Below are 110964 nucleotides of genomic sequence, written 5' to 3'. Positions count from 1 at the left end.
AACTGGGCGCCAAGATCGTCCTGCCCTGCGAGGTCAGCAGCGACGCCGAGATCGAGACCTTATTCACCGAACTGGGCCAACATTGGGACGGACTCGACATCATCGTCCACTCGGTGGCCTTCGCGCCCCGCGCCGCGCTGGAAGGCGACTACCTCGACGCCGTCACCCGCGAGAATTTCCAGATCGCCCACGATGTGAGTTCCTATAGCTTCGCCGCCCTGGCCAAGGCCGGGCGCAAAATGCTACAGGGCCGCAACGGCGCCCTGCTGACCCTGAGCTATCTCGGGGCCGAGCGGGTCATCCCCAACTACAACGTGATGGGCGTCGCCAAGGCCAGCCTGGAGGCCAATGTCCGCTACATGGCGGCCTCGCTCGGCCCCGAGGGCATCCGGGTCAACGCCGTGTCGGCCGGTCCGATCCGCACCCTGGCCGCCTCCGGCATCGCCAATTTCCGCGAGATGCTGTCCAAGGGCGAGCAGGCCGCCCCCACCCGCCGCAACGTCACCATCGAGGAGGTCGGCAACGCCGCCGCCTTCCTCTGCTCCGACCTCGCCTCGGGCATCACCGGGGAAATCCTCTACGTGGATGGCGGTTACAACATTGTCGGCTTGTCGGGACTGTAAAACCCGCAGTCCCACCCCAGGGGTTCCCCCGCCGCCACCGGGAACCCCTGCCCCGCCTTATCCCCCCCCAACCGGCGCATTCCGGGCCGGCCCGCCTATTCCCGATACCCATAAAGCATAAAAATACCGGCGACGCAATGAACTAATTCACAAAAGCCGGGCGATATATGAACAATACCTCGCCCCCGGCTTATTGCATCATGGCGTCCCGGCATTGTTAATTCTGGTATTCCAGGGTGGCATGATCGACGGTAGGATATGTCCCTCCGCGAGGACTTCATCGCCCATCCCAAATGTATCCACAAGAATAATGCATACCTCCACCGCCATTTCCATCACATACCCCCGACAGTCGACCGCGGCGACCGTCCCCGCCCCGGCGGGCACACCCACGCCGCCTGGCTTTCATCCACCCTCGAACCGGAGCTAGACACACCATGGACGCCAATAACGACCGCGGTTTCGCGATATTGGGCAATCTGGACACGGCGCTGACGCAAGCGCTGGGCGAACGGCTATTGGAACTGGACCTGGAAATCCGTCCGGTGCGCCATGCCACCGAATTCCACAGCCTCGCCACCCAACCGGGCGGGCGCATCGCCGTGCTGGGCGGGGGCCACGGCTCCGACCCGGACGCCCTGGACTGGCTGGATGGGCGGGTGGATGCCCGCCTGCCCCTGGTCTTGGTGGATGCCTCCGATTCCAAGGAACGGGCGGTCCGGGCCTTGCGGCTGGGCTTCAAGGATTATCTGGCCTGGCCCGCGCCCATCGCCCCCATCTGCGCGGCGGTCATCGACCATATCGAGCAGGGGCACGCCCCGATCCGCATGCTGCCCCGCGACATGCCCTCCATCCTGACCAGCAACCCCGACATGCTGGCCCGGGCCGAATACGCCCGCCGCATCGCGGGCCACGATTGCCACGCCTTCGTCACCGGCGAACCCGGCACCGGCAAGGAATTGTTCGCCGAACTCATCCACGGCGCCAGCCAGCGCCGGGCCGGTCCCTTGATCCGCTTCAACGGGACCACCCTGCCCGGACACCTGCTGGCGGGCGAATTGTTCGGCTACGAGCGGGGTGCGTTCGAGGGGGCGATCCGCCCGTTCCCCGGCCGCCTGGCGCTGGCGGACGGCGGCACCTTGTTCCTGGAAGAGCCCGGCGAATTGCCCGCCGCCATCCAGGCCGAATTGGTCCGTGTCCTGGAAACCCACGCGGTCATGCCCCTGGGCGGCGAGCGCCCGCGCCGGGTGGACCTGCGCGTCGTCGCCGCCAGCCGCCAGCCGTTGGACACCCTGGCCGGGTCGGGCAAGCTGCATCCCGGACTGCTGTCCCGGCTCAACGCCGCCACGATAGAACTGCCGCCCCTGCGCGAACGGACCGAGGACATTCCTTTGTTATTCCGCCATTTCCTGCACCTGCACGCCACCGAATGGCGCCACGCCGCGCCCGGCATGGACCCTTCCGTCCTGGAGGCGCTCATGGCCTACGACTGGCCGGGCAATGTGCGGGAACTGCGCGAGACCGTGGCCCTGGCCCTGCAAACCTGCCAAGGCCCGCGCCTCCTGCCCCAGCACCTGCCCAAGGCGCTGCGGCAATCGGCCCCCCAGTCCACCGGGGAACGGGCGCGCTTGCTGGCCGCGTTGGCGGCGACGGGGGGGAATAAGAGCGAGGCGGCGGCGCGGCTGAATTGCTCGCGGATGACGCTGTACCGGAGGATGCGGAAGCTCGGGGTCGATCCCAGGAGCCTCCCCGGCTCGAAGGCTTGAGTCCTCCCGGCGGTTCCGGGAAGCCCGGCGCAAAACCGGCGGTTCCGGGCGGAACCGCCGCGGCTTCAGGCGAAATAATCGCGCAAGGACGATTCGATCAGGCTCCAAGGCATGACGAACGGCTTCTTGGTGATCTCCACCGCCATCGTATCCGCCTGGATCGAATAACTCCCCTCGATGCCCAGGCCGGAAAAACTCCCGGCCTGTCCATTCCCCTCGAACTCGACCCCCTTGTCCTTCGCCGCCACCTTGGCCTTGGCGATGATCGCCTCGGGATCGCCCTTCAGTTTTACTTCGAATGATTTGCTCATGGTCTGGGATTCGCGTTACCGGTATTGAAACAAGCCGGCCCATCTTAAACGAATTCGCGGAAGCGGGCACGGGCGGGCCGATTCCCATGGGACCGCCGAACCTTTATGATTCGGGCTCCCATCGGCGCGGGCCGCGTTCCAACCGAAACCGCCCCGCCGCCGGGAACCCATGGCCCGGACGGCGGAAACCCACGCCCATCCCTTCCGTTTCCGCCCCCCGCCGCGCAGCCCGGCGGGCATGGCCAGAAACCCACCCGAAAACCCAAGAAACGCCCTTGCCGCCGCGACACCGCGCCAGGGCAGAGGACACGCTATGCAATTGGAACACATCCTGAAATCCTACGCCCGCTACGCCCCGGTCTACGACCAAACCTTCGGCTGGATGCTGAGCTACCGCGGCCGCACCATGGCGGCCGGGGTCACCAACCAGCGGCCCGGCAAGGTGCTGGAGGTGGGCGTCGGCACCGGGATCAGCCTGCGCTACTACCGTAGGGAACATCAGGTCCATGGCATCGATATTTCGCCGGACATGCTCGCCATCGCCCACCGGCGCGTCCACAAGGCCCGGCTGTCCCATGTCTCCAAGCTCAGCCTCATGGACGCCAGGGATATGGAATACGAGGACGAGAGCTTCGATTTCGTGGTGGCCGCCTATGTGATGTCGGTGGTGCCGGAACCGGCGAAGGTATTGCGGGAAATCGAGCGGGTGTGCAAGCCCGGCGGCGATGTGGTGATCGTCAACCATTTCGCGGCGGAACGGGGCTTCCGGCGCAATGTCGAGAAGATGCTCGCGCCCCTGTCGCACAAGCTGGGCTGGCGTCCCGACATGCCGGTCGAGGAAATCCTGTCCAACACCCATCTGCGCGAGGTGAGGCGCCACCAGTTGCCGCCGCTGGGCATGTTCACCATGCTGCACCTGAAGAAAGAACGTTGAAGCGCCCGGCGGGATCGCGGACATGAAAAAAGGCGGCTCCAAAGCCGCCTTTTTTCCAGGACCATGCGAGGCCGCTCAAGCCGCCAGCGAGGTTTTCAGCCGCTTCATGGCGGTGTTCTCGAGCTGGCGGATGCGCTCGGCGGAGACGTTGTACCGGGCCGCCAGATCGTGCAGGGTCAGCTTCTGCTCGCTCAGCCAGCGGCTGGTCACGATGTCGCGGCTGCGGTCGTCCAATTGCTCGATGGCGGCCAGGAGGCGCTGTTGCTTATGCTCGCCCCAATCGTTGTCTTCCAACAGCGCGGCGGGGTCGGCGTTGTCCTGTTGCAGGTAATGCACCGGGGCCGACACGTCCTTCTCGTCGGCGTCGGCGTCGAGCGGCTGGTCGAAGGCCATGTCCTGCTGGCTCAGGCGGCTTTCCATCTCGTAGACCGTATCCACGTCCACCCCGAGTTCGTCGGCCACCGCCGTGGCCTCGTCGTGGGTGAACCAACCCAGGCGCGGCTTAAATTTCCTGAGGTTGAAGAACAGCTTGCGCTGGGCCTTGGTGGTGGCGACCTTGACGATGCGCCAGTTCTGGATGATGAATTCGTGGATTTCGGCCCGGATCCAATGCACCGCGAACGACACCAGGCGCACGCCGACCTCGGGGTCGTAGCGCTTCACGGCCTTCATCAGGCCGATATTGCCCTCCTGGATCAGGTCGGGCAGCGGCAAACCGTAGCCCAGATACCCTTTGGCGATATGCACCACGAAGCGGAGATTGCCCAGCACCAACAGGCGGGCGGCCTCCAGATCGTTCTCGTCGCGGAAACGCAGGGCGAGTTCGTGTTCTTGCTCGGCATCCCAACGCGGCATACGGTTGACCGTGGCGACGTACTCTTCGATGGAACCCAGCGCGGGATTGACCGGAAGGGTTAATGCGTTGCTCATGGTAGGTATCCTGTTTTTGGAGGGTTGCCAGATATTAGCACTCCTCTTTATCGAGTGCTAATGGTTCGCACGGCTCAATCCGGGTCGAGCTTGCGGAGATGGTAGAACACCACCGCCCACGCCCCGGCGACGCCCAATACGACCGAGGCCCCGATCAAGAGTTCCGATTCCGCCCAGTTCAGGAAGGCCAGACGGTAGGCGCTCCCATAGAGTTCGGCCAATTCCAGCGCCGGGCCGCGCAAGATCAAGAGTAGTAGATCGCTCAGCACCCAGGCCAGGCTCCCGCCCAACAAGCCATACCAAAACCCGGCGTACAGGAAAGGCCGGATGATGAAGCCATCGGTGGCCCCGAGCAGCTTGGCGACGGCGATTTCCTCGCGGCGGTGCTGCAATTCCAGGCGGATGGTATTACCGACGATGAACAACACCCCCAATCCCAACAACAGGCCGAACACCACGATGGCCCGGTCCGCCATCGCCAGCATGGCCCTGAGCTTGCGCAGCCATTCGGTGTCGAACTGGGCGAAATCGGCCTCGGGCAAGCCGGACAGTTCGGCCAGGAGGACTTGCAACTCGTCCGGCGTGGCCCGGCCATCCTTGGGTTTCAGACTGATGACGGCGGGCAGGGGGTTGTAATCCAACGCTTCCAGGGCATCGCCAAAACCACTATAGGCCCGCAGTTCGCGCAAACCTTCCTCCTTGCTGATGACCTGGGCCTCGGCCAGCTTGGGATGCAGCCGCAGCCGCTCGGCCAAGCGCCGGGCCACGTCGTTGGACAGTTCCGGCTTCAGGAACAGCGAAATCCGGCTGGTGGCTTCGAGGCCGGCGCTGGCTTCCTGGGCGTTGCGGATCAAGGCGTGGAAATCGGCGGGCAAGGTCAGGGCGATGGCGATCACCAGGATGGTGAGGGCCGAGGCCAAGGGGGCGTCCCGCAGCCGATGGAAACTGTCCTTGGCGATATCGCGCTGCAAGGCGCAGAAGGCTTGCAGCCGCTCGACGGGACCCCGGCCCAAGCGGCCCGCCCGGCCCACCGTGCCATTGCGCCGCCGCGCCCAGAATTTGAACCGATCCCAATCCATCGCTCAACCGCCCTCCAACAACCTGCCCTGATGCAAGCGCAGCCTGCGGCAAGCCATGCGCGAGATCAAGCCCAGGTCGTGGGTGGCGATCAACAAGGTCACGCCCACGGCGTTGAATTCGCGGAACAGGCCCATGATTTCGGTGGCCAGTTCGGGATCGAGGTTGCCGGTGGGCTCGTCGGCCAGGATCACCGGCGGCTTGTGGACGATGGCGCGGGCGATGCCGACCCGTTGTTGCTCGCCGCCGGACAAGCCCTTGGGGTAGCGCTTTTCCTTGCGCAACAAACCGACCTTGTCCAGGGCGGCGCGGACCCGGCGGCCAATCTCGGTGGGGCTATAACCGGCGATGGCGAGCGGCAAGGCCACGTTGTCGAATACCGTGCGGTCGTGCAGCAGCCGGTAATCCTGGAAGATCAGGCCGAGCTTGCGGCGCAGGAAGGGGATTTCGCGCTGGGTCAGGCGGTTGATGGGCTGGCCGTCCAGGACGATCTTGCCGCGGGTGGGCCGCTCGATCACCGGGATGAGCCGGAGCAAGGTGCTTTTGCCCGCGCCGGAATGGCCGGTGAGGAAGGCCAGTTCCCCCGGTTCCAGCGCGAAGCTGACCTCGGAAAGGGCGTCTCCGCTTTCGGAATAGCGTTTCGTGACGTTTTGGAATTCGAGCATGGATTGAACAAGTGGATGAATCCTACGCCGGAATCGACGCACATCGATTCCAACGCATTGATAACCGATGGGGCATGTCCCGACGGAGCCGCCCGCCGGGCTCAACCAACCCCGGCGCAGCCGGCGCACAAGCCATGCACCTCGAAGGTCTTGCGGCTGGGCGCGAACCCCGCCACCCCGATCTCCCGCGCCGCCGCCGCCATCAGTTCCGGGGCGGGCCGCTCCTCGACGGTATGGCAGCGCTCGCAGATCAATAGCAGGAGTTCGTGGCGCTGCTCGGGCACATTGCAGCCGACATAGGCGTTCAGGCTTTCCACCCGGTGGATCAGCCCTTGTTCCAACAGGAAATCCAGCGCCCGGTAGATGGTGGCGGGCTTGGCGGAACAATCGAAATCCTTGAGCGCTTCGAGCAGGTCGTAGGCCTTGGCCGATTCGTGGCTGGACCAGATCAGTTCCAGCACCCGCCGCCGGAGCGGCGTGAACCTGGCGCCGCGCTCATCGCACAGGCGTTCCGCCAGCGCCAGCGCCTTGGCGATGCAATCTTGATGGTCGTGGGCGTCAGGTTCATGGGGGGGGTTCGCGGTGGCCATGGCTCGCTCGGTGCAATCGGGGATGGGCGATTGTACGACAGCGTGGCGGGCGGCGGGACGGCTCAGGCATCCGGGACGATTTCCATCAACACTTCGTTGGGATTCACCCGGTCGCCTTTCTTGGCATGGACCGCCGCCACCGTGCCGGCGATGGGCGCTTGGATTTCCGATTCCATCTTCATGGCCTCCGTCACCAAGACGCACTGCCCGGCCCGCACCGCGTCGCCGACCTGGACCAGGATATCGACGATATTGCCGGGCATGGCCGCGACCACATCGCCGGGCTTCCCAGGAATCGGCCTGCCGCTGGGCGCGACCCCGCGCCGGTAGCCGCTCAGCACTTCCAAATCGACTTCCTGCGGCACGCCGTCCAAGGTGATATAGAAGCGCCGCCGGGGTTGTCCGCTGATATTGGCGCCGGTGATCTGGACATCGTAGGCTTCGCCATGCACGAACACCTTGAACTCGGTGGGCACCTCGCCCTGGACCGTGGCGGCGGCGGCGGCGGTTTCCGGCAACAAGGGTTCGGGCTGCAAACGGCCTTCCCGGCGCTCGACCAAGAAGGTCTTCCCCACTTCCGGGAACATGGCGTAGATCATCAAATCGGTCGGGCTGGTGGCGAAGTCGCCGCTATCCCGCGCCAGGGTTTCGAGTTCGGGCTTGAGCAAATCCGCCGGACGGATGTCGATCACCTGCTCCTGGCCGATGGCCCGCCGCTGCAAATCGGGATCGACCGGGGCCGGGGGCTTGCCATAACCGCCTTGCAGATAGCGTTTCACCTCGTTGGTGATGGATTGGTAGCGCTCGCCCGTGACCACGTTCAGCACCGCCTGGGTGCCGACGATCTGCGAAGTCGGCGTCACCAAGGGCGGATAGCCCAAATCGCGCCGCACCCTGGGGATTTCGTCGAATACTTCCAGGATACGGTGCAAAGCGCCCTGCTCTTCCAATTGCTTCGCCAAGTTCGACATCATCCCGCCCGGCACCTGGTTGACCTGGACGCGGGTATCGACCCCGGTGAATTCGCTCTCGAACTGGCGGTATTGCTTGCGCACCTTGGCGAAATAGGCGGCGATCTCCTGGAGCGATTCCAAATCCAGCCCGGTTTCGTGATGGGTGCCGCGCAGGGCCGCGACCATGCTTTCGGTGGGCGCGTGGCTGGTGCCGCCCGCGAAGGCCGAAATCGCCGTGTCGATATGGGCGCAGCCGTGTTCCACGGCTTTCAGGGCGCACATCTCGGCCAGGCCGCAGGTGGCATGGGTGTGCAGATGCAAAGGGATTTCGACCGCCCCGCGCAGGGCGGCGATCAATTCGGCGGTGGCGCTGGGCGTGAGCAACCCGGCCATATCCTTGATGGCGAGGCTATCCGCGCCCATCGCGGCCAGGGCTTGGGCCTGCTCGACATAGAGGTCCACAGTATGCACCGGACTCAAGGTGTAGCAAATCGCCGCCTGGGCGTGCTTGTCTTGTTCCTTCACCGCCGCGATGGCGGTTTCGAGGTTGCGAAGGTCGTTGAGCGCGTCGAACACCCGGAACACATCGATGCCTTCCAGGGCCGCGAGCCGCACGAATTCGCGCACCACATCGTCGGAATAATGCCGGTAGCCCAGGAGATTCTGGCCACGCAGCAGCATTTGCAAGCGGGTGTGCGGCAGGGCGCGGCGCAGTTGGCGCAGCCGTTCCCAGGGGTCTTCTTTCAGGAAGCGCAAACAGGCGTCGAAGGTCGCCCCGCCCCAGACTTCCAGCGACCAGTAGCCCACCCGGTCCAGCTTGTCGCAGATGGGCAGCATGTCCTCGGTGCGGAGCCGGGTGGCGATGAGCGACTGGTGGGCGTCGCGCAGGATGGTGTCGGTGATGAAGACTTTGCTCATGGCTTTTTCCCCTATAAACCCACATGCGCCGCAATCGCCGCCGCGATGGCCAAAGCCGCCTCGCTCCTGCCCCGCTTCAGCGAATAATTCAACAACTCGGGATGGTCCTGCAAAAACCCGGTATCGAACACGCCGCGCCGGAATTCGGGATGGTCGAGGATTTCCCGGTAGAACGGCAGGGTGGTGCGTACCCCGCTGATGGCAATATCGCCCAACACCCGCCGCCCGCGGGCGATGGTTTCCTCCCAAGTGCGCCCGCTCACGATGAGCTTGGCGCACAGGGAATCGTAATGCGGCGGGATTTCATAGCCGGTATAGATCGCGGTATCGATGCGGACGCCCGGTCCGCCCGGCGCGTAATAACGGGTCAAGCGGCCATAGCTGGGCAGGAAGTTGTTCTTGGGGTCTTCGGCGTTGATGCGGAGTTGCATGGCATAGCCGTGGTAGCGCACGTCCTCTTGGCGGAAGCTCAAGGGCTGGTGGTTGGCGATATGGATTTGCTCCTTGACGATATCGATGCCGGTGATTTCCTCGGTGATGGTGTGTTCGACCTGGATGCGGGTATTTACCTCCATGAAATAGAATTCCCCGGTCCCGGTCAGCAGGAATTCCACCGTGCCCGCGTTGCGGTAATCCGCCGCCTTGGCCGCCCGCACCGCGAGTTGGCCGATAAATTCGCGCTGTTCGGGCCTAAGCTGCGGCGAGGGGGCGATTTCGATCAGCTTTTGATTACGGCGCTGGATCGAGCAATCCCGCTCGTACAAATGCACCACATTGCCGAAATGGTCGCCCAGGACCTGCACCTCGATATGGCGGGGCCGCTCGATGCATTTTTCCAAAAACACCTCGGCCCGCCCGAACGCCTGGGTGGCCTCGGAAACCACCCGCCGGTAATTCTGGGCCAGTTCGTGGGCGCTGTCGCAACGGCGGATGCCGCGCCCGCCGCCGCCGGAAGTCGCTTTCAGCATCACCGGATAGCCAATACGGGCCGCTTCTTCCAAAGCGGCTTCGAGGCGCTCGACATTGCCCTCGCTCCCCGGCGTCACCGGCACGCCCGCCGCGACCATGGCGGCGCGGGCCTGGGTCTTGTCGCCCAGGAGGCGGATGGTGTCGGCGTTGGGTCCCACGAACACCAAGCCCCGCACCGCACAAGCGCGGGCCAGTTCCGGGTTTTCGGATAGGAAGCCATAGCCGGGATGCACGGCGTCGCAACCGGTGGCGGCGGCGAGGTTGACGATGCGGTGGGGATTGAGATATCCGGCCAGTTCCTCGGCACCGATGCAATAGGCTTCGTCGGCCTTCTTGACATGCAGGGCGAAGCGGTCGGCCTCGGAATAGATGGCGACCGAGCGGATGTCCAGCTCGGCGCAGGCACGGATGATGCGGACGGCGATTTCGCCGCGGTTGGCGATGAGGAGCTTCCGGATCATGGGGATTCCTCCTTTCGGCGGGGGCGCGGCGGGATGGGCTTTGGAAAGACGGCCAGGGGGCGCAATCCGGCGGCTGAGGTGCTAGAATAGCCGCCTCTTTTCCCACGGCCCCGGTAGCTCAGTAGGATAGAGCGTCCCCCTCCTAAGGGGAAGGTCGTACGTTCGAATCGTATTCGGGGCACCATATTTATCAAAGGCTTATCCCTGCAAGGGGGTGGGCCTTTTTTCGTTGGCGGGGTGTTCTCACCCTCTCGCTTACCCTCATTTTGCTTGAAGGAGGGTGAGGCGGGAAGATGGTTCGCCGCCCCACCGTCAGTATTGGGCCATGTTCTCCACGTAGAAAACTTGGTCGAGTTGGTTTTTGTCGCCCTTGTCGTTGGGCTTCACAGTCATGAACCTTCCGCCGTCGCGGTCCCGGACCAGCATCAGCGGGGCCTTGTAGAGCTTATGCTCGGCAATGGCTTTGTCCAGGGTTCCCGTGTCGTTGAGAATATGGCTTCCCTTGATTTCCAACAGCAATAGGCCGTTGCCCCGTGTGCGCTTCCGCACCTTCACTACGAAGTCGGGGAAGTATTGTTTACCGCTCGGCAGGACGAGGCCGATGGACCAGGGCTTGCCGGACTCGTTCCGGTGCCACCATTCCACGGTGTCGGTCAGGTCCGCATCCAGGAGTTCGGCGAAGGCTCGTTCGTCCAGGTTCAAATCCGGCGGGATGACGCCGTAGACGTTGAGCCGGGACTTGGCCGTGGCGAATGGGAGTTCCAGGCGTTCGGGCAGGGGCGCGGTGTCGTGGAGTTCCTTAAAGCAGGCCGCGCATTCCCTCGCCGCCCTGCGGACCAGTCCGGGGAACCTGACGAAAATCAAATCCAGGGCATACCGTAGTTCCTCGTCGGATTTGACGATGCCCTGCGCCTCGCACTCCCGGCGCATCCGCTTCATGAGGGTGGCGATCAAGTCCCGTGGGTGAAGGTAGCCTTCCGGCTCGAACAATACCCGTTGGGCTTGTTGGGCGATCCTTTCCCTTTCCAGACGGGCCAGCACGGCGCAATGCCCGACGACGCCATCGAACAGGCTTTCTTCCCGGCGGGTAATCTTGACGGCTTCTCGTAGTCCTTCGGTGAACTTCCGGTCGTCGATGTTCACCCCTGCCCCGATGCAGTCCAGCAGTCCTTTCAAAAGCTTGATACTAAGCTGTTGTTTTCCAGAACCAACACTGAAAAATGATACTTATAGTCTGTAGACCGATAGTCATCTCGTGCGGATGATAACGAGTGCTTTATACCCGAATAATAGCCATGAATGAGAACTTATACAAAAACATAGTTAGTGAGCTAAAAGCAGTTCGGGTTTTAAAAGGTATGTCTCAAGAAGAATTAGCTGGTAAGTCGGGGCTTCATCGCACATACATCGGCTCAGTTGAAAGAGGGGAGCGGAACATAACGCTTGTAAGCTTCTTGAAGATATGCGGCGCCCTTCAAGTTAATGCATCCACAATATTTTATAACGCAGAAAATAAAAATAATGACGACTCGCATAAATGAGCAAGAGCTTCTCTCTATCGCATTGAGAAACTTAAACAGAGTCCATAGCTTCGATCCGTTCGCAAGCTATCCTGGCGTTAATTCAAAAGCTGATTTTATTGGCTTGATAAACAATGATCCAGCTTTCTGTCACTTGGGCCTCGGGACGGATGAGTATGTGATGGCTAGAATAGGGGGCAACCTCATCACTTCTCTCCACAGAAAAATAGGGGATATGTATGAAAATATTTTTTCTTATCTTCTAATAAAGGTTTTTAATATCCCTGAGCATGACCTACATTTCAGCGTTAACGTCAGAATAAATGATCGATTCCAAGAGCGTTCAACTGATGGGCTTATACCGAAGGAAAAATATAAAGATAACTTTCCTTTGGATTGGCGTAGTTTTGACGGCGTTGGATTTGAGTTAAGGTCTTGCTATCAAATAGGAGACTCAAAACGAATTCAAGCAGATTATGATATGGCGCTGGCACTAAAAGCAAATAATATACTCCCTGTCATGTTAATATTCTGCGAAACTTCGTTAAGGTCTCCTGTGACCCGTCTAAGGAATTCGTGGGATTTGTATGAGGGAGCAGATACGTTTAGGTTAATCCATGCGATAACCGGGTTTGATCTTCACGATTTTATGTTTAGACATAGAGATCATTTCTCAGAATCTATAAATACAGCTCTATCTATCGGCTGACCACTACGGCTGTTTCATAAAGCCGCTTTCTTCCGCCTCTCTTTCTGAAAGAAACTATCTTCTGAACAGAGAAGCCTTCGCTTTCAAAAATTTTACCGAGAATGACCTCGGTGAAAATCTCAATTCCCGAGAGCCGAGAGTTACCTACAACATAAGCTCCACGAAAACCTTGTTTGAGATAAGGGCGAATACCCCTTATATGGAGCCGCATATCGGAAAAGTATTTTGTTGCATAATTGCACATAAGAATACTTTTGCGGCTCAACTCATCGTAATAGCACAAATGCTGTTTTAGCTCTTCGTCAGGAATAATCAACTCTTTTTGGAGAATTGAAGTGGCACGCCCCCAAGTGCCGCCAATAGCTTTCAGATCGATTTCAGTCGCCGCCCCTCGATCGCTAAGCAATTCCATAAAATGCAACTGCGGACGAGTCTGATGAACATAACTAAATCTATTGGGATAAGGTGGCGATGTGATTGCCGCGTCAATCTGGAGGTCACCCAAAAAGCCAGCATCAATATTGACAGAATCGCAACATATTATTTTTGACGTTTCCCGCCTTGGACCACAATATCTAATTAAATCATTCCTGATTGCAGTCAGATTGTTTTCTATTTCATAATCAACATAAATCTCTCGACCATGATCATCATCAAACGTAATTGTTGGATGATTTCTATGTATGTTGGCGCAGTCAAGGGCGGCTTTATTTATCGCGACCCAAAGCAAATCCTGAATATTGCGATAAGATTCAAAATATAAAACACTCCTAAATATAATCAAATCTCGCAATACACTTGGCCTCCACCAGCGATAGACGTCATGAATGATCGGGATGGTCGTTCTAAAAGAAGCTGCTACCTCATCAGGGGTTTGATTATGGTGCTTTTTAACCAACCCCCGACATTCAGTTATATATTTATTAAATAAGGAAAAGTCATAGTCATTAGACCAACGCAATGATTTTTCGCCAACCGCTTGCAGCAATGGATTGATTTCAAAGGAAATACACTCTATCCCCTTCTTTTGGCACTCAATCGCAGTTGTGCCCCTCCCCGAGAATGGGTCGAATACCACATCATTTTCTTTTAATTTAAATTCTTTCAAAAAGAACCTAACTAGCTCAGGCGAATAGCTTGGCGTTAGCCGGTACCAACGATGAATAGACTCCTCCTGCCCAGCCTTGAAGGTAATATCTCCAATATCCACCTCTTCATAGGAAAAGCCGGATAATTTAATATTTTCAAAAAAGCACCTCTGAATCTCATCTTCAAAGAAGTCATCTTCAAATAGCACAGCCTGTTTATTCAATTTATACCCCTTTTAAAATGAACCAAAAGATGACTATAAGTATCACGCAAAGCTATCTAAGTCAACTGTAGTTTCGGAGCAGTGGAGATGATGGTGGCAGCCGAAGCATTGATATGCACCAAACGCCGAGTCATGCCGGATGCGGGAACTACCGTGTTGGGCTGGGCCGTAGACGCCCGTAGGTGTTCGCTTGGGAGAGGGGCACAGGGCTATCCACCGGATTCCCCGGATCGTGGAGCTATGGGCGTCTACGAGCGGCTAAGCGGTGGGGAAGCCTTGACCCGGCTCCGGTCCACCAGTCGCCGACCGTGAGGCCGATTGGCAACGCCGGAACCCAATTCACCCGGCACGGCTCAACCGAGCCAACCCCGAGTGTCGTCCTACCCCCTCAGCCGACGATGGTTGAACCGTCGTCCCCGTGGTCGGCCCGAAACGCCATTGAAGCCGGAAGGGGTTCCGGGGTGCAGGGGTTCCAGCCCATTTTTTGCTTTATTCCCCATTGATGCTCGCCGACGAGAAATGAAAACGTTGCTCCGCCGAACTGCGTTTAGCCCTGCACCCCGGAACCCCTCTGCACCCCACTTTCATTGACTCTACTTAATTCAATTATAAATCAATAGCTTATATTGAAAAAGGGAATGGCTAAGAGGGGTTCCGGGCTGGGGTTCAGGGTGGGGTTCCAACCCACCAGACTGCGGGAAAATTGCCGGAACAGTGAGAACAGGTGGCTTTTCCCGGTTCCGGCCTTACCGCGTCCTCAGTCAAACAGCGGGTCGGCGTATTCCTCCCTCTCCCGGTTGTACTGGTTTTTCAGGTCCACCCCCGGCCTTTTCAACCAAGCGTCGGTGTCGCGGGTTATCCAAAACCAGCGGCTCTTGTTGGCCGTTTTGTCCGTCTTCACCTTCTTCGGATACTTCTTGCACCCGGCCCGCTCCATGGCGTACAGAACTTGATTGCCCACAAAGCGAATCCCTTGGTCTTGCAGGTAGTGTTCGACCTCCTTCAATTCCACCAGGGCGTATTGGAACGGGCCATCCCCGGCGTCCAGGGCTTCCCTCACCTCCCTATCCACCCGGCTGGCGCTGCGGTCGATCATTTCTTCTTTGGCCCTGCTGGTTGGTGCCCGCCCCTTGGGGTTGAACGTGGGGCTGATAGGGTTTTGCAGGAACCAGGCGTAAAGCTGCTCGTGGTATTGCTGCTTGGATTCCTTGGGGTTATCAACGGCGATACCGTTCACCCTGATTTTTCCATCATACTCGTCGTGCAAGGCGGAATACGCCCCGGTGGCTTCATATTCCAGGGTTTCCGCCTTGGTGCGGGGGCACTTCCTTACGTCAACCCGCCGGTCGTTCGCGTCCAGGATCAAAGCCCGTGAGTCGTTAGAATTGATAATCAGGTTCGCCGTCTTTTTGACCTTCACCACGGGGAGCCCTTTTTCCTCCAACCCGTAATAGTCCGGGGGGATAGTGATAACTTCCTTGAGTTGGTTGTAAATCTTGACCTTATCCCCATCCCCGGCGTCCAGTTCAGAGCAAACGATCAGTTCGCTTTGCAGGTATCCATTGAAGCGGTTCGCCAATACCTGGGCGTTGGGCTGTTGATAATTGCCGCGCCCGAGTATGTTCAGGATGGGCGTGAGCAAGGTATCCCGGCCCACCCCTTGCACTTCCGCCACCATCAGCAGGGCGAAGTTGATTTTGGTGCCCCGGAACGCCACCACGCAGGTCAGGAAGTCCAAAACGGCCTGGGCGTCTTCCGGGTCCGGGTACATCCATCTCAGGTGGGCAAGCCAGCGGTCGGCAATGTCCGGCCTGAAGTCTTTCGCCGGTTTGATTTTCCCCGGCGTCCACAGGTTGAGAACCTTGGTGGCGTCCTCGTTCACCGGGTCCGGGATGAACGTGGTATCCCGTGGCGGCATAACCCCGGAATCCATCAGCATCCGCGCCGAAGTCGGCAAGGCTTCGCCGCCCTCGACCCTCCGGTTCCACGGCAACCCCATCGGCAAATAGGTGGTGTTGATGACCTTATTCAGTTCCGGGCTTTTAAGCAGTATGGTGTGGACCGGATGCTTAACCACGTCCAAATGGGTGGCGTTCAAGGGCTCGATACCCACCCAAACCCGGTGCTTTAGGTCGTAATACTTGTGGCTCGTTTGGTCGTAAACCATCCGATAGGCCAATACTTTCAGGTAATTCTCACGGGATTCCATTTTCAGGTCCAGCGCCGCCACGTCCACCTTTTTCCCGGCCATCCACAGCCGTAGGTCGTGGAAGTGACGGTGCTCGCAATGGCCGTGATGGCAACGGAACCTCATGCCGACACCATAAGCCGCCCCGGTTTTCGCCCGGTCGGAGTGTTCCTCCCACCAAGGGCAAAGAATGTCGATCCAGCCGTGGTCGTTGAGACCATTCCCGGTGACAACGCCAAGGTCGGATAAGGCTTCAAGATAGGCGTCCTTTTCAGGTATCTTGGGAGCCTCCTTTTTGGTCCCGGATAGGTACGCATCGAAAGCTTCGGCCAGTTCTTCCAGGGTATACCGGGCTTGCGGATTCCAGAGTTCGGCGGTGACTACATGGCCTTTACCGTTGGGGCCGCCGTTGACCCCGCCGGGGAGCCGGAAATAATGGATAGAGGTTTTCGACCCCGGATCGCTAAACCCGGAATCTCTAATACCTTTTAGGAGGTTATTGAACTTGGCGAGGTCCTTGCCTTCAACCGGGGGGAGCAAAAGGTATCCAACCTGATAGTTGCCCGGAGAAGTCTCGATTTTCCAGGTGGGTATAAGGGACGGCAAATCCTTTTTGATTTTGGTTCCCACGTCATCCAGAACCAGGGCGAACCGCCGGTAGGCGTCCTTATTCGTCCGGCTGGAAGAACCCCGTTTCTGGGTGGCGATGGAGAAATATTGGTTGCAGCGAGAATTGAATTCCGGCAGGGTGTCGAGTGTGTACGCCCGCCCTTTCCAATTTCCTTCCTCTTTTGGGTTTCCCCGGAACTGCGTAATCCAAATTTCCTCCACAGCCGAGTCTATATCCCGGAAAACCGTTTTAAGGAATTCCTCTTGGGCCAAAATAATGGTATTATTGCCATTGGATTCGTCAAGCAAATCCGCATTATCTTCAGCCGCCGTAGCCGGGCGGCTTTCTTTTGTGCTGGTCATATTGATTCCTTGGTTGAAAGTGCCGTGGACGGCTTCCCGTCCGCGCTATGGGGTTCCCTGGTAGGGCAATACCGGGGAACCCTGGATCGTGTCGCTACGGGCATTCTGAGATGCGTCTGCGGCCCCACGGATTGCGCTTCCCCCGGTTCTCTTCCGCCACCAACTGGACGGCCTGCTTGACTGTGGTTTTCCGGGGGTTCCGAAACCCGATACCTTCGAGGGCGAGCATAACCTTGGTGTAATCGGTGTCGCTGATGAAGTGGCCCCACCTTCCGGCCCTGTGGTCGTCCACGCAAACCATGCCAAACCCCGAATCCTTGTAAAACCACAATCCGCCGATGGCCAACCGGATGGCTTCCACGGTATTGGTCAACGTCCCGAGGATTCGCCCTTTGGCATCCCGGTCAAAATCAAGGGCCATAAATATCCTCTCGGCGTCCATCACGATGCCTCCTGTATCCGGTCGATGAAGGCGAGAACTTCCGCCAGCTTCCACCCGTCAACGCCTTCCGGCGTCGCCACCTTTTTAGGGAATTCAGGACGGGTGACGAAAAGCTTGGTTTCCCAAAGGGTTAAACCAAATAGGATAACCAAGTCGGTGATGTAGACGATTCCTTCCCGACGGGCTTCCGGTTCCGTGTAAACCGTTCCTTGTTTCCTGGCGAGATATGCCAATACCTCGGCCAGCTTCCAGCCCGAAACATTGGAGGCAAGCCGTACCTTTTTGGGAAACGAACGGATGCTATAAAGGTTTGGCGGGCACTTGCCAAGCATCTTGGCCGCTTCCTCGCCCCGGAGTATCCGGTATGGATGATTCAGGTATTCATTGATCATTTAGGCCACAACTCGATAAGTCGTAAAAACCCAAGTAACTTGGGGTTGCCTTCCCGGTGAAAGCATTCTCCCGGATTGGTAAGGGTGGATTATGGCCCACCGAGTTTCCGAGAGGAACTCCAATAAGTATCTATTTAATTCCTTTCGCACATACCTCCCCCTTGCCTTTGAAGCTTGTTGATGAAAGCCGCGAGTTATGGCAATATTCAACCGACAATAGGCGAGCGCCCACTTTTGCTTGAAAAGCTCCCATCGCCCCAGCGGAGTTAATCCGTAAACTCAAGGCAATAGAAACCCATGCCGGGTATCTGATGATTTCCCGGAGGCAAAAATGTATCTGGGCTGTTTTGAGGGGAAAGTTATTTTGCTCGAAAGGTTGTGTTCGATACCTGCCATGCCAAGAATGGGGTATTGACTATAACCCGGAAAATTTTTCAAAAACAATACCCTATTTTTCCCTGAAAATTCAAAAAGATAGACGCTTCCACGCAATAGGTACCCAACGCGCCTTGTCGGACAGGCAGGTTCAGGGAAGAATTGACAGCCAGGACGCGAGCCGCCGTGCTGGCACTGTAGCGCCCGCTGGCGTTCGCCGGGGTGGTCCTGGTGGGGGTAATAGGGGGAAGCCCCGGAGCGTGGAGCTACGGGCGTCTACGAATGAGGATGGGAAGACCTTCCCCGGCGTCCGGGTCCGGCTGGACGGCCTAAGCCGCCAACAACAAGGCGTCCCCGAACTGCTTGTCCCATAGCTTCAACGCGGCCCGGATTTCCTCCTTGTAGTCGTGCCGCTGGTAGGTCGCCACCAGCTTGTTCGTTGGCGCGTGGGCCAACACCCGCTCGATGACGTGGGGGAGGACACCGAGCCCGGCCATCCCGGTGGCGACCGAGCGCCTGAGGTCGTGGGTGCGGAAGTCCTCGATGCCGTGTTGCTTGGCGAACCGCCGCACCGCCTGGGAAATGGAATCGCCGGGAACGGCCCTTCCGGTCCTGCCCGCGAAGACGTACCCGGTGTGGAGGGTCAAGGGCCGCATCTCGTCGAGGATTCCTTGGGCCAAGCCGCCGAGATGAAAGCTATGGGCCTGCCTGGACTTCATCCGGGCGGCGGGGATGTTCCAAGTGTCGCCGTCTATCTCGTCCCACCGCATCCCGGCCACCTCGTTGCGGCGGGCGGCGGTGAGGATCAACATGCGGATGGCGCACGCCACCGACTGGTCCATCTTGGATTTGCCGACCCGTTCCCATAACTCCACGAGTTCCGGGAGTTCGAGGGTCCGGGTCCTCGGCTCGCATAGCGAGGTGCCGATGGTCGCCGTGGTGATGCTGCTGGCCGGGTTGTCGGGCCTATGCCCGTGGTCCACCGCGAACTGGAACATCCTCTGGGTGATGGAAAGCGCCTGCCGGGATTCCTCCCGTGCCCTCGTCGCCGCCCCCTGGAGGATTTTGACCAACATGGGCCGGGTCACGTCCTTGACCGGCACGTCGGCCAAGTCCTGGGCGAGGTAGGCGTCCCAACGGTGCCGGTTCTGGCTGACGGTCTTCTCCGTGGGCAACCGCCGGGTCTTCGGGCTGGGCACCTGCCGGTAATGCTGGAACCACGCCTCGAAAACCTCCCGGACGGTCAACTCGGCGGCGGGCTGAACCTGTGGGCGCTGCCGTTCCCGGTAGGGATTCTTCCCCTCCTGGGTGAGGGCCAACCGCTTCTGGTGTTCTTCCCTGGCCTGCCTGAGGATGTCGGCCACGGCCTTGGGGTCGGTGGAAGTGATCCGGGCCAAGGTCTGGTCGGTCTTCTTCCCGTTGACGACCAACCGGGAGACGAGAGCCTTGGTCCCGCTGGGCTGGATGACCAAGTGGAGGCGCGGCACCGAGTCCGAAATACGCCGGACGGTTTCGCCGGGCTTGGCCCTGAGGATCGACGAGGGAGTGAGGGACGGGTTCTGTTTGGCCATGGCTTTTGGGAGTTGGAATCGCTAACTAGCCAAAATATAAGCGATTCCGGCCCAAAGGAGAGACCGCCCCAAGGCAAAAACCGGGCCTGGATTCTTACCCTCATTTTCACCCTCTTGCCACCCTCTGCTTACCTCCACGGGGAAGCCGGTTGCCCCGTGGCCCGGAAGGTGGGAAAATGGCCCAAGCTATTGTTTTCAAATGGCCTTGTACCTGGAACGACTTATGCTAGTCGAACCCGACTCCCAAACTCCTAAGGGGAAGGTCGTACGTTCGAATCGTATTCGGGGCACCATTCAAATCAACGATTTGCGCCGCCTTTCGCGGCGTTCTTCGTTCCCATCGTGCCCGGATCGTGACACGATCATGATCTGGTCCATAGGTTTCCCGCACTTGGTCGGGGCTGACATGGGCGTATTTTTCGGTCGTCTTCACCGCACTATGCCCCAAGGCATCCCGGATTTCCTCCAAATCCGCCCGCCCCTCGACATGAACACGGCGGCGCTGTGCCGCTGGTCATGCTGCCGGAAATTTTTGATCCCCGCCCATCGCAAGGCCGTCTTGAAGCTCCGCCGGACGCACTTGATCCGCTCACCATCGGCGTTGCAGAACACCCAAGGCGAATCCGGGCACCGTTCCGCCCGGTAGCTCGCCCTGGATAGTATCGCGGCCCGCGCCGCCGCGTTGAGCGGCACCATCCGCCGTTTCCCCGCCTTGGTGTGATGGCCTTCCAGGATGAATTGGTTCGCCCGGAGGTCAACCCTGTGGAGCGACAGATAGCCTGATAATCCCCGGAAGAGCCCGGACGAGCGCGGAAGTAGCCGGATCAACAACTTAGCGAGCTGGTCGGCGCGGCTTGCGACACATAGATTTCCGCCAAGCGGATCCGCCGCGCCACATAATTTGATAACGCCGCCGGGGGGCATTGGCAGCATTCAAGGGGCATGTAAGGCCGCTTAATAACACACTTCGCGGCCCGCTGTCAGTGAACTAATTCTCTATCTCGCCACCTGTGCGGCTTGGCACAATCCCGGCCCAATCCCTCACCCTGCCTTTCGGCGAAGCTCGGCCACTTCTCGCTTGAGTTCCCTCATCTGTTCGATTTTCTCAATCTCGACCTGAATCTCATCTAGCCCTTTCTCGTCGTCTATTTGGTCCACCAGCAGCTTCAACATCGCCTTGCGTCGCGCCAGGGGATCCTCGGGCGTCGGCTCGGGTAGTGGCGGCGGTTCCGGCTGCACCTGGGGCGGCTCCTGCACCATCATCCCTTCGCCAGTTAGAAGCCAGACGGAATTTACGTCTGTATGTTTCGCCATTGACGTAAGAATTTTGGCTGAGGCATCGCTACGCCCAGCTTCGATATCCCCGAGATAGCTTCGGCTGACGCCTATTAAATCCGCAAGCTTTTGTTGTGAAAGCTTTTTTGCTTTTCGCCATTCGGCTATGCGCCCGCCTGACGTAATTTCCGTTGACATTGACGTAATTCCCGTCTAAATTTCTCCCCATGATTGACACTGACAATATCAATATGACCCAGCCCACTCAAGACGTGATGGCCTTGATTAAGGAGAGGGGCTTTTCCCTCTTACAGGTGTAGGTTTATTCATACCGCCCCCGTGAGGATCGCCACGGTTGCCCCTGGGGTTGGGATTGGCACCGATGGCCAGGGTTCTGGGCGGGCCTTCCCCACCGGCAAGGCGCGGCGCTCGAAGAGGGCGGCCAGGATCAGGGAACGGCCATGGCGGAAAATCCCCACCAGCCGCCAGCGGTGGGCCTGTTGGCGGGGAGAGCCCGGAATGGCCGGGAAGGTGGCGGCGGCCATTCCGGCCTCGGCCTCCCCGCCCACCGAGAGCAGCCACCAGGTGGCGATGGCGATCGCCAACCAGAGGCGCTCCGCCCGCTCGGGATCGTCCATGCGGGTGTTCTGCCATTGCCAGCCGCCGCCCTTGATTTTCTTGAAGCTTTGCTCGATCCAACCGCGCAATCCGTACCAGCAGGCGTTGGCGGCTTCCGGCGGCAGGTCCGTCAGGACGAGCCAGGGGTCCTTGTGGCCTTCCCCCCAATAGGCCAACAGGGTGCAGTCCAGGCGGGTCCGCTTGCCGCCGAACGCCGTCCCCCGGCCTTGCCAGCGGTCGCCCACCTTCGGCACCAGGCGGGTGAACGGCCGCCAGTGCCGCCATCCCCGGGGGCGGAAGGTGCCGCCCGAGTTCACCCGCAGCATCGGGTGCCAGCCCAGCGCTTGGATCCCCTCGAACAGCCACTTGGCGTACAGCCCCCGGTCCGCCAGCACCAGGACGGTCCACGACGCGGGCGCGACGTCCTTAAAATGCCTCAGCAAGGCCAGCCATTCGGGCTTCCACGGATGCTTCCGTTCCGCCCTCAGCACCTTCCAGGCCACCGGCACCGCGCAGCCCCGGTAAAGTACGCTGACCGCCAGGACCACGAACCGCTGCCCCAGGCTCGTCGCGTCCAAGGCGACCGCCAACTGGTTTCCATCCCAGCCCTCCAAAACCCAGCCCAGCCAGGGGGCCCGGCACGCCTCCACGTCGAGTTCGCGGCGCTCCTTCCCGGCCTTGGCCTCCTTCCCACGGTAGACGTCGCGCAGGCGCTCCCGCACCGCGTCGCCCTTCTGCCCCAGCCGACACGACCACCAGTCGGTCAGCGCCGAAAGGCTGCAAGCGCCGACCACGACCATGCCCAGGCTCCACAGGGCCAAGCCCATCGCCATCGGCTTCGAAAGGCCGGGAAAGTGGATGGCGATCTCCCGGTTCCATTGGTACAGTTCTGGAGGGCGAGGCATGGCGGTTCCTCCGGTACAGGGTGTTTGTCGTTACTCACCAATGTACCTTAACCCTTTGTCTCGCCTCCGGTTTTTTCAAAAACCTACACTTGTAAGAGCTCATGGTGGCCTACCGAAGAACCTGCACGAGCCAAGCTGAATTTGAAGCTGGTCAGTCCCTGCCGGAGCAAGTCACTCAATGGTGCGAGAAATGGTTGAACGGCGGCCAGTGGCGGCAACTCGAAAATGATGCTGATGCCGCTTACGTACCTACCGGTGATGAGTTGACTCCAGCCCCTGCTTGAATGATTTTTCTACAAAAGTCAAGAGAACTAGTTCCCTATCCATCACCAGTACTCAGCCGCTAGACTTCCGGCTCAGGGATACAAGGGAAACTTGTGTCCATCATTCAGCATCGCAAGGCTAGTCAAGTTGCATCAGGCAACAACACTAGCCATTCTTCCGCGCAAACATCGGTAATCACTACATCGCTCAATGCCATGATTCGCTCAGGCCATGACGTTGGTGTTCGCCTATTCGGTCGTTCTTCTGTTGAAAGCCATGTGGTGGCCGCTTACGGGACATTTGCATTCGATCAAGGCCGACACAACCTGTAGCATTTCTGAAAATTAAGGCGCATCATGCGCCATCATTGCTTTTTAGCGTTTCAGTCAAATTGGCGGCTTCCGTAACCAATACGAAGGAAAACAAGATGGCGTGAGGACGCCCCAAATCAGAAGACGCAAAGGTCATGAATGGCTGTGGTGCCAATCTCGAATTTGAAGCTCAGCTATTCCTGGCCGCCGACAAACTGCGCGGCAACTTGGAGCCTTCCGACTACAAGCACGCGGCTTTGCTCGCTGATAATTGAATTTGTCATGCTTGGCAAGAAATGCTTTTGAGATAGCTTAGATATTAAAAACGACTATTTGATTCTGGTTGTTATTCTTATGGAGGGGGTATGTATTTATATTCTTATAGACTTAAGAATTATCGGAGATTGCGCGATGTCTATATTGAACTCGCTAAGGATATATCTATCTTTGTTGGTTCGAATAATAGTGGAAAAACATCTGCCACGCATGCAATCCAAGCATTCCTTTCTGGTTCAAAAGATAGATTCTCTCTTTTTGATTTCAGCTCTCATGTTTGGAAATTGCTCAATGCGATTGGCGAAAATACTCAAGAAAACGACGTTGATGTTCTTCTACCTTCTATCACGCTCGATTTGTGGTTCAAAGTATCTGAATCCGATCTTGGACTAGTGCTCCCAATACTACCGAGTACGGCTTGGCAAACTACAGAGGTTGGTATTCGCGTTGAGTTTGGAGCATCGAATTCACTAGAACTATTGCAGCGTTACCGAAAAGCTTTCGAAGAAGGAAAAAATCTCGCTGCAAAAATTACGGGAGGTGCTGGGAGCTATCTCCCCTGGCCAAAAAATTTAACTGATTATCTAGAAAAGGAGCTACAGCATGAATTCGAGTTCCGTTATTTCGTGCTCAATCGTGCGTGCTTTAATGAAAGATTCGAACAAAATGCATCCTATGAACCAGATCTGATTACGACCGAACCTGGCGGAGGTGTTATTCTTAAATCATTGATGCAAGTCGATTTCTTAAGTGCACAGCGTCACCTCGCGGATTCTAGCGGACAAGGAGGTCGTGCTGAGAATCTCTCAAGAAGATTAAGTGCCTTTTACAAAAGAAATCTTGAACAGCGCGCAGATGATCACTCAACATTGAAAGCTCTTTTCGAATCTGAAGCTGAATTAAACCGGCATCTAATGGATGTATTTAAGGAAACTTTGCAAAGTATATCCAACCTTGGTTATCCGGGTCTTAATAATCCAAAGCTCGAAATTAAATCTGCCCTTAATCCAGTTACAGTAATGATTCAGGATACCAAGGTACATTATATTCTTGGAGAGGGTGAAGGAGCCGTTCATTTGCCAGACAACTACAACGGATTGGGCTTCAAGAATTTAATATATATGGTAGTGGAAATACTTGATCTTCATTCGAAATGGAAATTTGATGAAAATCGTCCTCCTTTACATCTCATTTTTATTGAAGAGCCCGAAGCTCATCTCCACGCTCAACTACAGCAAGTTTTTATTAGAAATGTTCTTGATTTAGTCCGTGTACCGGAGGAAGAGGATGGGGCATTTTTAAGTCAGTTCGTAATAACTACTCATTCTGCCCACATCTTATATGAACGTGGCTTTGTACCCATCCGCTACTTTCGGCGGCATATTACAGATGGAGATCAGACTACTCAGGTCTTAAACCTCTCAGGCTTTCAACCAGGTAATAATCCAAAAGATAGGGATTTCCTTCAACGCTATTTGAAGCTAACTCATTGCGACCTCTTCTTTGCTGATGCAGCAATTTTAGTAGAAGGCAATGTTGAGCGTCTTCTTCTTCCTCTTATGATTGAGAAAGAAGCACCATCGCTCCGTTCAGTTTGTCTTTGTATTTTAGAAGTCAGTGGGGCTTTTGGCCATCGCTTCAAAGAACTTATTGAATTTTTAGGTATTACCACACTTATAATCACAGATATTGATAGCGTCAGTGAAATAACAAAATCTGAGATGGAACTCGAAGATGAAGACGAAGAGAAAGAGATTCAAATTCCCTCTCCCCAAGAAGGAGGCGAACCTGAAATAAAATACGGCAAAACATGCCTTCCCTCACAAAAAGGTGCTGTAACTGCAAATCAAACACTAATTCAGTGGCTTCCTAAACTTCATAAAATTGAAGAGTTGTTTAATGCTACAGCGAGCGCGAAAGAGCAACAATTAAATGGCTCTTACGTGCGAGTTACTTATCAACTTCCGATAGCCGTAACCTGGAATGCTGAGACTATATCCCTCTGCGGACGAACCCTTGAAGAGGCTTTTGGTTTAGAGAATGCAGAATGGTGTCAAGCCACTAATCAAAAGTTACTTAACTTAATACTCAAAACGAGTCCAGCAACTCCACAGGCCTTGGCCGAAGGTCTTCACAAGAGAGTAACAAGAAAAAAATTTGATAAAACGAAGTTTGCATTAGGTGTTCTAACACGTAAAGATGGAGAATGGGTAGTCCCCCTTTATATTAGAGAAGGCTTGATGTGGTTAAAGACTAAAGTCGATTTTGAAATTGATCAGGAGGCAGATGCGGTTGCTGATGCAACAGAGAAATGCGCTATATCGGCTATACCTCAAGAAACTGAGATCGCCGCATGAAGATGCGCCGCATTTTACAACCGGACACGCATGCGGATTTAACTCTTAAAGATATACTAGTTGCCCCTGAGAAAAAGAGTTTTGTGATGGTTGCTGGGGCGGGTTCTGGAAAGACAACTTCCCTAGTAAAGTCATTGGCATCCATAGTAACAGCCCATGGCGCGAAACTTACGAAGCATCGTCAACGTATCGCATGCATCACATATACAGAAATCGCAGCAAGCGAGATATGGGCAGATGTCAGTAATAATCCTTTAATATATGTTTCAACTATACATAGTTTTTTATGGATGTTGGTCCGCACGTTCCAGAATGATCTGAAGCAATGGGTTGAAGATCGGGTAGATGAAAAACTATTAGAGCTAAGAAATGAAGCTGCGAATTATGGGCTGCGTGTACAGCAAAAGACGCGAGAAAAAAATCTCAGAGAAATTGATCGCTATGAAGTTGTGAAGCATCAAATTAAAACGGTTCGTACTTTTAACTATAGTACTGGTAGCAATTATAGCAAAGGGTTACTAGGGCATGATGATGTCTTAAGAGTCGGGACACAACTTTTGACAGAGCGGCCATTACTACGGATGCTATTATCTCAACAGTTTCCCTTTCTATTCGTCGATGAGAGTCAAGATACTACTGCCGGTGTTGTGGAAGCACTCAAGGCTGTTGAATTGCAGATGAGAGAACGGTTTTGTCTTGGATTTTTTGGCGATCCAATGCAGCGTATATATATGACAGGAGTCGGTGACATTAAGCCCGAAGATGGCTGGTTAAGCATCCCAAAACATGAGAATTTTCGTTGTCCTACTCGGGTTTTAAATGTTGCCAATGCTATTCGAAATAGGTGCGACGATCTTGTTCAAACTCGCGGTCGTATGATCACTGTCAATGGACAACAACAAGCAGTAAAAGGATCCGCCCATATTTTTGTATTACCATCCGATCATAATAGGGATGAGTATCTTCGGCTTGTGAGAAAATGGATATCAATTAAAAATAATGACCCTATCTGGACGGAGGATGATGCGAACAAGTCTGTTAAGATACTTGTCATCGTGCATCGTATGGCAGCAGTGCGATTAGGGTTTTGCAATTTATACTCAGCAATGAATGATAAAGCACCCGAGTCTTTCAAGAGTGGATTCCTCGACGGTACAGCATGGCCTTTGCGACCATTCATTTCTTTTGTAATTCCACTAAGCAACGCTGTTAAGCGGAATGATGAATTTGCAGCTATCTCTTTACTCCGACTACACTGCCCTCTACTTGCTAAGGAAGCTTTACAAGGTAAAAACCTTGCGCAACTTCTACTTGGCTTAAGAAACTCTACCTTCAAGATTGAAGGAATGTTAAGAGCAGACTCAGGGGCAACTAATCGAGATGTTCTTAATTTCCTCCGTGATAATGAATTATTGATATTAGATCAGCGATTGCTTCCCTACCTCGACGAAAGCCTTCCATTAGGCGAGGTTCAAGGCGAGTCAGATCATGAGGTTGAAACCAGTAAAGAAATGGCAGCAATGGAAGTCTTTCTTAACTGTCAAGCTTCAGAGTTTTGGGGTTATAAGTATTATGTAGACAACCTGTCTCCATTTTCTACCCAACAAGGAATCAAAGGTGCTGAATTTGAACGAGTTATGGTCATATTAGATGATGAAGAAGGAACTCATAGCCAATTCTCATATGATAAGTATTTAGGCATTAAGGAACTATCTAAAATAGATCAAAAGAACATTGATGATGGCAAGGAAACTGTAATTGATAGAACAGGACGACTATTTTATGTTTGCTGCACACGAGCACTAACCGATCTTGCGGTAGTCCTTTTTTCTTCAACTCCAGAAAAAGCCCTTACATGCGTCCAAAATATGAGCATTTTTCCACAAGAGGATATCCTGATACTCAAGGATATCACATCTTTAAGCTAGGCTAGTAACCTGAATTTTTGGATTCAAAGCCGATAATATTTTCCGGGTTCTCATTCAGAACTAGCCAAATCGTTTTGGAAGCATTGAAGGCAGCAATTGCAGATACATTGAAAATGAAAAGAAAGCTCGGCCACTATGCCGTGATTTGGAAGGATGGAAAGGCAGTATCCGTAGGTAGCGATGAACTACAAGAGGAAAGTAATAGAGCAGCATAAAACAGCGCAAATATTCGGGTAGGTATTTTAGCGGGTCTATAGACTAGGAAATTTAAAAGCCAAACAGGTAACAAGTTTTAATACTAATGGATCAACAGCCAACTTTGAAAAACATAGAGGTGAATGCTCTAATACAAGAATTACTATTGAAATGTAATCGCCTCGCCGATCAAAATCGCATGAATGACGGCCTTTCCTTGCTTCAAGAATTTACTGCTGCGCATGGAGAGCATCCAGTGATTCTCAGGGCTATGGCTAGAACTTACATGCTTTTAGGACAGCCTCAGGTAGCGGCAGAACTGCTTAAGCAGGTATTAGGAATAATAGGGGGTGACAAAAAATCATCAGGCAGCCCTACCAAGCTTGATATGAAAAAAAAGCCGATTCAGGCTGAACTAAACCATACGCATCAAATAGATCATATTTCAGAAGTTGATGTTGAAATTATTGAGAATGTGCAAAGCGAAATACGTCTTGGCAGAAAATATTACAATAACGAGGATGCAGAAAATCTTACTTCGGACGGTTCGAGCTTAGATGATTCAGAGATTATAGCTGAACATTTTGATGTTGAAGATGAAACAGAACAATCACCATTTATTTCGACCGATACTACTCAAAGCAGTGAGTCCGAAATATCTTATGAAATTATAGGTGCCCAGTCTAGCGATCAAAAAGATAAGGTATTGACACAAGAAGCTCTTAAAGAACCCTCTGGGTCATTAGTTGATGCATATAATCGCTGTAGCAACGATTTAAGCTATGAAGAAAATGAATCCGAGAAAGAAGAGCTATATTCTAATGAAGAGCTTGAAGATGCCGAGGATGTAATAGATGCAAGTTGGCTTGAAGAATACATTTTAGAAGAAGCGTCTAGCACTGTAAAAGCCAGCAATGAATATCTATGGGAACAGTTTGAGCCAATTGGGTCAGATTTTGATGAATATATTTCATCTTCGGATTTTCTTGACGTAAGAAGTGACTCCAAGCTTTCAAAAATTGAACGCGCCCATCAGATTGCCATACAGGTAGGCTTGGAATATGGGTGGGATGAGGTAGGAATTCAATTGCTGACTAAGGTTTTCTACCGTTATTGGTGGTCAGCTACTCAAGTATCTATGCGACGGGAATTGGCATCTGGTCTGGTGCCTATAGAACTAGATTTAGCCGAGCAAGCCAGGGAAATATGGTATCAATATCCTGAATTTTCAGAAGAATATAGATGGCCTGGAGAGATGATACAGAAATATCGATATTTACCTTGGCCTAGCGCGTTAGCATTGATCCGAAGTTTTGGCGGCTATCCAGAGATTGAAGAGGTTGAAAAGTTGCTAATCGATATTTATGAACATTGGCGTGATTGCATGTTGTTCATGGATAAATTCCCGTCATTCAGATTTTATTTAGATTATCGACTTGGAAGAAGCCGTGATAGTCTGCAAGAAGCACCTTGGGTGGACTTTGAATTCAATGATTATCTTGATTACTGCGGAGAGCTACATGATGGCTCAGACTCAGGAACGCTTCATGAGCGAATTATACAGGAAAAGCTATTAAGCTTTGGCATTGATATTGAAACCAAGGCCATAAACAGGGTAAGACTTGTTAAATACGTAGATAAAGAGCAAACATCTAATAAGGAACTAAAAAAGCCTAGAACTAAGCAAAGATAGGCTCGTACTATGAGCAAACTGCTAATTCCGATAAAGAGCTGCATAGTGAAACTTGAGGGCTATACTGGCTTGGGAGAGATAATATCAACAAAAGCGGTAGATTCCGAAAAGTTTGAAGCTCACATTCGATGGTTTACAGGCAACGGTCCTGAGTGGGTATCTATTGACAAATTGAAGTCCGGTTTCCAATTGGGAATGGAAGTTCAAGATGTTCCTCGCTCTAGAAGCCGTAATAGCTTAGGCGAGGGCACGGTATTGGAAAGCCGCACGATTGGCGGCAGGGACCAGGTACTCGTAGAGTTTTCTGAATCAGGCCAGAGAATATGGATTCCATTTCAGAATCTACGCTTCATCAAAGGTGTTCGCCATCGTTTTGAAGCCGGACAATTCGGCAAAAATGGAAATGCTGAGAGTTTTCGACTAAAAACCCTGGCTTATGCCTTGGAAATGTGGAATGAAAATACTGGCGCACTATCCAAGTTGGATATTGATCCGCTCCCACATCAAATACATCTGGTTCATCATATTCTAAAGTCTGGCAATCTAAATTGGTTGATAGCCGATGACGTTGGATTAGGTAAAACTATTGAAGTTGGAATGTTGCTATCTGCATTACGCCAAAGACGTTCCTTCCGCCGTATTCTCTTGATTACGCCAGCAGGACTGGTAAAGCAGTGGAAGGAGGAAATGCACCATAAATTTGGGTTAAGTGATTTTTTAATTTATGGGCTAGATTTTACAATCAATGATGTTCGAGACTGGAAGCATTATGACTGCGTTATTGGCTCGCTAGACCTGCTAAAGACGGCTCCGCATTTTGACAAGTTAATGCAGGCGGATTACTGGGATATTATAGTGTTTGATGAGGCGCATCGTTTGAGTCGCGCCCAATATGGCCTTACCTATAGTGCTAGCGAACGATTTCGTCTTGCAGCTCAACTGAGAAAGCGCACAGATTCCATTCTCCTGCTATCTGCGACTCCTCATCAAGGTAAACAAGATAAGTTTCAAGCTTTACTAGAGATCATTCGCCCAGAATGGCGTAACCATATAGAAACGCTTTCTTTAAATCCAGAACTTCTAAGGGAGATGGTTATCCGTAATCATAAATCCGACGTAACTGATGCTAAAGGTGAGTTCATATTCAGAGGCAAAATTACCAAGGCAGTCGAAGTTCCTCTAGGCCAAGAGGAAAAGGATTTCGATGCCATTCTTCAAAGGTATCTCACAGAAGGATATGCCGCTGGACGAATAACCAAAGGAGCTTCTGGTCGCGCCATTGGCTTTGTAATGACTATTTACAGGAAGCTTGCAGCTTCCAGTATAGCTGCAATCGAAAAAGCCTTGATTCGACGACTACATAAGCTCAAAAGGCAAGCTGAGCAAGCTGTATTTGTTCAAATTTCGGAGGAAGAAGTAGATGAGCGATTTTTTGGCGAATGGGAAGAGGCTTTCTCTGTAGATTCGGAAAAAGAGTTTTTCGATGGTGAGTTGCAGCTATTGAAGGAAGTTATTGAGCGTGCGCAAGCTTTATTGATGGTGGATCGGAAGATTCGCATATTCATTGATCAACTGATTGAATCAGTTCTACATAATAGTCCAGATGAGAAAATTCTAGTATTTTCAGAATATCGAGGTACTCAAGATTATGTCGCAACCGCACTGAGGGAGCGATTTGGTTTTGAATCAGTTGTTTTGATCCACGGTGGAATGAATCATAAAGAACGTGCGCAAGCAATCGAGAAATTTGAGGAAGCTAGCCAATTTTTGATTTCTACAGAAGCTGGCGGTGAAGGAATTAACCTTCAACGGCATTGCCATATTATGGTGAACTTTGATCTCCCTTGGAATCCCATGCGACTTGTTCAGCGGGTAGGTCGTCTTTACCGATATGGTCAAATGAAACCTGTAGTGGTCTTTAATGTTCATGCGCCACAAACCCTTGATGCTGAGATTATGACTTTAATGTATCAGCGTATTCAGCAAGTAGTAAAAGATATGGCCATCCTTGGTGGTGACTTTCGAGATGGATTAGAGGATGAAATTTTAGGTGAAATTGCTGATTTACTAGAGGTCGAAGATATTTTAGAAAGAGCAACGAAAAGCGGGATTAACCATACTATTGAAGACATTAAAGAGGCGGTTGATAAAGCCCGTAACGCTGTTGAGAAGCAACGGGAGTTATTTGAGTATTTTGCTGGATACGACCCCAATGAAACTAAGGACGAAATTAAGCTTAGCCAGGATCACCTACGTGCCTTCGTGCAGGGCATGATGCGAGAACTGAATATTGAGTTAATACAAACGCGTCATCAAGATTCTGTTTGGGACCTGAGGATACCCGAGCAGTTAAGAGAACATTTGAATATGGGGGCAAAACAGCGGCTTAGCGTTACTTTTAGCAGGGAATTAGCAGTCCGACGTAGTGAATATCAGATGATGGATTTTGATTCCCCTCTATTACGATATATGCTCTATACTGCTAAAAGCTATGATTTTGATGGTCTTACAGCAAAAATTGCTGGGCTACCGGGGCAGGCTATTGTGACGGCTATACTTCGTTGGCAAAATGACCAAGGAGCGAGGATGAGACAAGAATACATTGCGGCATTAGTTTATTCAGACCCAGCAAGAGAAGCAGAGACAAACCCTCGTGAGTTAATAAGCTGGTTGTTGCAGCCTCTCACCGAAACACCGGCCATTTTGATAAATCGTGAAACCGCGAAAGAATTACGAAAGAAAGCATACGAAGCTTTTGATCGACGGCTTTCTGTGATCAGTAATGCTGATTTACATCCAGAGAGCAGGCAGATGATCAATGCTGCATGGATTTATCCGCAAATACTCTAACATGTAACATTGCCTTCAATGCCATGAAAAGATGGGCTTAAATGTAAGCCGCTTTAGTTTTGAAGTGCAGATTTCTAGTTGCATTCTTGCGTTTAGGAATACCTGACCAAGTTCAAGAAAATTAAAATGGCCTGAAGCATGAGCAAGAGTCAAAGCATTTTAGCTGTAGCAATAACAATTATGCTTGCCAATACTTCGATTGCCGCTAGTTTTGATTGCGTAAAAGCAGGCACCCAGGTTGAAAAGCTAATCTGCAATCATTCGCAATTATCGGCACTTGATGAGCAACTTTCCGAGATTTACCGTACCAACTTGGCAAAATCAGGTAACTCGGCTTCGCTTACTCAAGATCAGCGTAGTTGGCTAAAGACTCAACGGAATAGCTGTGCAAATATCGACTGCTTAAAGCAAGCCTACACGCAAAGAATAGGCGTATTGAATTCAGTTAGCCCTGAGCCTGCAAAGTCGTTATCCGGCAAAACTCCTGACATGGGTTCCACTGGCATCGAAGAGACCGCCCTTAGGATAATGTTCAGGAACATGCAAACATACGTCAAGAACAATCAGGTTGACCAATTGGCCGATCTAGCAAGTTATCCTTTCAACTTCAATACCAACAAGATTATCGAAGCGAAGAACAAAGCTGAGTTTGTCAGATACTACAATCGCTTGATCAACGAAGAATTTAAGCGATTCATGGCAACTTTTCCATACGAGCAGGTTGAATCGGTAGGAAGCAAAGGCTTAATGCTTGGCAATGGTCAAGTATGGATTATTGGTGATTGTGTAGATCAAGCCTGCATGAAAATAGTGCCTAAACTTCAGGCTTTCAATTTAATTATGAACAATTAGAGTCAGTACTTTCTAGTTGAAATACTCATAAAGTACTCTAAGGCTTAATGGCTTTCAAAGCCCCCCATGCGGGTGCACGAAATCGATTCTGCAACGAAGGATCAATCAAGCTTCCAGAGTACGCTTCCCTTTCCTAACTCTCTCATGCTCACCAGGAACTGCCTTGTTGAGCAGTCCTAAGGTTCCGCCTACAAAAATGCCCCTGTTTATTAGGGGTTCCGCTTTTGTCACCTCTTCCGAACAGTGTAGTACGCCGTCAAATCCCATGTGGCGTTAACGCCTACTCTCGCCATTACCTATAAGTTCTTACTCAGAGAGCTTCGACCTTCCCCCCTTTTTACTGAAGGCTGCACTTGATAGCGGCTCCGACTTACTGCACCCAGTTGTATGTAAAAAGTTGGATTCTTCTGCCTACAACAATGCTATCCATTTGTCAATGGCTCCTCAAAAATCAGCCGCTTTTTTTAATGCCCTTGAAAAACGGCTGAAAAAAACCGTTTTTCACCCTTTATATAAAATGGGTCCACTGCATGCAGCTATCCGCAACCGGCTTGTTTGGGCTTAATCATTCCTGATGATCGGAAGATTAATAAGAGGTGTTTATATGTCAACTGCTAAATATGATAACAACCCCAACCTTGGAATCGTGGAGCTTCAACCGGAATCCAATGAAGGTGATGGTGTGAAGAATGAGGAAAAGGAGAAAATCAACGTAAAAAATAACCCGTTCCTACGGCAACAAGCAATCAGCTTGATGACTTCAAAAATGACAGAATCGGATCAGGTTAAGTTGCAACGAATTCGTAAAAAAATCAAAAATATACGAAGAAGCCTTTTTCGGTCGGAAAGAGGTGGCCTCGGAAATCTGAACAGTCGGCTAAGTGGATAAACTGCTCCCCGACGGCGTGGGCAACGCCGATGGACTGGAGCATACGATGAGCAAACGACCACGCCGCAACCATTCGGCGAGTTTCAAGGCCAAAGTGGCCCTGGCGGCCCTGCGGGGCGAGAAGACCCTGGCCGAGTTGGCACAGGAATTCGATATCCATCCGACCCAGATCGGCGAGTGGCGGAGCCAGCTTTTGGAGCGGGCCGCCAGCGTGTTCGGTGGCGAGGAGGGCAAGAAGGACCCCGTCGTGGACCTTAGAGCCCTGCACGCCAAGATCGGCCAACAGGCACTGGAGATCGATTTTTTATCCGGCGCGCTCAGCAAGGCCGGAAAGCTGAGCGCAAAGCGATGATCGACCGGGACCATGATGTTTCCCTGACCCGGCAGGCGGAATTGCTCGGCATCAGCCGGGGCAGCGCCTACTACGCGCCCAAGCCGGTGCCGGACTCCGACCTGGCGCTGATGCGGCGGATCGACGAATTGCACCTAGAACACCCCTTCATGGGAGCCCGGCTGTTGCGGGACATGCTGCGCCGCGAAGGCTTCCGTGCCGGTCGGCGGCATATCTCCACGCTGATGCGGAAGATGGGCATCGAGGCGCTTTACCGGCGTCCCAAGACCAGCCAGAAGCATCCGGCCCACAAGGTCTACCCCTATCTGCTGCGCGGCCTGACCATCGACCAGCCCAACAGGGTCTGGGCCTTGGACATAACCTACATCCCGATGGCCCGGGGCTTCGTCTACCTGTGCGTGGTCCTCGACTGGGCCAGCCGCAAGGTCCTGGCCCATCGGGTGTCGATCTGCATGGATGCCAGTTTCTGCGTCGAGGCCCTGGAGGAGGCGCTGCGCCGCTACGGCCCGCCGGATATCGTCAACACCGACCAAGGCTCCCAGTTCACCAGCGGGGAGTTCATCGAGGTGCTGACCGACCGGGACATCCGCATCAGCATGGACGGCAAGGGCGCCTGGCGCGACAACGTCTTCGTCGAGCGCCTCTGGCGGACGGTGAAGTACGAGGAGGTCTACCTCAAAGCCTATGGCTCGGTCCGCGAGGCCCGCGAATCCATCGGGCGATACCTGGACTTCTACAATACCCGGCGGCCCCATTCGAGCCTGGACAGCCAAACCCCGGATGAGGTCTACTTCAAATCCCAACCGGCCCTTCCCAAGGCCGCTTAACCCAGCAGGGTATCCACTTATCCCGGCTTAAATCCTGTTCAAACAACCGGAGCCACCTCTGAACTCTTGGATCTTGATGCTGTTGTCAAAAGTTATATTACATACCAATTCAAACGTTTGAAAAATCAGGAAATCGCTGCCGATACTGAAATCAAACTGTCTGGTAAGATTTATGGCTACCCTACCGATGTGTTGCTTTTCATGTCGAAAATCACGGATGACAAGATTCAGCGGGTGGTATGGGGAATGGTTTGCAACGACGAGACTTATCCTTCCCTTGAAAAGGCCGAAGAGGCTTTGGCATTTGTGCTCAACAGGATGATGGTTAAATAATCGATACCTACAGCAAGGGAGTATGCTGGGTTTTTTCTCAATGGGCCGATTTGGCTTGTGCTTACTAAGTGAGCCTCACTGCACTTAAGTCACTAGCTAGATCGGCCCACTATTATTAGCTTTCATAAAAACCAAAAAAGTGCGAACGCTTGAGCTTTGAGCTTTAATTTAATGACCACCAACTATAGGTAACACATCCTAGCTAGAATATTTGTGAAGTAATCAATGTTTATTCAGCGATGGAGTCCTATGTAAAGCCCAAACAGAAACACGCACTCTATTTCCCAACGAAGGATCGACCAAGTATCCTGCATAAGCTTCCTTCGTAAAGCTCTCAGGCTCACCACGAGCTTCTGCCTTGAATAGCTCTAACACCTCATCAACAGAAAAGCCTGAGTTAATCACTCTTTCTGCATTGCTCATAAAATCAAACCTTATTCCTTCGCCACTACCAATCAGATAATAGACCGTCGAACATTCTGCCAAGTCAAAGCCTTTCTCGCGACAGTGCGGCAAGAGCTTGTTTGTATACACGGATTCAAAGGCTTCCCTTTCATCACCAACTACCGTTGCATAATGCAGCTCAATTTGTTGGTCGAACTCTGGTAGTTTGTCGAACAAAAAGCATGAATTGATATTCAGTTCAAACGTACTTGGTGGATAGCCATAGTTGATGACCTGCAACAGGTCGAGCAGAACACGTAGAAATTCCTCGCTTTCTGAGTCGTAGAACTTGTATGCTCCTGTATCTAAATCTTTGTCAGTGACATATTCTGACTCCTGCATATAAGCCATATTCATTAACTCGTTAATGCCAGCTTGTACTTGCGCCAAGGTATCGGTGAATCTCTTGCTGATTTTCATGGTAATCTCCAAGTGAGTTTTACATTTTGGGAATAAGGCAAACGCTGGGCAAGCGAGATTGACGACCATGCTTGGGCATGATGCGGTGACGCATTGCTAGGGAAAATAGTTGGGTGAATTGCTTAGACTAGGCTTTAGATAAATCGCGAATTCGCTGGTATAAGCAAGCGTTGTTTGCCATCGCTCCGTCTAATAGCAAGCAAGTCAAGGCTTATTATCAGCGTGAATTAGCCACGCTCTCCTGGTGGCTAACCGAAGACTCGGAACGAGCCAAAGCTGAATATTTGAAGCATGTCAGCACCAACGGAGTTACTCTCCGTCTGATGCGAAAGATGGTTGGACGGAGGGCAATGGCGACAACTGGAAAAGCCATAAATGAGTACTACGGCTACTTTCTGTTTTGAGTATTTGAAGGCAACCATTTAAGCAACATGGCGTAGAAAGTATCTGGCGCAACTGGTTCCGTGATCACATCATTCATGCCTGCTTCCATGCAGGCTAGGCTTGAACGAAGTAGAAGTAGTTAAGCCGGGTTCTTTTGCAAGAACCGACGCTTCGTTAATGACACTTGGGGTGGGAATGGATGTCGTCTGCGGCGATCACCTTGGCGTCTGCCATGGTGAGCTGGACACAAAGGTGGCTGCCCGGATGGTAGTAAATTCCGTATTGCGTGTTGCCGCTCTCGAAAGAATCGACATTTTTGAAGCCACGCTCGGTCATGGTGTCGATGGCGCCAATCGAGTTCTTACCGGCAAGATCCTTGTATTTCGGGGTTGGCGTGGACTTGGCGTGACTTGGCGTACCAAATCCCGCCTTCGCATTTTCCGCCTTCGTCTTGTTGATATCGCAACCTTGCGCTTCGGTGACCTGTGTGCACCCTGACCGCTCCAGCATCTTGCGGTATTCCTTATTGATAGCATGTGCGTTGAAACTCATGACCGCACAGGCTGCGACCATGATTGCAAGTGAAAACTTGATCTTACTCATTGCTTTGCTCCGCTGAATAGATTGATTTGGACTTAAACCAGAAAGCCGCAACCTCAATTGAGGCAATACTACTGTGCAAGCATTTTAGCAGCTCAGCTTGTGCGCGGTATTCCGCTACCCGTGATAGAGCAAGCGTTCATTCGGAATTGATGCTGAGCGCGTCGTTGACGGCGACAACGGCAATGACGAGTTGCAGAACGAGTTCGAGCAGTGGCGGCGTCAGCGTGAATTTGCGGCGCAAAAGCCCTCCAATGTCTTCGATGGCTCTATAATCTTTGGTTATCATGGCTACTTGTTGGATTATCGCTGGACCAAACGGAGCGGGTAAAACTACCTTCGCTCTTGAGTATTTACCAGAAATTGCAAAGTGCCTTAATTTCGTAAATGCTGATTTAATTGCTGCTGGCCTGTCGCCTTTTGCACCAGAGCAATCTATGTTGGCAGCAAGCCGTATTTTCTTGGATCGAGTAGAAAGCAGTATTCATAGAAATGAGAGCTTTGCTTTTGAAACAACGCTTTCAGGCAGAACTTATTTGAGCTTAATCGATAAGCTAAAGGCGCAGAGTTGGGCTGTAGAGCTAATCTATCTAGCATTGCCGAGTTTGGAAATGTCTAAGCTGCGAGTTGCGGAAAGAGTGGCTCATGGTGGTCACAATATTCCACTCAAGGATTTAGAGCGACGTTTTTCTCGAAGCTTACACAATCTCTTGAACTGGTATTCATTCAAAGTTGATCGTTGTATCTGTTATATGAATGATGGAGAAGCTCCCCAGTTGATTTTTGAGCAAACGCAAAATATTCGCAACGTTATTCATGAGTTTAATTATCAAGTCATATCAGCGAACGCGATACCATGAACACTCCTTCAGATGAAAGCCTAGTGATCTTGGAGAGCCTAAAGAAAGCCGTTCACAAGGCGTTAGACCAAAAGAAACGCTTAGGTCACTACGCTGTGGTTTGGAAAGATAACAAGCCTATGCTTATTGGAGAGGATGCGCCTCAGGTCGAGGGCAAGGCCACAGAGAAATAGAAGCCTTTATTCAATTTTGCGGGTACATCTATTGCTTGATTGCATCCTCAGATGCTCATTTCATGCCACAATTATCTGATATATAACTCACCCTAAATCATAACAAAGAGTAGGTTGGACAAGCACTAATGCCCAACCCAACCTAGGTTATTTCTGTTGCCCGCTTTGTCTGAGCTTATTTGATCTCGAATTCCTCGACACTTTTCCCTTGCTCTATATATTCCTTCATCCATTTCGGTTTCATGCCGCGTCCAGTCCAGGTCTTGCCCGTGGCTGGGTCTGAATATTTGGCGGCGACCTTTTGGCCTTTGCTTTTGCGAGCAGGCTTTTCTATAGCTTCAGCCGTTCCAAACGTAAAGCCAAGATGTGCCGCCAACTCTTGCTGCGTAATTCCACCTGTGTCTACCAATGATTTGATCTGATCTAGGGCCTGCTTTTTGTTCTCGATTTGCTTTTCGAGAAAAGCCTTTTCGATCTTTTCCTTGTAATCGGCGAGTGCTTCGAGACTAAGTGCACCTAAATTGTTAAGATCGATTTCGGTCATTTGTATTTCCCATGTTATTGAAAGAATGCTCACGCCTTGCATTCAAGGTGTAGGCTCAATAAAACATAATCGATGAAAAGTAGCAAGGGTAGCGGAAGCGGCAATTACTTGATCTGTCGCTTTAATAATCCCTGCTTTGTTGCTTGTTGCTCTAGCCTACCTTCACCATCAAAGCATAAGCTACAATGCACTAGGAGCTCCAAACAATCCGTGCATATTGAAAATTGAGGTCTAATCATGGGCAAAGCAAGTCGCAGAAAAAAAGACAGGCACCAAGAATCAAGTAAATTGTCTAATGCTATCAGCATAATGATTGAGCCTCTGCTGTCAAAAAATCCTACAGAGGACGAATATAGAAAAGTAATTCCATTGGCAGCGGTAGGCTGGAATGTGGCTGTATTTCCAGTAGAAGAGCGACCAGCTAAGTTGATTGAATTTCTAAAAAGCGGCGATTCCTCAGTATTAGAAGAATTCGAGCTTGAGCTAAAAGCCGCGCAATCTGGTGTAGTTAATCGTGAGAGGCCCTCTCATCTTATAGGGATGTTGGAGGTTGTAAAATACTTCATCGAACGCAAGGATGAGTTATATCCCAACGACAAGCATTTTATAGTTGACTTTGATCTTGTACCAGAAGGACAAGGCTTCAGAATTACTATTTCCTCTGTACATTCTGATGGCAAGGTAGACAAATCTTTGCACTGATAGCAAACAGATATTTTGAGATATGGCAGACTTGGTGGCAAGAGCGGTGAACATAGCGACTTCTTGGCAAAGTGTTCAATGTTTTAGTTTGATAGTATTAGGCTGATTATGTTGCCACCTGCCTCTTAACTTTGGATACACCATGACAAAGAAACCGAAAAAAATGTGGGTCTATTCGCCACCTAAGCCCAAGGCACCGACCGTTTCGGAGCATTTCAAAGCAGAGGTCAAAGCCAAGGCGGATCATTGGGTCGAGACGGTGTTGAAACCCAAGCATATTCAGCCGCCGCCTGCCGATCCTCAGTTCAACTACCTGATCGACCTCGACACCAAGTGGTATCGCCAGTATTTCTACGTGCAAGGCAAATATTGTTGCCCATTTCCAGAAGCGGTGTCCCCGGATTTCGAGGTCAAATTCGCACGCTTGGAATACGTTCAACTCGATAGGTTTAATCTGAGCTATATGCGGCATACGGGGCAATGGTTTGAGGTCTTCCAGGGTTTATCGCTACAGGAGTGCATGGAGGAAATCCAGGATAATCCCATCTTCATTCCGTAGGCTATCGGCTATCCCATGAAAACAACTGAATTGAAATCCTACCTGATGACTTTAGAGCAGAAGGCACTGGTGAAGGAAGTCACTGACCTCTTCCAAAAATTTCCGGTGGTCAAGGACTACTACGAGGCTAAGCTCGGCTCGGATGGCACAGCCGTGCTGGAAAAGTACAAGGCCATCGTCACCAAGGAATTCTTCCCCGAGCGGGGTTTCGGCAAGATGAGGCTGTCGGTGGCGCGCAAGGCCGTGAACGACTTCAAGAAGCTATCGAATAATCCCGTCGAAATCACCGACATCATGCTGCATTACGTGGAGCAAGGCGTGCGTTTCACGGACGAATACGGCGATATCGATGAACCGTTCTACAACAGCATGGAAGGCATGTACGGCGATGCGCTCCGATTTATCTTCAAGAACAGCCTTATCGACAGTTTTCGGGACAGGTGCGAGGAAATCATTGAAGACGCCACCGAGGGATGGGGGTTCAGGGACGGGCTCCGCTCACTGTATGAAATCGAAATATTGGAGCGATTTGGCTAATTCCAAGATAAATCGATGGGCATCATCACCATGACATTTCACGCGGAGCCAGGGCAATACCACAAGACTATCCTCTCTGATCTCCAAGGAGCTTGGGAAAACCTGCGCAGTTCGGTGGTGGAGCAGGCTGGATTCCCAAATTGGGAAAGGCTCCTGTTCCATATCAACGAGGCGATGAGTTGGGAATCCGTGAGGAACTTGGAAAAAATGAAGCAGGCACTTTTACTAATTCAAAATATCGCCAGCCAATCGCAAATTCCCGAAGACATTCAGGAATGTATGGAAGCGGTGCGAGAGGACATGGACGAGGTTCTAAGTTTGATTGCCCAAGGCACGCGACTATAGATCACTTCTATTGGATTCCACTATGAAGAATAAATCCGCCAAGCAAATCCAGCGGCAGCTCCGGCAAGTCCTAGTCTTCGATGCTCCTATGAGCCAAGTCCTTTATGAGAATGAACTTGCCGAACATATCGAGGATTTTCGGCAATCGTTGATCGATGACCAGGATGAATACTTGTTTGCCGTGATCGAGCATTCAGGAGACGTAGCAATGATGCTGATTGAACGAACTGGCGAAATACATGTGAACGAAGAAGCCAAGGCAAAGCTCAAGGAGGCTTGGCAGTCCGCCTATGTGTCCAATTTGAACAAGCTGCTGCCATTTTTCGCCGAGCAGCTGGATGCGGGTGAGATTCCCTACAACGGGGTCAAAACCGCTCTTCAAGCATGAAATAAAAGTCTGCTTATGAAAAAGAAACATGCAAAACAAATAGCGGATGCTATCGCCCTCGCAGAAAAGAGTGGAGAGGAATTGCATCTAAGCAGCTATGAAATTACTCATGATCCCATGCCTAGCAAAAAGGACAAAATCCCTAGGCAAGTGAAGATGCAATTAGAAGAGCTTAACGAGCTGGTCTATACAAATCCTGAACAGGCTATCCCTAGGCTTCTACAATTGAAAAGTGTCTATCCAAAAATGCCGGTCCTATATAACTATTTAGCTGCTGCGTATGGTCGAATAGGAGATCATAAATCCAGTCGGCAATTGATAGTTGAAAACTATGAAAACAATCCAGACTATTTATTTGCCAAGGTCAATTATGCACAAATATGTCTAAATGAAGGTGAGGTCGATAAAGTTCCAGAAATATTTGGAAACAAATTCGACCTTAAGATGCTATATCCCAGCCGAAATAGGTTTCACGTAACCGAATTTGCTGGATTCACTGGAGTGATGTGTGCGTACTATTCTTCTACTGGAAATAAGGAGCTTGCAAAGCTATGGTATAAATCTCTAAAAGAAGTGGCTCCAGATTCGGAAATGGTAAAGTTCGCGAAATCTTTTGTTCACCCATCTATTTTAACTAGAATTCGCAATTGGGCGGCAAAAAAGTCTCGCAGTATTGACCAAAAATTAGAGCAGGAAAAAAAGAAAGCCGAAGAGTATGAAAATACTGAAGGACCTCACTTTGAAGCATAAGCTATGAATCATAGTCCAAGCCGTTTTTTGCCTTTTTCAACATGGCTCGCTAGCTGTGCCTTCGGTGCCTTCTGAAGTACACGAAAAAGTTCGTGGGGAACTGTATCGAGTTGATATTCGCGCTTCAGGTCCGATTCCATCTTCACGATGAGGTGAGCGGTCATTTCGGCGTCGGCCATGGCGCGATGATAAGTCCCGGTCGAGGGAAGGCGTAAATACCGCACCAACGTTCCCAGCTTGTGGTCAGGTGCATAGGGATAAAGCCTTCGCGCCAAAAGCAGGGAACAGGCGAACTCTTGTTGCCTCCGGTGCCGGATACGGCTCCACTCCGCGTCGAGGAACTTGCAATCGAACGAGGCGTTATGTGCGACTAACGGTACGTTACCAACGAACTGGGCCAAAGCCTTCATCACCTCCGCCGCTGGCGGTGCCTTACGGATCATGGCATCGGTGATCCCTGTAAGGGATTGAATGAAGCCGGGTATTCTAACCCCTGCGTTCATCAGGCTTTGGTAACGGTCAACAATCTGACCATCCTCCAACATCACAACAGCTACTTCGGTTGCTCGGTCTCCCATGTCTGGGGATAGTCCGGTTGTCTCGAAGTCGATGATCGCAATCATGGAATTTTTTCCGTCGAATAATTCTGAGTTATTGGCTTGGCCATCATCCTGCCCAGCATGTTGTTTCTCAACGAGCTTTCTTCAATTTTTTGATCCTAGCAGTTTGGTAAGCATGTATCTCTTTGAAAAATGAGAGCGATGTACTAAACCTGAGATGAGTTATCGATACTACACATGCTTCCGGTTGCTCATCGCTTGCTTTCAGAGCACAGCAGATGCCGCCTTCGTCGCCCAAATACACAACGTCTACTATTTCTAAGGGAGTATCAGGCGTAATAACTATGGAGTGACTTTTTAAGTTGCGTACAAGTATATCCGTCGCTTTCGTTGGAATAGGCAAATTCGCCGTCATCGTTTCAATTAGCATGGCGACTTGTTTAGATTTATCGATCATAGCTTTCACACGAAAATAAAACGAACGAGGTTATTCATTAAAGCTTCAACAATTATTTGCCGCAGCATTTTTTGAATTTTTTGCCGCTACCACATGGACAAGGATCGTTTCTGCCTACTTTTTTATCGATGGACACTTGCCGTATTGGATGTGCCTTCAAAAAATTGGAGTACAAGAGTTTTAGGCGTTGCTGTCTTTGCTTAAGCTCTTGATAGATATTCGGATACTTGCTTTCCAAGGCTTCCTTAGACATTATTAAAAACCACTAACTTAGTAGGTATCATAAAAATAAATATTTTTAATTACGTGATATGTTTTCATACGAAACTGCAAAACAAGATGAAAGGACGTTTCTCAGCTTGACGAGTTTGACGGTCCAAGAGTTTTCTGAGCTATGCGTCTTATTCGGAAGGCATTGGAACGAGTTCACCAAGCAAAGCGAGAGGAATCCCGGCAAGGGAGGACGACCCCATGCGCTGAAAACCATGGAGGATCGCCTGCTTTTCATCCTTTTCTACCTGAAAACCTACCCGCTCCAGGAAGTCATTGCCTATTCCTTTGGTATTAGCCAGGGGGCCGCCAATATTCTGATCCATCAGTTCAGCCATATACTCAAACTTGCCTTGCAGGAAGGCGGTTTTGTCCCGCCAAGGTTAACCGATGAAATGTTGGAAAGACTCAACCAGGAACATCCTCAAGACTACGGCATAGACGGCACCGAAAGGCGTATTGTCCGGCCCTCCAACGCGGATGCGGAAAGGGGATTTTATAGCGGTAAAAAAAAGCCCACACCTTGAAGAACAACCTGGTTGCCGGTCTGGAAGATATGCAAATCAAGGGGTTGAGCGGAACCCACGAAGGGAAGAAGCATGATAAGAAAATCTGCGACGAGGAGGGTATCCTCTTGCCGGAAGGCAGCGATCTTTACCGGGACACCGGGTTTCAAGGCCACGAAATGGAAGGGGTGAATATCCATCAACCCAAGAAGAAACCGCGCGGCGGGGAACTCACGGATGAAGAAAAGGAAAACAACCGCCTGATTTCCAGTATCAGAGTCGTTGTTGAGCATGTGATCGCCGGGGTGAAACGTTGCCGGATTGTGAAGGACGTGTTCCGTAATACCTTGTCAGGATACGACGACGATGTGATGGAACTGGCCTGTGCGCTACATAACTTCAGGAGTTATCAGCGCCGCGTTTCCTACTGAGCGCCAGGAAACGGAATAATAGTCATATCGGCCTTTAGTCCGGTCATTCTTCGGCCATAGATAACCAGAATCTATGGGTTCACATCCTGATTCACAGATAGGCCATCTGATGATGGTTGAGACGTTTGCCATGCCGGATTTCAGCATGAGTTTGTGAATCTACGTAACAATTGGGTTTTTAATAATGTCTAATGCCTATCGTCAATTGACTCGAAGGTTCAATATTTTCAACGGTACTACTGGTTGGCGTTAATTTAAAAAATATTTCATTGCATTGACAAACGGGATTCTGGCAAACGTTAGTCAAACAATCAAAAGTTTGTTCTTCGTCTCCTATTGGAATGCGAGCCGTGATTTTATTAGAAGCATCTCGAAGGAAAATCATAGTCGTACCTTTCCTCTATGGCGTTTGGGTAAAATTTGCAGCTTAGCGAACAGGTGCTGGAGCGTCCGTGATGCCTTGAATCAACCGCAAATACCGCTTCAATTCTGCTTGTTCCAATTCGACTACCATACCAATAAATGACTCATAGTCGCCACGGGTGTGCGCTAGGTCCAAGGAGTCGTAATAGCCTAGGCGTTGTTCAACCTGGATGATGACAGGCAAATAGCCACAGCGCATGAGTTCAAAATTCATCAATAAACGGGCAGTTCGACCGTTGCCGTCCACGAAGGGATGAATGCCGACGAAGTCCACATGGAGGCGGGCGGCGCGTTCTACTGGATGGCAGGTAGAAGCGTGATATTCGGCCATTAGGTCTACCATGGCTCCTGGTAGTTTGATGAACTCAGGCGGCACATGTTCGGCACCAGAGATCAGAACGTTTTCCTGACGGTAGCGACCGGCATTGGATGTGTCGATGTTTTTCAGCACCAGTTGATGGATGGCTTTGATTTGCCATTCGCTGAGTTCTTCTTGGCCGCTGACGATGGCTTCCACATAATCAATGGCTTCCTTGTGATTGATGACTTCAAAGTGTTCGCGCAGTCGTTTGCCGCCCACCGTGATGCCTTCTAGGACTACCTTGGTTTCCTTGAGAGTAAGGGTGTTACCCTCGATGGCGTTGGAATGGTAGGTCCACTCCAAAACTTGCTGTTCGTGTAGAGTGCGAACGGTATGTGGCGGTAGAGGACGGAGGCTGTCGAGTTGGGCTTTGAGACGGTCGATTTCGGCAAAGCGCGAATCGGTGGTCATGGTTCCTCCGCTATGGCCTTCTCTGATTACAAAGTAATCGCAACAATTGCTTGTTTTCCTCTGACAGTACATCAGCCAGAGATTTCAGAGAATTAAAGAATATCTTGGGTTCGTCTGGTGAAGGCTTTAATTCTCCGCGAGCAATCGCGATGGTCCTTGCTTTCATCTCTTCGTAGGAAATAATTCCGACCTTTAATGCGCTCATGTCAGTGTGCTCAAAACTATGATTCAGACGGCGGCATCTAATTTGCGCAACTGCTCCAAGGCACTAAGAGGACATCCGGCACATAAACTGCTTACACGGTTTTGGCCTCGATCCGTCTTCCCAGGATCAGGGCGCACGCCAACTGAAGGAAGGCCAGATAGTTGGCTCCCCGGCAGGTGTAGCGGGTTCGGATGGCCCGGAAGCCCTTGAGCCAGGCGAAAGCGCGCTCGACCACCCACCTCCGCGCGGGGTGGGTTGGCTCGGAGTCGCAGGAACGCTTCTCCTCGCCGATCTTGCGGATATGGGGGGTGTAGCCCAGTCCCGCGACTTCCCGCTCGACCCGTTCGTAGCCATACCCTTTGTCCAGGCAAAGATGCCTGGGACTTTGCCCGGCGTCGGCGGGTGCCTCGATCACGGCCGCCTCGACGGTGACCGTCACCAGGCGGCTGTCGTGCACGTTGGCCCCGGCCTGCGCGACGGCGAAAGGCATCCCCTTCCCGTCCACCTGAAGGTGGATCTTGCCACCGCTGCGCCCACGATCCGTGGGATTGCGCCCCAGGCCCTCGTCCTTCTGGCAGCGGGCTTGGCGGACCGGGGCCTGCACCAGGCTGCCGTCCATCGACTGCCAAGCCAGGTCGAACCCCTCGAGTTCCTCGTACTCCGCCGCCGACCAGCGGAACATCTCCTTGAACACGCCGGCGGCAACCCATCTCTGAAAGTGCTCGTGGACCGCGCTTTTCGAGCCGTAGCAGGCCGGCAGGCAATCCCATTGGCAACCGGTCTTGAGCACATACAGAATCCCGTTCATGACCGTCCGGAACTCCAGCGGCTTGGAGCCGCCCGGCCTGCGCCGCTTGAACGGCTCCAACAATGGCTCCACGTGCTCCCACAGCCGGTCCGAGATTTCCAGGCAACTCATGGGTCTCCTCCGCTTCCGCTTCGCAAAAGACGGGTCTTTTAAGCGTTCGCCGCGCAAAGCACAAGATGTGCCGGATGTCCTCTAAATGGCTTTTACAAGCCTGGTATCACTCTTTTTTAAATCCCCCCGAGCCACCGGATAGTGCGGCATGATCTTTGGCACAGCCACAACAACGGATCGAAGCCCAAAAGCAGGTTATTCACCAATCCCTTTGTTTATCCGTTACTCCCTTCCCGCCCTAAGACCACCCACTTTTTGGCAGGCGGTAGATATGGCTGAGAATGTTCTTGACCTGCTGGGGTGTTTGGGGAGGGGCCTGGGCCAAGTGCCGATGGACGCGCTCGGCCCGCTGCTGGACCGTCATGGCATGGGGCAGGTGGTAGAGGGAGTTCTTCCTGACGAGGCGGATGAGGTATTCGGCCGGGTTGAACTTGGGGGCGGAAGATTTCAATGTAGTTGTCGCCTCGCCGTTGTGGGTTCAGGCCGCTTTTGGAGGCGTGGCGTGAACCTCGGATTGGGTCTTGGCTGGCGCGGCTGATCGTTCCGGGTTCAGGTGTACGGCCGGGATCGGCCGCCAATTGCGGAGGCCACCGGTCCATCGTTGCGGATGCCGTGCGCGGGCGGCCTCATAGACGGCTCGGCGCCGCTTCAGGAGGTCGGCGTCCTGGCCGGCATGCCGCTCGGCGGGGGTGACGAAGCGGATCGCGCCGTGGCGGTGCTCGTGGTTGTACCACCGGACCAGGCCTTCGGCCCAACGGCGCGCCGCCGCCAGGTCGTCGAACGGCCGGACCGGATGGTCGGGCCGGTATTTCAGGGTCTTGAACACCGCCTCGGCATAGGGGTTGTCGTTGCTGACGGCGGGCCGGCTGAAGGACGCCGCGACGCCGAGGGATTGCAAGGTCGCGAGCATGGTCGAGCCTTTCATGGGCCCGCCGTTGTCCGAATGTAGGACGACCTGGCCCGGGGCCACGCCCTCGCGCCGACATACGTCGCGCAGGAGTTCGCCGGCCAGGGCGCTGCTTTCCTCGCCGTAGACCTGCCAGCCCACGACCTTGCGGCTGAACAGGTCGAGGAACAGATAGAGGTAGAAGAACTGGCCCCGGATCGCGGCGGGCAAATAGGTGATGTCCCAGCAGTAGACTTGATTGGGAGCCGTGGCGCACAGGGCCCTGGGCTTGCCGCGCGGCTGTCCCGGCCGTTCGGCCCGGCGGTGCGCCAACTGGTTTTCGGCCTTGAGGATGCGGTGGAAGGTCGATTCCGAGGCCAGGTATTCCCCCCGGTCCGCCAGCCGGGGCACGATCTGGCACGGCGGCAAATGGCCGAACTCGGGGGAGTTGGCCACCGCCAGCACCTTGGCCCGCTCGGCCTCGCTCAGCTTGTGGGGTGGAACGTACACCCGCGCGGGCCGCCGGTCGGCCTGGACGCCGTCCCCGGATCGCCAGCGCTGGACGGTGCGGGCGGACAACCCCAGCACCCCGCAGGCCCGCTCCAGGCGCGCGCCGGCGGCGGTGGCCTCGTCGATCAGGGCGGTCACGGTTTCGCGCTCTTGCGGCGGGGTCATTCTTCCCCTCCCCCCAAGAGCGCCCGGTACTTTTTTTGAAGGACCAGCAACGCCGCCGCCTCCGCCAGCGCCTTGTCCTTACGCGCCAATTCCCGTTCGAGGCTCTGGTTGCGCTCCTTGAGGACCCGCAGTTCCCGGGCGTTCGTCGATGCCTCTCCCGTGCCCCCTGGATCCCGGCAAAAGTCCCGCTTCCAACCGTCCAGCTGGTGGGCGAACAGGCCGCGCTCCCGGCACCAGGCGTTCAGGGCTTCCCCTTCCAAGCCATGGCTCTCCTGCAACGCCGCCAACCGTTCCTCCGGGCGCCAGTCCCCGGGACGCCTCTCCCGCTTCACCGCGCCGCGTACCGCCTCGGGTAATTTCTTTTTCATCCAGCCCTTCAAGGTCAAGTGGTTCATGTTCAGTTCCTCGGCCACCTCTTTTATCGACCGGCGGCCACGCGCAAACACCTTCCGAAGCGCTTGCTCTTTGAACTCTGCGGAATACGTCGTAATCATGGGCAATTGTCCTCTTCTTTCCTCTTTCATTCGGAAAATTAGAGGCGACAACTATTCTGACGCCGGGGGCCGCACCGACGCCATCCCGCGCCAGCACGGCGGCGACCAGCTTCTGGTTCTTGCGCAGGTGCTTCCAGGTCCGCCGCCCCAGGACCAGAACATTGGGCTTGAGCAGCATGGACTCCGCCGCGTTGTCGATGGCGGCCACCGGGTCGGAGCTGGTGTGGCTCCATTGGTCCGAGCCGCTGAGCGTGGTCCTGAGGGAGGCGGCGTAGGTGGCCAAGCCGAAGATCAGGTCGGCGATGCGCTTCTCGCGGGCCAGGGCCACCAGCAGCGCGGTGTTTTCCGACGCCACCGCCATGGGGTCGTAGGTGATTTCCCCGGACGCGAACTTGTCCATGTCCTTTTTCGGCACGAAGTCGTCCAGGCCCCAGTCCTTGGTCGAGCCGTCGGCCAGCTCGGCGGTGAACTCGACCTCGTTGGCGGTGGAGGCGCGACCGATCCGGGTGTCGGGGATGGTGAACGCCTCGGCGGTCGCGAACTTGGTGTACTTGAACAGCTCGGCGGGCACGCCGACGCGGGGCAGCACCATGTCGGCGATCATGCCCTGCGGCTTGACCGCCATGGCGATCTGGGTCAGCCGGGCTTGGGTTTGGGCGGGATTGTTGGTGGCCATGGGCGCTCCTGTGGTTGGATGGTGTTACCAGGCGGTGTCGATGATCTTGTAATCCACCCGGACCTTGAGCGGGCTGTCGCCGGTGGCGATCTCGCCGGTCGCCATGTGCAGGACCAGGGCGGCGTTGGCGGCCGGGGTGAAGGCGGCGGCGGTGGTCGGGAGGGCGAAGCGGGTGGCGTCGGCGCTGGCGTCGAGGAAGCCGGTGGCCTCGATGGTCATCAGGGTGGCCCCGCTGCCGTTGGTGTATTTGATGGTCAGGTCCTCGCCGCTGGCGATGCCGTCGTAGGCCGTGGTCCCGTAATCCATGAGAGGCTGTCTGGCAAAAATAAATCATGTAAAGTCAACCCCCCCTTGACTCCGAGTTCCCCGACATGAGCTATCCAAGCGACCTGAGCGACGCTGAATGGGCGTTGATCGAACACCACTTCAAACCGAAGGACCGGCGCGGCAGCGCGAGCAAGCATCCGCGCAAGCGGATCGTCGATGCCATCCTGTACGTGGTGGAGGGCGGCATCAAATGGCGGATGCTGCCGAAGGACTTCCCGCCCTGGCAGACCGTGTACGACCATTTCAGCCGCTGGAACAAGGCCGGGGTCTGGGAAGCGGCCCTGGACGAGATCAACGCGCGGCGTCGAAAAAAAAGCATCGGGCCCGCTCCCCGAGCTATGCCATCATCGACTCGCAAAGCGTCAAGACCCAGTACGCCAGCGAGGAGCGGGGGATCGACGGCGGCAAGCTCGTGAAGGGGCACAAGCGGCACATCGTCGTGGACGTCCTGGGCCACCTGCTGCATGTCGAGGTCCACGCCGCCAACCTGAGCGACACCGTGCGCGGCTGCGAGGTCATGCGCCGGGCGGCGGAGAAGCATCCCAACATCGAGGCGTTCTCCGGCGACGCGGGCTATCGCGGCACGGCGGTCCGGTTCGTGAGCGAGAAGCTGGGCTTGGTGCTGCACATCTCCGAACGGATCGTGGACGGCTTCGCCGTCCTGCCGAAGCGCTGGATCGTCGAGCGGACGTTCGCCTGGTTCGGCTCGTTCCGCCGCTTGAGCAAGGATTTCGAAACCCTCACCGGCACCGCCGAGAACGTCATCCGCATCGCCATGCTGAGGACCACCCTTGCAAAATGCGTCTGAATTTTTGCCAGACAGCTTCTGAAGAACACGGCCAGGGTCGGCACGATGGCCTTGCCCGCGCCGGGCGCGGCCACCAGGGCGATGGGCGCGGCGTTCAACGCCTTGACCTGGGCGGCGGTCAGGGTGATTTCCGCCCGGAAGCTCGACACGCCGTTGCCGGGGATCACCAGCACTTCGCCGATATCGCCGGCGACGCCCGCGATCACCGCATAGCCGATGACGCGGTCGCCCTCGCCCGCCGCGACCGCCGCGCCGTCGCCGTCGGCGGTCAGGGGCGCGCCACGGGTCACGGTGCCGCCGTAGTAGACCTCGGCGATGCCGCTTTGGATGATGTCCACGCCGTCGCCGGCGGCGGTGCAGCCGTATTCCGAAACGCCCATGAGGGCGTCGGTCGCGGCGGTGGCGGTGGCCACGTAGCGGTCGGCGCTGCCCGCCTTGACGATCCGGTGGGCACCGATGGCGGCGTCGGCGGTGTGGTTCTTGGTCAGGAGGGGGGTCTTCATGGCTGGCGATCCAGGTTGTTATGGACGGCGTCGACCGCTTCGGCGAAGCTCGGATAATTGCCCTTGGCCTCTTGGTCGGCCTTGTAGGCGCGGGCGCGGCGGGCGACCTCCTGGTCGCTGGGCGCGGCCCCGCCGCCATCGCCGCCCCCCTTGTCCCATTCCCCGAAATCCACCCGCTTGGGCAGTCCTTTCGACCAGGACTCGAACCAGGCGCGGCCCGTGGTCTTGGTGGCGTCCTCGCCCTCGCCGAATTCGAGGGGGGCATCCGCCGGGAGGCTGGCGAGGAAGCCGGCGAATCCGGCCTGGTCGCGGGGCAGCAATTTGCCCTCCTGGACGAGCTGCTCGGCGAAGTCGGCGCAACGCCGCTGCTCGGCGGCTTGCTCCTGGGCCTTCAGCGCGGCTTCCCGCGCCTTGAGGGCATCTTCTTTCTGTTTGAGGTTTTGTTCGCGCTCGGCGAACTCGGCGGGTTTACTGGTGGTTCCGGTCACGGTTGAATCCTCCGGGTCGGCATAGTTCATGGGGGGGCGGGGGTTATCGGCCATATCCTCCATCTGCTCACGCATTTCGGCTTCGGCGACCGAACGGTTCAGATAGTCGAGATCGTCGCGGGAAACGAGCTTGTCGGCGGTTTCCTGCCCCCGCTCGTCCAGCACCCAATCCCGCACCCGCCCCAACACGCCCAGGACGCCGCGCAGGACGCCGAAGGTTTGCCAGTCGGAGAATTCCAGCGTGCCGGGTTCGTCGGCGGCGAACTGGTACGGGCGCAGCCCCTTGTCGGCGACCGCGTGGGCACCGAAGAATCCGACGTGTTTGATGGTGTGCTTGCCGGGACGGGGGTTGCCGGGCGAATCCGGCAGGTAGATCGACACCGACACCTTCCGGTAGCGCTTCTCCCGCACGGCCTCGGCGAACTCGGGCGTCAGGGTCGAGGGCGTGCCGACCAGTTTGCCGGTGGCGGCGTCGACCGCCGCCGTCCCCAGCCAACCGTAGGCCGGATCGTCGAGTTGGGGATGCCCCAGCACGATGGGCGCTTCGTGGACCTTGGGATCGTATTCGGCCAGCTCGGCCAGGATGGCCGGGGTGAACTCGAATTCAGCACCGTTCAACGCCCGGCGCTTGCCGGGGCTGGCGATCTCGATGGGGGGGTAATTGGCGTTCATGGCCCCATGGTAGGGGGCCGGGGGCGAGGAATCCCGCGACAGGTGTCGCGGACTTATCGGGGAGGCTTTTTACATCTTGACCAGGAGGGCCGGGACCGTCAAACGGACATGGCCCGTAGACCCGTTTAAACCCCATTTAAAAATCGCGATAACGATTTTTCCGGGCCCAGGGTGGCGGGTTGGGCCTTGCGGGCCGCTACGGGCTTCTCAAAGCCCTTCTTCGATCCAGGCCCGGAGGCGGGCCAGGATGGCCTCGCGGTCGCCCCGGCCCAGGTTCTCGCCGTCGGCGGTCAGCATCCGCCGGGCGGGGAGATCGAACCCGTGGGCGGGGATGGTGACCCACTGCGCGAAATTGCTTTTCGACTTCTTCACGAAATGGTTGCCGACGGTGCCATCCTTCCCTTGCCTGAAATAGGCCTGCTGGGACCGGGCCGCGACCTGGACATGCGCCCCGAACTCGTGGGCGGCGGCGTAGGGCACGCCGAAGCCGACTTCCAGCCAATCCTCGTCGGCGACATGGGTGAGCGAATCCAGCATCCGCCGGGTATGTTCGAGCAGGGTGCCGCGCCCCGACTTGGCGCGTTGCTTGGCGGTGGACGGTGCCCAGGGCGTCCAGGCCGCGCCGGTCGGATCGGTCTTGCTGTCGAAGCGGAGGTGGACGCGGGATTCCAACAATGCGCCCAGCGCATCCATGGCCGGGCGCAGGTCGCCGAGCTTCCGTCCCAGTTGGTTGAAGTATTCGATGAACTGGCGGTCGTCGATGTCGATGCGGAAGGTGGTCATGGCCCAATCGCGGTCCCATCGTCGCGGGTATCGATCCAGCCGGGCGCGGTGGCCAACTCGGTCAGGCGCTCGTAGGAAAGCCCCAGGAAGGTCGCGCCCTTGGGGATGAGGGTCTTGAACGGGGCATGGATATTGGAGTCTTCCTCCTGGATCAGCGACCGCACACGGATATCCCCACCCTCCTTTAGCCCCAGAAAGAAACGCGCCATATCAGTTTTCCTCCAGTAAGGGTTTAAGCAGACCGGCTAGGGCCGGGAACGCTTTTGCTGGATAAATATATTGGAACGAGCCGCCGCCGGATAGATCGGCCAGGACTTCGGCTACCGCTTCCTCTATACCGGCGTCGCCCGGTTGCAAGGCGTACTCCAGATCGTCGACGGCATCGGGATCGGCGATGGATGGCAGGGCGGCCCGCAGGGCGGACGCATCCTTGGCATAGGCGGCAACCACATCTGGATGCCTGGATAGCCCTCTCGCCATATCGAAGGCGTGGCCGACCTCGTGCCGCAGGACTCCCGCCGGAACCGGCTCGGCCACGCGCCGCCCGGAGCCGAACTCGGTATAGTGTTCGGCTACGGCGATGGTCTTCCCCATCGTAACGCCACTGGAATTTTCCCAAGCATACCCTTCGGGATAGCCCCGAGGCCGGATTCCGGCCAGGCCGGGCAGCGCCCGCGTCAATTCCGGGGCCACGACGATCTCATAGCCTTCGGCGGCCAGGGGCGTCCTCACCGGCTTTGGCAATCCAGCCACGGCCTGGCGCATGGTATCCAGGAAATCCACCGACAGGCGTTCCTGCTGCACCACCGATAGGCTATCCAGGGTGGCGCGGCGCGGCGCGGGTTGGACCGGGGCCGCGATGGACTTGGCCAGCGCGGCTTCCTTCTCCCTCAACAGCCCATCCAAATGCGCCTGGGCGGCCTTGCCGGGGTTGTAGTCGAAACCGGGATCGATCCCCAGGGGCACTTGCCGGACTTCGCCGGTGCGGGGGTTGGTCCATTCGACCGTCCGGGTCGGCGGGGCTGTGGTCTTGATTTCGACCCGCCCGGAATCCTTGAGCGTTTGGACATCGGCCTCGGAGATGGGATAGGCGATGCAGCGGCAGCGCCAGCCGTTCGGCGGATAGTGGGTGTCCCACCACGCATCCGACCGGGGCAGCGCGGTCCCGTCCCACGCGGCATGGAGCGGGCGGACGCGGGTGTCGCGCATGGTCCGATATAGAAGGATGGGGAGTGCCTGGGCCGACCTTTCGCCGCGCATCCAGCGCCCGGCGCTGTAGCTGGTTCGGAGGTTGGTGTCGTAGATGATCTGAAGCCGGGCGGGACTGCCCAGTTGCACGGTTTTGACTTCGCCGGTCAGGGGATCGGTCATCTCCTGCCTGCCCCACCACCCGGCTTTTTCTAGCGTGGGCCGGAGCTCCTGGGAAAAGCGCCTCAAATCCCAGCCTTGTTTTTCGGTCTGCACCAGGGCGTCCTGGACGGTTTGCAGCAGGTCCACCCGCAGCATCTTGGCGACCGTGACGTTCTTGGTGTGTTCCTCGGCCAGCACGTCGCGGTGGTCGAAGGAGAGCTTGTAGCCCTTGGCTTCGAGGGCCTTGATGGCCTCTTCGGCGGGGAGGAGGTCTAGCTTGACGGGCATGGCGCGGCATTACGAATTGACATCGATCCCCACTTCCCCCGCCAGCCGCGCCACGAAGCCGGCCTCGGTCAGCGCCGCCACCACTTGATCCACCGGCATCTTCTCCATCAAGCCGGGCAGCTTGGCCCGGAACTGCGCCACGGTTTCGCCCCGCGCGATGGCCGCGTCCAATTCCGCGAACAGTGGATTCACCAAGGGTTCCATCTGTGCCTTCCAACCGTCCAGGGCCAAATCCCGGAGATCGTCCAGGGCGTCGGGCGGTCCGGCCTCCGCGAACGCGGCGCAGGTTGGGCAGCCGGTACCGGCGCGGGCCGGAGGCCGGGCGGTGTCTTCCGCCATTTCCACCGGCGGCGCGTCCGGCGCGGGGGGCGGCGGATTGGGGTCGCCGCCGGTCGGCGCGGTGCCGACGGGCACCGGCTCCCACTCGCCACCATAGGTTTCCGACACCTGGTCCAGGGTGGGCCGGTACCCCACGGTGAACAGTTTGGAATGGGTGTCGGACAGCGAGGCCAGGTCGGGCGCGTCCTCCACCCGCCGCCAGATGCGGGGCGGGGTCGCGCCGGGGAAGTTCCAGTCCGCCAGCCAGCGTCCGACCTGGCGGGCGAACGACACGTTGATCAGGTCGGCGTCGGCCTTGATGAGCGAGCGTTGCACGTCCATCAGGTTGTCGCCCTTGTACTGCCCGCCCGCGCCGGTGATCGAAAAATCCTGGCCGACGATCAAGCGGTAGATCGTCGTTATCCAGCGCTGGACGAACTTGTCGTAGTCGGCCCCGGAGGCCCGCACGGCTTCGAGCAGCTCGATCAACATGTTGTTGCTGATCGTGATGGCCGAATCCCGGTGTACGGCGCGGACGGCCTGGAGCAGCTTGTCCCTTTCCGCTTTTTCCGCGCCCGGCGGATGCTTGCCGACCGCCGTCGGCATCCCGAATTTCTCCAGGTACACCGCCCAGAACTTGTCGCCGTTGCGCCGGAACCACACCGGCCAGTACAGCCAGTGCGCGAGGCCCAGCCCATACGGCTCGTCGTCGTCCAAGGCACCGGAGGCGAAGCGCCAGAACTTCCGGGGCGGCAGGGGTTCGCCCATGGGTTGGCGCATTGTCAGGAGGACGGGGGTGCCGTCGGGCCGGAACCCGAAGCGCTTGGGCTTCTTCACCTTGAGGCTGTCGAGCGTGATGGTCGCGCCGTCGGTCGCCCATAGGCATTCGGCGAAGGCATGGCCCCAGAACACCCCGAGCTGCATCTTGCGGGTGGCCTCGTCCCAGCCGATGTGGGTGAGGATTTCCCGCGCCTGGTCCGCCGCCTGCTTCGATTTGCGGTCGTCGGCCCCCGGCTCGACGTACCATTCGCGGGCGATCAAGCCCAGCGCCCGCTGGTCCCAGGCGATTTTCACTTCCGGGTCCGAGAAGATGGCCCGGTAGCCGTCCAGGTCGCCGCCGAGCTTGCCGACCAGGAGGGCGTCCTCGGGTTGTAGCAGGAACAGGCCATCGACATAGCCGCGGGTGATGTCCCGGCCCTCGCCGGTCGAGGCGATCTCGACACCGACCAGGGCCGGGCCTTGTTCGGCTTCGGGGGCGGGGGCGGGCTGGGCCGGTTCGGCGAACTGGCCGCAGGCGTGCTTGAATCGATCCCAGGCGCTCATAGGTCCCACCCGCCATAGTCGCGATAATCCTCCGGCCCCTCGTCGCGATTCCCGGCCCCGGTCAGGGCGTAGCCGCCCAGGCTCTGGCGGGTGTGGCCGCCGGTGGCGAAATCCACCGGGCCACCTTCCGCCAAAGTCGCCGCCCAGGCCAACACCCCGGCCACAGCGCTATCACCATGGCGCGGCAGCTTGTCCGCGCCCAGGCTCCGCTTGTCGTCCATCCCCGGCACGCCCTTCTTGAGGATCACATGCCGGTGGTCGGCGACGATGTCCTCCGACTTGGCCACCTCGATTTCCTGGGATTCGTAGGCTTTCTTGTATTTCGGGAAATAGATCGAATACCACTCGACGGTGGCCTTGACGCAGCCCACACGGGACTCGCCGTATTTCTGCAAAGCGCCTTCGGCGTGGCTTTGGCCGTTGCCCCTGGCGTCGAAGTTGGCGAAATGGAGCAGGGGCAGGCGGTCCAGGATGGCATCGCGGATTTCCGCCTGAACATCGAACGGCATGTTGCGCAGCTCGACCGCGAAGGCCATCCGCCAACGCGCCCCATCCTCCTGCAAAACCCAGATCACGGAGAGGTCGCCATCCCTCGCGAAGTCCTGGCCGTAGACGCTACGCCGCCCCGGCAGGTTGTCCAGAATGGGTTTGAGGGTATCGGCGATCCATTGGCGCGTGATGTCCAGGCGTTCCGGGTCGAGCACGAAATCATCGGGCTGCGCCCAGGCCAGGATGGGGATGCCCTCGGCCATGCACTGCATTATCAAGGGCCGGGGCAGATACAGCCCGCCGCCCTGACTGGGGATGCAGTCCAGTTCCTCCGGGGCGTCGGTGCCATAGAACGCATAGGTGTCCTCCACCCAGGCGTCCTCGGCTTCCTGCGTCCATGCCTTGCCCATCCGCAGGCAAATCCGCTTATACAGTCCTTCGGCCACCGCTTTGCGGAATTCGATGGTGTGAATGCTACCCTTGCGGGTACCCGCCCGGATGTCTAGGAGGGTTTGATTGAAATCGTTGGCCTCGCCGAAATGGGTGCTGATGAGGCGGACCTTGCCGCCCCAGATCAGGAACGCCATCGCCGCCTTCAGGAGGCCCGGCAAATCGTCCTGGAACGCCGCCTCGTCGCCCACCAGGACGCCTTGCCGACCGCGCAGCTTGCGGGGCCGGGACGCCAGCGCCAGGATGCTGTGGCCGGATTCGGGGAAGCGGATGCGGAAGGTCTTGATGTGCTTGTCTTCCTCCTCTTCGGCCTCGTCCCAGAAGCCATCCTCCCTCGCGGTCGCGTAGTGGTTGAACGCCTTGGCCCACATCGCGCAGGCGTCGATGTACTCCTCGGTCATTTCCTTGTCGGTGCCGATGTAGTACACGTTCATGCCGCCTTCGGATTTGGCGAGGGCGGCGATAATCACATCGTCGGAGGCTTCGGCCCAGGTTAGGCCGGTGCGGCGGCTTTTCTCGGCGACCTTGAACGGGCTGGGATCGTCGATCCAGCGCAGTTGGTACGGCAGGAGGCTGGCCGGGGCCGCGCTCATGCCGCGATCCCCAGGATTTCCCGACGGATGGCCTCGGCGGTGTCCTTCGACATACCGCCCTTTTTGGCGATGGCCACCGCCGTTTCCGCCGCCTTGGCCCGCTCTTCCGCCCGGATTCCCTCTTCGAACTCCTTCCGCCACTTCGCGGTGCCCCGCGCCGAGCCGCCCAGGTCGCTCGCGGCCCGGATCAACCCGGCCAGCGCCTTAGGCCGATTCTCGGGCTTCACGTCCTCCCACGACTCCATGATCTCCATGAGCTGGTCGAGCAAGACCATTTCGGTCGATTCAAGCAGCGCCGCCTTGTCGCCGTCGGACATCGGCCCCAGGGCGCGGGCGACCTCAACGCGCTCGCGGGCGCGGGATATGGCCCGCTCCATCGTGGTTTTCAGCTTCTGGCTATATGCGCCGATGGTGGAGCGGGAAACCGTAATACCCTGGCCGGCCAGCCAAGTCACCATGCCGTCCAGGTCGCCGAATGCCGATCCCACCAGCTTGGCGTTTAGTGCATCGCGGACTTCGGGCGACAGGGTTTCGATGATCGAGCGGGGTGGCATCAATGGCCCTCCTTCTGCTTACGGGCGACCAGGGCACGCAACAAGGCGGCCTCATCACGAGGACGCCCCCGCACGGCTTGCTGGCGGTCATAAAAATCGGGCATGGCCAGAATGCGCCCCGCCTCGCGGCCAAGCTCTTCCAGATGGGTCTGGGATTTCGCGCCGAGCGGCAGCGGGCCGGGCGTTTTCAGGGTGGGCCGGGGCATCAGATCAGCACCGCCACAATAATCCCGCCAAGCACCGCACCGACCAGCAAAACGATAATCGCGGCGGGCCAATATGTTCCGGTATCGAAGAAATCACGCCACATCTCAAACCCCCGGCCCCGGCCTCGCCACGCCATCGACCGAGCCGCGCCCGTCGGCCACGTCGCCGCCGGTACGGGTCAGGGTCGCCAGCCAGACGCCGGACGGGGTGTCCAGCCGGATGCAATCGCGGTCCCGGAGGTGGCGGAGGTCGTCGCGGAGGTCGGCGACCGATACCGGATAGCCCACCAGGGCGAGCTGGTTCTGGATCACCACTTCGTCCCGGATGTAGCCCGCCGCATCTTTCAGTGCTTCCAGGATTTTCAGCCGCCGAAGGGCGATTAACGCTTCGTTCAAATCGGATTTAAGGCTCATTTATTCAATCCTCGATCAAGAATCTTGTCCGTCATCGCCCGCAGGTCCGAGCGGACCACCTTCAAGTCCTCACGAATACCGTCCCGGAGCGCGGCCAACTCGACGGATAGCCCCGCCTCTCGTTGCTGGGTGTCACGCACGATGTCGTATAGAGGTTTTAGCGCCTCCTCCAAATCTTTCCGACCCAGCACATGCCGCGATGCTTCCTCAAGCCGGATCAGTCGCCCTTCCTGTTTGGCGTGTAGCTTGTCAGCCTTGGTCTCGACCCGATCTATCGCAACTTGGGTCACTCGGTTGCGGTTGCCGAACCAGATGACCGCCGCGCTGACCGAGGCGATGCAGGACAGGACGAAGGCGGCGGCGGACAACCAAAACCCTGCCGCTTGATAATCGATATCCATCACCACCCCCCGTATTCGCGCTGTAACCGCGCCTCGACCCGCTCCTCTTCCCGTTGGCAGGCATAGCAGCGGATGGTGTGAGGCAGGGCCGCGAGCCGGGCCGGACTGATGAGGTCGCCGCATTCGGCGCAGATGATGTTGCCCTCGGCATCACGATCCTGGGGATCGTGGGCGGGCTCATAGCGGCTCGCCAGGGCGATCAGGGTGGATTCGGCGGCGTGATAGGCCGGGCGGTCGCTCTCGCTGGCGACCTCGGCCCGTTCGTCCGCGTCGGCCTGGGCGAACTCGGCGAACCTCATAGGCGCACCCGGTCCGGCAGGAGAACGCCCACCAACCCGGCCAGCAATTGCCCGGCGGCGACCAGGGTCAAGACATCAGACATTATTAAAAACCCAATTGTTACGTAGATTCACAAACTCATGCTGAAATCCGGCATGGCAAACGTCTCAACCATCATCAGATGGCCTATCTGTGAATCAGGATGTGAACCCATAGATTCTGGTTATCTATGGCCGAAGAATGACCGGACTAAAGGCCGATATGACTATTATTCCGTTTCCTGGCGCTCAGTAGGAAACGCGGCGCTGATAACTCCTGAAGTTATGTAGCGCACAGGCCAGTTCCATCACATCGTCGTCGTATCCTGACAAGGTATTACGGAACACGTCCTTCACAATCCGGCAACGTTTCACCCCGGCGATCACATGCTCAACAACGACTCTGATACTGGAAATCAGGCGGTTGTTTTCCTTTTCTTCATCCGTGAGTTCCCCGCCGCGCGGTTTCTTCTTGGGTTGATGGATATTCACCCCTTCCATTTCGTGGCCTTGAAACCCGGTGTCCCGGTAAAGATCGCTGCCTTCCGGCAAGAGGATACCCTCCTCGTCGCAGATTTTCTTATCATGCTTCTTCCCTTCGTGGGTTCCGCTCAACCCCTTGATTTGCATATCTTCCAGACCGGCAACCAGGTTGTTCTTCAGGGTGTGGGCTTTTTTTTACCGCTATAAAAAACTCCCCTTTCCGCATCCGCGTTGGAGGGCCGGACAATACGCCTTTCGGTGCCGTCTATGCCGTAGTCTTGAGGATGTTCCTGGTTGAGTCTTTCCAACATTTCATCGGTTAACCTTGGCGGGACAAAACCGCCTTCCTGCAAGGCAAGTTTGAGTATATGGCTGAACTGATGGATCAGAATATTGGCGGCCCCCTGGCTAATACCAAAGGAATAGGCAATGACTTCCTGGAGCGGGTAGGTTTTCAGGTAGAAAAGGATGAAAAGCAGGCGATCCTCCATGGTTTTCAGCGCATGGGGTCGTCCTCCCTTGCCGGGATTCCTCTCGCTTTGCTTGGTGAACTCGTTCCAATGCCTTCCGAATAAGACGCATAGCTCAGAAAACTCTTGGACCGTCAAACTCGTCAAGCTGAGAAACGTCCTTTCATCTTGTTTTGCAGTTTCGTATGAAAACATATCACGTAATTAAAAATATTTATTTTTATGATACCAACTAAGTTAGTGGTTTTTAATAATGTCTATTATCATACTGATACATGGGGAAATGTCGCTATAAAATCATTTGATCCCAGTCCTCAAATTCATCATGCAATTGCTGCCGGGTTCGTATCAGAGGTTGACCTCAAGCGTCGATTTCATAATTAAGCAACTTATCAAGAAAAATTATGTCACCCAAATGTAGTTCAGGTTTATGAAATCGATTTATCGAGCAATCTCCCACGTTTTGTAATGGAGCTAGCCGATGGCTCTCTAGCTCAAGAATTAATGATAGATCACACCCTCGGAGGAAATCCTCATAAGGCTCTTTTTGATACATTAGCTGGGTTGGAATGGATTCATTCACAAGGCATTTATCACAGAGATTTGAAGCCGCAAAATATTCTTCGCCTTCAAGAAACCGATGGGTCTCCACGATATGCAATTTCAGATTTTGGGTTAATTAAGGTTACGGCTAGTGATGCGACCACGCTGACAGCTACAGGTACGCAAGGTGGTACGGATAGATATGCTGCTCCGGAGTTGATTTCAAATTTCAAGAGAGCAACTGCTCGTTCAGATATTTTCTCATTTGGGGTTATTTTATTTGATATTTTCGTAGGGCCTACTGTCCCTAGAGTTCCCTACACTGAGGTGAATTTTGCTGGGGCAGTTGGTTCGGTTGCAACTAAATGTACTAAAACTTTACCAGCACGAAGATATGCAAGTGTTGCTGAACTTCGAGCAGCACTTTACGACGCTCTCCAGCATGAAACTCCACATTTTGGCTCTAAAAAGGAAGAGCAAATTTTTGGGTTACTGAAAACAGGAGAGGAGTTAACAGATCACCAGTGGGATAGCGTATTTTTACTGCTTGAGGAACTGGACCCAAATGCGCAAAGCTTTGATTTATTGGTCAGGGCGTTTACTAAAGATCATTTGATTGCCTTGAAATCGAACGCCCCGGACTTGCTAGCTGCATTTTCAAGGTATTATATAGATTATGTTAATAGTCGCCGAGGTGGCTTTGGATTCAATTACTGTGATGTTATTGCCGACAAACTAACATGGCTATTCGAGCTAGGGGATGTTGGAATACGGGCCAGTGCACTTCTTGCACTGCTCGGTTTAGCTGTTTCCCATAACCGATGGTTTGTTGAGGGACGCTTCTTTCGTTTAGCTGGCCCCTCACTTGATGCGCCTACCGCAGATAGGATGGTTATGGAAGTTCAAGTGCGTGGATTGCAGGTATCAAAGGATATTGAGCATTTGGAATGGTCAATTCAGGTTAATCGATCAGAGCTAAGCCCGATATTACATAGGCTTTGGGATAATTCTAGTGCTTAAATTAGATTTATCTTGGTTCAGTTTGCCACGCAATAGCAATGAAGAATCAAATTTCGACGCATTTGGTTATATCTCAATTCCTCCCGATGGATATCTTCTTGCTATTGCGGATGGAGTAGGTTCAGCACGGTTCGGAAAAGAAGCCGCTAAGCTAGCTATTACTATTTGTTCCAAATTGGGCAATCCCGTAAGCATCTCTGAATTATTTTCTGAGGTGGGTCTAGCGATAAAGGGCGTCGCTAAGGATGTACCAGACCAATGGAGTACAACTTTATCTGTATGCTGGATTAACGGAGCAGAGGCGCGAGTTGGTCATGTCGGAGACACCAGAATATATCACCTTAGAGATAATGGTTTAAAAACATTAACGCGCGATCAAACAGAGGTTGCAAAGCTCCTACAAGAAGGGGTTTTGACTAAAGAAAGGGCCGCTCGTTATCCTCGTCGAAATATATTGCTATCATCAATGAATGGCAAATGCAACTTCGACCTTTATCAGACCCGCTTTGAAATCCGCAACAAGGATAGGATTCTGCTTTTATCAGATGGTGTTTATAAGCGGGTTACTAAACGAGAGATACTTACCTTATCACAACAACATTCAAATTCTGATACGTTCCTTGCCTCTATCAAGAATCTTATAATTGAAAAGGGGATTACCGATGATTCAACAGCTCTGTGCGCAGAAATATTATCAATATAAAGCTTGGTCTTTTCTTAATGTCCAGCAACCGTTAATCGCCTAAATAAAAATTCATTACCCAACAGGGCATCCACTTATCTCGGCTCAAATCCTGTTCAAACAACCGGGGCTACCTCTGGGCACCTGGTTCCATCACAATCTACGCAACTGACAAGGACGCTAAGATACACAGGAGGATACGCTTGAACATGGAAGCATGGTTCGTTCGTTCAAGTCGCATAGCTTCACCCACCAAAGCAGATGGCACTAATCCATCGATTGACCCTCGTTGTTCCGTTTCTGCTAGCCCTTCACGCTAGGGACCGCAGTGTCCGTTTTGTTGACAAGATCGCCTAAATGTGTTACGCTATATCATAGCGAAACTATGGTCTAACACTTCACCTCGCTAGGCTATCGATAGCTTCGCTTCCTTCCCCTGCCTGCCTTCCTTCGCTCATCAAGCTGATTCCCAACGTCCTGTTGGACGGTGGCGTATGCCTGCGCGTGTCTGCGCTAGGCAGGGTTTCCTTTTGCCTTTTGAACATGAGGTACGGCAATGAACGCCATGACCACCGACGACACCACACGGCACGTTCTCGAACGCTGCCTGCTCGACACCAGCCTCACCTACCTGGACTTGCTGAAGCAAGCCGGTGCGCTGGAACAAAGCCAGGAAGCTGGGCGCACGGTGCGTAGCCTTGCCCAATGTGTCGCTGAGTACGTCGAGCTACCCGACGAGGACGAGTCGGACGACATCGACGAAATCCTCACCGACGACGACTAGCCACTGAGCCTCCGACGGTGGCAGCACTTGCCACCGTCATTTCCATATTAATTGAATCTTCAAATGGAGAACGACTATGAACGTCAAGAGCATTACCAAGGCACAAGACAACAACGCAAATGAAACCTTTGTCGTCGGCCAAGCGGTGCCGACGGACACCAGCACCACCGACAACAAGGAGAAGGAGCAGACGGCTACCGACGAATCGGCTACCAATGCCCAGGTGCCTACGCCCACCACCGACACCAAGGGCAAGAAAAGGGACACTGGCCTGCCTGAAGAACTGAGTGAACTGGTCTCCGAATTGAAGGAAACGGTGCGGCAGATCAATCCCAAAAAGCACACGAAAAAAACGCTGAGAAGGACGCTGGCGACCATCAACGACATTCTCGACGACCTCAACCGGCTGACCACGGCCAAGTCGATCTAGCGATTCGGTGCCTGCTTACGACACGGCTGTGGTCGTCCACAGCCGGTCGCTCTGACCAGTTTTTCGGAGAAATGCCATGAACGAAAAAACGGCAAAGACGCTGCCACGCTTCCCTTTGGGCCAATGCTGCATGACGCAGGGCGTGAGTGCCTTGGTCGAGCAATACGGCTTGCCCGTGCTCGCTTACCTTGCCCGTCACCAGCACGGCGATTGGGGCGACTTGGATAGCCACGACCTCAAGGCCAACGAAATGGCCTTGAAGGAAGGCAGCCGTATTCTTTCGGCCTATCACTTCCAGCCAGAGGCAGGCGTCAGCATCAAAATCTGGGTGATTACGGAAGCGGATCGTAGCGTCACCACGGCTTTGCTCCCTGAGGAGTACTGACATGAACGCCAGGGCCAAGCACAGGGAGCCAGCGGCATTGGACGAACCCAAGCCACCGATGGAATTGGAAGTCATCACGGCGGCTGAGACGGCCATGAGTTTACCCGTCATCAGCGCGTCACCGCTCGATTTGCCTACGGAAGTCTTTGCGGCGGCTTTGGAGCGTCGTAAGCAGAACCGGGCTGCCATCATGCACTGGATCAAAAGTTCGTTGGTGGAAAACGTCGATTACGGACGCATCCACATCGTCGGCAAGGACAAGTGCCTTCAAGCGCGGAGTGGCTTCACCATGCTCTGCGAAATTCCAGCGCATTGGAGCCAGCCCGTTCTGTTCAAGTCGGGTGCCGAAAAGATTTGCGGCATGTTGGGCGTCACCGTCCAGTTCCCCAGTTTGAGGGACTACGAACAAGCTGCGCTGACTGGTGTTGGCTTAAAAGCCGTGATATTGCGTTGCGAACTGAAGGACAGCCAGGGACGCACCGTCGCCGAAGGGATTGGTGCCCGCAATTTGCAGCAGGATTACGGCGACTTGAACAAGTCGCTGAAGATGGCGAGCAAATCGGCGTTGATCGATGCGACCTTGCGCATGGCTGGACTCAGTGAAGTGTTTCTGCAAGACCTTGAAGAAAGCATGGAAGCTCGCGCATCTCCGCCGGAGACTTTGCCCAGCGTCGATGACGTGAAGCACGCACCCACGCCGACCAAGGACCAACTCGTTCAGTTGGAGCAGCGCATCCAAACGCTGAGGCTCGACCGAAACCGTGTGCTGGCTTGGCTGGAAAAGGCCAGCAAGGGACAGGTGAAAAACTTTGAGCAATTGACCAATGGCCTCTACGACCATCTGAATGCCAAGCTCGAAACGTTTGCTGAATCGGCCAATGCGTCGTAGTGCAGCCTGTCGGTGATTAGGCCGATTTCCTACCACTTTTTGGTCAGTTGGTGCTTCCTCCAAAAGTCGCGCAATCGCGCAATGTTGGCGTTTTCAGCAGAAAAACGCGACTTTTTCCAACGACAGCAACGCCGAAATCGAGGTGAAAAATGCAGGGAAACTAAAACTGTAAACGACGGTGCTTCTTCAACCGTTGAGCATTCACCATGAAAAGCACTGCAAAAAACGCTGAAAAAGCAGCGAAATCGAAAATTGTAAACGCACGACCGTCACGCACAACGCGTGATGGTCAGGAAAAGTCGCTGGAAAGCACGTTGGAAGTGAAGCCATCGTCGGCGACGGCACCGAGATATTCCATGCACCTGTTGCCACGCGTCATCCGTTTCAAGGATGCCCCTGGCTACCTTGGCATGGACCGTAATCGGTTCAACAAGGAAGTGCGTCCTGGCCTCGTTGAGTTCCCTATTGGCACACAAGGCATAGGGTTTGACCGACTGGACCTGGACGCATGGTTCGATGCATACAAAGAGCGCAACGGGCGTCCTGGTCCACATCAAAGAGGTGATGAACCATGGCGCGAAAGAAAATTCCAGGACTCGTTAAAAGAGGCGACTGCTGGCACATCGACAAGCAAATCTCAGGAAAAAGAGTTTGCGAAAGCACTGGAACGAGCGACCTCGAAGAAGCGGAGCGTTTCCTAGCCCGTAGGATGGAGCAGATTCGGCAGGCCACCGTGTACGGTGTAAGGCCGAAGCGGAGCTTCAGGGAAGCGGCGACGAAGTATCTCAACGAGTCGCAGAAGGCAAGGCTCAGGGATGACGCGCTCCACCTTCGGCTGCTGGACCCGTACATTGGCGACCTGCCGCTGGAATCCGTACACATGGGAACGTTGCAGTCCTTCATCGATGACCGACGCAATCAAGGCGTCAAGAACCGCACCATCAACTACGCGTTGCAGACCGTTCGCCATTTGTTGAACATGGCTGCAACCGAGTGGTTGGATGAGTACGGACTGACTTGGCTGAAATCGGCACCGAAAATCAAGTTGCTGCAACAGCGAGATGCGAGGGCACCGTACCCAATGTCTTGGGACGAGCAGACCAAGCTGTTCAAGGAATTGCCCACTCACTTGGCAAGAATGGCTTTGTTCAAGGTGAACACGGGTTGCCGTGAGCAGGAAGTCTGCAATCTCCGTTGGGATTGGGAGGTAGCGGTGCCCGAACTGGACACCAGCGTGTTTATCATTCCTGCGCACGCGGTCAAGAATCGCACCGAACGTTTGGTCGTCCTGAATGTGGTTGCCAAGTCAGTGATTGAGGAAGTTCGCGGAGACCACCCCGAATTCGTGTTCACGTATAAGGGCAAGCCGGTCGCCAACATGAACAACTCCGCATGGCAAAAGGCACGCGACAGGGCGGAACTCCCTCAAGTACGGATACACGACTTGAAGCATACCTTCGGCAGGAGATTGAGGGCGGCAGGCGTCTCGTTCGAGGACCGTCAAGACCTTCTAGGCCACAAGTCGGGTCGCATCACGACCCACTACTCGGCTGCCGAGCTTGGAAGCCTGATCGAAGCCGCCAACAAGGCTTGTATGACTGACTCACGCAAAAGTCACGCAATCGTCGTGCTGAGGCGGAAAGTCTAAAGAGAAAAGCCTTGTAACTCATTGAATTACAAGGCTTTATTTGGAGCTGGCGATAGGATTCGAACCCACGACCCGCTGATTACAAATCAGCCGCTCTACCGACTGAGCTACGCCAGCTTTTTCGAAAGGGGAGCCGGTCCGACCGGCTGGGAGTACTAAGTGTAGCCGAAGTCGCGGCACGGAAAAAGCGTGGCCCGGCCTCCGGCACGAACCTGTGGTTCGCCGCGGACTGGCCTTCCGCCATCTGGCATACTCTGCCGCTTTTCCCGCCCCCGGAATCCGCGATAAAGCCCATGAACAAAGACTCGATCCTCGCCGCCAGCCTCGCCCGGCTCGACGCCCTCATCGCCGCCGAATACCGCGCCGACCCGCCGGATTTCGCCGCCAAGGCGCAAGCCATCGGCCCTGCCCTCCCCGACGAACTCGCGCAAACCCTGGCCGGACTGGTGGCGGCCCATGCCTCCCTCCAAGCCGAACCCGACCCGGACGACGCCCGGATCGCCGATTTCGCCTTCCGCTGCGGCCAGGTCCACGAGCAACTCCGCGCCCACCGCCAGATCGAGCTGGAATTGGAAGCCTCGGCCCAGGTGCCGCCCGCCCAGGCCGAACCCCTGGCCCGCTTCATCGAGGTCCGCGACCGTTTGTTCCGCCAGGTCGCCGATTTCACGCTCAAGGCGCTCCTGGTCATGCTCGGGCTGTTGACCCTGGGCTTGGTGTTGGGACTGGTCTGAAGCCCCGCGACGGAACCCCTTTTCCCACCCTTCCCACCTTGAATCCGCTCAAGAAACTCGCCACCCAAACCGCCGTCTACGGGCTGAGCAGCATCGTGGGCCGCTTCCTCAACTATCTGCTGGTGCCGCTCTACACCTACACCTTCAAGGCGGAAGCCTATGGCGTGGTGTCGGAGTTCTATGCCTACGCCGGCTTTTTCGCGGTGCTGCTGACCTTCGGGCTGGAAACCGGCTACTTCCGCTTCCGCAACCGGGAAGGCGCCCAGGCCGCCGGGGCGTATCCGGCGGCCCTGGGGGTCCTGGGGCTGGCGAACCTGGGGTTCGTGGCCGCTGTGGTGGCGTTCCGTCAGCCCTTGGCGGAAGCCTTGCGCTATCCCGACCACGCCGAATATCTGGTGTGGTTCGCCCTGATCCTGGCCCTGGACGCGCTCTCGGCCCTGCCCTTCGCCCGGCTGCGGGCGGAGGAGCGGGCCTGGCGCTTCGCGGGCGTGAAGCTGACCGAAATCGCCGCCGCCATCGGCCTGAACCTGTGGTTCCTGCTGGGCTGGCCCTGGATGGCCGGGCTTTGGCCGGATTCGCCGCTGGCCGCGGCCTACGATCCCGCCCTGGGCGTGGGCTATATCTTCCTCGCCAACCTCATCGCCAGCGTGTTCAAGATGCTGTTGTTGCTGCCGCAACTGCGCGGCTGCGACTGGCGGGCGGGCTTGCCGGTGATCCGGCCCCTGCTGGCCTATTCGCTGCCCATGGTGGTCATCGGCTTCGCGGGCGTCGTCAACGAGATGCTGGACCGCGCCATCCTCAAATACATGCTGCCCTACGGCCCGGACGAGAACCTCCGCATCCTGGGCGTCTATGGCGCGTGCTACAAGTTGTCGATCCTGATGACCTTGTTCGTACAGGCGTTCCGCTACGCCGGGGAGCCGTTCTTCTTCGCCTACGCGGGCCGGGCCGACGCCAAGAAAGCCTATGCCCTGGTGCTGAAATATTTCGTGATCCTCTGCGTGTTCATCTTCCTGCTGGTGACGTTGTACCTGGACGCCTTCAAGCTGTTCATCGGTCCCGAATACCGCGAGGGCTTGGACGTGGTGCCCATCCTGCTCATGGCGAACCTGTTCCTGGGCGTCTACGTCAACCTCTCGGTCTGGTACAAGCTGACCGACCGCACCCTGATGGGGGCGTGGGTGTCGCTGGGGGCGGCGGCGCTGACGGTCGGGCTCAATATCTGGTGGATTCCGACCCTGGGCTACCGGGGTTCGGCCTGGGCGCATCTGGCCTCGTATGGCGGGATGGCCCTGGTGTCCTATCTGCTGGGGCGGCGCTATTACCCGGTGCCCTATCCCTTGGCGCGGATCGGCACCTATCTGCTGTTCGGCCTGGCGCTCTACGCGGTGGACCGCGAGTTCGTGCAGCACTGCGGCTGGAATCCCTGGGGCGTCGGCAGCGCCCTGCTCGGGCTTTATCTGGCCGTGAGCCTGGTGGCGGATTTCCGGCCCTCGCGACTGCGGGCGCCCTGACGGCTTCCGCGCCCATTGCCCCGATGGGCAGCCCCACCTCATCCCCCGTCCACGTCCAGCGCCGATCCCCGCAAAATTGCCCGGATCGGCACCCCCTCGGGGCGCGTTTGTCAAGCGGGGAATCCAGGAATGTGAATAGTTCACAACTTCGGCGGTAATCTTCACTATGAATACCGCGCCCGCGTTGTATCCTGAAACACGCAGGAAAAGAGGCGCGATGGGTTCGATCCAAAACCTACGCCGCAGCGGAAAGACAGTCAAAATCAAGATAAAGTTAGGTCTTTGGCATATGTCACACCATGAAAATAGCGATAGCGATAACGGCATGAAAATATTATGGGGCGGCTTGATACTCGCGGTAGCGAGCCTGTTGATTTTGCGGCATGACGAGAATGCCCATGGAAGCAGGGCACCGAGCGCTTGGCCCGCACCGACCATCGTCAACGCCACCAATTCCGACGGCGTGCCGGAGCGGGATGACTTGGAACTGATCGACTCCCAACGCGAAATAGAAAGGCTGCGCGAGCGGGTCAGAACCCTGGAAACCGAAGTCGCCACCTTGCGCCGCGAAATCCGAGGCTTGGACCGCTAATCCCCCCTCCCATCCCGCCCCGCACAAGCCCCTGGAACAAGCCCCCCTACTACACCCGTCCCTCCCCCGCCGCCCCCGCCCAAACCGGGGGGCCGGCGTGAACCCCATCACAGCCCCGAACGCCTACCTTGCCTAGCGCCGTCCTAAACCGGACAATGCGAAGGATTTCACCCTATTCGCAGCGAGTTCTAGCCCATGGCGCCAAATCCAGCACTGGCGGGATTGAAAACCATCCCTTATTTCATGGAAGTGTCCGACGAAGCACTGGAACGGCTGGCCGGATCCGCGCTCAAGAAGACCTACCCGAAGAACGCCGTGGTCATCAACGAGGGCGACGAGGCCGGCGCCCTGTTCATCGTGCTGAGCGGCAAGATACAGGCCTATCTCAGCAACGAATCGGGCCGCACGGTGACGCTCTCGACCCAGGAGGCCGGGTCGGTGTTCGGCGAACTGTCCCTGCTCGACGGCGAGCCGCGCTCGGCCTCGGTCATCACCCTGGAACCCACCTCCTGCTTCCTGATCCCGCGCACCGCCTTCCAGAACTGGCTGAAGGACCACCCCGACGCGGCGGGTTCGATCATCCACAACCTGACCAAGCGCATCCGCACCCTGACCGAGAGCGTGCGTGGGCTGGCCCTGTCCGATGTCTACGGGCGCTTGGTGAAAACCTTGCAGAACATGGCGGTGGAATGCGACGGCGGTTGGATGATCCGGGGCAAGCCCAGCCATCAGGATTTGGCGAACGTGGTGGGCTGCTCCCGCGAGATGGTCAGCCGGATCATGAAGGATTTGGGCCGGGGCGGCTATATCGAGACCGAGGGCAAGGTGTTGCGCATCGTCCGCAAGCTGCCGACCTCCTGGTGAACGCCGCCCCGGCGGCGCGGATTCAGAACGGGGTTTCGGCGGGCGGGCTGCCTTTTTTCAGCAAGACCCGATGGCGGAACCCGGCCATGCACAGCGCCCCGCAGGCAATCGCGGTTAGGTCCATGCCGATGCCGGTCCAAAAGCCATGGACCTGGAACCCGCCGCCCATGGCGGGGCGCAGGATGGCGTACATCCAGAACAAAAATCCGCCGTAATAGACCAGCACCCCGGCGATGGCCCAGGCCAGGCCCGGCAAGCCCCGCCGCCCGGCGGTTCGGTAAAACCATAGGGCCGTCCCCAGCACGGCCAGCATCGACAGTATCGCGGTCATGTTCGCCTCCGGTTCGCTTAGCGCGGGGGGAACTCTAGCAAACCGGCGCGCTCCCGGCGACCCCGCGATCCCCGCACGGGTTTGGGCTATGATGGCGCGCGGCGTTCCGGTCCATCGGAAACCGCCCCGGTCCCCGCCCATCCCGAGGAAGCCCACCATGCGAATCCCCCAGGCCAGACGCCAACGGTCCCGCTTCAGGAATCCACTACCCGCGCTGCTGCGCTCTTGGCGGGATGGCGGCGCGGCGGCCTCCCACGTCGAACGGATCGCCACCACCTTCCTGCGCTGGCTGGTCCCGGCCCGGCGCGGCGCGGCCCGCGGCAGCCTCCTCCGCGCCCTGCTCGATGCCTACACCCCGCTGCCCGCCGCGCCGAAAGCCTTGTCCTTCCAACTGCGCTCGGTCCGCAAACTATGGAGTTCCACCCTATCCATCGGCATCCGCCTGAAATGGTGAGCCACGCCGCCGCCCGAACCTTCCCAGCCCGCAACAGGAGCGATCCCCGATGCAATCCATGCAATTCAAACCCTATGGCGGCCTCGCCCAGCTCGGCCCGGCCGAAATCCCCATCCCCACGCCCGGTCCCCGGCAAATCCTGGTCGAAGTGGCGGCCAGTTCGGTGAACCCCATCGATTGGAAATTGCGCGGCGGTTGGCTGCGCTGGATCGTGGGCCTGGCCGGCTTTCCCGCCACGCCGTGTTTCGATTTCGCGGGGACGGTCGAGGCCATCGGCGCGGAAGTCGCGGATTTCAAACCCGGCGACCGGGTGTTCGGCATGTCGCCGTTGAAAACCCAGGGCGCGGCGGCGGAATATCTGGTGCTGGACGCCGCCTATGCCGCCCCGGTCCCCGCCGCGCTGGACGACCGGGCGGCGGCGGGCCTGCCCCTGGCCGGGATGACCGCCTTGCAAGCCCTGCGCGACCCAGGCGGCTTACAAGCCGGGCAACGCGCCTTGATCGTCGGCGCGGCGGGTGGCGTCGGCCATTACGCGGTGCAGATCGCCAAGGCCCTGGGCGCGGGGGTCACAGGCGTGTGCAGCGGCCGCAATATCGAACTGGTGCGGAGCCTGGGCGCGGATGAAGTCATCGATTACACCCAAGGCGAACCCGCGGCCTCGAAGCCGGGTTTCGATGTCATCCTCGACACGGTGATGAACCGCCCGTTCGGGGCTTGGCGTCCGCTGTTGGCCGAGGCGGGCGTCTACGTCTCGCTGTTGGCCAAACCCGGCCCTTGGCTCCAGGCCCGGACCCTGCCGCTATATTCGCGCCAACGCCTGCGCTTCACCGCCGTCAAGCCGAACCGGGCCGATCTCGATTATCTGGCCGGTCTGGCCCAGCAAGGCGCGCTCCGCACCGTGATCGACAGTGTTTATCCCCTAGCGGAACTGGCCGCCGCCCTGGGCCAGAGCCAAACGGGGCGGGCGCGGGGGAAAATCATCGTGGCGGTGAAGGCGAAATAGGGCCAAACGCGGCCCGCGCCGGGGGGAAACAGTCTATTGGCCCAACCGCGAACTGGCCGCGACTTAAAATCCCCCTCTTCCCGCCCATACCGCGGCGGGCGCTATCCGGTACACCCAGCCCATGAAAATCTACAACCTATTCCCCCTATTGGCGGGCCGCCTGAACCAATGGAAACCCCATTTGGAACGCGCCGCCCATATGGGTTTCGATTGGATCTTCGTCAATCCCGTCCAGCAAACCGGCCAATCCGGCAGCCTGTATTCGATCAAGGATTATTTCGCCCTCAACCCCAAGCTCCTGGCCGAGAAAGGCACGGCCACCCCCGAAGCCCAGATGAAGGCCGTGGTGACCGAGGCCGAGAAACTGGGGCTGTCGATGATGGTGGACTTGGTCATCAACCATTGCGCCTACGATTCGGCCCTGCTCAAGCAGCATCCCGAATGGTTCGCCAAGAAGAACGGCCAGATCGCCCATCCGTCCTGCGTCCACGACGGCCAGGAAGTGGTCTGGCACGACTTGGCCCGCTTCGACCACGCCCACACCTCCGACCGCGAAGGCTTGTACCGTTATTGCCTGAAAACCGTCGAATACCTGCTGGAGCTGGGTTTCAAGGGTTTGCGCTGCGACGCGGCCTACCAATTGCCCAGCGATTTCTGGCGGCGCTTGATCGCCGATATCCGTAAAAAATGGCCGGATACGGTGTTCGCCGCCGAAACCCTGGGCTGCAATCCCGAGCAAACCAAGGACACCGCCCGCGCCGGGTTCGATTACATCTTCAACAGCTCGAAATGGTGGGATTTCTCCAGCCCGTGGCTGATGGAGCAATACCATCTGACCCGCGAAACCGTGCCCTCGATCAGCTTCCCGGAAAGCCACGACACCGCCCGCTTGTTCGCCGAGGTCCACGGCAACCCGGACGCCATGAAACAGCGCTATTTATTCGCCGCGCTGTTCTCCGCCGGGGTGATGATGCCGATGGGTTTCGAGTACGGTTTCCGCAAAGCCCTGCATGTGGTGGACAGCCGCCCGGAAGACTGGGAAACCCCCGCCATCGACCTGACCGGCTTCATCCAGCACGTCAACGCGGTGAAAAGCCGCTATCCGGTGTTCATGGAGGAAAGCGTCACCGAGGTGCTGCCTTATCACCCGAACCATTCCATCCTGCTGCTGTGGAAAGCCTCGCCCAAGACCGGCGGCGAAGCCTTGATCATCCTCAACAAGGATATTTGGCACCGGCAGTACTTCCATACCGACAACCTCAACCATTACGTGCAGAGCGTCGCGCCCATGGTCGATGCCTCGCCGGAATGGGCCATGGAGTATCTGCCCGCGCCGTTCGGCTTCGAACTCGCCCCCGGCATGGGACGCATCCTGGTGGCCGGCCGGGCTTGAAACGAGCCTTGGGGAACGGGGCTGGAGGCTGGAGACCTTGGACCTGGGGATTCAAGCTCCAGGCCTCTGGCCTCCCCGCAATTCTTTCGCCATAAGGGATGGCTTAAACTACGGCCTACGAACCCAGCCACCGGCCCGTTACCGGGATCGGTGGACGAACTCGCAGCACTACCCGTAGGAAAACGGACGCATCCCATGGCCACGAAAAACCCAATCCGAGGCGGACAACCGCCCGTCCAGGACACCGCGCCAAGCCTCGCCATCACGCCAGAACCTCCCGCCGCGACGCCGCCGGAACCCGCCTATCCCCCCATCGAACCGGAACCGCCCTTCCTGGTCCCCGAACCGGAATGGCCGCAACCGCCCGAACCCCCGGCCCCGGAGGCCCCACCCAGCCCGCCCGAGACATCGCAAGAACCCAAGCTCTTCATCGTGCACCTCACCCCGGAGCTGGCCCCGGTCGCCAAGGTGGGCGGACTGGCCGATATGGTGTTCGGCCTGACCCACGAATTACAGCTCAGGGGCCACCACGTCGAAATCCTCCTGCCCAAGTACGATTGCCTGCGCTACGACCATATCTGGGATTTGCACGAGGCCTATAGCGACCTGTGGGTGCCCTGGTTCAACGGTTCCATCCATTGCACCGTGTACTTCGGTTTCGTGCATGGCCGGCAGTGCTTCTTCATCGAACCGCACTCCAGCGACAACTTCTTCAACCGGGGTTGCATTTACGGCTTCGACGACGATGTGCTGCGCTTCGCCTTCTTCTCGCGGGCGGCGATGGAATTCCTATGGCAATCGGGCAAGCATCCCGACATCCTCCATTGCCACGATTGGCAGACCGCCCTGGCCCCGGTGTTCCTGTACGAGATTTACCAGCACCTCGGCATGACCCACCCCAGGGTGTGTTTCACCATCCACAACTTCAAGCACCAGGGCGTGACCGGCCCCCAACTCCTGCACGCCACCGGGCTCAACCGCCCCGAGTATTACGCCCACTACGACCGGATGCGCGACAACCACAACCCGCACGCCCTCAACCTGATGAAGGCCGGGGTGGTGTATTCCAACTTCGTGACCACGGTCTCGCCGCGCCACGCCGCCGAGGCCAAGGACCAGGGCCAAGGCTTCGGGCTGGAGCCGACCCTGCACATCCACCACGCCAAATACGGCGGCGTGGTCAACGGCGTCGATTACAAGGTCTGGAATCCCGAGATCGATCCCTACATCCCCTACCATTACGGGCTGGACAGCCTCGACGACAAATACGAGAACAAGCGGGCGCTCCGCGACCGGCTGATGCTGGCCGACAGCGACAAACCCATCATCGCCTTCATCGGCAGGCTGGACCCGCAGAAGGGCCTGGAATTGCTGCGCCACGCCCTGTTCTACACCCTGCACCGGCGCGGCCAGTTCGTGCTGCTGGGGGCGGGCGCCGATGGCCAGATCAACCATTATTTCTGGGGCTTGAAGCGCCAACTCGACGACAACCCGGACATCCATATCGAAATCGGCTTCAACGAGGAACTCTCCCATCTCATCTACGCCGGGGCCGATATCATCCTGATGCCCAGCCGCTTCGAGCCGTGCGGGCTGACCCAGTTGATCGCCCTGCGCTATGGCACGGTGCCGGTGGTGCGGGAAGTCGGGGGCTTGGCCGATACCGTGTTCGACCGGGATTATTCGGACCGGCCCGAGGATGAGCGCAATGGCTATGTGTTCAAGGATTACGATTACAGCGGGTTGGAATCGGCCCTGGGCCGGGCGATCAGTTGTTATTACCGCCATCCGGTCGAGTTCCGGGAACTGATGCGGAACGGCATCCGCCAGGATTTTTCCTGGAACCATCCGGGGCGGGATTATCTGAACATCTACCACTATATCCGCGATAAATAGCGGTCGCCGAGGCCCTCATGCATACCGCCCTCCGCCCCTTGCTCTGGATAGCCTGCGTTTGGACGCTGCCGGCCCAGGCCGCGCCGGGCGATCTGCGCGACGCGCTGGAAACCCTCGCCCGGCAAGGCCATTTCGCCATCGAGGGCCTGGACCGGCTGGAACCCGGCGCGGTGGCGGCGCGGGCCGAGGGCACACCCACCCAGCGCATCAAAACCCTGCTCGAAGACTACAACTACCTGCTGATCGGCACGCCCAACGCCATCGAGCAAGTCCGCATCACCAGCCGCAAACCCACGGACGGCCCCAAAACCTCCGCCGACCGCGCCTATATCAAAACCCAGCGCAGCGGCAGCCACCACCAAGTCCCCGCCGCCATCGTCGGTCCCAACGGGGTCGCCAAGAACCTGATCCTGCTGGTCGATACCGGGGCCACCACCCTGGTGCTGCCCGCCTCGCTCATCGCCGAACTGGGTTTCGCGCCCGACAGCCTGCAAGCCGGCACCAGCCAGACCGCCAGCGGCAATGTGCCGGTGCGGATCGGCGTGCTGGACTCGGTGCGGGTGGGCGCGGTATCGGCCCAGAATGTACAGGTCAGCTTCATCGCCGACGACAAGCTGAAAGGCACCCTGCTGCTGGGCATGAGCTTCCTGCAACGCTTCCGCATGACCATCGACGACGCCAACAACGAACTCATCCTGATGGCGAAATAAGCCCGCATCCCCGGCGGCGCGTTTACAAATCCACCGGCCACACAGGGCACCACACCATGACCTGGGACGTCTCCCCCATCGCGTTCACGCTTTCCTTCGGCCAGTTCCATTATTCGGCCCATTGGTACGGGCTGTTGTTCGCCTCGACCTTCGTCTATGGCACCTTGTTCTTCCGTTGGCTCTACCGGCGCGAGGGCCGCCCGGAGGACGAGGTCTACGACCTGGCCCTGTATGTCATCGGCGGCACGGTGCTGGGGGCGCGGCTGGGCCATGTGCTGTTCTACCAGCCCGGTTTCTACCTCAGCCATCCCTGGAAGATCCCGGCGGTCTGGGAAGGCGGGCTGGCCAGCCATGGCGCGGTGGCGGGCATCTTGCTCGGGGTGTGGCTGTATGCGCGGCGGGCCACCGACCAATCCTTCCTCTGGGTCTGCGACCGTATCGGCATGGCCGTGCCCCTGTCCGGCGCCTTGATCCGCATCGGCAATTTCTTCAATTCGGAAATCCTGGGCCGCGCCACCGACGTGCCCTGGGCGGTGGTGTTTTCCCGCGTCGATCTGGTGCCGCGCCATCCGGTACAGCTTTACGAGGCGCTGGGCTACCTGCTGATCTTCCTGTTCCAGTTCCGCTATTACCTGAAGCGCGGCGACGCCGGGCCGGAGGGTTATCTGTTCGGGCGCTTCTTCGTGCTGGTGTTCGGGGCGCGGTTCTTCCTGGAATTCTTCAAGGAAGGGCAGGCCGAATTCGATAGCGGTTGGGCCATCACCCTGGGGCAATGGCTCAGCCTCCCGGCGGTGGCGTTCGGCCTGTTCCTGATCTGGCGGGCACGGCGGGCGGACAGGCCGGTCCCGACCATGGGCTGAAACCGGGTGTTACAATCCGCCGCCCACCCCAACCCGACGGAATCCCATGCATCCCTCCCTGGTCCGACACCTCTGGTTCCCGCTGCACGAACGCCTGATGCGCCGCCCCACCTTCGCCTATCTGGCCGAACTGGAGCGCAGCCAATGGCTGGACCGGGCGGCGCTGGAACGCCTGCAACTGCGGAAGCTCAAGGCGCTGCTCCGCACCGCCCTGGAACACAGCCCCTGGCACGCCGACCGCATCCGCGCCGCCGGGCTGGCGCTGGACGACACCGCGGAATTGGGCTTGGAAGATTTCCGGCGGCTGCCGACCATGGACAAGGCCGACGCCCAGGCCCACCGCGAGGCCATGGTCTGGAAAACCGTGCCCGGCGGGGCGTTCCGCTACAACACCGGCGGTTCCAGCGGCCAACCCTTGATCTTCTACTATGGCCGGTCCCGGCAGGCCGCCGACGCCGCCACCCGGATGCGGGCGCGGCGTTGGTGGGGGATCGGGGTCGGCGAGCCGGAGGTGTTCCTATGGGGCGCGCCGGTGGAATTGAACAAGACCGACCGCATCAAGACCCTCCGCGACCAGCTGTTCAACCAATTGCTGCTGAACGCCTTCGCCATGTCGGTCCCGGCCATGGACGAATACCTGGAGCGGATACGGCGCTTCGACCCCGCCTGCGTGTATGGCTATGCCAGCAGCCTGGCCCTCCTGGCCCGACACGCCCGCAACCGGAATGCCCGCCTCAAGACGCCCCGGCTCAAGGTGGTCTGCGCCACCGGGGAACCCCTGTTGCCGGAACAACGGCACCTCGTCGGCGAGGTGTTCGGCGTGCCGGTCGCCAACGAATACGGCTGCCGCGACGGCGGGCTGGTCGCGTTGGAATCGCCCGCCGGGCAATTGCTGGTCAACGGCGAAACGGTCCTGCTGGAACTCCTGGACCCGCAAGGCCGACCCGTGGCGGCGGGCGAAATCGGCGAAGTCACGCTGACCAATCTTTGCTCCGAAGCCCAGCCCTTCCTCCGCTACCGCACCGGCGACATGGCCCGCGCCTCCGGGGAAACCTGCCGGGACGGGCGCGGCCTGCCCGTCCTCGCCGAGGTCATGGGCCGGACCACGGATTTCGTGGTGCGCCCGGACGGGACCATCATGCACGCCCTGGCGCTGATCTACGTGCCCAGGGCGGTCGAGGGCGTGGGGGAATTCAAGATCGTGCAATGGACGCCGGAGCATCTGGAGGTGTCCATCGTCCCCAACGCCGCCTGGCGCGACGGGGCGCGGGAGGAGATCGTCCGGCTGCTACGGCTGCGGATGGACAGCCCGGTGCGGGTGGAGGTGAACCTGGTCGCGGCCATCCCGCCCGAGGCTTCCGGCAAGCACCGCTACGTGGTCAGCCATGTGGCGCTGCCGGGAAACTTGACGCTGCGGGAGTGAGGCGGCTCCCCGCCGGGCGGCGGGGAGGATCGGAAGGCGGGAAGGACCGGCTCAGTCCTTCTCGTTCTGGACGGTGATGTTCTTGCCGGGCTGGATTTGCTTGTCGAGGCTGGAACCGCCGTTCCACTTGCGCAATTCCGCCACGCTGACATTGAAGCGCCGGGAAATCGAGAACAGGGTATCGCCCGCCTTGATGGTATAGCTCTTGATGGACTGGGAAGGCCGTATGCCGGAATTCACCATCACCAGCTTCTTGCCGGCATCCTTGCCCCAAACCACCAGGTTCTGCCCGGCCTTGACCTGGGTTTGCTCGGAAATATTGTTCCATTTGGCCAGTTGCCCGACATCGACCGAATGCTTGCGGGCCACGGCCCACAGGGTTTCGCCGGGCTGCACGGTGTAGTTGCCTTTCTTCGAGCCGGGATCGCGGAATTTGTCCTCGGCGGCGGCGAGTTCGCCCGGATGGCGGCGGTCGTGGACGTCGCGGCCCTTGTCCGCGTCCTTGGCGGAATGCTTACCGGCGGCTTCGTCGCGATGGGCGAGCCTTTCGCGCGATTCGCGCTCCTTGGCCTCCTTCTCCCGTTCCTTGGCGGATTCGCGCTCGGCGCGGGCGAGGCGCTCCTTCTGGGCCTCGCGCTCTTCCCGCTCGCGGGCCTTGGCGGCGGCGCGTTCCTCGCGGGCGGCGCGCGCCCTGGCTTCCCGTTGCTCCTCAAGGGCCGCGTCATCCGGGGCGGTGGAATCCTGGCTATCAGGCCGATAGCTGGAAGAGGGGGATACCGGGGTCAGTTCCCGTTCCGACAAGGGCTTGGAGAAATCGGATTCCGGGCTGTCCTGGGACGGTTCCGGTTCGGCCACGGGCTGGGGCGTGGCGGTGGGTTCCGGGCTGTCCGGTTGATAGACGGCCAGGGTGGCGGATGCCCGCCGCGCCGCATATCTGGATTTGGCGGGGGTTGGGGCCGGGTCCGGCGTATAGGCGACCGGGGTCGCTTCCGGCTCCGCCAGCGGCTTGGACACGGCGGGTTCCAGACTGGCCGATCGGTAGGCCACCGGGGTGGATTCCCTGGATTCGGTCGGTGCCGACTCCACGCTGTCGAGAGTAGCCACGGCCGGGCTACTCTCGACAGCGGCGGCGCTATCCGATCCCAGTTCTTGCTGCCCGACCTGGAAACCGCCGGAGGTCTGCCTTTCCTGGACCAGCCGCTCCAATTCCTCCTTGAAATCGGCGGTCTTCTTGTCGGCGGGGATGAACAGGTGGTAGCTGCCGGAGACATCGGTATGCTGGCGCTTGAAGCCCGGATTCAGCGCGAACAGCTGATCCAACGACATATCGGCGGCATCGGCGGCCAGGGCCAGGTCGAGCGGTTGGTTGAGCTTGACGGCCTTGTACTGGGCTTGGTTGGGGATGGCGCGGAGGTCGATGCCGTGCTGGTCGGCCTCGACGAAGATCTTCGACACCGCCAGCAACCGCGGCACATAGGTCCGGGTTTCCTGGGGCAGGTCCAAGGACCAGAAATCGGTGGGCAGGCCACGGTTGGCGTTCCGCTGGACCGCCCGGCCCACCGCGCCCTCGCCGCAGTTATAGGCGGCGATGGCGAGCAACCAATCGCCGTTGAAATCCTTGTGCAGCTTCTTCAGATACTTGATGGCGGCGCGGGTGGAGGCGTAGACATCGCGCCGCCCGTCGTAATAGCGGCTCTGCTTGAGCCCGTACATGCGCCCGGTGGACGGGATGAATTGCCAGATACCGGCGGCGTTGGCCGGGGACACCACATGCGGCTGGAACGCGCTCTCGATCACCGGCAACAGCGCGATTTCGCCCGGAATATCGTGCTTCTCGACCTGGCGGACGATGGAGTATAGGAAAGGCTCGGCGCGTTGCTGCACGCGCTGGATGTAGGTCGGGTGGTTCAGGAACCACGAGAACTCGCGGTCGATCTCCTCGTGTTCGATGGGCGGGAGGTCGTAGAGATCGAACAATCGTTCCCAGAGGTTGTCGTATTGCGAGGTGCTACTGGATGGGCTTCCTGTGGAAGCCACGGTCTTATCCTTCTTGCGGAGCCACTTGCCGGAAGTCCGGGCGGTCGATGAGCGGGATTTTTTTTCGCCGGACGTTGACGCTGGTTGAGCGTTCTCGGTTAAATTGGCCCCATTCTTCAGCTTACCCCCGTTATGCGAGCAGGCGCTCAAGGACAGGACGATGATCGATGCGCAGCACAGCCACTGCGCGTTGGGTTTAGGCCGGGTCATGGTCGTTTCCTCTGCGTTCAATTCGGGTAGGTTATTGCGGCACGCCAGCGCTTCATGTATGAAAACCAATCAAACGCCGTTGCTCCACTCGCGTGAAAAGTTTCTAGAATGGTATCTCGTCTCGACCCTTGGACAAATTCTGCAAACAATAGAGGCATCCTACCTGCAATCGGCCCTAAAGCTTACTTATAATCAAAAAACATTACAAGTTGGTTTATTAGGCTCGGAAACGCTATATATCGACCCCGAATTCCTGCGCGATTTCGTGCTGGTCGATGATATTCCCCCCGCTTCCAGTTTAAGGCCGCATTCGCTGATCGCCGCCGCCACCGAACTCCCCATCGATAGCGAAAGTGTCGATGTCTTGATCCTGCCCCATGTCATCGAATTCGAGGCCGACCGCCACCAGGTCCTGCGGGAAGCCGAGCGCGTCCTGAAACCGGAAGGCCGCTTGTTCATCCTGGGGATCAACCCCTGGAACCCGCATGGCCTCATCGGCCACTTGCCCCGCGAACCCGCCGTCTGGCACACCCGCTCCGTCAGCAGCCACCGGATGCTGGATTGGCTGGGCCTCATGAAATTCGAGGCCGAATACAACGCGGCCTTTTCCATTTCCACCTCGCAGGTGCTGGGCCGGCCCGATAGCCTCTGGGACCGCACCAAGGCCGAGCTGTCCTTCGCCTACGCCATTAAAGCCATTAAACGGCGTTACACTTTGATCCCGCTCAAACCGCAGTGGATCAACGCCCCGAGCTTGGCGGCGGGGCATATGTTCGAACAACCCAAGATACTCACCCTCGACGAATGAGCGATACCGTTTATATCTACACCGACGGCGCCTGCCGGGGCAATCCCGGTCCCGGCGGCTGGGGCGTTTTGCTGCGCTATAAGGACAAGGAATTGGAGTTATATGGCGGCGAACCCGCCACCACCAACAACCGCATGGAACTCACCGCCGCCATCCGGGGTTTGGAAGCCCTCAAGCGCCCCAGCATAGTCACGCTCGCCACCGATTCGCAATACGTGATGAAGGGCATCTCGGAATGGCTGCCCAATTGGGTCCGCCGGGGCTGGCGCACCGCCGGCAACAGCCCGGTCAAGAACGCCGATTTGTGGCGGCTGTTGGACGCCGCCCGCCGCGACCACCAAGTCGAATGGCAATGGGTGAAGGGCCATGCCGGACACCCCGAGAACGAACGCGCCGACCGCCTCGCCAACCGGGGCATCGACGAACTTCCCCAATCCCGCCGTTAATCCATCATGCGCCAGATCGTCCTCGACACCGAAACCACCGGCCTCGAACCCGCCCAGGGCCATCGCATCATCGAAATCGGCTGCGTCGAAATCCTCAACCGCAAGCTGACCGGCAACCATTTCCACACCTATCTGAACCCCGAGCGCGATATCGACGCCGAGGCGGTCAAGGTCCATGGCCTAAGCCGGGATTTCCTGGCCGACAAACCGCGCTTCGCCCAAGTCGCCCAGCGGTTCCTGGACTTCGTGACCGGCGCGGAATTGGTCATCCACAACGCGGCCTTCGACGTGGGCTTCCTCAACCACGAATTACGGCGCTGGAATCCGGCCCTGCCGGAACTCGCCGCGCATTGCCCCATCCTCGACACCCTGCTGCTGGCCCGTAAAAAGCACCCCGGACAGCGCAACAACCTGGACGCCCTCTGCAAGCGCTATGGCGTCGATAACCGCCACCGCGATTTGCACGGCGCCTTGCTCGACGCCGAAATCCTGGCCGAGGTCTATCTCGCCATGACCGGCGGCCAGACGTTGTTGGTCCTGGAACCCGAATCCGAACCGGATACCCCGGCCACCCACGCCACCGCCACGCCGCTGAACCTCCAACCCCGCGCGCCCCGCCCCGGCGACCACCCCCGGCTGAAAGTCGTGCGCTGCACCGAGACCGAACTGGAAGCCCACGCCGCCCGCCTGGCCGAAATCGCCAAGGCGGCGGGCGGGCGCTGCCTCTGGCAAGGCGAAGGATAGAAACCGGGGCGCTAATCGGTTATCCTTTGCCCGCTCAACGACGCGCCACAAGCACGAGGAGAGGTGGCTGAGCGGTTTAAAGCGGCGGTCTTGAAAACCGTTGACGGTTGATCCCGTCCGGGGGTTCGAATCCCTCCCTCTCCGCCACCCCTGGAAACGACCCCCACACGATCCTATGATCAATATCCTGCTGGTAGACGATCATGAACTGGTTCGCACTGGCATCGAACACCTGTTGCGGGCGGGCAAGGATATGAACGTGGTGGGCGTGGGCGCTTCGGGGGAAGAGGCCATCGAGTTGACTGAACAGCTCAACCCCGATGTCATACTGATGGACATCAACATGCCCGGCATGGGCGGCATCGAAGCCTGCCGCAAGATCAACCACAAGCATCCGCAAGTGAAGATCGTGGCCCTGAGCGTCTATGCCGACGGTCCATACCCGCACCAGCTGCTGAGCCAGGGCGCTGACGGTTATCTCTCGAAGAACTGTCCGCCCAGCGAACTCATGGCTGCCGTGCGGACGGTCCACGGGGGCGGGAAATACCTGAGCCAGGACGTGGCGAACAAGATGGCCCTGGCCTCGCTCCCCGGCCAGACCACGACCCCTTTCGACCAGCTGTCGTACCGGGAATTACAGTTCGTCCTCATGACCCTGCAAGGCAAATCGATGCAGCAAATGGGCGACCTGCTGAACATCAGCCCCAAGACCGTGACCACCTACCGCTATCGTGCCTTCGAGAAGCTGGGCGTGAAAAACGGCGTGGAGCTGACCAAGTTGGCTGTCCAGTTCGACTTGGCGCGGGATGAATTGATCGCTTCCAAACAGCCCCGGTGGTGAAATTGGTAGACACAAGGGACTTAAAATCCCTCGGAGTAAAATCCGTGCCGGTTCGACCCCGGCCCGGGGCACCACTAGTTAAAGCAGCCACACCACCCGCCGATCCCGTGCGGGCCAACCCCAGCCCTTCCCCGAATCCCGTCCGGGCGGTTCACAACAGCCCGCCTCCGCAACCCCGCCCAACCCCCTCCATTGGCCCCGGCCACCGGCATCCAAGCGCGGCGCGGAACGGGCGGAACCGCAACCTACCTTGAAACCATCGAACACAGCGCGCGCGGGTAGAACAACATGCGTAAAGCGATCATCATCGGACACAGCCACATCCTTTGCCTCAGGGCGGCCTACCGGGAAAGGCTCGACGGTAAAACCGACCCGGCCTTCGAGTTCCTCTTGCTGCGGGAGAAACAATACCAGGCGGACGGCCCGGTGAAGCAAAAAGCCGGTCCCGCCGCCCTGCGCCGCGATCCGGCGCGAGGGGCCACCAGCCAGGTCTCCGGGATCAATACCAAAGCCGTGCGGGCGAAGATCAAAAGCACCGCTGCCGATTTCGGCATCATCTGCATCAATGGCTTTTCGACGGCCTCGGCCCTGTGCGGCGGCGAGGCCATCAGCTACGAGGACAAACTCGCCCATCTCACCAGGGTGCTGGACCCGAACAGCCCGCTCAGGACCTGGCTGGAATTCCTCCGCCCCCTGCTACCGCCGCAAACCTTCCTCCTGCCACCCCCGCCCCCGGTGGCCGCCACCCAACTGCAAGGGCTGTTCTCCGAAGAGCGCATCGAGCGCATCGCCCATTTGCCGCTGGAACCCTTGGAAATCCGGCGGAGCATCTGGAAGCGCTATTGCGAACTGGCGGCGCAACTCGGCGGCGAATACGGCATCCACTTCCTCGAACCGCCCGCGTCGGTCTTCACCCCGGAAGGACTGCTCCGGGAAGAGTGCTACGGCGGCGACCCCATGCACGGCAATCCGGAATACGGCTTCCGTGTCCTGTCCATGCTGGCTTCGGTCATGGCGGAAGGGGCCACCGCCCACCGCACGCCGTCCACCATCCACCGCACCCCGCGCAAGACCCAACGCCATCCCTATGTCGGCCTGCCCGACAGCGCCTATTGGAAACAATCCGTCGGCGACCCCGCGCCGGGCGAGGTGGACCCGGTCACCGAGGTCCGTTTCAAGATCAAGCCGGAGGACAAGGTCGCCACGGCGGGCAGTTGCTTCGCCCAGCATATTTCCAAGCGCCTGCGCGGCGGCGGTTTCAATTTCTTCGTCACCGAGGCCCCCGCGACCGACGACGAAGCCAGCCGGGCGCGGGGGTTCTACGATTTCTCGGCCCGCTATGGCAATGTCTATACGGCCCGGCAACTCGTGCAATTGTTCGACCGGGCGTTCGGGTTTTTCACCCCCATCGAGCCGGTGTGGAGACGCGACAACACCAGCTTCTGCGATCCATTCCGGCCCCGTATCGAGCCGGACGGTTTCCCCGCCCGGAAGGCGGTCCGCGCCGAGATGGAGAACCACCTCAAGGCGGTGCGCCGCCTGTTCCTGGAACTGGATGTTTTGGTGTTCACCCTGGGCCTGACCGAATGCTGGATCTCCCGCCTCGACGGCGCGGCCTATCCCATGGCCCCCGGCGTCGCGGGCGGCGTGTACGATCCCGATCAATACGCCTTCGTCAATTTCGGCGTCGCCGAGGTGGTGGCGGACCTCAAGCGGTTCTTCGAGCAACTGCGCCTGGTCAATCCCAAGGCGCGGGCCATCCTGACGGTGTCCCCGGTCCCCTTGATGGCGACCCGCAGCGGCCAGCATGTGCTGGCGGCGACCACCTATTCCAAATCGGTGTTGCGGGTGGCCGCCGAGGAAACCACCCGGATTTTCGACCACGTCTACTATTTCCCGTCCTACGAAATCATCACCGGACCCCACGCCGCCGGCGGCTATTACGGCCCGGACCGGCGCTCGGTCCTCGACGCCGGGGTGGACCATGTGATGCGGGTGTTCATGTCCCGCCTGACCGAATCCGCCGCCCCCGCGCCGCAACGGACCGGCCCCGCCCCCGCCGTGGACAACTATTTCTCCGAGATGGAAGACCTGGACCAAGCGGCCTGCGACGAGGAACTGTACGGCAAGGCGTAGCCGGGACACCGGGACGGTTCCGGCGGCGGACGACCGGAGCGTCCGGCTCCATACAAGGCTTGCGCGGAAACGCCAAGCCTTTTTGTTATCCTGCACCCCGAACCATCAACGCCCTGGACCCCATTCCAACCACCGGAGCCTTCCCCCTTGGATATTTCCCGCCACGCGGCCCGTGCCGCCCAAAGCTGCGCCCGGCATCCCTGGTGGGTGCTGGCCCTGGTCCTCCTGGTTTCCGGGCTGTCGGCCTGGGCCATGGCCCGGCTGCCGGTCTACACCTCCCGCCAGGCGCTGCTACCGCAAAACACCGTGGTCGCCGAACGCTTCAACCACTTTCTCAAGCAATTCGGCGCGGCCTCCGACCTCATCGTGGTAGTGGAGGGCGCGCCCCGCGGGGAGTTGGAACAGTACGCCACCCAATTGGCCGAAAGGCTGCGCGCCCAGCCCGGCATCGCCCAGGCCAGCGAACGGCTCGACACCCGCTTCTTCCTGGAACATGCCTATCTCCTGATGACGCCGGAACAGCTCGGCCAATTCGGGCAGGGCCTGGATAAACTCGCGGCCCTCAAACCGCCGGGCGATACCGCCGAACTGGACGCCGCCCTGGACCGGGCGCGGTCCTGGCTCCAAGCCCCGCCCGCGCTGGCCGGGACCGATCCCGCCAGCGCCGGCCAAGGCTTGCGGACCCTGGCCGCGATCCTGGCGGAATGGCGGCGCTGGCTCACGGCGGCGGCACCGCCCACCGGGCTGGATTGGTCACAACTACTGGCCCAGCAGCCGGAGGCCGACGCCCTGGCCCAGGGCTATTTCGCCTCGCGCGATGGCCGGATGTTGTTCCTGTTCGTCCATGCCCAGGACGCCTCGGAGGAATTCGCCGCCATCGCGCCCTTCGTGGAACAGGTGCGGCGGACCGCCCAGGCGTTGGCGGCGGAAACCCAGGCCCAAGGCCGCATCCCGCCCAAGGTGGGCCTGACCGGCCTGCCCGCCGTGGAATACGAGGAATACATCGACATCGAGCACGACATCACCCTGGTGGTGGGAAGCGCGGCGGTGTTGATCGCGGTGTTGATCCTGGGCGTGGTGCGGGATTTCCGCTGGGCCTTGGCGATCTTCGTGCCGATGGGGCTGGGCGCTTTATGGAGCCTGGGACTGGCTTGGCTGAGCGTGGGGCACCTGACCATCATCACCTCCGGTTTCCTCGCCATCCTGTTCGGGCTGGGCGCGGACTACGGCATCTTCACCTCGTCCCGCATCGCCGAGGAACGCCGGGCGGGCAAACCCCTGATCGAAGCCATTGGCACCGGCATCGGTTCCTCGTTCGGGGCGGTGTTTACGGCGGGCGGGGCTTCGGTGTTGATCTTCTGCGCCCTGGCCACGGTGGAATTCCCCGGCTTCGCCGAACTCGGGCGGGTGGCGGCGGGCGGCGTGCTGTTGATCCTGGCCAGCACCTGGATGGTCCAACCCGCGCTGTATGCCATGCTGCCGCCCAAGCTGAAGGATTCGCCCGCACCGGATACCCCCCCCGCGATCTGCAAAGGTCGAGGCGCTTTTCCCTTGCCGGTCGCGGCCCTGTTGGTCGTGGTGGCGGTGGCGGGCGCGGGCTATGGCGTATGGCGCGGCACCACCATCCCCTTCGACTACGACGCCCTATCCCTGCTGCCCCAGGATTCCGAAGCCGCCCATTACCAGCGCCGCATGGTGGCGGAGAGCGATTACCAAGCCGAGGTGGTCATCTTCACCGCCAAGGACATGGCCGAGGCCCGCCGCATCGCCGAGGACGCCGGAAAGCGCAAAACCTTCGCCAAGGTGCAATCCCTGACCGGGTTGTTCCCGACCGACGCCGGCCACCGCCTCGCCCAGGCCCAGGCCCTCGGCACGGAAGTGGCGGGCCAGGGCTATGGCGGCAAAATCGCCAAGCTCGAACAAGGCGGCTTGCCCATGCCGACTTTCGAGCGGCTCCGCGCCCTGCTCCCGCCCAGCCTAGCCCGCATCGAGGAGTATCAGGAGCAAGCCTTTTCGTCGGGGCATAGCGATCTGGTCGATCCCCTGGAACAGGTACGAAACCAGCTCACCGCCCTCCAAACCGCCATCGACCAAAATCCCGCGGCGGGCCGGGAGCGCAGCGAGCTATTTTTCCGCGCCCTGCTGGCGGCGGCGGGCGAGGGGCTGGCGGTGCTGGAGACCTGGAGTTCCGCCCTGCCGCTGACCCCGGCGGGCATCCCGGCCAGCCTGCGCGACCGCTTCTTCGCAAAGGACGGCACCATCGCCGTCTACGCCTTCCCCGCCGAGAACGTCTACGATCCGGCCAACCTGGAACGCCTGACCCAGGACGCCTACAGCGTCTCCCCCGAGGCCACCGGCTTCCCGATCACCCACCAGGAATTCACCGGGATCGTGGTGCGGAGCTTCTTCCACGGCACGCTGTTGGCGTTGGCGGTGTGTTTGGTCTGGCTGGCCTTGGCCCTGCGCGATGTGCGCGGGACCGTGCTGGCGGCGCTGCCCTTGTTGATCGGCGGCGGCTGGATGCTGGGCATCATGGCCCTGGCCGGGATCAAATATAACTACGCCAATATCATCGCCCTGCCCTTGGTGATCGCCTTGGCGGTGGACTACGGCGTGTGGTTCAGCCACCGTTGGCGCGAACTCCAGGACCACAGCCCGCTGCAAGTCAGCCTCGTGGCCGGGAAGGTGATCTTGCTGGCGGCCGGCACCGAATTGGCCGGGCTCGGGGCCATCACCCTGGCGAGCTACCGGGGCGTGTCCACCCTGGGCGTCGATATCACCATCGGCCTGTTGTGCTGCCTGCCCGCCACCTTGTTGATCGCCCCGGCCATCGGGCAATTGCTCGACCCCAAGCGCGGACGGAACGGCCCGGCCTAGGGCGGGCATACGGCCCATCCGGGTGGGCATGTCCCCATGCCCACCCTTTAACTTGCGGCAGCCGGGCCGCCGCCCCCCGCAATCCAACCAATGGAACCCGGCGCCCGCCCCCGCTCCCAAAACGCCGGTTTCCCGCTATCATGCCGGGACACCCCCCGGACGACGCAAGGAACACTCCCCTTCCACCCTGGCAGGAAGCCCCATGCACACCTTGGAAACCGCCAAAATCGCCGCCCTCCTCGACTTTGAACGTTTACCCTTTAAAATACCCCGCTTTATCATTTCCCGTGACGGCTCCCGCCCGATGGTGATAGGCAACCCGCCGCCGCTCCCCGGCCCCGCAAACCCCGACCTAGACCACCGGACCCCGCGCCAAACGCCCGCGCACGCCCAGATACCCGACGCGCCATCGCCACCCCCGCGGCGCGGACCCATGCCCACCGCAAGTGTTGTCCGTTTGACCTGTATGACCGGAGAGGAACCCCCCATGACGCGCAAAATTCACCGGATCGCCGCCCTCCTGGCCGGTTTGCTGGCTCCCTGCCTCGCGGTCGCCGCCGAATCCGCCGCGACCAAAACCCCTATCGTGGTCTGCTATCCCGGCGGGCCGGTCAACGAGAACGACGCCAACGCCGCCATGGCCTCCATGCTGCGGGTGGTGGAGCGGGTCGGCCACTGGCCCGCCAACAGCCTGAATTCGGTCTTCACCGCCAAGGCCGCCGAATGCCGCCAACTCCTGGCCGACAAGCATCCCGGCTTCATGATCACCTCGCTGGGCTTGTTCCTGGAATCGCAAGCCGCCCACCACCTGATCCCCCTGGTCCAACCCAGGATCAAGGGTGCCACCGCCGAGCGCTACCGGGTCGTGGTCCAGCGCGGCAAATATCAAACCCTGGCCGATCTCAAGGGCAAATCCCTGGGCGGCACCGTGCTGGAAGAACCCGATTTCATCGGCAAGATCGTGTTCGCCGGGAAACAACCCTTGCAGGATTTCGATCTCAAACCCTCGCGCCAAGCCATCCGGGCCTTGCGCTCGCTCGATGGCGGCGAATTGGACGCGGTGATCCTCAACGAACAGCAATACGCGGGGCTCTCCGCCCTGCCTTTGAAAAACCCGGTGGACGCCGTCTTCACCTCGGAGGACATCCCTCTGATGGGGCTGGTGGCCGACGGCAAGGCCACCACGGCGGAAGACCGCGCCCGTTTCACCCAGGCCCTGGAAGGCATGTGCACCGACACCGAGGGCAAGAAGCTGTGCGAATTGTTCGGCGTGGATGCCTTCGTCGCCGCCGACGAGCGCCGCATCGCGCCCATGGTCGAGTTGTGGAACCAGGGGAAATAACACCTTGCGCCCGCTATCGTTGCTTTCCGCCTTGGCGCTGGCGGCGTTGTCCGGGGGCTGCGCCCGGCTCAACCGCGATGTGGTGCGCTTCGAACATCCCGCCGCCTGTCCCAAGGAAACCACCGCCAGCCTCGCCGCCCGCCAAACCCAACTCGGCCCCCACAGCGCCACGCCCGCGCTGGAATGCGCCCTGGAAGCCCTGCGCGATACCCAAGACCCGGCCTTGTTGCGGACATCGCTGGGCAGCCGCCTGTGCCTGCACCTGGCCGAGCGCGAGACCGACCCCGAGCGGCAGGTCAAACTGGCTTCCGAAGGCGTGCGCTTCTCCGACAAGGCGTTGGCCCTGGGCGGGGAAAACAAGGGCGCGGTGCATTATTACCTCGCCGCCAACCTCGGGCTGGCGGTGCGCCACGATGTGGCCCTGGCCGCGCAGAACCTGTCCCGGCTGGAACGCGAAATGAAGCGGGCGGTGGAGCTCAGCCCGGAACTGGACGACGGCGGGCCGCTGCGCCTCCTGGGGATGCTATACCTCAAAGCCCCGCCCTGGCCCGCCGGGATCGGCGATGGCGACAAGGCGCTGGACCTCCTGAAGCGGGCGCGGGACCAATATCCCGGCCATCCGCTCAACCATCTGTTCTACGCCCAAGCCCTGTGGGAGGTGGAAGGCGACGGCATCGTCGATCAGGTGCAAAAAGAACTGGCCCTGGGCCTGAAACTGCTCGGCGAGGGCGATTGGGGCTATAACAAAGACCCCTGGAAGAAGGAGTTCTCCGAGGTCTGCAAGGAAGTCGGCGTGGCCGGCCCCGCCAGTTCCGCCGCCGCCCTTTCCTCGCTGTGAACGCTGCGTCTATGCGCGGCCCATTCCAGGACGCGGAGTCCGCGCCTTAGCATGGTCCTCCCCCATCCATCCCGGAATCCCTCCCGCATGAAATTCCTATCCGCCCTGCTGCTCTGCCTCGCCCTCGGCGCGAGCCTCGCCCTCCTGCTCGCGCTGCCCAAGGACTGGCTGCTCCTGGGCTCCCAGGTCAAGGCCCAACTCGCCGCCACCGGGCTGGCCGCGCCGGCGGTGTTCTTCCTGGCCTCCGCCCTCCTGACCGGGCTGGGGGCGCCGCGGCTGTTGTTCTGCTTCCTGGCGGGATGGAGCTTCGGTTTCGGCTGGGGCTTCGTCCTCAGCCACTTCGGCACCTTGCTGGGCGCTTACGGGGTGTTCCTGCTGGCGCGGCGGATCGCCCCGGAGCGCCTATTGCAGAAATATCCCAAGCTCAAAACCATCACCGTGCCGGTGGGCCGGGGCTGGTGGTCGGTGCTGCTGGTGCGGCAATTGCCGATCAGCGGCCTGTACAACGATATCTTGCTGGGCTGGAGCCCGGTCACGCACCGGGATTTCTGGATCGGCAGTTTCCTGGGCTTCCTGCCGCTGGGCGTGACCGCCAGCCTCATGGGCGCGGGCGCGATCCGGGCCGACCTGGCGGAACTCGGGAAATATTGCGCCCTGGCGGCGGTGCTGTTCTTCCTGCTGGATTACAGCGTGAAATGGGTGACGGCCCGCAAAACCGCCTGAGGCCGCCACGCCGCCCCCAACCCGGATACGGCGGTGGAATCCGGGCTACCGATACACCGGGCAAGCCAGGATGCGCTCCTCGATCCCCGCCTTCATGGCCTGGAATTCAGGGCTATCGACCTCCTTGAACCGCGCCGCGAACGCCTCGGGGCTCAGGTTCTCCGGCAAATCCCGGATGGCCGGCATGAACAAGCCCTCGTCGTTGCTCTGGCTCAACACCTCCTGGAACCTACGGGCCTTCTCCGCCGAACGCACCGCCGTCATGCCGAACAGCGCCCCGGCCTGGTCCGCCGCCAAATCGATGAAACTGAAACCGCTGCCGTCGTGGGTGTCGTTCATCTCCTTCGCCAGCCCGATCATATCGACCAGGGTGCCGTGCCCCGCCGTGGCGATGCTGGCCGAGCCCATGAAATGCTGGGCGGTATCGATGCGGCGGTTCAACAACACCCCGAGATGGGCGGGCTTGGCCGACAGCGGCGACAAAGCCGCCGCCAGGCTCCGGCCATTGACATAGGCCCCCAGCACGAAGATCAAGGCGCGGTTCTCGGCCACCGGATCGTTATCGTCCTGGGAGCGGGCTTTGGCCAGCGCGAACAAGGGCTGGAACAACGCACCCAGCCGCACGAAACGCTTGAGGTTGGGTTGGCCCACCACCTCCGCCAGTTTGTCGTGATAGGCCAGGAGCCGCTCCTTGTCCGCCAGATCGGTGATCAACCCCTCGGCCTGCGCCAGGGCGTCCCGGTTCCAGTTGAGGACCAGGGCCAGACGGCCATCGTCCTGGATGCGGACCTGCTCGACCAAGCGCTCGCCGACCCGGCTGTAGCGGGCCAGCGGCGTCCAATGCAACAGGCCGCGCAACAGCCAGCCGGTCAAGGGCGCGGGGATACTGAGCCGCCCCAGCTTCAGCCGCTTGATGATGGCCTGGGGCCGGGCGTCGTCGGCGATCACACGGAGGTTGAGGAACAGTTTGAAGGCGCGGAAAGGCAGGCGGACGCTGGCGGTCAGGTTCAGGCGGCGGCCCTCGATGCGGCACTCGGCGCGGCCTTCCAGCTTCTTGCGGAGGATGGCGAAATTGGCGGCGGCGGTCAGGTCGTCGGCGGTGAGGACCAGCGTTTTCCCGCTGTTATCGCCGGCGTGGACGGTCTCCCGGATCAGGCCGCGGGTCCGGGCGAAATAACGCTGGGCGGGCTGGGAGCCGGGTTCGAGCAGGGGTTCGGCCTGCAACACCAAGCCCAGCAACACGCAGGCCAGCAGGAAGAATCCCAAGACCGCGAATAGGCAAGCGCGGGCCGCGCGCCGCCACCGGATCGCGGCGGCGAACCCGGCGGGACAGCCGGACCTGCCGGTTTTGGGGACCCAAAATAGCCTGATCAACATGGACTAGAACCGAAGTCCGCCCTTCCAGAACGCTTCGACCGGTCGCGGCCCTCTCGGCGCCATGGGTTTTAAGCGCGGCTCAGGGGGCGATGTAGACATTCCAGGTGTGGAGTTGGTCGCAACCATCGTGGCTGACGCCGGTGGCCTTGATCCAGGCCTTGCCCTGGGTGAGGGGCTGGGCCAGCTTGCCCGCCACCGTCAAGCGGCCACTGGGCTGGGGCGTGATGGTAATCTCGACGGGTTGGGCGTTGACCCAGGCCTTGAGGGTCTCGGGGTCGGTGTCGTCGGAGGCGGTGAACGAAAACCGGTCGAACGCGGCCACCTTGGCGTCCTTGGGCGGCGACTCCTCGAAGAACACCGGCGCGGTGCAATCGAGGATGATGCCACCATGATGGCCGACCGCGAAGCCGAACGCGGCGGATGGCACGGTGCCCACCGCCAGCAGGGATGCCAATCCCAACACGATATTCATACGCATGGCGGAACCTCCCGGAATCTTGCTTGCGTCCTGGTTGATAAGCGATGGCGGCGGGCATTGTAATGGAGAAGCGGGATGGCCCGTGCGGTATTTTCCGAACCCGGCCCGATGTATTTTCAGGATTTACCGATCCGCCCGGCTCGGTTATGCTTATCACCGGCCCGTCCCCAGCGGGCGGCCATGCGAGCAACGTTGGGAATGAGCCGGGCCGGTCCCCCGCCACGCCGAAGCCACGACCTGATCAAGCAGGGATTACGACCATCTTCGGCTTGGACATTTAGTTTGCGCGACCTTTGCCGTTGGGCCTGATGAAGAAGGCATTAATACCGCCGTCGGTTTTGACTCGGTTTTTCATGCCCCTGGCGCGAATCGAGACCTGAAGAAGAAGGGATTAAGACCAGCGCATTGTTAATTTGGGTCTCCGTTACCCCCGGCCCGGCCATCGCCCCAAGACCTGAGCAAGAAGGGATTAAAACGTTCCTTGTAGCGAATAATTGTTTCGTGTCCCCCGCGCTTTATCGCCCACAGGATAAAGCCTCCAACGTAGGAATAGGAAAGGGTGGCCGGTACCGCCGCCCTTTCCGCCCCATCCTTCCAAAGCCCCATGCCCCCGCGCGTAGGCACGCGAAAATCGGTTAATATCCGCGCGACCACCCATTCCCAGGGAAACGCGATGCCACACCCCCATACACCCGACCCCGACGCCTGGGCCCCGGTCGCCGCCGGTGGCTTGCTGGACCGCCGCCTATTCCTGCGGCAAAGCCTGGGGGCCGGCCTCGCCTGGGCTGGTTTCGAGGCCATGGCGGGCGAGGAACCGCCGCCCTGGATGAGAACACCGGGCGCGCCCTTCAGCAACTACGGCCAGCCCTCGCCGTCCGAGCAGGCCACCATCCGCTGGATTTCCGCCAATCCGGGCGCGCCCGGCAACGGCATCTCCTGGACCCCGCTGCACCGGCTGGAAGGCATGGTCACGCCCAACGGCCTGCATTTCGAGCGCCACCACAACGGCGTGCCGCGCATCGACCCGGACCAGCACCGCCTGCTCATCCATGGCCTGGTCAAAAACCCCCTGAGCTTCGGCGTGGACGATTTGCTGCGCTATCCCTTGGTGTCGCGGCTGTGCTTCGTCGAATGCGGCGGCAACAGCAACGCGGGCTGGCACGCGGAGCCGATCCAAACCCCGGTGGGTTATTTCCACGGGCTGGCCTCGTGCAGCGAATGGACCGGCGTACCCTTGGCGACCCTGCTGGACGAAGCCGGACTCCTGCCCGAAGCCCGCTGGCTGATCGCCGAAGGGGCCGACGCCGCCGCCCTCGACATAAGCCTCCCGGTGGAAAAAGCCCTGGACGACGCCCTGGTCGCCCTCTACCAGAACGGCGAGCGCCTCCGCCCGGAAAATGGCTATCCCATCAGGATCATCCTGCCCGGCTGGGAAGCGGTGCTGAACGTCAAATGGCTGCGCCGCCTGCAAGCCGCGAAGGAGCCGGCCATGGCCCGCAACGAAACCGCCCAGTACACCGAACCGCAACCTTCGGGCATCGCCCGGCAATTCAGCTTCGTCATGGAGGCCAAATCCTTCATCACCCATCCCTCGCCAGGCCACAGGTTGCGGGGACCGGGGCTGTATCAAATCAGTGGGCTGGCCTGGAGCGGGCGGGGCAAAATCAAGCGGGTGGAGGTTTCCGCCGACGGGGGCAAGAGTTGGGCCGAGGCCGCGTTACAGGAGCCGGTACTGCCGCAATGCTTCACCCGTTTCCGCCTGCCCTGGCGCTGGAGCGGCCAGCCTTTGGTGCTGAAAAGCCGGGCCGTGGACGAAACCGGCTATGTCCAACCGGAACGGGCGGTCCTCGTCGACGAGCGCGGCCGCAATGGCTATTTCCATTACAACGCCATCGTCGCCTGGGCGGTGGCCGCCGACGGGAGCCTCAGCCATGTCTACGCCTAAGCGGCTAGCGGCGGCCCTGGTGTCGGCATCGCTATGGGTGGACCCGGCCCAGGCCGCGCCCGAAGGCCCGGAACTGGGCCGCCCCGCCACCCCGCAGGAAATCGCCGCCCAGGACATCAACGTCTTCCCGGACGGCAGCGGACTTCCGCCCGGCCAGGGCACGGTGGCCGCAGGCAAGGCCCTCTACGCCAGCCGCTGCGCCGGCTGCCACGGCCCCCAGGGCGTGGGCGGCAGCGCCGAGGAACTGGCCGGGGGATCGCCGCCCAACAGCCCGCATCCCGACCGCACCCTCGGGGCCTATTGGCCCTATGCCACCACGGTCTTCGACTATGTGCGCCGCGCCATGCCCATCGACGCCCCGCGCAGCCTGGACGACAACCAAGTCTACGCCGTCACCGCCTACTTGCTGCATCTCAACGGCCTGCTCGGCGCACAGGCCACGCTCGACGCCAAAACCCTGGCCGCGATCAAGATGCCCAACCGCGACGGTTTCCAGCGCGTCTGGCCCGAACACCCCTGAACCGGATATTCCCCCAACCCAAGAGACCCACCATGAGCGAAGCGACGATCTCCCCCGAACTACGGGCCATGAAGGAAACCCTGAACCTGGGTGGACTCAAACACCATATCTTCCTGTGCGCGGGGCCGGACAAGGCCAAATGCTGCGGCCTGGAGGCGGGGCTGGAATCCTGGGACTACCTGAAGCGGCGGCTGAAGGAACTGGGATTGAACGACACGGGCGGGATCGGCCGCACCAAGGCCAATTGCCTCCGGGTATGCATGGAAGGCCCGGTCGCCGTGGTCTACCCGGAAGGCGTGTGGTATCGCGGCTGCACGCCCGAGGTGATCGAACGCATCATCCAGGAACATCTCATCGGCGGCACCCCGGTCGCCGCCCACCAATTCGCGGGACCGGGCGCGGCGGAATAAACCAAGGACTCACTCCCCGACCAAGGCTTCGAGCCGGTCCAATTGCTCGACCGTGCCCAAGGCCAGCAGGCGGTCGCCGGGGTGCAGCACCAATTCCGGTTCGGGATTGGGCAACACCCGGTTGCCGCGCATCACCACCAGGACCGACGCCCCGGTCTTTTCCCGGAGTTGCAACCCGGCGAGGCTATGGCCCACCGCCTGGGCGCCGGCGCGGACCTCGATCCCCTCCAGGTTGATGCTCTCCTCGCCCTTGCGGATCACCGTGTCGAAGAAATCGACCACGGCGGGGCTGAGGATCAAATGCGCCAAGCGCCGCCCGCCGATGGCGTAGGGACTGATGGCGCGGTTGGCCCCGGCCCGGATCAGCTTGGACACGCTGGATTCATCCACCGCCCGCGACACGATGAACAGATCGGGCCGCAACACCCGCGCCGACAGCACGATATAGAGGTTGTTGGCGTCGTCGCCGCTGGTCACGATCAAGCCCTTGGCCCGGCAGATGCCGGCCTGTTCCAATACCGCGTCGTCGCTGGCGTCGCCCTGTATCGACAGATAATTGCGCTGCACCGCGTAGCCATGCACCTCCGGCCTGGGATCGACGATGATGAACGGCACCTTGGCCTCTTCCAACTCGGCGGCGGCCTGTTTCCCCACCCGGCCCAACCCGGCGATGATGATATGCTCCTTGAGCTTCTGCACCTCGCGCTGCATTTTTTTCTCTCCGAAAGGGTCCAGCAGGCGGCTACCGACCAGGTTGTCCATGATGACCGTCAGGGTGTAGAACAGGCTGCCGATGCCGGTGATGGCGACGCCCATGGTGAAGATGCGGCCCGCCGCGTCCAGCCGGATCACCTCCCCGTAGCCGATGGTGGTGATGGTGATGACGGTCATGAACAAGGCGTCGAGGACGGTCGCGCCCTGCTCGCGGCCCAGCCAGGCATAGCCCAGGGTGCCGACGAAGGTCACCAGCAGCACCAGGCCGGCGGGCAGGATCAAACGGGCGCGCAGGGAGGCCGATTGCCGGTGGTGTTCGGGCAGCATCGCTCAGGTCTGCGCGAAAGGGACCGGGGCGGCTCGCGCCCGGTCCGGGCCGCGGGCGGCGCTCAATGCAACGCCGCCGGATAATCGCCGTACCAGAACTTTTCGAGTTGATAGAACTCGCGGGTCTGCGGCTTCATCACATGGACGACCACGTCGCCGAGATCGACCAGCACCCATTCCCCGACGTTCTCGCCTTCCACGCCGATGGGCTGGGTTTCGTTCTTCCTGGCTTCCTCGACGACATGGCCCGCGAGGGATTTCACATGGCGTTCCGAAGTGCCGCTGGCGATCACCATGAAATCGGCGATATTGGTCTTGCCGCGCACATCGATGATCTTGATGTCGCGGCCCTTGCCGTCGTCCAGCGCGAATAATACGAGTTGAAGCAATTGCTCTGTGGTCATGCGGGTGTCGGGGATGCTCTTGGGATTGGATTCTGGGGAAGCGCTTGGAACCGCGCCGGGAATGGAGGTTCCGGCGCGGTCCCGCCACCAACTCTAACCGGATTTTCCGCGCCGGGGAACACTTGCGGCCCTCACTGCTGGCGCAAATCCAGCCGGGTCAGATCGACCCGCTTGCGGACCCCGCGCAGCCTCAGGGAAGCCTTGTAGGCCAAATGCCCGGCGAGGGTGGCGGCGGGCATCCGGAACCAATGGGCGCGAACATAGATCAGCCACCGCGCCACCGCCGCGCGGCGGCTGGGATAATCGGGATGGTCCGGCAACAAGGCGAAACCGAACAGATAATCCATCAATCCGCCCAAGGGCTGGGGCGGGGCCACGGCCTCGACGGCGCGGACCACCTCCGGCGGCACCGGGGTGGCGAAGAACCGCCGCGCGAAACACAACCCGTAGTACAAGGGCCGCTCCAAGCCCAGCAGCCGCGCCCTGGGCAGCAAGCCATCCCAGAAACCGGGCACCGCGCCGAAATGGCATAGCAGGTCGTGGGTATCCAGCAAATCCCGCAGGCGCAAGCCTTCTTGCGGATCGCCCTCCAGGAACAAATGCACCAGCGAATGCAGCACCATGTCGATGGGCGCGAGGACGTGGAGGCGGCCCGCGCCGAGGGGCCGGGCGGCGGCGAACAAGGGCGCGGGTTCGGACGGGAGGCGGCTGCTGCGCGGCAGGATGCGGTGGTGGATATCGATCTCGGTGCCGCGCTCGCGATGGCGCAACGGCGGCACCTCGTGCATCAACAGGCGGTAATAACGGTCGTCGTAGGGGTCGAGCTTGAGTTGGAACCAGCCGCGTCCGATCAAGCGGGATTCGATTTCACCGATCCCGGCCTCCGGCACCAGCAAATCCACGTCGGCGAAAATCCGGCCCCGCGCCGGCGGCAAGCCGGCCAGCAGATAGGCCGAACCCTTGAGCAGGATCAGCGGGGTCGCGCAGCCCTTGAGCGCCCACAGGATGCGGTCGATTTCCCAGGCCACCAAGCGGTTGCGGTGTTCGATCACATGGCGGGCCGCCGTCAAATGATCCGCCGCCGGGCGGGGGATCGCGCCGAGCAGGCCCATCCGCGCCAAATCGGCCTCCAAACGCCCGAGCAAGCGGACGGAGCGGGCCAGGCGCACCAATAACTCCCACTCCTTGGCCGACCGCGCGGGCAAACCGCCGGGATCGCGCAGGGCCGCCAGCAACAGGCTCCGCGCCTTTTGGGTGGGTTCCGCGCCGCTAGCCATGGACATCGCGGCACAAGGCGTCGAGGCGGGCCATGGCCTCGTCGAGGTCGGAATAGACCAGCGCATAGCAATCGCAGGCGTCCACCATTTCCGCCACCAGCCGGAAGGCGGTTTCGTCCAGCACCTCGTAATTGAAGGCGTTGGTGGCGACCATGAGGAAGGCTTGGCTTTTCGGCAAGGGATCGAGGCGGAGCGCCGCGCCCGCCGTCCAGCGCGGGAACACCAACCAGCGGGCGCGGGCGGGTTCGTCGGCGCGGCGGATGCTGTCCTCCGGGGGCCGGACATGGGCCACGGTGCCCTTGCGCGTGCCATGGAACGCGGGGCCGATCACGGCTCCGGGACGGAACCGCCGCATCACCGCGATGGACTCGTTCTTGAGCGGGATCAAGCGCGGCATCGGCAACAACAGGCCGTCCTCCGGCCTGACCAAGCCGAACTCGTCGGACATCAAGCGCCAGCCGGAATGGATGAGCGCGGCGCACAGGGTGGATTTGCCATGCCCCGGCGCGGCGGGAAACAGCATCGCGTAACCGCCGCGCTCGACCACGGCGGAATGCAGCATCAGGAAATGATGGGCGCGGGTGGCCACGCACCAATTGATACCCCATTCCAAGGCCGGAAAGGCGTGTTCGGCGGGATGGGGCGCGAAAGGGGGCCGGCCATCGACGAGGAACAATACCTGGGGGCGGACCCAGCGGCGCAGGGCGTGGGTCCAGGCGATCTCGACGTGGATATCGGTGAAATCGTCGGGCCGCGCCAGGGAATACAGCCCATAGAGGTGGTGGAGGGTCGCCGCCAACCGCGCCGGCACCGCCCGGATCCTGATATTGAAAGGTCCGATCCGAACCGCCAACCCCGCGCCGCCCAGCAAGGATGCCACGGTCGGCACTGGCAAACCGCCTACGGTCATGGGCGGGCCGGGGCCGGTTCCACCCACTCGATCAGGCCCAGTTCATCCAAACGCTTAGCGGCGATCCGCAAATGGTCGAGGGCCAATTCCTGTGGCCCGAGTTCCAGCAACCGCACGATCCAAACCAACACCTGCTCCAAGGAGGCCGGACCCTGCTTGAGCCGTTCCAGGATCAACGCGGTGGTTTGATTGAAAACATGGGTTTCGCCGGAAGAAGGTTGGTAGACGATGTAATCGTCGCCCCAATCCCGCCATAGCAACCCGCCCGCCGAGGCCGCCCTCCGCATCAGTTCCCCGGCTTCCACCACCGCGCCACCCCCGGTCAATAGAAACTGGTGACCGAACTCGCGATAGCCAAAGCGCCATTCAAGGGGGTCCCCGAAAGATTCTTGCATTGGTAGACACCGGAACCCGAACTGGTCTCGGTCACGACGCCGATGGAAGAATTCACATCCAGGGGCAGATCACTCTGCACACGCGGAAAGGTGTTGCTGGTGTTCGAGCACGTGAAATATTGGGTGACGCAGTAATCGCCTTGGGCAGGCGTATAGGGTGGGTTGCCGGTACCGGCCTGAATCGCGGCCTGTATCGTGCCACTGCCACCCGTGACATTCGCCGTATTGATACCCGCCGATTGAACCCCGCTACAAGATTCCGCCGCCAATGCGCCACTGCGCAAGGTCAGCAACACGGGCGCTCCCGCCACCGCGCCCCGGACCAAACGCCGCTTGGTGAAATCCGGCACCGCGGCCGAATTCAACCCCGCGGATCGCTCGTGCCGCTCGGCGAATACCCCCGCCTTTTTGTTTTCATCGGACATAACCCTAACCTCTTATGGGTAAGTTGGACAACGCGCGGATAGCGCGGCATAAGTCGGTGCTATACGGTTACAACACGGGCCGTAAAAGCCGCGCGCCGGGCCATGCATCCCCTGCCGCCCGTTCGTGGCCTGCCACCCTGTCCCACGGCTCACGTTAAACCTTACGTGGAAAAAACAACGGTTCCATGAAACCGGAACCGCTTTGGACTTGTGGAGGAAACGCTCCGCGAAGTCTTTGAAACCCAAACATGGCCCCCTGTCGGCGGGCTTTGGGGCCGTTCCCCCAACCCTGGGCCGAAACCCGGACGCCTTTGTATCCAATGACGGCATCGGGGTCAACCTCCCAGCGGGGCCGCCGACCAAAGCGGATTCCTATTTTGGAATCAAATCAATGGCATACTTAATCGGTATGGCATAACTGATACCGCTGGGCCTTTCGAGCAGGTTTTCCTTGGATTCCTGCACGAACACCTTGTTGAGAATACCCACCACCTCGCCGGTTTTGATACTGTAAAGAGGACTACCGCTGTTTCCAGGATAGGCGGTCGCGTCCAATTGGAATATCTCATAGGGCGTCGTCAAACGATGGACCATTTTGGGATCGAGGCTCCTGGCGTTGAGCTGGGGAATGGCGATCGGGCTGATGGCCGACACAATGCCCCGATGGGTCACGGGGTACAAACCCAACACCACGCCGATGGGAAAGCCCGTGAACGCATATTCCTCGCCTTCCCGCACCTTGCCGCCATCGCCGAACCGCAATGCCGGCAAAGGCGTCCCCCCGATCCGCAACAACGCCGTATCATGATCCTGGTCCACGGCGACCACCGCCGCCTGCCGGGCGTTCTGCCCCTTGCCGTCCGCCGCGAACACCGCCAAGCTCTCGAATTTGGCCTGGTCCACCGCCTCGGGCAGGACGTGGGCGTTGGTCAGCACATGCAGGCCATCGGTCACCACGAAGCCGGTGCCCCGGAACACGGCGGGCGGCGTCCGCGTATGTTGGTAGGTGCCGATGCCGACGATGGAGGGTTTGACCTTGACGACGGTGTCGGCCAGTTCGTTGGCGCCCGCCGACCCGCACTCCAGCAAGAGCGCCCGGCAAAATAGAGCAAGAATCAAACCACGGCGCATCCCGCCGCCACAGCGACGGCTATTGGCGGCGGCATCGCCCTTCCCCAGCCATCGCGCTACCAAAAACACCACGACGATTCTGCGATCCATCACGCAATTTTACCGCATGTTAACCCATGTCAAGGCGACAATCCGCATCCCACCGACAATCCGGTCCGGCGCGGCCAAATTTCAACTTGCGGACCGTGGGGCTTCCGCCGCACCATTGGCTTGTCACCGCGCCCCGGCGCGGCCAGCCGTCCCTTCCTTGCCCCGGAGCTTCAGGCCCATGAAAAGCTATCGCAAAGAACTCTGGTTCGACACCCCGAGCCGGATCGCCTTCCTCAACATCACCCCGCAGATCGAAACCTGCCTGCTCGAAAGCGGCGTGCGGGAAGGCTTGGTGCTGGTGAACGCCATGCACATCACCGCCTCGGTATTCATCAACGACGACGAGCCCGGCCTGCACCGCGATTTCGAGGCCTGGCTGGAACAACTGGCCCCGCACGCCCCCCTCGGCCGCTACCAGCACAACCGCACCGGCGAGGACAACGGCGATTCCCACCTCAAGCGCCAGGTGATGGGCCGGGAAGTGGTGGTCGCCATCACCGAGGGCCGGTTGGACTTCGGACCGTGGGAACAGATTTTCTACGGCGAATTCGACGGCAAGCGCAAAAAACGGGTGCTGGTGAAAATCATCGGCGAATGAAACCGCCTCACCAGCCGGCTCCGTCGTCGTCCTGGTAGGGCTTGGGCCGGACGCCCCCAGGGATTTTCGGCTTCTTCGCCGTCCGCAACAGGGTCAGGGCGTTGCCGACCACCAGCACGATCAGCAGCGTCAAAAACAACCAAAACATTGCCATGGCGGCGCATCTTCCCAAATCGATTGGTAAGACACTAGCATACCGCCCAGCCTCCGCCATCACCACATTATCCAAAAAATGCCCATGCTCCACCGCGTCACCCCCTCCCTAGCGCCAACGCCCTTGGCGGGAGCCGGTCCATGAGTACCGCCGCCGCCTGGCATATCGGCCAATGGCTGAACACGGTGCAATCCACCTTCGTCGGCTTGCTCCGGGTCTGGTCGGTGCCCATCGTGTTGTTGCTCAGTTTCGCCTCGGGCTATACCACCTATTACGGACTGTCCCATTTCATCACCGCCTGGATCGCCCTCGTCATCACCATCGCGGTGCAATCCATCGTGGTCATCTGCACCCTGGAACTGGCCGGGATGCACTGGCGGGCCAATCCGCCGCGGTTCCTGATGGTGGTGTTCTCGCTGTTGGTGGCGCTGACGGTGTCGGTGTCGTTCTCCTATTTCAAGTTCTATGAGTTCTCGCAGCGCGACTCGATGTTGATCGAACGGCAAAGCCAGCTCGAAGCCGCGGTCAACGCCTATATGACCGCCGTGGTCGGACTCAAGAGCCAGATCACCGCCGCCCAGCGCCAGCGCATCGAGCAGGCGGCGGAACAAGCCACCCAGGCTTATCTGGGCTCGCTGCCCGCCATGCGCGGTTCGCGGCATCCCATCGGCAAAGGCCCGGTCTGGGGCCATTACAACGAAATCCTCCAGGCCGAGCAGGCCAAGCTCAAGCAACTCGAACCCGGGTTCCAAAAGCTGGAAGCCGATTTGACCGCGCTGCGCGGCAGCCTCAAAGCGTTCGCCGCCAAGATGGACGACGAAGCCAGTTACGCCCGCCTGCTGCGCGACTTCCAGACCCTCCAGACCAGCGCCGAAACCCTGATCTCCGAACACGGCCTGCCCCCCATCGCCCCGCCCCGGCTGGGCTCCCACGCCGAATTCACCCAGGGCGTCACGCCGTCCTTCGCCATGTGGGACAATGTGTCCTGGTTCGCCCTGGCCTGCGCCTCGATGGTGGATTTCTTCGTGCTGGTCTTGTCCTACCGGCTGGAATTCACCGCGCCCGGCCCCCTCACCGAAGAGGAAAAAGACCTCGCTTACCAAGGGCTTAGGCAATTCGGCGAATTCACCATCAATAAAAACGACGAACTCGAATTCGTCATCGAGCGCACCGAACTGGAACGGGCGCGGCGCGTGTCCGATTGGTCGCGCATGTTCGCCGTGGCCTTCCTGCTCAACCGCGGCTATCTGCGCAAGATGAGCGACCGCGCCGTGGAGTTCGCCCCCAACCTCTATCCCTTGATCGCCGAACGCATGAACCTGGGTGCCCGCAAAAGCGCCGACTTGAAGGTCTTGCCCGGCCCCGAAGACAAGCTGGCCGAAGCGATGCGGAGGAAAGGCCATGGATGAATACAACGTGCCGGAACCCCGCTGGGAAGCCGGTTTCGAAGGCGACCGCCGCATCGTGGTGTCCAAGCTCGGGCCGTTCCTCAAGGTCTATGCCCGCCCGAGGCAATACACCCGGCGTTTCTTCCACCAAGTCTACGAGCTCAACATCGAGGATTGGCCGATCCCGGTGGAACCCCTGCGGCTGGGACCGCTCTGCACCGTCGAGGCCCGGCTGTCGGTGCGGTTCCAACCCACCCTCAAATTCGCCCGCGAACACCTCGAACACCTCGCCGACCTGGGCGGACTCATCAAATCCAGCTATCAAACCCTGTTGCGCGACGCCGCCGAACAGGAACTCAGGGCGCTGGAACCGACCGGGCAAATGGAAGAGGACGCCGTCCGGGTCGAGCGCCGCATCGAGGACATCGTCCACGAACTGCTGGCGCTGCGGGAAATCCAGTGCCGCGCCCGTTGCGTCGTCGACATCGTGTTCGCCAGCCCCGACCGCCTGGACGAGCAAACCCTGGGCGGCGACGCCAAGCACAAGGAGGTCTATCTCGAACTCCTGCGCCGCCGCCGCGAGAGCGCCGAACGGCTCGCCCGCGAGCATTACGACCGCCAACTCCACGAGCATCAGCTCAAGCTGGAACACGAGGCGAAAATGCTGGAATTGCACAGGCAGGAAGCCGAGCTGCGCCGCCAGAAACAAGCCCATGAAACCGAGCAGGTGCGGACCGATTTGTCGGCGGACGAATTGCGCTACACCGAACAGATCGACAGCGAGGTGCGGCTGCGCGAGGAGCGCATCCGCCACGAGGCCCGGCTGCGGCAGATGGAATTGGAGGCCGATCTCGCCGAAAAGAACCTGCGCACCGAAGCCCTGACCGACGTGGAGCATCACCTGCGCCGGGAAATCGAGCTCCTGGCCCTGGAACGCCAGCGCTTGATGCTGGAAGAGGAAATCCACGATGTGAAGGTCGCCCGCGCCAAGGGCTGGGTCTTGAACGCCAAGCGCCGCCTCTCCCTGGGCGAAGGCGAAGACCCCGAAGCGCGGCGCTGAACCTCCCGGACCACCGCTAAACTTTCCCAAAGCCCCCGGATGCGGGGGCACGAATCCTTTCCACGGCCCTATTCCCATGCACGCCATCCGTACCGCGCTCCTATCCCTGTTCCTGGTGTCCGCCCCAACCCACGCCAACCCCTGGTCGGAAGTCCCCGGCCCCAGCGAAGGCACGCCCCGCTCCATCGGCGAGACCAGCGCCGGCTGCATCGACGGTGCCGCCGCCCTGCCCACCGAGGGCCGGGGCTATGTGGTCATGCACCTGGAGCGGCGGCGCAATTACGGCCATCCCGCGCTGGTCCACGCCGTGCGCGAGCTGGGCGAGAAAGCCGCCCAGGGCATCGGCCTGTTGCATGTGGGGGATTTGGGGCTGGCACGGGGCGGTCCCATGCCGTTCGGGCACCGCAGCCACCAGTCGGGGCTGGACGTGGATGTGTGGTTCGACCTGAACCCCGGCCTGCACGCCCGCGCCGACCGGATGCGTTCCAACATCCCCGCGCCCAGCCTGTTGAACAGCGCGGCCCGCGGGCTGGATTACGAGTTGTGGAGCGACCGCCATATCCGCGTCCTGCAAGCCGCCGCCAACCTGCCCGGCGTGGACCGCATCTTCGTCAACGCCTATATCAAACGGGAACTGTGCCGCACGGTGACGGGGGACCGCGACTGGCTGCGTAAAATCCGCCCCTGGTACCATCACGACGACCATTTCCATATGCGCCTCGCCTGCCCGCCCGACAGTCCGGCCTGCGTGCGCCAGGAACCCATCCCCCTGGGCGAGGGCTGCGATTCCAGCCTGGATTGGTGGCTGCACCAGCATCCGGCCCTGCCCAGCAAGCCTTCGGAGCCGAAACCGGCCCTGCCCGCCGCCTGCCGGGCGGTGCTGGCCGATCCATAGCCCGGATGGAGCGAGCGCGGAATCCGGGAACCTGGCCGGAGCGGCGGGGTTCCCGGATTCCGTCGCACGCCAGCCGGGCTACCCGGCCAGCACCGCCGCCTCGATCAACCGCGCTTCCTCTTCCCCGAACCCGCCCCGCACCAAGCGTCCCAAGGCCGCGCCCGCCCCGGACGGAAAACGCCACAATTCGCCCAAACCGCGCAGGAAACCGACCAATTCCGCCTCGGCCTCCGCCGACAGCGCCTCCTTTCCGCCCTTGCCCTCGCGGCGCAACAGGCACTCGATCAACACCGCACCCAGGAACCTAAGGCTATGCACCACATGGGTATTCATATCGCTCATCAGATAATCGAAGCGGTCGTCGAACACGGGATCGCGGCGGTAGGCATCGAACCGGCCCGCCCGCACCGCCTCCCGTAGCAGCCCGAAAAACCGCCGCTGCGCCCGGTGCGAACGCGGATCGTGGAAGAATTTGTAGGCGTGTTCCAAATCGTGGACCAGGAAGGCGAAACCATTGGCCTGGGTCAGCACCGGCTTCAGCGCCCTGGCATAATCGGCCACGACCGTGACCGGGCGGGTGCCCGCCACCTGCATGTCCAGCACGGCCGCCGGGCTGGGAATGGCGGTCGTCAGGGTCAAGGGCCAGTCGCCGCGCAGCCACGCCGCGAGCGCCACCGGCACATTGGGAATCACGCCCAGGAAATGCTGGCACCCGAACGCCCCGGCCAGCGCGGTCCGCAACGCCGCATCGCCATCCCCGACGAAGCGCGGGAACCACGCATCGACCTCGGGCTTGGGATCGGTTTTGGATTGGCGGGAAGCGTAGCGGCGGCCATGCAGGGCGATTTGCCACGCCAGGAAATAGGCGGCGGCATAGACGGCATCGCCCAATTCCCCGGATCGGTGGCGCTCGGCCAAACGGGGCAGGCAATCGGCAAGGGCGGGATCGGGCGTCACGGGCGGAACTCGGCGGCGGCAAAAACGGCTATTGTCCGCCAAGCGCCCGCCCATGAAAAAGCCGCCGGTTTCCTCGCGGACAGCCCGGCGGCCCCGTGGCCGCGGTCAAGGCGACCGCGGCGGCTGGTGTCGAATCAAGCCGCGAAATTGGCCGCGACGAAATCCCAGTTCACCAGGTTCCAGAACTCCTCGACATACTTGGGACGGGCGTTGCGGTAGTCGATGTAATAGGCGTGTTCCCAAACATCGCAGGTCAGGAGCGGGGTCTGGCCAGCGGTCAAGGGGCAGCCGGCACCGGTGGTGCTGACCAGGGCCAAGCCGCCATCGGCGTTCTTGACCAGCCAGGCCCAGCCGGAGCCGAAGGTGGTCACGGCGGTCTTGGCAAAGTCCTCCTTGAACTTGGCGAAGGAACCGAACGCCTGATCGATGGCCTCGGCCAGCGCCCCGGTGGGTTCGCCGCCGCCGCCCGGCTTCAGGCCGTTCCAATAGAAGGTGTGGTTCCACACCTGGGCGGCGTTGTTGAAAATGCCGCCGGAAGATTTGCGGACGATGTCTTCCAAGGACAGATCGGCGAACTCGGTGCCCGCGATCAGGTTGTTCAGGTTGGTGACGTAGGTCTGGTGGTGCTTGCCGTAGTGGTATTCCAGGGTTTCCGCGGAGATGTAGGGCTCCAGGGCGTTCTTCTCGTAGGGCAGCGGGGGAAGTTCGTGGGTCATCTCTCATACTCCTTTCATAGGTTGTTTTTGACTAAGGCCGACCCGTTCATGGACGGGCCTGCAATTCCAAGCAAAACAGTAGGGAATCTAGTCTACCATCGGCCTCGGAAGCGGATAAAGCATTCCCAGGTGGACAGACTGTGGCGGAAATCTCGCGGAATCCTTGCAAGCCCTTGAAACTTTGGGCAAAAAAAGAGCTTCGACGGAAGCTCTTTCATCGGAATCGATCAGCCGAGGTCATGGACAACCTCCTGGGCGGCGCGCACCAGCGGGCATGGGCTTAGATCCTATGGTCGTCGTTCCATTTCTGCACCTTGGCCTTCCAAGTGCCGTCCGGCTGGCGCTTGAGGACGCTGTACAGCACGGCCCCGTAGCGGTGCTTGGTCACCGGCTGCCCGCCCTGGGTCTGGACGCCGGACAGTTCGGCGGTGGCGACGATGGTGTCCTTGTGGTCCTCGGTCACGCTGACAATATCCATGGCGTATTCGCCCCGTTGGATGACGTTCTGCCAGAAGGCGCGGATTTCGCCCGCCCCCCTGGACACCGCCCCGTCCGGACGCAGCAGCATGGCGTTGTCGGCGTAGAGCGAGACGATGGCATCGACCTTGCCTTTGGCGAAGGCGGCATTCCATTGCGCGGCACTGGTTTCGGCGATTTGGCGGGCGTCGTCGCCCTGCGCCCGCGCCGTTCCGGCGCTAGTGACTAAAGCTAGCAATAGCCCTAAGCTACGTTTCATTGTGGTTCTCCGAAAAATCCAAGCGGGATAGAAGCGAGGCGGATTATAGGAAACCATATTTCGTTTACAATGCCCAATAAACTCTACTAATTGTTTCCATAACCACAAGCCCCCAGCCCTATGGACAAACTCACCAGCATGCTGGTCTTCACCAAGGTCGCCAAAGCCGGCAGTTTCGCCTCGGCAGCCAAGGAACTCGGCCTGTCGCGGGCCATGGCGACCAAACATGTGATGCAACTCGAAAACGGCCTGGGGATCAGGCTGTTGAACCGCACCACCCGCAACCTCAGCCTAACCGAGGTCGGGATGGTGTATTTGGAACGCTGCCTCCAGATCCTCGACGAGATGGAGGAGATGGAAATCGCCGTCACCCGGCTGCAAACCGAACCGCGCGGCACCTTGAAGGTGAACGCCACGCCGTTCTTCGGGGCCTACCACCTGGCCCCGGCGGTCGCGGCCTATACCGAAATCTACCCGGACGTGAACGTCGAGCTGATCCTGCAAGCCTCCTATGTGGACTTGATCGAGGAAGGCTTCGACCTCGCCATCCACCTGGACGAACTGCGGGATTCCAGCCTGATCGCCCGTAAGCTCGGCAGTTCGCAGCGGGTGGTGTGCGGCTCGCCCGCCTATTTCAAGAAGCACGGCTCGCCCAAAACCCCGGACGACCTGCGCAAGCACAATTGCCTGGTCAATTCCAGCCTGCCGCCGCGCGACCAATGGCAGTTCAGCGTGCCGGGCGGCGAAACCACCGTGATCAAGGTCGGCGGCACCATGCAATCCAACGTGGCCGACGCCCTGCGCATGGCGGCCCTGAGCGCCTTGGGGCTGGTCTTGCTGCCGACCTATATGGTGGGCCAGGACATCCGCAAGAACCGGCTGCAAGCCGTCCTGACCGACTACATCCCGGCCCCCTTGGAAATCCACGCGGTCTATCCGCACCGCAAGCACCTCTCGGCCAAGGTGCGGACCTTCGTGGACTTCCTGCACGAGCGCTTCCATCCCAAGCCCTATTGGGAAGAATGGGCGCAGAACGACTGAACCGCGCATGAACCTGGAAATCGAACGCAAATTCCTGGTTGTGGACGATAGCTGGCGGAACGCGGCCCGCGATCCGGCCCATTTCCGCCAGGGCTACCTCAACGACGAAAAGCATTGCTCGGTCAGGGTCCGCGTCGCGGGCGGACGGGCCTGGCTCAATCTCAAGAGCGTGACTATCGGGGCGCAGCGCCACGAGTTCGAGTATGAGATTCCGGTCCGGGACGCCCACCACATGCTGGATGTGCTGAGTTGCAAGCCCATCATCGAGAAAACCCGCCACTATGTGGACATCGGCCCGCATACCTGGGAAATCGATGTGTTCGAGGGCGACAACGCCGGGCTGGTGGTCGCGGAAATCGAACTCGGCAGCCCCGACGAGGTTTTCGCGCCACCGGCCTGGGCGGGCGAGGAAGTCACCCACGATCCCCGCTACTACAATACCTGCCTCGCCAGCCATCCCTATAAGCTCTGGCGGGCTCCATGATCCCAGGGCGCACGCCGCGCCCCTCCCCGCGCAAACTCCGCCCATGAACCTGTTCCTGAGCCTGCTCTCGATCCTCGTCCTCGCCGCCATGGCCGCGGCCTATATCGGCGCGCGCCTCCCCAAGACCCACCGCGCGGTGAGCCGCATCCGGCTCGCCGCCACGCCGGAACGGGTCTGGGCGGTCATCCTGGATTTCGCGGCCTATCCCGAATGGCGGCCGGGCTTAGACCGGGTCGAGTTGGGGCCGGAACACGGGGGTTTACCGAGTTGGTTCGAGGTCTGTGGCCGCCTGGGCCGGGTGCATTTCCAGGTGGTGGAATGCGAGGCGCCGCGCCGCCTTGTCACCCGGATCGACAACGACGGCCTGCCGTTGGCGGGCGCCTGGACCTACGAGTTCGAGCCGGACGGCGCGGGCACCTTGCTCACCCTCACCGAATGGGAAAGCATCCACCACCCCCTGTTGCGGTTTTTCGACCGCTTCGTGCTGTCCTACCACGGCGTGATGGAGGTCTATCTGATCGCCCTGGCCCGCAAACTGGGCGATCCCGCCCGCCCCGA

At 58.7% G+C, this 110964-nt stretch carries 116 protein-coding genes, 4 tRNA genes and 2 pseudogenes (2 of these 122 running past the window's edge); 65 read left to right on the top strand and 57 right to left on the bottom strand.

Going from position 1 to position 110964, the window contains the following annotated elements:
* On the top strand, positions 1 to 623 hold the 3' portion of the coding sequence (locus K5658_RS04135) for an enoyl-ACP reductase FabI (RefSeq protein WP_221065716.1). It extends 160 nt beyond the left edge of the window; only the last 623 of its 783 coding nucleotides appear in the window; the start codon falls outside the window, past its left edge; its stop codon occupies positions 621 to 623.
* 437 nt (positions 624 to 1060) lie between these two features.
* A complete protein-coding gene (locus K5658_RS04130) occupies positions 1061 to 2389 on the top strand; it encodes a sigma 54-interacting transcriptional regulator (protein WP_221065715.1) in 1329 nt (442 codons plus the stop codon).
* A gap of 65 nt (positions 2390 to 2454) precedes the next feature.
* Here the strand turns inward: K5658_RS04130 and K5658_RS04125 are convergent, their stop codons facing one another.
* A complete protein-coding gene (locus K5658_RS04125; RefSeq protein ID WP_221065714.1) occupies positions 2455 to 2700 on the bottom strand; it encodes a hypothetical protein in 246 nt (81 codons plus the stop codon).
* A gap of 313 nt (positions 2701 to 3013) precedes the next feature.
* Here K5658_RS04125 and K5658_RS04120 point away from each other — a divergent pair, with 313 nt between their 5' ends.
* Positions 3014 to 3634: a class I SAM-dependent methyltransferase gene (locus K5658_RS04120; protein WP_221065713.1), complete on the top strand. Its 621-nt coding sequence runs from the start codon at positions 3014 to 3016 to the stop codon at positions 3632 to 3634.
* Positions 3635 to 3709: 75 nt separating this feature from the next.
* Here the strand turns inward: K5658_RS04120 and rpoH are convergent, their stop codons facing one another.
* The 6 genes from rpoH to K5658_RS04090 all read right to left on the bottom strand — a co-directional run bounded on the left by rpoH (position 3710) and on the right by K5658_RS04090 (position 10197).
* On the bottom strand, positions 3710 to 4564 hold the full coding sequence (gene rpoH, locus K5658_RS04115; RefSeq protein WP_221065712.1) for an RNA polymerase sigma factor RpoH: 855 nt from the start codon (positions 4562 to 4564) through the stop codon (positions 3710 to 3712).
* Positions 4565 to 4638: 74 nt separating this feature from the next.
* Positions 4639 to 5643 (bottom strand): permease-like cell division protein FtsX, encoded by a 1005-nt coding sequence (gene ftsX / locus K5658_RS04110; protein WP_221065711.1) that lies wholly within the window; start codon positions 5641 to 5643, stop codon positions 4639 to 4641.
* A 3-nt stretch (positions 5644 to 5646) separates the two neighbouring features.
* Complete coding sequence (gene ftsE / locus K5658_RS04105; RefSeq protein WP_221065710.1) at positions 5647 to 6306, bottom strand: cell division ATP-binding protein FtsE; 660 nt, start codon at positions 6304 to 6306, stop codon at positions 5647 to 5649.
* A gap of 101 nt (positions 6307 to 6407) precedes the next feature.
* The gene (locus K5658_RS04100) at positions 6408 to 6896 is read right to left on the bottom strand and encodes a transcriptional repressor (protein ID WP_085215886.1); all 489 of its coding nucleotides are present in this window, start codon (positions 6894 to 6896) and stop codon (positions 6408 to 6410) included.
* A gap of 62 nt (positions 6897 to 6958) precedes the next feature.
* Positions 6959 to 8767, bottom strand: coding sequence for a sodium-extruding oxaloacetate decarboxylase subunit alpha (gene oadA, locus K5658_RS04095; protein WP_221065709.1), 1809 nt, complete (start codon positions 8765 to 8767; stop codon positions 6959 to 6961).
* Positions 8768 to 8778: 11 nt separating this feature from the next.
* Entirely contained in the window at positions 8779 to 10197 is a 1419-nt protein-coding gene (locus K5658_RS04090) for an acetyl-CoA carboxylase biotin carboxylase subunit (RefSeq protein ID WP_221065708.1), read from the bottom strand.
* Between the two features lie 107 nt (positions 10198 to 10304).
* On the opposite strand from K5658_RS04090, the gene K5658_RS04085 reads away from it, so the two are divergent.
* Positions 10305 to 10381 (top strand) — tRNA-Arg (locus tag K5658_RS04085).
* Positions 10382 to 10509: 128 nt separating this feature from the next.
* Here K5658_RS04085 and K5658_RS04080 read toward each other — a convergent pair.
* Entirely contained in the window at positions 10510 to 11373 is an 864-nt protein-coding gene (locus K5658_RS04080; RefSeq protein ID WP_221065707.1) for a hypothetical protein, read from the bottom strand.
* Between the two features lie 119 nt (positions 11374 to 11492).
* Between K5658_RS04080 and K5658_RS04075 the strand changes: the two genes are divergently transcribed.
* A complete protein-coding gene (locus K5658_RS04075) occupies positions 11493 to 11738 on the top strand; it encodes a helix-turn-helix domain-containing protein (protein WP_221065706.1) in 246 nt (81 codons plus the stop codon).
* Positions 11719 to 12426, top strand: coding sequence for a hypothetical protein (locus K5658_RS04070; RefSeq protein WP_221065705.1), 708 nt, complete (start codon positions 11719 to 11721; stop codon positions 12424 to 12426). Before K5658_RS04075 ends, K5658_RS04070 begins: the two co-directional genes overlap by 20 nt.
* On the opposite strand, the gene K5658_RS04065 is transcribed toward K5658_RS04070, so the two are convergent.
* From K5658_RS04065 to K5658_RS04030, 8 genes are all read right to left on the bottom strand, one after another.
* Positions 12416 to 13738, bottom strand: coding sequence for a DNA methyltransferase (locus K5658_RS04065; protein WP_221065704.1), 1323 nt, complete (start codon positions 13736 to 13738; stop codon positions 12416 to 12418). The genes K5658_RS04070 and K5658_RS04065 overlap by 11 nt on opposite strands.
* Positions 13739 to 14495: 757 nt before the next feature.
* A complete protein-coding gene (locus tag K5658_RS04060) occupies positions 14496 to 16466 on the bottom strand; it encodes a primase-helicase family protein (RefSeq protein ID WP_221065703.1) in 1971 nt (656 codons plus the stop codon).
* 526 nt (positions 16467 to 16992) lie between these two features.
* Positions 16993 to 17340 (bottom strand): hypothetical protein, encoded by a 348-nt coding sequence (locus K5658_RS04055; RefSeq protein WP_221065702.1) that lies wholly within the window; start codon positions 17338 to 17340, stop codon positions 16993 to 16995.
* Positions 17340 to 17732 carry a helix-turn-helix transcriptional regulator gene (locus K5658_RS04050; RefSeq protein ID WP_221065701.1) on the bottom strand — a complete coding sequence of 131 codons (393 nt, stop codon included), beginning with the start codon at positions 17730 to 17732 and terminating at the stop codon, positions 17340 to 17342. The genes K5658_RS04055 and K5658_RS04050 overlap by 1 nt, the downstream gene beginning before the upstream one ends.
* Positions 17733 to 18436: 704 nt before the next feature.
* Entirely contained in the window at positions 18437 to 19678 is a 1242-nt protein-coding gene (locus tag K5658_RS04045; protein WP_221065700.1) for a tyrosine-type recombinase/integrase, read from the bottom strand.
* Between the two features lie 429 nt (positions 19679 to 20107).
* Positions 20108 to 20602 carry a tyrosine-type recombinase/integrase gene (locus K5658_RS24145; protein WP_425515944.1) on the bottom strand — a complete coding sequence of 165 codons (495 nt, stop codon included), beginning with the start codon at positions 20600 to 20602 and terminating at the stop codon, positions 20108 to 20110.
* A 117-nt stretch (positions 20603 to 20719) separates the two neighbouring features.
* Entirely contained in the window at positions 20720 to 21151 is a 432-nt protein-coding gene (locus K5658_RS04035) for a helix-turn-helix domain-containing protein (RefSeq protein ID WP_221065698.1), read from the bottom strand.
* A gap of 128 nt (positions 21152 to 21279) precedes the next feature.
* A complete protein-coding gene (locus tag K5658_RS04030; protein WP_221063161.1) occupies positions 21280 to 22476 on the bottom strand; it encodes a transposase in 1197 nt (398 codons plus the stop codon).
* Positions 22477 to 23416: 940 nt separating this feature from the next.
* Between K5658_RS04030 and K5658_RS04025 the strand changes: the two genes are divergently transcribed.
* From K5658_RS04025 to K5658_RS03990, 8 genes are all read left to right on the top strand, one after another.
* Complete coding sequence (locus tag K5658_RS04025; RefSeq protein ID WP_281425931.1) at positions 23417 to 25684, top strand: ATP-dependent nuclease; 2268 nt, start codon at positions 23417 to 23419, stop codon at positions 25682 to 25684.
* Positions 25681 to 27612: a UvrD-helicase domain-containing protein gene (locus tag K5658_RS04020; protein ID WP_221065696.1), complete on the top strand. Its 1932-nt coding sequence runs from the start codon at positions 25681 to 25683 to the stop codon at positions 27610 to 27612. Before K5658_RS04025 ends, K5658_RS04020 begins: the two co-directional genes overlap by 4 nt.
* 301 nt (positions 27613 to 27913) lie before the next feature.
* Positions 27914 to 29500, top strand: a complete 1587-nt coding sequence (locus K5658_RS04015) for a hypothetical protein (protein ID WP_221065695.1) — start codon at positions 27914 to 27916, stop codon at positions 29498 to 29500.
* A 9-nt stretch (positions 29501 to 29509) separates the two neighbouring features.
* A complete protein-coding gene (locus tag K5658_RS04010) occupies positions 29510 to 32350 on the top strand; it encodes a helicase-related protein (RefSeq protein WP_221065694.1) in 2841 nt (946 codons plus the stop codon).
* Between the two features lie 138 nt (positions 32351 to 32488).
* Positions 32489 to 33202 carry a lysozyme inhibitor LprI family protein gene (locus K5658_RS04005; protein ID WP_221065693.1) on the top strand — a complete coding sequence of 238 codons (714 nt, stop codon included), beginning with the start codon at positions 32489 to 32491 and terminating at the stop codon, positions 33200 to 33202.
* Positions 33203 to 33806: 604 nt separating this feature from the next.
* Positions 33807 to 34091 carry a hypothetical protein gene (locus K5658_RS04000; RefSeq protein WP_221065692.1) on the top strand — a complete coding sequence of 95 codons (285 nt, stop codon included), beginning with the start codon at positions 33807 to 33809 and terminating at the stop codon, positions 34089 to 34091.
* Positions 34092 to 34137: 46 nt separating this feature from the next.
* Positions 34138 to 35270 (top strand): IS3 family transposase gene (locus K5658_RS03995; RefSeq protein WP_221065691.1). Its coding sequence is split into 2 segments (ribosomal slippage): positions 34138 to 34387 and positions 34387 to 35270, totalling 1134 coding nucleotides; the frame shifts between segments, so codons are not numbered across the junction.
* A 117-nt stretch (positions 35271 to 35387) separates the two neighbouring features.
* Positions 35388 to 35603 (top strand): hypothetical protein, encoded by a 216-nt coding sequence (locus K5658_RS03990; RefSeq protein WP_221065690.1) that lies wholly within the window; start codon positions 35388 to 35390, stop codon positions 35601 to 35603.
* A 222-nt stretch (positions 35604 to 35825) separates the two neighbouring features.
* Here the strand turns inward: K5658_RS03990 and K5658_RS03985 are convergent, their stop codons facing one another.
* From K5658_RS03985 to K5658_RS03975, 3 genes are all read right to left on the bottom strand, one after another.
* On the bottom strand, positions 35826 to 36467 hold the full coding sequence (locus tag K5658_RS03985) for a hypothetical protein (RefSeq protein ID WP_221065689.1): 642 nt from the start codon (positions 36465 to 36467) through the stop codon (positions 35826 to 35828).
* Between the two features lie 558 nt (positions 36468 to 37025).
* Positions 37026 to 37454 carry a hypothetical protein gene (locus K5658_RS03980; RefSeq protein ID WP_221065688.1) on the bottom strand — a complete coding sequence of 143 codons (429 nt, stop codon included), beginning with the start codon at positions 37452 to 37454 and terminating at the stop codon, positions 37026 to 37028.
* Positions 37455 to 37590: 136 nt separating this feature from the next.
* Positions 37591 to 37740: a hypothetical protein gene (locus K5658_RS03975; RefSeq protein ID WP_221065687.1), complete on the bottom strand. Its 150-nt coding sequence runs from the start codon at positions 37738 to 37740 to the stop codon at positions 37591 to 37593.
* Between K5658_RS03975 and K5658_RS03970 the strand changes: the two genes are divergently transcribed.
* The gene (locus K5658_RS03970) at positions 37739 to 38311 is read left to right on the top strand and encodes an ATPase (protein ID WP_221065686.1); all 573 of its coding nucleotides are present in this window, start codon (positions 37739 to 37741) and stop codon (positions 38309 to 38311) included. The two genes, K5658_RS03975 and K5658_RS03970, sit on opposite strands and share 2 nt — an antisense overlap.
* A gap of 348 nt (positions 38312 to 38659) precedes the next feature.
* Here the strand turns inward: K5658_RS03970 and K5658_RS03965 are convergent, their stop codons facing one another.
* Positions 38660 to 39028, bottom strand: a complete 369-nt coding sequence (locus tag K5658_RS03965; protein ID WP_221065685.1) for an H-NS histone family protein — start codon at positions 39026 to 39028, stop codon at positions 38660 to 38662.
* A gap of 237 nt (positions 39029 to 39265) precedes the next feature.
* Here K5658_RS03965 and K5658_RS03960 point away from each other — a divergent pair, with 237 nt between their 5' ends.
* From K5658_RS03960 to K5658_RS03935, 6 genes are all read left to right on the top strand, one after another.
* Positions 39266 to 39730, top strand: coding sequence for a hypothetical protein (locus tag K5658_RS03960; protein ID WP_221065684.1), 465 nt, complete (start codon positions 39266 to 39268; stop codon positions 39728 to 39730).
* Between the two features lie 142 nt (positions 39731 to 39872).
* Complete coding sequence (locus K5658_RS03955; protein ID WP_221065683.1) at positions 39873 to 40289, top strand: DUF3024 domain-containing protein; 417 nt, start codon at positions 39873 to 39875, stop codon at positions 40287 to 40289.
* 15 nt (positions 40290 to 40304) lie between these two features.
* A complete protein-coding gene (locus tag K5658_RS03950) occupies positions 40305 to 40826 on the top strand; it encodes a DUF6155 family protein (RefSeq protein WP_221065682.1) in 522 nt (173 codons plus the stop codon).
* A 15-nt stretch (positions 40827 to 40841) separates the two neighbouring features.
* Positions 40842 to 41171 carry a hypothetical protein gene (locus K5658_RS03945; protein WP_221065681.1) on the top strand — a complete coding sequence of 110 codons (330 nt, stop codon included), beginning with the start codon at positions 40842 to 40844 and terminating at the stop codon, positions 41169 to 41171.
* A gap of 22 nt (positions 41172 to 41193) precedes the next feature.
* Positions 41194 to 41559 carry a hypothetical protein gene (locus K5658_RS03940; RefSeq protein ID WP_221065680.1) on the top strand — a complete coding sequence of 122 codons (366 nt, stop codon included), beginning with the start codon at positions 41194 to 41196 and terminating at the stop codon, positions 41557 to 41559.
* Positions 41560 to 41574: 15 nt separating this feature from the next.
* Complete coding sequence (locus K5658_RS03935; protein WP_221065679.1) at positions 41575 to 42309, top strand: tetratricopeptide repeat protein; 735 nt, start codon at positions 41575 to 41577, stop codon at positions 42307 to 42309.
* An 8-nt stretch (positions 42310 to 42317) separates the two neighbouring features.
* Here K5658_RS03935 and K5658_RS03930 read toward each other — a convergent pair whose 3' ends face one another.
* The 3 genes from K5658_RS03930 to K5658_RS23425 all read right to left on the bottom strand — a co-directional run bounded on the left by K5658_RS03930 (position 42318) and on the right by K5658_RS23425 (position 43579).
* Positions 42318 to 42932 carry a 3'-5' exonuclease gene (locus K5658_RS03930; RefSeq protein WP_221065678.1) on the bottom strand — a complete coding sequence of 205 codons (615 nt, stop codon included), beginning with the start codon at positions 42930 to 42932 and terminating at the stop codon, positions 42318 to 42320.
* A 67-nt stretch (positions 42933 to 42999) separates the two neighbouring features.
* Positions 43000 to 43326: a hypothetical protein gene (locus tag K5658_RS03925; protein WP_221065677.1), complete on the bottom strand. Its 327-nt coding sequence runs from the start codon at positions 43324 to 43326 to the stop codon at positions 43000 to 43002.
* Between the two features lie 52 nt (positions 43327 to 43378).
* Positions 43379 to 43579, bottom strand: coding sequence for an SEC-C metal-binding domain-containing protein (locus K5658_RS23425; protein WP_246628562.1), 201 nt, complete (start codon positions 43577 to 43579; stop codon positions 43379 to 43381).
* 58 nt (positions 43580 to 43637) lie between these two features.
* Here K5658_RS23425 and K5658_RS03915 point away from each other — a divergent pair, with 58 nt between their 5' ends.
* Together K5658_RS03915 and K5658_RS03910 are read left to right on the top strand one after the other, a co-directional pair.
* Entirely contained in the window at positions 43638 to 44123 is a 486-nt protein-coding gene (locus K5658_RS03915) for a helix-turn-helix domain-containing protein (RefSeq protein ID WP_221065676.1), read from the top strand.
* Positions 44120 to 44533 carry a transposase family protein gene (locus K5658_RS03910; RefSeq protein ID WP_221065675.1) on the top strand — a complete coding sequence of 138 codons (414 nt, stop codon included), beginning with the start codon at positions 44120 to 44122 and terminating at the stop codon, positions 44531 to 44533. The genes K5658_RS03915 and K5658_RS03910 overlap by 4 nt, the downstream gene beginning before the upstream one ends.
* A 427-nt stretch (positions 44534 to 44960) precedes the next feature.
* Here K5658_RS03910 and K5658_RS03905 read toward each other — a convergent pair whose 3' ends face one another.
* From K5658_RS03905 to K5658_RS03885, 5 genes and pseudogenes are all read right to left on the bottom strand, one after another.
* Positions 44961 to 45728: a Fic family protein gene (locus tag K5658_RS03905; protein WP_221065674.1), complete on the bottom strand. Its 768-nt coding sequence runs from the start codon at positions 45726 to 45728 to the stop codon at positions 44961 to 44963.
* A gap of 296 nt (positions 45729 to 46024) precedes the next feature.
* The gene (locus tag K5658_RS03900) at positions 46025 to 46852 is read right to left on the bottom strand and encodes an IS5 family transposase (protein ID WP_221063606.1); all 828 of its coding nucleotides are present in this window, start codon (positions 46850 to 46852) and stop codon (positions 46025 to 46027) included.
* A gap of 238 nt (positions 46853 to 47090) precedes the next feature.
* Positions 47091 to 47303: a hypothetical protein gene (locus K5658_RS03895; RefSeq protein ID WP_221065673.1), complete on the bottom strand. Its 213-nt coding sequence runs from the start codon at positions 47301 to 47303 to the stop codon at positions 47091 to 47093.
* A gap of 27 nt (positions 47304 to 47330) precedes the next feature.
* Positions 47331 to 48907, bottom strand: a pseudogene (locus K5658_RS03890) (IS3 family transposase).
* A 700-nt stretch (positions 48908 to 49607) separates the two neighbouring features.
* On the bottom strand, positions 49608 to 49889 hold the full coding sequence (locus K5658_RS03885; protein ID WP_221065672.1) for a hypothetical protein: 282 nt from the start codon (positions 49887 to 49889) through the stop codon (positions 49608 to 49610).
* Between the two features lie 65 nt (positions 49890 to 49954).
* Here K5658_RS03885 and K5658_RS23420 point away from each other — a divergent pair, with 65 nt between their 5' ends.
* Positions 49955 to 50326, top strand: a complete 372-nt coding sequence (locus tag K5658_RS23420) for a transposase (RefSeq protein WP_246628561.1) — start codon at positions 49955 to 49957, stop codon at positions 50324 to 50326.
* Entirely contained in the window at positions 50254 to 50718 is a 465-nt protein-coding gene (locus K5658_RS23415) for a transposase (protein ID WP_246628621.1), read from the top strand. Before K5658_RS23420 ends, K5658_RS23415 begins: the two co-directional genes overlap by 73 nt.
* A 499-nt stretch (positions 50719 to 51217) precedes the next feature.
* Here K5658_RS23415 and K5658_RS03875 read toward each other — a convergent pair whose 3' ends face one another.
* The 13 genes from K5658_RS03875 to K5658_RS03815 form a co-directional block, all read right to left on the bottom strand.
* Positions 51218 to 52381 (bottom strand): hypothetical protein, encoded by a 1164-nt coding sequence (locus K5658_RS03875; RefSeq protein ID WP_221065671.1) that lies wholly within the window; start codon positions 52379 to 52381, stop codon positions 51218 to 51220.
* Positions 52382 to 52588: 207 nt separating this feature from the next.
* Positions 52589 to 53164 carry a phage virion morphogenesis protein gene (locus tag K5658_RS03870; RefSeq protein ID WP_221065670.1) on the bottom strand — a complete coding sequence of 192 codons (576 nt, stop codon included), beginning with the start codon at positions 53162 to 53164 and terminating at the stop codon, positions 52589 to 52591.
* Entirely contained in the window at positions 53161 to 53373 is a 213-nt protein-coding gene (locus tag K5658_RS03865; protein ID WP_221065669.1) for a hypothetical protein, read from the bottom strand. The genes K5658_RS03870 and K5658_RS03865 overlap by 4 nt, the downstream gene beginning before the upstream one ends.
* A gap of 1 nt (position 53374) precedes the next feature.
* Positions 53375 to 54802: a phage head morphogenesis protein gene (locus K5658_RS03860; RefSeq protein WP_221065668.1), complete on the bottom strand. Its 1428-nt coding sequence runs from the start codon at positions 54800 to 54802 to the stop codon at positions 53375 to 53377.
* A 9-nt stretch (positions 54803 to 54811) separates the two neighbouring features.
* Positions 54812 to 56443: a DUF935 domain-containing protein gene (locus tag K5658_RS03855; RefSeq protein ID WP_221065667.1), complete on the bottom strand. Its 1632-nt coding sequence runs from the start codon at positions 56441 to 56443 to the stop codon at positions 54812 to 54814.
* A complete protein-coding gene (locus tag K5658_RS03850) occupies positions 56440 to 57975 on the bottom strand; it encodes a hypothetical protein (RefSeq protein WP_221065666.1) in 1536 nt (511 codons plus the stop codon). Before K5658_RS03850 ends, K5658_RS03855 begins: the two co-directional genes overlap by 4 nt.
* Entirely contained in the window at positions 57972 to 58529 is a 558-nt protein-coding gene (locus K5658_RS03845) for a phage protein Gp27 family protein (protein ID WP_221065665.1), read from the bottom strand. Before K5658_RS03845 ends, K5658_RS03850 begins: the two co-directional genes overlap by 4 nt.
* Positions 58529 to 58735, bottom strand: a complete 207-nt coding sequence (locus tag K5658_RS03840) for a hypothetical protein (protein ID WP_221065664.1) — start codon at positions 58733 to 58735, stop codon at positions 58529 to 58531. The genes K5658_RS03845 and K5658_RS03840 overlap by 1 nt, the downstream gene beginning before the upstream one ends.
* Positions 58736 to 58840: 105 nt before the next feature.
* Complete coding sequence (locus K5658_RS03835; protein ID WP_221065663.1) at positions 58841 to 59149, bottom strand: VpaChn25_0724 family phage protein; 309 nt, start codon at positions 59147 to 59149, stop codon at positions 58841 to 58843.
* Complete coding sequence (locus K5658_RS03830) at positions 59146 to 59550, bottom strand: hypothetical protein (RefSeq protein ID WP_221065662.1); 405 nt, start codon at positions 59548 to 59550, stop codon at positions 59146 to 59148. The genes K5658_RS03835 and K5658_RS03830 overlap by 4 nt, the downstream gene beginning before the upstream one ends.
* Positions 59550 to 59849 carry a TraR/DksA C4-type zinc finger protein gene (locus K5658_RS03825; RefSeq protein ID WP_221065661.1) on the bottom strand — a complete coding sequence of 100 codons (300 nt, stop codon included), beginning with the start codon at positions 59847 to 59849 and terminating at the stop codon, positions 59550 to 59552. The genes K5658_RS03830 and K5658_RS03825 overlap by 1 nt, the downstream gene beginning before the upstream one ends.
* Before the next feature lie 267 nt (positions 59850 to 60116).
* Positions 60117 to 60497 carry a transposase family protein gene (locus K5658_RS03820; RefSeq protein ID WP_221063574.1) on the bottom strand — a complete coding sequence of 127 codons (381 nt, stop codon included), beginning with the start codon at positions 60495 to 60497 and terminating at the stop codon, positions 60117 to 60119.
* A gap of 29 nt (positions 60498 to 60526) precedes the next feature.
* Positions 60527 to 61015: a helix-turn-helix domain-containing protein gene (locus K5658_RS03815; RefSeq protein WP_221065660.1), complete on the bottom strand. Its 489-nt coding sequence runs from the start codon at positions 61013 to 61015 to the stop codon at positions 60527 to 60529.
* A gap of 210 nt (positions 61016 to 61225) precedes the next feature.
* Between K5658_RS03815 and K5658_RS03810 the strand changes: the two are divergent.
* The 8 genes and pseudogenes from K5658_RS03810 to K5658_RS03780 all read left to right on the top strand — a co-directional run.
* Positions 61226 to 62383, top strand: a pseudogene (locus K5658_RS03810) (serine/threonine-protein kinase); the annotation flags it as partial.
* On the top strand, positions 62376 to 63086 hold the full coding sequence (locus K5658_RS03805) for a PP2C family protein-serine/threonine phosphatase (protein WP_221065659.1): 711 nt from the start codon (positions 62376 to 62378) through the stop codon (positions 63084 to 63086). The pseudogene K5658_RS03810 and the gene K5658_RS03805, both read left to right, overlap by 8 nt.
* Positions 63087 to 63630: 544 nt before the next feature.
* On the top strand, positions 63631 to 63849 hold the full coding sequence (locus tag K5658_RS03800; RefSeq protein ID WP_221065658.1) for a hypothetical protein: 219 nt from the start codon (positions 63631 to 63633) through the stop codon (positions 63847 to 63849).
* Between the two features lie 76 nt (positions 63850 to 63925).
* The gene (locus K5658_RS03795) at positions 63926 to 64279 is read left to right on the top strand and encodes a hypothetical protein (RefSeq protein ID WP_221065657.1); all 354 of its coding nucleotides are present in this window, start codon (positions 63926 to 63928) and stop codon (positions 64277 to 64279) included.
* Between the two features lie 76 nt (positions 64280 to 64355).
* Positions 64356 to 64664 carry a hypothetical protein gene (locus tag K5658_RS03790; protein ID WP_221065656.1) on the top strand — a complete coding sequence of 103 codons (309 nt, stop codon included), beginning with the start codon at positions 64356 to 64358 and terminating at the stop codon, positions 64662 to 64664.
* Position 64665: 1 nt separating this feature from the next.
* Positions 64666 to 65553 carry a hypothetical protein gene (locus K5658_RS03785; protein ID WP_221065655.1) on the top strand — a complete coding sequence of 296 codons (888 nt, stop codon included), beginning with the start codon at positions 64666 to 64668 and terminating at the stop codon, positions 65551 to 65553.
* Between the two features lie 206 nt (positions 65554 to 65759).
* Positions 65760 to 66254, top strand: a complete 495-nt coding sequence (locus K5658_RS23410; protein ID WP_246628560.1) for a hypothetical protein — start codon at positions 65760 to 65762, stop codon at positions 66252 to 66254.
* Positions 66255 to 66262: 8 nt separating this feature from the next.
* Positions 66263 to 67201, top strand: a complete 939-nt coding sequence (locus tag K5658_RS03780) for a tyrosine-type recombinase/integrase (RefSeq protein WP_246628559.1) — start codon at positions 66263 to 66265, stop codon at positions 67199 to 67201.
* A 41-nt stretch (positions 67202 to 67242) separates the two neighbouring features.
* On the opposite strand, the gene K5658_RS03775 is transcribed toward K5658_RS03780, so the two are convergent.
* Positions 67243 to 67318: transfer RNA gene (locus K5658_RS03775), tRNA-Thr, on the bottom strand.
* A gap of 176 nt (positions 67319 to 67494) precedes the next feature.
* Between K5658_RS03775 and K5658_RS03770 the strand changes: the two genes are divergently transcribed.
* From K5658_RS03770 to K5658_RS03755, 4 genes are all read left to right on the top strand, one after another.
* Positions 67495 to 67932 carry a hypothetical protein gene (locus K5658_RS03770; RefSeq protein ID WP_221065653.1) on the top strand — a complete coding sequence of 146 codons (438 nt, stop codon included), beginning with the start codon at positions 67495 to 67497 and terminating at the stop codon, positions 67930 to 67932.
* A 38-nt stretch (positions 67933 to 67970) separates the two neighbouring features.
* Positions 67971 to 69446, top strand: coding sequence for a lipopolysaccharide biosynthesis protein (locus K5658_RS03765; protein WP_221065652.1), 1476 nt, complete (start codon positions 67971 to 67973; stop codon positions 69444 to 69446).
* Positions 69447 to 69771: 325 nt separating this feature from the next.
* Positions 69772 to 70038 carry a hypothetical protein gene (locus tag K5658_RS03760; protein ID WP_221065651.1) on the top strand — a complete coding sequence of 89 codons (267 nt, stop codon included), beginning with the start codon at positions 69772 to 69774 and terminating at the stop codon, positions 70036 to 70038.
* 195 nt (positions 70039 to 70233) lie between these two features.
* The gene (locus tag K5658_RS03755) at positions 70234 to 70902 is read left to right on the top strand and encodes a Crp/Fnr family transcriptional regulator (RefSeq protein ID WP_221065650.1); all 669 of its coding nucleotides are present in this window, start codon (positions 70234 to 70236) and stop codon (positions 70900 to 70902) included.
* A gap of 22 nt (positions 70903 to 70924) precedes the next feature.
* On the opposite strand, the gene K5658_RS03750 is transcribed toward K5658_RS03755, so the two are convergent.
* Positions 70925 to 71233 (bottom strand): hypothetical protein, encoded by a 309-nt coding sequence (locus K5658_RS03750; RefSeq protein ID WP_246628558.1) that lies wholly within the window; start codon positions 71231 to 71233, stop codon positions 70925 to 70927.
* A 157-nt stretch (positions 71234 to 71390) separates the two neighbouring features.
* Here K5658_RS03750 and K5658_RS03745 point away from each other — a divergent pair, with 157 nt between their 5' ends.
* The 7 genes from K5658_RS03745 to K5658_RS03715 all read left to right on the top strand — a co-directional run bounded on the left by K5658_RS03745 (position 71391) and on the right by K5658_RS03715 (position 78972).
* Positions 71391 to 71687: a hypothetical protein gene (locus K5658_RS03745; RefSeq protein ID WP_221065649.1), complete on the top strand. Its 297-nt coding sequence runs from the start codon at positions 71391 to 71393 to the stop codon at positions 71685 to 71687.
* Between the two features lie 49 nt (positions 71688 to 71736).
* A complete protein-coding gene (locus K5658_RS03740; RefSeq protein WP_221065648.1) occupies positions 71737 to 72690 on the top strand; it encodes an NAD(P)-dependent alcohol dehydrogenase in 954 nt (317 codons plus the stop codon).
* A gap of 121 nt (positions 72691 to 72811) precedes the next feature.
* Positions 72812 to 74083, top strand: coding sequence for an alpha-amylase family glycosyl hydrolase (locus tag K5658_RS03735; protein ID WP_221065647.1), 1272 nt, complete (start codon positions 72812 to 72814; stop codon positions 74081 to 74083).
* Positions 74084 to 74278: 195 nt separating this feature from the next.
* The gene (locus K5658_RS03730; protein WP_221065646.1) at positions 74279 to 75979 is read left to right on the top strand and encodes a glycogen synthase; all 1701 of its coding nucleotides are present in this window, start codon (positions 74279 to 74281) and stop codon (positions 75977 to 75979) included.
* 17 nt (positions 75980 to 75996) lie between these two features.
* Positions 75997 to 76689, top strand: coding sequence for a retropepsin-like aspartic protease family protein (locus K5658_RS03725; protein ID WP_221065645.1), 693 nt, complete (start codon positions 75997 to 75999; stop codon positions 76687 to 76689).
* A 56-nt stretch (positions 76690 to 76745) separates the two neighbouring features.
* A complete protein-coding gene (lgt, locus tag K5658_RS03720) occupies positions 76746 to 77549 on the top strand; it encodes a prolipoprotein diacylglyceryl transferase (protein ID WP_221065644.1) in 804 nt (267 codons plus the stop codon).
* 46 nt (positions 77550 to 77595) lie between these two features.
* Entirely contained in the window at positions 77596 to 78972 is a 1377-nt protein-coding gene (locus tag K5658_RS03715) for a phenylacetate--CoA ligase family protein (RefSeq protein WP_221065643.1), read from the top strand.
* 51 nt (positions 78973 to 79023) lie between these two features.
* Here the strand turns inward: K5658_RS03715 and K5658_RS03710 are convergent, their stop codons facing one another.
* Positions 79024 to 81219 (bottom strand): LysM peptidoglycan-binding domain-containing protein, encoded by a 2196-nt coding sequence (locus K5658_RS03710; protein ID WP_221065642.1) that lies wholly within the window; start codon positions 81217 to 81219, stop codon positions 79024 to 79026.
* A 265-nt stretch (positions 81220 to 81484) separates the two neighbouring features.
* Here K5658_RS03710 and K5658_RS03705 point away from each other — a divergent pair, with 265 nt between their 5' ends.
* From K5658_RS03705 to K5658_RS03655, 11 genes are all read left to right on the top strand, one after another.
* Complete coding sequence (locus K5658_RS03705; RefSeq protein WP_221065641.1) at positions 81485 to 82027, top strand: class I SAM-dependent methyltransferase; 543 nt, start codon at positions 81485 to 81487, stop codon at positions 82025 to 82027.
* Positions 82024 to 82473: a ribonuclease HI gene (rnhA, locus tag K5658_RS03700; RefSeq protein WP_221065640.1), complete on the top strand. Its 450-nt coding sequence runs from the start codon at positions 82024 to 82026 to the stop codon at positions 82471 to 82473. The genes K5658_RS03705 and rnhA overlap by 4 nt, the downstream gene beginning before the upstream one ends.
* A gap of 6 nt (positions 82474 to 82479) precedes the next feature.
* Entirely contained in the window at positions 82480 to 83217 is a 738-nt protein-coding gene (dnaQ, locus tag K5658_RS03695) for a DNA polymerase III subunit epsilon (RefSeq protein ID WP_221065639.1), read from the top strand.
* Between the two features lie 57 nt (positions 83218 to 83274).
* Positions 83275 to 83364: transfer RNA gene (locus K5658_RS03690), tRNA-Ser, on the top strand.
* A 28-nt stretch (positions 83365 to 83392) separates the two neighbouring features.
* A complete protein-coding gene (locus K5658_RS03685) occupies positions 83393 to 84058 on the top strand; it encodes a response regulator (RefSeq protein ID WP_221065638.1) in 666 nt (221 codons plus the stop codon).
* Positions 84046 to 84132: transfer RNA gene (locus tag K5658_RS03680), tRNA-Leu, on the top strand. The genes K5658_RS03685 and K5658_RS03680 overlap by 13 nt, the downstream gene beginning before the upstream one ends.
* Before the next feature lie 214 nt (positions 84133 to 84346).
* On the top strand, positions 84347 to 86194 hold the full coding sequence (locus K5658_RS03675; RefSeq protein WP_221065637.1) for a GSCFA domain-containing protein: 1848 nt from the start codon (positions 84347 to 84349) through the stop codon (positions 86192 to 86194).
* 147 nt (positions 86195 to 86341) lie between these two features.
* Entirely contained in the window at positions 86342 to 89071 is a 2730-nt protein-coding gene (bstA, locus tag K5658_RS03670) for a sterol transporter cytoplasmic membrane protein BstA (protein WP_221065636.1), read from the top strand.
* Positions 89072 to 89558: 487 nt separating this feature from the next.
* The gene (gene bstB, locus K5658_RS03665) at positions 89559 to 90413 is read left to right on the top strand and encodes a sterol transporter periplasmic substrate-binding protein BstB (protein WP_221065635.1); all 855 of its coding nucleotides are present in this window, start codon (positions 89559 to 89561) and stop codon (positions 90411 to 90413) included.
* 4 nt (positions 90414 to 90417) lie between these two features.
* On the top strand, positions 90418 to 91251 hold the full coding sequence (gene bstC, locus K5658_RS03660; RefSeq protein ID WP_221065634.1) for a sterol transporter outer membrane protein BstC: 834 nt from the start codon (positions 90418 to 90420) through the stop codon (positions 91249 to 91251).
* Positions 91252 to 91338: 87 nt separating this feature from the next.
* Positions 91339 to 91974, top strand: coding sequence for a TVP38/TMEM64 family protein (locus K5658_RS03655; protein WP_221065633.1), 636 nt, complete (start codon positions 91339 to 91341; stop codon positions 91972 to 91974).
* Positions 91975 to 92019: 45 nt separating this feature from the next.
* Here K5658_RS03655 and K5658_RS03650 read toward each other — a convergent pair whose 3' ends face one another.
* Complete coding sequence (locus K5658_RS03650) at positions 92020 to 93351, bottom strand: YfiM family lipoprotein (RefSeq protein WP_221065632.1); 1332 nt, start codon at positions 93349 to 93351, stop codon at positions 92020 to 92022.
* 79 nt (positions 93352 to 93430) lie between these two features.
* Positions 93431 to 93829 carry a hypothetical protein gene (locus tag K5658_RS03645; protein ID WP_221065631.1) on the bottom strand — a complete coding sequence of 133 codons (399 nt, stop codon included), beginning with the start codon at positions 93827 to 93829 and terminating at the stop codon, positions 93431 to 93433.
* 673 nt (positions 93830 to 94502) lie between these two features.
* Between K5658_RS03645 and soxC the strand changes: the two genes are divergently transcribed.
* From soxC to K5658_RS03630, 3 genes are read left to right on the top strand one after another with little or no spacing between them, the layout of a single operon-like run.
* Positions 94503 to 95774 (top strand): sulfite dehydrogenase, encoded by a 1272-nt coding sequence (soxC, locus tag K5658_RS03640; RefSeq protein ID WP_221065630.1) that lies wholly within the window; start codon positions 94503 to 94505, stop codon positions 95772 to 95774.
* Entirely contained in the window at positions 95761 to 96294 is a 534-nt protein-coding gene (locus K5658_RS03635) for a c-type cytochrome (RefSeq protein ID WP_221065629.1), read from the top strand. Before soxC ends, K5658_RS03635 begins: the two co-directional genes overlap by 14 nt.
* 32 nt (positions 96295 to 96326) lie before the next feature.
* Positions 96327 to 96704: a (2Fe-2S) ferredoxin domain-containing protein gene (locus K5658_RS03630; RefSeq protein ID WP_221065628.1), complete on the top strand. Its 378-nt coding sequence runs from the start codon at positions 96327 to 96329 to the stop codon at positions 96702 to 96704.
* Between the two features lie 9 nt (positions 96705 to 96713).
* Here K5658_RS03630 and K5658_RS03625 read toward each other — a convergent pair whose 3' ends face one another.
* From K5658_RS03625 to K5658_RS03595, 7 genes are all read right to left on the bottom strand, one after another.
* Positions 96714 to 97745, bottom strand: a complete 1032-nt coding sequence (locus K5658_RS03625; RefSeq protein ID WP_221065627.1) for a potassium channel family protein — start codon at positions 97743 to 97745, stop codon at positions 96714 to 96716.
* A gap of 62 nt (positions 97746 to 97807) precedes the next feature.
* Positions 97808 to 98149 (bottom strand): ribosome silencing factor, encoded by a 342-nt coding sequence (gene rsfS / locus K5658_RS03620; RefSeq protein WP_221065626.1) that lies wholly within the window; start codon positions 98147 to 98149, stop codon positions 97808 to 97810.
* Between the two features lie 131 nt (positions 98150 to 98280).
* A complete protein-coding gene (locus K5658_RS03615; RefSeq protein WP_221065625.1) occupies positions 98281 to 99426 on the bottom strand; it encodes a nucleotidyltransferase domain-containing protein in 1146 nt (381 codons plus the stop codon).
* A complete protein-coding gene (locus K5658_RS03610; protein ID WP_221065624.1) occupies positions 99419 to 100315 on the bottom strand; it encodes an HprK-related kinase A in 897 nt (298 codons plus the stop codon). The genes K5658_RS03615 and K5658_RS03610 overlap by 8 nt, the downstream gene beginning before the upstream one ends.
* A gap of 17 nt (positions 100316 to 100332) precedes the next feature.
* On the bottom strand, positions 100333 to 100662 hold the full coding sequence (locus tag K5658_RS03605) for an HPr-rel-A system PqqD family peptide chaperone (RefSeq protein WP_221065623.1): 330 nt from the start codon (positions 100660 to 100662) through the stop codon (positions 100333 to 100335).
* On the bottom strand, positions 100659 to 101156 hold the full coding sequence (locus tag K5658_RS03600) for a hypothetical protein (protein ID WP_221065622.1): 498 nt from the start codon (positions 101154 to 101156) through the stop codon (positions 100659 to 100661). The genes K5658_RS03605 and K5658_RS03600 overlap by 4 nt, the downstream gene beginning before the upstream one ends.
* 372 nt (positions 101157 to 101528) lie before the next feature.
* Complete coding sequence (locus K5658_RS03595; RefSeq protein WP_246628557.1) at positions 101529 to 102377, bottom strand: S1C family serine protease; 849 nt, start codon at positions 102375 to 102377, stop codon at positions 101529 to 101531.
* A 178-nt stretch (positions 102378 to 102555) separates the two neighbouring features.
* Between K5658_RS03595 and K5658_RS03590 the strand changes: the two genes are divergently transcribed.
* Positions 102556 to 102975: a secondary thiamine-phosphate synthase enzyme YjbQ gene (locus K5658_RS03590; protein ID WP_221065621.1), complete on the top strand. Its 420-nt coding sequence runs from the start codon at positions 102556 to 102558 to the stop codon at positions 102973 to 102975.
* Between the two features lie 7 nt (positions 102976 to 102982).
* Here the strand turns inward: K5658_RS03590 and K5658_RS03585 are convergent, their stop codons facing one another.
* Positions 102983 to 103129, bottom strand: coding sequence for a hypothetical protein (locus tag K5658_RS03585; protein ID WP_221067072.1), 147 nt, complete (start codon positions 103127 to 103129; stop codon positions 102983 to 102985).
* A gap of 140 nt (positions 103130 to 103269) precedes the next feature.
* Here K5658_RS03585 and K5658_RS03580 point away from each other — a divergent pair, with 140 nt between their 5' ends.
* From K5658_RS03580 to mepA, 3 genes are all read left to right on the top strand, one after another.
* Positions 103270 to 104538, top strand: coding sequence for a hypothetical protein (locus K5658_RS03580; RefSeq protein ID WP_221065620.1), 1269 nt, complete (start codon positions 103270 to 103272; stop codon positions 104536 to 104538).
* Entirely contained in the window at positions 104531 to 105577 is a 1047-nt protein-coding gene (locus K5658_RS03575) for a hypothetical protein (RefSeq protein ID WP_221065619.1), read from the top strand. The genes K5658_RS03580 and K5658_RS03575 overlap by 8 nt, the downstream gene beginning before the upstream one ends.
* A gap of 76 nt (positions 105578 to 105653) precedes the next feature.
* Complete coding sequence (mepA, locus tag K5658_RS03570) at positions 105654 to 106472, top strand: penicillin-insensitive murein endopeptidase (protein ID WP_221065618.1); 819 nt, start codon at positions 105654 to 105656, stop codon at positions 106470 to 106472.
* Between the two features lie 78 nt (positions 106473 to 106550).
* Here the strand turns inward: mepA and K5658_RS03565 are convergent, their stop codons facing one another.
* The 3 genes from K5658_RS03565 to K5658_RS03555 all read right to left on the bottom strand — a co-directional run bounded on the left by K5658_RS03565 (position 106551) and on the right by K5658_RS03555 (position 108881).
* Positions 106551 to 107429, bottom strand: a complete 879-nt coding sequence (locus K5658_RS03565) for a hypothetical protein (protein WP_221065617.1) — start codon at positions 107427 to 107429, stop codon at positions 106551 to 106553.
* A gap of 134 nt (positions 107430 to 107563) precedes the next feature.
* The gene (locus K5658_RS03560; RefSeq protein WP_221065616.1) at positions 107564 to 108145 is read right to left on the bottom strand and encodes a superoxide dismutase; all 582 of its coding nucleotides are present in this window, start codon (positions 108143 to 108145) and stop codon (positions 107564 to 107566) included.
* A 280-nt stretch (positions 108146 to 108425) separates the two neighbouring features.
* On the bottom strand, positions 108426 to 108881 hold the full coding sequence (locus K5658_RS03555) for a YybH family protein (RefSeq protein WP_085210756.1): 456 nt from the start codon (positions 108879 to 108881) through the stop codon (positions 108426 to 108428).
* A 120-nt stretch (positions 108882 to 109001) separates the two neighbouring features.
* Between K5658_RS03555 and K5658_RS03550 the strand changes: the two genes are divergently transcribed.
* The 3 genes in view from K5658_RS03550 to K5658_RS03540 are tightly spaced (at most 43 nt apart) and all read left to right on the top strand, a layout consistent with a single transcriptional unit that may run on beyond the window.
* Positions 109002 to 109922 carry a LysR family transcriptional regulator gene (locus K5658_RS03550; protein WP_221065615.1) on the top strand — a complete coding sequence of 307 codons (921 nt, stop codon included), beginning with the start codon at positions 109002 to 109004 and terminating at the stop codon, positions 109920 to 109922.
* 7 nt (positions 109923 to 109929) lie between these two features.
* Entirely contained in the window at positions 109930 to 110406 is a 477-nt protein-coding gene (locus tag K5658_RS03545; RefSeq protein WP_221065614.1) for a CYTH domain-containing protein, read from the top strand.
* Between the two features lie 43 nt (positions 110407 to 110449).
* Positions 110450 to 110964, top strand: partial view of an SRPBCC family protein gene (locus K5658_RS03540; RefSeq protein ID WP_221065613.1) — the 5' portion only. 31 nt of this gene lie beyond the right edge of the window; 515 of the gene's 546 nt are visible here — the first part of the coding sequence; its start codon is at positions 110450 to 110452; its stop codon lies off the right edge, out of view.

This window comes from Methylomagnum ishizawai (genome assembly GCF_019670005.1).
Taxonomy (GTDB): domain Bacteria; phylum Pseudomonadota; class Gammaproteobacteria; order Methylococcales; family Methylococcaceae; genus Methylomagnum; species Methylomagnum ishizawai.
This window is presented reverse-complemented; position numbering and strand designations above follow the sequence as displayed.

What these genes read in the sequence shown, in the direction of transcription:
- K5658_RS04130 (WP_221065715.1), top strand. Translation starts at nt 1,061, where the DNA reads ATGGACGCCAATAACGACCGCGGTTTCGCGATATTGGGCAATCTGGAC.
- K5658_RS04125 (WP_221065714.1), bottom strand. Translation starts at nt 2,700, where the DNA reads ATGAGCAAATCATTCGAAGTAAAACTGAAGGGCGATCCCGAGGCGATC.
- K5658_RS04120 (WP_221065713.1), top strand. Translation starts at nt 3,014, where the DNA reads ATGCAATTGGAACACATCCTGAAATCCTACGCCCGCTACGCCCCGGTC.
- rpoH (WP_221065712.1), bottom strand. Translation starts at nt 4,564, where the DNA reads ATGAGCAACGCATTAACCCTTCCGGTCAATCCCGCGCTGGGTTCCATC.
- ftsX (WP_221065711.1), bottom strand. Translation starts at nt 5,643, where the DNA reads ATGGATTGGGATCGGTTCAAATTCTGGGCGCGGCGGCGCAATGGCACG.
- ftsE (WP_221065710.1), bottom strand. Translation starts at nt 6,306, where the DNA reads ATGCTCGAATTCCAAAACGTCACGAAACGCTATTCCGAAAGCGGAGAC.
- K5658_RS04100 (WP_085215886.1), bottom strand. Translation starts at nt 6,896, where the DNA reads ATGGCCACCGCGAACCCCCCCCATGAACCTGACGCCCACGACCATCAA.
- oadA (WP_221065709.1), bottom strand. Translation starts at nt 8,767, where the DNA reads ATGAGCAAAGTCTTCATCACCGACACCATCCTGCGCGACGCCCACCAG.
- K5658_RS04090 (WP_221065708.1), bottom strand. Translation starts at nt 10,197, where the DNA reads ATGATCCGGAAGCTCCTCATCGCCAACCGCGGCGAAATCGCCGTCCGC.
- K5658_RS04075 (WP_221065706.1), top strand. Translation starts at nt 11,493, where the DNA reads ATGAATGAGAACTTATACAAAAACATAGTTAGTGAGCTAAAAGCAGTT.
- K5658_RS04070 (WP_221065705.1), top strand. Translation starts at nt 11,719, where the DNA reads ATGACGACTCGCATAAATGAGCAAGAGCTTCTCTCTATCGCATTGAGA.
- K5658_RS04055 (WP_221065702.1), bottom strand. Translation starts at nt 17,340, where the DNA reads ATGGACGCCGAGAGGATATTTATGGCCCTTGATTTTGACCGGGATGCC.
- K5658_RS04050 (WP_221065701.1), bottom strand. Translation starts at nt 17,732, where the DNA reads ATGATCAATGAATACCTGAATCATCCATACCGGATACTCCGGGGCGAG.
- K5658_RS04045 (WP_221065700.1), bottom strand. Translation starts at nt 19,678, where the DNA reads ATGGCCAAACAGAACCCGTCCCTCACTCCCTCGTCGATCCTCAGGGCC.
- K5658_RS24145 (WP_425515944.1), bottom strand. Translation starts at nt 20,602, where the DNA reads ATGCCCCCCGGCGGCGTTATCAAATTATGTGGCGCGGCGGATCCGCTT.
- K5658_RS04035 (WP_221065698.1), bottom strand. Translation starts at nt 21,151, where the DNA reads ATGTCAACGGAAATTACGTCAGGCGGGCGCATAGCCGAATGGCGAAAA.
- K5658_RS04030 (WP_221063161.1), bottom strand. Translation starts at nt 22,476, where the DNA reads ATGCCTCGCCCTCCAGAACTGTACCAATGGAACCGGGAGATCGCCATC.
- K5658_RS04025 (WP_281425931.1), top strand. Translation starts at nt 23,417, where the DNA reads ATGTATTTATATTCTTATAGACTTAAGAATTATCGGAGATTGCGCGAT.
- K5658_RS04020 (WP_221065696.1), top strand. Translation starts at nt 25,681, where the DNA reads ATGAAGATGCGCCGCATTTTACAACCGGACACGCATGCGGATTTAACT.
- K5658_RS04015 (WP_221065695.1), top strand. Translation starts at nt 27,914, where the DNA reads ATGGATCAACAGCCAACTTTGAAAAACATAGAGGTGAATGCTCTAATA.
- K5658_RS04010 (WP_221065694.1), top strand. Translation starts at nt 29,510, where the DNA reads ATGAGCAAACTGCTAATTCCGATAAAGAGCTGCATAGTGAAACTTGAG.
- K5658_RS04005 (WP_221065693.1), top strand. Translation starts at nt 32,489, where the DNA reads ATGAGCAAGAGTCAAAGCATTTTAGCTGTAGCAATAACAATTATGCTT.
- K5658_RS04000 (WP_221065692.1), top strand. Translation starts at nt 33,807, where the DNA reads ATGTCAACTGCTAAATATGATAACAACCCCAACCTTGGAATCGTGGAG.
- K5658_RS03985 (WP_221065689.1), bottom strand. Translation starts at nt 36,467, where the DNA reads ATGAAAATCAGCAAGAGATTCACCGATACCTTGGCGCAAGTACAAGCT.
- K5658_RS03980 (WP_221065688.1), bottom strand. Translation starts at nt 37,454, where the DNA reads ATGAGTAAGATCAAGTTTTCACTTGCAATCATGGTCGCAGCCTGTGCG.
- K5658_RS03970 (WP_221065686.1), top strand. Translation starts at nt 37,739, where the DNA reads ATGGCTACTTGTTGGATTATCGCTGGACCAAACGGAGCGGGTAAAACT.
- K5658_RS03975 (WP_221065687.1), bottom strand. Translation starts at nt 37,740, where the DNA reads ATGATAACCAAAGATTATAGAGCCATCGAAGACATTGGAGGGCTTTTG.
- K5658_RS03965 (WP_221065685.1), bottom strand. Translation starts at nt 39,028, where the DNA reads ATGACCGAAATCGATCTTAACAATTTAGGTGCACTTAGTCTCGAAGCA.
- K5658_RS03960 (WP_221065684.1), top strand. Translation starts at nt 39,266, where the DNA reads ATGGGCAAAGCAAGTCGCAGAAAAAAAGACAGGCACCAAGAATCAAGT.
- K5658_RS03955 (WP_221065683.1), top strand. Translation starts at nt 39,873, where the DNA reads ATGACAAAGAAACCGAAAAAAATGTGGGTCTATTCGCCACCTAAGCCC.
- K5658_RS03950 (WP_221065682.1), top strand. Translation starts at nt 40,305, where the DNA reads ATGAAAACAACTGAATTGAAATCCTACCTGATGACTTTAGAGCAGAAG.
- K5658_RS03945 (WP_221065681.1), top strand. Translation starts at nt 40,842, where the DNA reads ATGGGCATCATCACCATGACATTTCACGCGGAGCCAGGGCAATACCAC.
- K5658_RS03940 (WP_221065680.1), top strand. Translation starts at nt 41,194, where the DNA reads ATGAAGAATAAATCCGCCAAGCAAATCCAGCGGCAGCTCCGGCAAGTC.
- K5658_RS03935 (WP_221065679.1), top strand. Translation starts at nt 41,575, where the DNA reads ATGAAAAAGAAACATGCAAAACAAATAGCGGATGCTATCGCCCTCGCA.
- K5658_RS03930 (WP_221065678.1), bottom strand. Translation starts at nt 42,932, where the DNA reads ATGATTGCGATCATCGACTTCGAGACAACCGGACTATCCCCAGACATG.
- K5658_RS03925 (WP_221065677.1), bottom strand. Translation starts at nt 43,326, where the DNA reads ATGATCGATAAATCTAAACAAGTCGCCATGCTAATTGAAACGATGACG.
- K5658_RS23425 (WP_246628562.1), bottom strand. Translation starts at nt 43,579, where the DNA reads ATGTCTAAGGAAGCCTTGGAAAGCAAGTATCCGAATATCTATCAAGAG.
- K5658_RS03915 (WP_221065676.1), top strand. Translation starts at nt 43,638, where the DNA reads ATGTTTTCATACGAAACTGCAAAACAAGATGAAAGGACGTTTCTCAGC.
- K5658_RS03905 (WP_221065674.1), bottom strand. Translation starts at nt 45,728, where the DNA reads ATGACCACCGATTCGCGCTTTGCCGAAATCGACCGTCTCAAAGCCCAA.
- K5658_RS03900 (WP_221063606.1), bottom strand. Translation starts at nt 46,852, where the DNA reads ATGAGTTGCCTGGAAATCTCGGACCGGCTGTGGGAGCACGTGGAGCCA.
- K5658_RS03885 (WP_221065672.1), bottom strand. Translation starts at nt 49,889, where the DNA reads ATGGATTACGGGACCACGGCCTACGACGGCATCGCCAGCGGCGAGGAC.
- K5658_RS23420 (WP_246628561.1), top strand. Translation starts at nt 49,955, where the DNA reads ATGAGCTATCCAAGCGACCTGAGCGACGCTGAATGGGCGTTGATCGAA.
- K5658_RS03875 (WP_221065671.1), bottom strand. Translation starts at nt 52,381, where the DNA reads ATGAACGCCAATTACCCCCCCATCGAGATCGCCAGCCCCGGCAAGCGC.
- K5658_RS03870 (WP_221065670.1), bottom strand. Translation starts at nt 53,164, where the DNA reads ATGACCACCTTCCGCATCGACATCGACGACCGCCAGTTCATCGAATAC.
- K5658_RS03865 (WP_221065669.1), bottom strand. Translation starts at nt 53,373, where the DNA reads ATGGCGCGTTTCTTTCTGGGGCTAAAGGAGGGTGGGGATATCCGTGTG.
- K5658_RS03860 (WP_221065668.1), bottom strand. Translation starts at nt 54,802, where the DNA reads ATGCCCGTCAAGCTAGACCTCCTCCCCGCCGAAGAGGCCATCAAGGCC.
- K5658_RS03855 (WP_221065667.1), bottom strand. Translation starts at nt 56,443, where the DNA reads ATGAGCGCCTGGGATCGATTCAAGCACGCCTGCGGCCAGTTCGCCGAA.
- K5658_RS03850 (WP_221065666.1), bottom strand. Translation starts at nt 57,975, where the DNA reads ATGAGCGCGGCCCCGGCCAGCCTCCTGCCGTACCAACTGCGCTGGATC.
- K5658_RS03845 (WP_221065665.1), bottom strand. Translation starts at nt 58,529, where the DNA reads ATGCCACCCCGCTCGATCATCGAAACCCTGTCGCCCGAAGTCCGCGAT.
- K5658_RS03840 (WP_221065664.1), bottom strand. Translation starts at nt 58,735, where the DNA reads ATGCCCCGGCCCACCCTGAAAACGCCCGGCCCGCTGCCGCTCGGCGCG.
- K5658_RS03835 (WP_221065663.1), bottom strand. Translation starts at nt 59,149, where the DNA reads ATGAGCCTTAAATCCGATTTGAACGAAGCGTTAATCGCCCTTCGGCGG.
- K5658_RS03830 (WP_221065662.1), bottom strand. Translation starts at nt 59,550, where the DNA reads ATGGATATCGATTATCAAGCGGCAGGGTTTTGGTTGTCCGCCGCCGCC.
- K5658_RS03825 (WP_221065661.1), bottom strand. Translation starts at nt 59,849, where the DNA reads ATGAGGTTCGCCGAGTTCGCCCAGGCCGACGCGGACGAACGGGCCGAG.
- K5658_RS03820 (WP_221063574.1), bottom strand. Translation starts at nt 60,497, where the DNA reads ATGCAAATCAAGGGGTTGAGCGGAACCCACGAAGGGAAGAAGCATGAT.
- K5658_RS03815 (WP_221065660.1), bottom strand. Translation starts at nt 61,015, where the DNA reads ATGTTTTCATACGAAACTGCAAAACAAGATGAAAGGACGTTTCTCAGC.
- K5658_RS03800 (WP_221065658.1), top strand. Translation starts at nt 63,631, where the DNA reads ATGACCACCGACGACACCACACGGCACGTTCTCGAACGCTGCCTGCTC.
- K5658_RS03795 (WP_221065657.1), top strand. Translation starts at nt 63,926, where the DNA reads ATGAACGTCAAGAGCATTACCAAGGCACAAGACAACAACGCAAATGAA.
- K5658_RS03790 (WP_221065656.1), top strand. Translation starts at nt 64,356, where the DNA reads ATGAACGAAAAAACGGCAAAGACGCTGCCACGCTTCCCTTTGGGCCAA.
- K5658_RS03785 (WP_221065655.1), top strand. Translation starts at nt 64,666, where the DNA reads ATGAACGCCAGGGCCAAGCACAGGGAGCCAGCGGCATTGGACGAACCC.
- K5658_RS23410 (WP_246628560.1), top strand. Translation starts at nt 65,760, where the DNA reads ATGAAAAGCACTGCAAAAAACGCTGAAAAAGCAGCGAAATCGAAAATT.
- K5658_RS03780 (WP_246628559.1), top strand. Translation starts at nt 66,263, where the DNA reads ATGGAGCAGATTCGGCAGGCCACCGTGTACGGTGTAAGGCCGAAGCGG.
- K5658_RS03770 (WP_221065653.1), top strand. Translation starts at nt 67,495, where the DNA reads ATGAACAAAGACTCGATCCTCGCCGCCAGCCTCGCCCGGCTCGACGCC.
- K5658_RS03760 (WP_221065651.1), top strand. Translation starts at nt 69,772, where the DNA reads ATGAAAATATTATGGGGCGGCTTGATACTCGCGGTAGCGAGCCTGTTG.
- K5658_RS03755 (WP_221065650.1), top strand. Translation starts at nt 70,234, where the DNA reads ATGGCGCCAAATCCAGCACTGGCGGGATTGAAAACCATCCCTTATTTC.
- K5658_RS03750 (WP_246628558.1), bottom strand. Translation starts at nt 71,233, where the DNA reads ATGACCGCGATACTGTCGATGCTGGCCGTGCTGGGGACGGCCCTATGG.
- K5658_RS03745 (WP_221065649.1), top strand. Translation starts at nt 71,391, where the DNA reads ATGCGAATCCCCCAGGCCAGACGCCAACGGTCCCGCTTCAGGAATCCA.
- K5658_RS03740 (WP_221065648.1), top strand. Translation starts at nt 71,737, where the DNA reads ATGCAATCCATGCAATTCAAACCCTATGGCGGCCTCGCCCAGCTCGGC.
- K5658_RS03735 (WP_221065647.1), top strand. Translation starts at nt 72,812, where the DNA reads ATGAAAATCTACAACCTATTCCCCCTATTGGCGGGCCGCCTGAACCAA.
- K5658_RS03730 (WP_221065646.1), top strand. Translation starts at nt 74,279, where the DNA reads ATGGCCACGAAAAACCCAATCCGAGGCGGACAACCGCCCGTCCAGGAC.
- K5658_RS03725 (WP_221065645.1), top strand. Translation starts at nt 75,997, where the DNA reads ATGCATACCGCCCTCCGCCCCTTGCTCTGGATAGCCTGCGTTTGGACG.
- lgt (WP_221065644.1), top strand. Translation starts at nt 76,746, where the DNA reads ATGACCTGGGACGTCTCCCCCATCGCGTTCACGCTTTCCTTCGGCCAG.
- K5658_RS03715 (WP_221065643.1), top strand. Translation starts at nt 77,596, where the DNA reads ATGCATCCCTCCCTGGTCCGACACCTCTGGTTCCCGCTGCACGAACGC.
- K5658_RS03710 (WP_221065642.1), bottom strand. Translation starts at nt 81,219, where the DNA reads ATGACCCGGCCTAAACCCAACGCGCAGTGGCTGTGCTGCGCATCGATC.
- rnhA (WP_221065640.1), top strand. Translation starts at nt 82,024, where the DNA reads ATGAGCGATACCGTTTATATCTACACCGACGGCGCCTGCCGGGGCAAT.
- dnaQ (WP_221065639.1), top strand. Translation starts at nt 82,480, where the DNA reads ATGCGCCAGATCGTCCTCGACACCGAAACCACCGGCCTCGAACCCGCC.
- K5658_RS03685 (WP_221065638.1), top strand. Translation starts at nt 83,393, where the DNA reads ATGATCAATATCCTGCTGGTAGACGATCATGAACTGGTTCGCACTGGC.
- K5658_RS03675 (WP_221065637.1), top strand. Translation starts at nt 84,347, where the DNA reads ATGCGTAAAGCGATCATCATCGGACACAGCCACATCCTTTGCCTCAGG.
- bstB (WP_221065635.1), top strand. Translation starts at nt 89,559, where the DNA reads ATGACGCGCAAAATTCACCGGATCGCCGCCCTCCTGGCCGGTTTGCTG.
- K5658_RS03655 (WP_221065633.1), top strand. Translation starts at nt 91,339, where the DNA reads ATGAAATTCCTATCCGCCCTGCTGCTCTGCCTCGCCCTCGGCGCGAGC.
- K5658_RS03650 (WP_221065632.1), bottom strand. Translation starts at nt 93,351, where the DNA reads ATGTTGATCAGGCTATTTTGGGTCCCCAAAACCGGCAGGTCCGGCTGT.
- K5658_RS03645 (WP_221065631.1), bottom strand. Translation starts at nt 93,829, where the DNA reads ATGCGTATGAATATCGTGTTGGGATTGGCATCCCTGCTGGCGGTGGGC.
- soxC (WP_221065630.1), top strand. Translation starts at nt 94,503, where the DNA reads ATGCCACACCCCCATACACCCGACCCCGACGCCTGGGCCCCGGTCGCC.
- K5658_RS03635 (WP_221065629.1), top strand. Translation starts at nt 95,761, where the DNA reads ATGTCTACGCCTAAGCGGCTAGCGGCGGCCCTGGTGTCGGCATCGCTA.
- K5658_RS03630 (WP_221065628.1), top strand. Translation starts at nt 96,327, where the DNA reads ATGAGCGAAGCGACGATCTCCCCCGAACTACGGGCCATGAAGGAAACC.
- K5658_RS03625 (WP_221065627.1), bottom strand. Translation starts at nt 97,745, where the DNA reads ATGCTGCCCGAACACCACCGGCAATCGGCCTCCCTGCGCGCCCGTTTG.
- rsfS (WP_221065626.1), bottom strand. Translation starts at nt 98,149, where the DNA reads ATGACCACAGAGCAATTGCTTCAACTCGTATTATTCGCGCTGGACGAC.
- K5658_RS03615 (WP_221065625.1), bottom strand. Translation starts at nt 99,426, where the DNA reads ATGGCTAGCGGCGCGGAACCCACCCAAAAGGCGCGGAGCCTGTTGCTG.
- K5658_RS03600 (WP_221065622.1), bottom strand. Translation starts at nt 101,156, where the DNA reads ATGTCCGATGAAAACAAAAAGGCGGGGGTATTCGCCGAGCGGCACGAG.
- K5658_RS03595 (WP_246628557.1), bottom strand. Translation starts at nt 102,377, where the DNA reads ATGGATCGCAGAATCGTCGTGGTGTTTTTGGTAGCGCGATGGCTGGGG.
- K5658_RS03590 (WP_221065621.1), top strand. Translation starts at nt 102,556, where the DNA reads ATGAAAAGCTATCGCAAAGAACTCTGGTTCGACACCCCGAGCCGGATC.
- K5658_RS03585 (WP_221067072.1), bottom strand. Translation starts at nt 103,129, where the DNA reads ATGGCAATGTTTTGGTTGTTTTTGACGCTGCTGATCGTGCTGGTGGTC.
- K5658_RS03580 (WP_221065620.1), top strand. Translation starts at nt 103,270, where the DNA reads ATGAGTACCGCCGCCGCCTGGCATATCGGCCAATGGCTGAACACGGTG.
- K5658_RS03575 (WP_221065619.1), top strand. Translation starts at nt 104,531, where the DNA reads ATGGATGAATACAACGTGCCGGAACCCCGCTGGGAAGCCGGTTTCGAA.
- mepA (WP_221065618.1), top strand. Translation starts at nt 105,654, where the DNA reads ATGCACGCCATCCGTACCGCGCTCCTATCCCTGTTCCTGGTGTCCGCC.
- K5658_RS03560 (WP_221065616.1), bottom strand. Translation starts at nt 108,145, where the DNA reads ATGACCCACGAACTTCCCCCGCTGCCCTACGAGAAGAACGCCCTGGAG.
- K5658_RS03555 (WP_085210756.1), bottom strand. Translation starts at nt 108,881, where the DNA reads ATGAAACGTAGCTTAGGGCTATTGCTAGCTTTAGTCACTAGCGCCGGA.
- K5658_RS03550 (WP_221065615.1), top strand. Translation starts at nt 109,002, where the DNA reads ATGGACAAACTCACCAGCATGCTGGTCTTCACCAAGGTCGCCAAAGCC.
- K5658_RS03545 (WP_221065614.1), top strand. Translation starts at nt 109,930, where the DNA reads ATGAACCTGGAAATCGAACGCAAATTCCTGGTTGTGGACGATAGCTGG.